This window comes from Blautia sp. HA9023, assembly GCF_056504095.1.
Map to the genome: position 1 here is coordinate 1 of NZ_JBWLUR010000010.1, position 115343 is coordinate 115343.

A 115343-nucleotide genomic window follows, 5' to 3' on the forward strand; every position below is an offset into this window, starting at 1 on the left:
TGTCCCCACAGTTCTGTTATACTGCAGTACAGGAATATCAACCTGTTGTCCATCGGCTACGGCTCCCGCCCTCACCTTAGGTCCCGACTCACCCAGGGCAGATCAGCTTTACCCTGGAAACCTTGGATATTCGGCCTAGAGGATTCCCACCTCTATCTCGCTACTCATTCCGGCATTCTCTCTTCCATATAGTCCACAGCTCCTTACGGTACTGCTTCTTCCCATATGCAATGCTCCTCTACCAATCCTTACGGATTCCTTAGTTTCGGTGGCGCGTTTCAGCCCCGGACATTTTCGGCGCAGGACCTCTCGACCAGTGAGCTATTACGCACTCTTTGAATGTATGGCTGCTTCTGAGCCAACATCCTGGTTGTCTTCGAAATCCCACATCCTTTTCCACTTAACGCGCACTTTGGGACCTTAACTGTAGGTCTGGGCTCTTTCCCTTTTGACCGCCCAACTTATCTCGTGCAGTCTGACTCCCGGTGATATCTACACGGCATTCGGAGTTTGATATTCTTCGGTAGGCTTTGACGCCCCCTAGGAAATTCAGTGCTCTACCTCCGCAAGACTCACACCGAGGCTAGCCCTAAAGCTATTTCGAGGAGAACCAGCTATCTCCGGGTTCGATTGGAATTTCTCCCCTATCCACACCTCATCCCCACCCTTTTCAACGGATGTGGGTTCGGTCCTCCACTACCTCTTACGGCAGCTTCAACCTGGACATGGATAGATCACCCGGTTTCGGGTCTACTCCTACTGACTCTGGCCCTGTTAAGACTTGGTTTCCCTTCGGCTCCATCCCTTGAGGACTTAACCTTGCCAGTAAGCGTAACTCGCCGGACCGTTCTACAAAAAGTACGCGGTTGTGCTCATATGGCACTTCCACAGCTTGTAGACACAGGGTTTCAGGTTCTCTTTCACTCCCCTCCCGGGGTCCTTTTCACCTTTCCTTCACAGTACTATGCGCTATCGGTCACTAAGTAGTATTTAGCCTTAGGGGGTGGTCCCCCTTACTTCCCACAAGGTTCCTCGTGTCTCGTGGTACTCCGGATCCTGCTCAGTCAGCTTGGTTTTCACGTACGGGGCTTTCACCCTCTCTGGCCGGCTTTCCCAAAACCGTTCTGTTAACCTTACTGAATCTTAAATGCAGTCCATGACCCCGGCATGCACGCACACCGGTTTAGGCTCCTCCGCGTTCGCTCGCCGCTACTTACGGAATCGATGTTTCTTTCTTTTCCTCCGGGTACTTAGATGTTTCAGTTCCCCGGGTTCCCTTCCATACGTTATGGATTGGCGTATGGATGCATGAGGTCTTCTCATGCGGGTTTCCCCATTCAGACATCTCCGGATCACGGGATATTTGCTCCTCCCCGAAGCTTTTCGCAGCTTATCACGTCTTTCATCGGCTCTTAGTGCCAAGGCATCCGCCCTGTGCCCTTATTGCTTGACCTTTCGCTTCATCACCCTAGCGTAGGTGATGCGGTCTCTTGATTCTCGCGTTACTACCAGTAAGTGCACGATCGGATTTGAAAAGCTGTTGGAAGCTCGCTTCCATAAGGCTTTTTAAATTTGATCGTATATGCGACGCAGTCGCGGCTGAATGGATCGAAGATCCATGAAGCTCAGCACTTACGTCCGTAACGTATATGATGATTACTCTGTTCATAACAGATAAATCGATGTCTTCCTATCTTTGCGTTTGCATTAATTTCTTAATACTTTGCGTTTAAGGATATTTGATTAACTTAATCAAATCTCATGTATGCAGTTTTCAAGGTACAATGCTGACTGATGTTTTATCAGCCATTTAAAAAGAAAATATCTTTTCTTCTTAAATCACTGGTAAAACCAGCATCTATTCTCATCAGGATCTACGCCTGTTTTTCTTTTTTGATCTGGCGCCCACCTGCTCTCCCACACCGTCTCCAGTGCAGTACCATCGGCCGATTGGGTCTTAACCGTCGTGTTCGGGATGGGAACGGGTGTGTCCCCCAACCGCATCGGCACCAGAAATCTTTCAGCTTGATAGCTAAACAGTAAAACACATCTTGTTTCTCTACTTTTTCCGTTTTAGTTGGATTGATTCAGCCGTTTGCACAGCCTACTGTATCCAATTTCCTTAGAAAGGAGGTGATCCAGCCGCACCTTCCGATACGGCTACCTTGTTACGACTTCACCCCAGTCATCGGTCCCGCCTTCGGCAGCTCCCTCCTTACGGTTAGGTCACTGACTTCGGGCGTTACTGACTCCCATGGTGTGACGGGCGGTGTGTACAAGACCCGGGAACGTATTCACCGCGGCATTCTGATCCGCGATTACTAGCGATTCCAGCTTCGTGTAGTCGGGTTGCAGACTACAGTCCGAACTGGGACGTTATTTTTGGGATTTGCCCACCCTCGCGGGTTCGCTTCCCTTTGTTTACGCCATTGTAGCACGTGTGTAGCCCAAATCATAAGGGGCATGATGATTTGACGTCATCCCCGCCTTCCTCCAGGTTATCCCTGGCAGTCTCCTCAGAGTGCCCACCTTAAATGCTGGCTACTGGGGATAGGGGTTGCGCTCGTTGCGGGACTTAACCCAACATCTCACGACACGAGCTGACGACAACCATGCACCACCTGTCTCCTCTGCCCCGAAGGGAAGGAACGGTTAAGTTCCGGTCAGAGGGATGTCAAGACTTGGTAAGGTTCTTCGCGTTGCTTCGAATTAAACCACATGCTCCACCGCTTGTGCGGGTCCCCGTCAATTCCTTTGAGTTTCATTCTTGCGAACGTACTCCCCAGGTGGAATGCTTAATGCGTTTGCGGCGGCACCGAATGACTTTGTCACCCGACACCTAGCATTCATCGTTTACCGCGTGGACTACCAGGGTATCTAATCCTGTTTGCTCCCCACGCTTTCGAGCCTCAACGTCAGTTACCGTCCAGTAAGCCGCCTTCGCCACTGGTGTTCCTCCTAATATCTACGCATTTCACCGCTACACTAGGAATTCCGCTTACCTCTCCGGCACTCAAGACGGGCAGTTTCCAATGCAGTCCCGGGGTTGAGCCCCAGCCTTTCACATCAGACTTGTCCATCCGTCTACGCTCCCTTTACACCCAGTAAATCCGGATAACGCTTGCCCCCTACGTATTACCGCGGCTGCTGGCACGTAGTTAGCCGGGGCTTCTTAGTCAGGTACCGTCATTTTCTTCCCTGCTGATAGAAGTTTACATACCGAGATACTTCTTCCTTCACGCGGCGTCGCTGCATCAGGGTTTCCCCCATTGTGCAATATTCCCCACTGCTGCCTCCCGTAGGAGTCTGGGCCGTGTCTCAGTCCCAATGTGGCCGTTCACCCTCTCAGGCCGGCTATGGATCGTCGCCTTGGTGGGCCGTTACCCCACCAACAAGCTAATCCAACGCGGGTCCATCTTATACCACCGGAGTTTTTCACACCGGACCATGCGGTCCTGTGCGCTTATGCGGTATTAGCAGTCATTTCTGACTGTTATCCCCCTGTACAAGGCAGGTTACCCACGCGTTACTCACCCGTCCGCCACTAGAAACCAGCTAAATCTGCCGAAGCTTCAATAAAAGGTTTCCCGTTCGACTTGCATGTGTTAAGCACGCCGCCAGCGTTCATCCTGAGCCAGGATCAAACTCTCTGATAAAATGTGTCAGCAATCCAGTGATGCTCGCATCAACTTGATTGCGGTTCACACTGATTAAGCCAGAGGCTTAAGAAGTGTTTGATTCGATCACTCAAGACAACCGTTTGGCTATCTCTCGTTTTTACTGCTTTTGGTTTGTTTAAACCGTTCTTTAAATGTAAAGAAATTTTCGAGAATCGTATGTGTTTCACTGTTTAGTTATCAAGGTTTGTTTTGTTCTGTCTCTCAGACAGCTCGTTTATTTTATCTCATCTCTTTTTGTTTGTCAAGTACTTTTTTCAAGTTTTTTCAAACATTTTTGAGTTAAGATTTTGTTGTCGTTTTGTTGACGACTTGGATACTTTATCATATCTTCTGTCTTTTGTCAACTGTGAATTTCATTTTTCTGAAATTCTTTTTAATTGTTTGTTTTTCTAAAACAATTATTTGCGACAGCTCAGTTATAATACCACTGGGAGTTATGGTTGTCAACCATAAAATTCAAATTTTTTTGGATTTTTTGGAAGTTTATCTTAAAGATGCAATTTTTCTTCTTCCATTCGCTGGTGGCGCTACGGCGGTCGCATTTTCAATGCGGTAAGTGCGAGGGAAGGCGATCTCAAAGTTCCGAAGCCCGAACGCCCTCCCTCGCGCTCCCACCCCGTTGGGCACGGAAAGAGTGTTACATCTTCGATGTGTAACACGGTTGACTTTTGTCTGTATGCTGCGGTATCCAGAGTGGGACGCTGTGCCGATCTGGGTTCCTGGATTCTTCGGCATTTATAGTGGAATGTTATACTGAGCTGGTTTCCGAATTCTTCAATATTTACAGTGGAACGTTATACTGAGCTGGTTTCCGAACTCTTCAATATTTACAATAGAGCGTTATACTGACCTGGTTTCCGAATTTTTCAATATTTACTGTGGAACGTTATACTGACCTGATTTCCAAACTCTTCAATATTTATAATGAATCGTTATGCCAATCCTTCTTCTGGGCTCTTCGGTATTTCAGCTAAGACGCTACGCCGATACAGCTACACTCCCACAATCCCAGGACAGGACGCCCCGCGTCCGCTTCCGTCCCCTATCCGGGTTTTATCTTTTTTCCTGCCGGCTGGAAGTGTCAGCCAGAGGGAGAGGATATCGGTTCGGGCTGTTGCGGAGGAGGGGTGATACAACTTAGGTCCCGGGAGAGGGCGTTATTGCGGCAGGGTCAGCTGTTTGAGCCAGCGGCGAGTTCTGGCCCTGCCGCAATGGTTTTAGCCATCTCACGGAACCTTAGTTGTATCCCCCGACGGAGTCCTTGCCCGGGCCGATATCCTCTCCCTCTGGCGTCCGGCTTTCTCCCCGAATCGATGCCACATCCCTCTGGCGTCCGGTATCCTATCCTGTCCGATATCTCCTTCCTCTGACGTACATTCCAGCCCAGAAAAAAAGAACGCCACCCCCGCGGCGTCCTTCCAACTCTCCTCTAATTCCCCCCAGAAATCTGCCTGAGCAGCTCAATATCACTAGCCTGAACCTTAATATTCGTAGTCAATTTCTCCCCCTCAGGACTAATATACGTCACCTCAAGAATACTCCCCTCACGAATCCCACGCTTTGAAACAGCACTGCAAAACGCCGGAAACTTCGGATGATTCTGTTTAAACGTATTCCAGGCATTCATAACCTTCATCATATTTCCAAAATTACCAATACCCATAAATAAACACTCCCTTTCACTATATACAGCCGCCATACCCAAAACGTACAGCGGCTGCCAAAACTCAATATAAAACTACATCACAAAAATTACTGTGCTCTCTTTTTGATATAATTCTTAACAATAGGTTTCACTCTATCCTGAATACCAGACGGCAGATGATAATAAACCCTGCGCAGGAAAGTCGGACGAGCCTGCACCGGAGCAGGACCCTCGATCTTTAATTTAATATCATCCTCGATCACCGGAGCAACCTTCACAGGAAACGCCTGATAAGTCTTAACTTCCTTCTCAGAGAACATCACCCCGTTAAGCCACTCATGGAAACGAACCTTCTCTGTTTCCATAATCCCATTAATCTCATTATAATCCGGATCCTGCAGAAACAGCTCATTCTTCATAATATCCAGAGGATTCGTCACCAAACGATTCTCAACATGGAACAGTTTTGTCAGAGAAGAAAATCTCGTCATACCCCTTTTCGCATTACCAATACCAGCAAACGGTTTACCATATATAAGCGCAAAACTCATACCATGGCAGGAATCTGTTAATACATAACTGCTGTTTTTAAAGTAGTAAATCCAATCCTGGAACGTAATATTCTCCAGAACCGTATCCATTCCCATTTTCTCTTTATTCTCCTGGAAATTCCATGGAGTTCCATCCAGAATATGCAATGTACGAAGACCCAACTTTTCTGACAGATACTTAATAACCTCTTTCTTCTCAGGAGTTGGATCCAAAATATAGGTAAGCATATAGGGTTCTGTCTCATTACGGTCAGATTCCGCCGCTATGTCATCATACACACTCTTATCTACCGCAAATACGGGATCCAAAACTCTGGTCGCATCTACACCAAATACCTTCTTCATCAGGCCAACTGCAGACTCCTCACGAACAGAAATTCCATCAAACCGTTTAAAATACTCACTGGCCATAATCCGCTCACGATCCGGTCGGAAATCACGATCATGTCCAAAGGAAGCGGATACCGCAATCTTCTTTTTCTCGTCACGAACAAAATCCATAAGAAAACTGTTTCCAAAATTGCGGGCAATACCATGATTCCATACCTGATCTGATCCAATAACAAAAGAATCACAGATATGGTTCAGCATATGCATCTCATTTAATCGATACCTTCTGCTCACATGGAAATGAGTATCTGCAAAAATACGGCTGTGATTACTCTTATCCAGCTCACGATCCTGGCCAACAAATCCCGGTTTATCGATCATAAGAGTAGACAAGCCCATCTTTTCCAGAATTTTAGACAGGCCATAATATGTCGCAATACTTCCGTAGTTACATCCAAACCACACGCCAAGAATACCTACATCATAACGGCCTTCCATACAATATTTAACCGCTTTATGCATGCTTGTGTAATCAAGCATTTCAAAAAATCTTCTTCTCTGGGAATGAACCTGCATTTTCTCACCAAAACGGTTTTTCTTGACAGCAGCTTCCAGCGGCGTTTTCTCAATGCGTTTTACACTGTCTTTAACAGACTCCAGAACTGCCGCTCCCTTTGCATTATTGGCCAGAACCAGAGAAGTACCACGTCCATCATTAAGATCTCTCTTATACAGGGAAATCCCCCAGAAATCACCCATTGTAAGATCTCCCTGACGCGGGAAAGAAGCATACTTGCAGCTCTCGCATGTTCTCCTTAAGAAAAGACTTCTTGTAAATCCCAGAACAAATGGGTCAAACTCTATTCCGCCTACATATTTCTTTCCGTTTTTAAATACAGCCTCACAGGTTGTACAATTATATCCATAGCGTTTTGTGCGGAAATGAAACTCTTTCAGATTTTCTTTACCAAATGTTTCGTCAACATAACGTTCAAATACTTTCTCAGATGGAGCACCATGACACATCAGGTCAACTGTAAGAAGATTTTCTTCTTCACCGCCAAGATAAGCTTTTAATCCAGCAACCTGACAAGGTGTTCCTGTAAAAAGCACCTTTTTACCTTTCCCAAGAAACTCTTTAACTTTTGGGAAAATATCTCTCAGGTCACTCTGGACATATTTGGAACCACGCATAGGAACAAACTCTTTTTCATTTGTAGCCACTGTATGGAATACCTTAAAATCCTCATCCATCACAACGCCACAGACAACTCCGCCCTGTGCAAATACAGAACGTGCAAGTACTGTAAAAAATCCGCCGGAACTGCTGTCTCTTCGAACGTTATCTTCCGCCCATACCGCATAACTTTCCGGTTCCGGAGCATTGCTCATATCTTTTGGACAGATGGATGGACAGATTTTTCTGCATTTTCCACATCCTGTACATTTTTCTTCGTCTACAACAGGATAGCGAAAGCCCTCTCTATCCTGTTCCATTGTAATTGCCCCGAAAGGACAACTGTAAACACACGCACTACAGCCATAGCACTCTGTTTTCTTTAAATCCCCTATATGTTTTACACTCATTTATCCATCTCCAAATATTTTCTCCAGAAACTTTCTGAAGTGAATTCTTTTCTGTGGTCTCTGTATTCTTTTTCAAGACGTACATGGATCTGCTTGTAACGACTGAAAAGTTTTCGTTCCCTGTTAAACAGTTCAAAGAATCTTTTCTTGTCCATCTCCCTGTACGCACCCATTTTCAGATGTGGATTAACCGCAAGAAGTCTTTTTCTGAAAAAGTATCTGTGCGGTGTATAATACCAGTCATAGGCAATCGGCACAGTTCCCTTTTTCAGCCATTTTTCTGGCCAGAAATGACCATTATAAGTAATTCTGTAGAGGAATGTCTCCAGTGATTTACGCGGAAGATCCTGTGCATAAACGCTGTATACTTTCGTCGGTGCTTCCGGGAAATTAGAAAGCGGCTCCATTTTCTCATTTTTCTGAGATTTTTCTTTCAGGAGCTTCTCCCCCTGATTCTTCATAAAGAATTTATATCCCTTCATATAATCCTCAACTGCATCCAGAAGAAGCTCTGCACCGTCATAATTAAAACGAAGCAGATTTACACGGACCAGCTTGCGGATACGGGTCATAATATCCGCATTCTGGCATACTCCGCTGGCAGCCTGAAGCATCAGGGTGTTTCTATGCACCTGATAAAATTCCATTGCGCCGTTGAACTTGTTGGTGAATCCCATATGCCAGATACAGATACCACTGAGTGTAATAAACTTCGCCTTGTTTCTAAGGCTGTATTCAACATCATCTCCACGTACAAATACCGGAAGAGGCAAATTATCTTTACGCACAAATTCCATAGGGATACAACAGTACCACCAGCCTGCATAAGCATTCTTCGGCTCATGGATCATCTCTTCACAGCGAAGAACATCTTCAATCTTTCGGGTATCTACCCTGTCTTTCAGTGGGCCATAAGTTCCCTCATGATCCATAAATCCTACATCTTCATACAGGAAATTCATCTGCTCATAGAAAAGCATCGCTCCACTGATAAAATGATGTTCATACTCCGGACGAATGATCTTCAGAAGATTATAAGTACGGATCAGACTCTCCGGAAGGATCATAACATCATCATCCATAAGAAGAACATGGGTCGGTTTTTCCTTATGATCCATCGCTTCCAGCATACCTCTTGTAAATCCGCCGGCTCCACCTACATTAAGGTTCGGATGTACCATTACGTGCTCTGTCTCAATCTCTTCTGCCGGAAGTGTACGGCCATTGTCTACCACATGGATCCACAAATTCTCTGCAAGGCTGTCATTACCCGCAAGGACGGTCTCTTTCAGAAGCTGAATGTTCGGAAGGATATAGTCTTCTTTCTTAAATGTTGTTGTACAGAGATGCAGTGATACATGACGCATCTGGTCTTCCTCAATCTCTGTGATATACTCACCACTATAGATTACACAAATACCATGTGTATGAATTTCGAAACCAGCCAGCATCAAATTGTTCTCCGGATATTCAAGACAGATCTCCTGTGCTTCTTCTGCTGAGATTTTTGCTCTGCGGAGAACTTTTCGGATATATTGTGTATCTTTCTTCTCATAACCTGTAAGAAGGATCTCCATTTCTCCTTTTACACGTAATCTCAGAATCAGTTTTTCTGCATATGTGTATGTTTTCCATTTTAAAAGAGAAATCGAGTTAAAATAGGTACAGAAATCAATTACCTGACCTGCTCCCAAAACAATCGTCTTATTCTCTCTGTCGTATACCGGACGGCTGCTTTTAAAGAACATCTCCCAGTATGCTTCCAGTCTGTCATTGTCGCAGAACAGGATATTCTGCAGTTTATAATTCTTACTCATCTTTATTAATCTCCAAATAATTATTCCAGAACTCTTCTGTTATTAATTTCTTCCAGTTCCTGCCGTAGCTCTCCCTGGCTCTTTCAAAGTACCTGTCTGTTTTTCTCAATGCCAGTAATAAATATATGCTCAGACGTATAGTTTCCGGCAGATTTTTGTCTGCTCTGAGACAAAAGCCTGCAGAGTCCTCATAAACAATATGTTTCTTTTTTGCCACAGTGTAAACGCTAACATTTGGTGTCGTGTAAAATACATTCTTTTCTTTTTTGTCCAGTTTTTCCAGTTTTGGAAGTCGACTGGCCACCTGTTTATGAATTTCCACTCCATCCGTGTTTTCCAGCCACTTTTCTCCCTTCAGGAAATCCAGCATAGCGCAGATATTCAGATAAATATAGTCATACCTTCCTCTTAAAAGATTTCCTGCCGTCCATTTGACAAGAAATTTTTTCCACTGGCGTTTATCCCAGTCATCATAATGGATTGCATTTAAGATCGCCATATTTCGAATATCATAATACTCTCCGATCTGAGGAAGTTTCTTGGTGACAGCTTCATGCCACACACCGATTCCATTGAGAGTCATCAGCTTACCCATACGAATTCCATATTCGATATCATCTCTGTGAATAAAAACAGGCAACGGAAGACCCTTTTCCCGGATTGCGGATACCGGTATACAGCAATACCACCAGCCACCATAATCCCAGTTCTGAGATTCCGTATTCTTAAGAAGAGCATCTCTCTTTCGCAGATCCATATTCTGGCCGCATCCCTGAATCCTTCCTCTGTTCCAGAAAGCTCCACATTCAAACTGTTTCCAGGGAATATCTCTTTCAATAAGGGAACCACCCAGCGGTGCATCCTGCCATTCTTTTTTTACGGAAGATAAAAACAGCATTGTTTTCGTCAGTACTTCCGGATTCAGGACAATATCATCATCCATGAGGATCACATGAGTAAATCCCGGGTCTTTCAAAGCTTCGATCATTCCTCTGGTAAAACCACCAGCACCGCCACAGTTTCGGTTTGGTACAAGATGAACCCAGTCCGGAACCATCTCCTCTGTCAGAGTATTTCCATTATCTATAAGAAAAATCCCCGGCCGTTCCTCCAGATCCATTCTGGAAATCCGTTCAAGATTACTGATAACTTCTTTTTCACGGCGGCAGGTACAGATCACCACTGCCGGCCGAACTGCCTGCTGCACTTCAACTGCCGACTGAAAATCAACATCATAAAGAACTCCGCCCTGCGCCAGTCCTTCTACGCAGATCCAGAAAGCTGCTATATTTTCAATAACATCTGACACTTCAAAAACTAGTTCGTTTTTAATATCTGCCGCAGTCCTGCTTTCTTTTTCTTCATCCACAACCGTTCTGCTTCCATCTATATGGCACAGCAACACCCGGCAGTTTCCTGAAACTGTAACTTTTATCCGCAATCCGTCCAGCTGTGCATACTGCGACCACTGTTTCGGGTAAAACCCGTTAAAATACGTAAACAGATCTGCTTTCTCATTTTCCGGTACGGATAATGATTTTTTTTCACCCTGCTGTACCTGAATTCCTCCCGTACCTTGATAATAAAGTCCGTAGTTTTCTTCTGCACAGTCCGGAAGCATCATTGTCTGCACTGTTCTATATTTCATTTAGTTTCTCCCTCAGTCTCATGATAAAGTGTCCCGGATAGTATAACAGATATCTGCTCTTTCTGATAGCCCATACAAATTTATTTTCGACTGAATTATAGATATTGGGATAACACTCACGAATTTTCCCATCCATTCTGCGCAGTCTGTGGCACATTTTCACAGAGCAGGGAAAACTCAGATAAATCTTGAAATGGCTGCTCAGAACATTGGCAATTCCCTTTTCAAGATACACAAGATACTCCCTGTCAGTTCCCTCTGATTCTTTTTTGCGATAGTACTTCAGAAGACTCTTCAGAACTTTCTCATGATTCCGGTGATTTTTACGCATTTTTTCCAGAGTCATACTCTGTCCCTGCCGTCCCAGTCTGTACATATATACAAACTCATCCAGAAATACGATAGTCCTGACTTCCGGGATCGGATACATGACAAACTCCACGTCTACATAATAACAGTTCTCATCGATCCGCATACCTGTTCTGCGGACCAGCTCTGTTCGTATGGTCATGGAATGCATTTTAACAAACGTTTTTTCCGCAACATCATGAAAATCGTATTTTCTGCCATATTCCACCCCCTGAAAAGGATGTCTGTTCTGAACACTTCTTTTTCCGGTCTGTTCATAGACCCAGAAAAAATTGGTCCACACAATATCTGCTTCTGCCTTTTCAAGATTTTCCACAAGTGTGACAAAGCCTTTTTCGTTTACCCAGTCATCACTGTCCAGCACTTTCACATATTCCCCAACTGCATTATCCATACCTGTGTTGATTGCAGATCCATGGCCCCCATTGGGCTTACTGATCACCCGGACGGAATATGGATGTGCTTTTGCATATTCCATCGCAATCTCTTCAGACCGGTCTGTTGAGCCGTCCAAAACTACCAGAATTTCTATTTTATCCAGAACTTCTTTAATCATCAGTGATTCCAGACATTGACGGATATATTTTTCCATATTGTAGACTGGAATAATTACTGACAAAACCTTTTTCATACTTTCTTACCTCATTATATATGAAATCGCATCACGGATTCCGGCAACATATACCAGTTGAATTCCCCTGATGCTCTCTGTAGCTGCCCGGTTCACCTCCGGCAGGATCACAGTTTCAAACCCCAGTTTCTTTGCTTCCTGCACCCGCTGACCAGCCATACTGACTGCCCTGACTTCGCCGCTCAGGCCAATCTCGCCAAAAACCATTACAGAATCAGGGATCACAATATCTTTTGCACTGGAAATGATTGCCAGACAGATTCCCAGATCAATAGCGGGCTCCGTCATCTTCATTCCTCCGGCAATATTCACATAAGCATCCGAAGCAGCAAGATGGATTCCTGCTTTCTTCTCCAGCACTGCCATAAGGAGATTTACACGATTAAAATCCGTACCAACTGCTGTTCTTCTCGGAATTCCAAAATTGCTCTGACACACCAGCGCCTGAATCTCCACCAGAATAGGCCTTGTTCCTTCCATGGAACATGCAACCACAGAACCGGATGCATTCTCCGGCCTTCCATTTAGCAGGAATTCTGAAGGATTCCTTACTTCTTCCAGACCTGTATTCTGCATTTCAAAAACTCCGATTTCATTAGTGGAGCCAAAACGGTTCTTCACCGCCCGCAGTATCCGGTAAGAGGCATGTCTGTCTCCCTCGAAATAAAGCACAGTATCTACCATATGCTCCAGCACACGGGGACCTGCTACATTTCCCTCTTTTGTCACGTGACCGACAATAAAAATGGATACGCCCATACCTTTTGCGATCTGCATCAGAACATTCGTGGATTCTCTTACCTGCGAAACGCTTCCCGGTGCAGACGTGATATCTTCATGAAACATGGTCTGAATAGAATCTACAACTGCCACATCCGGTTTCGTCCGTTCAATGATCTCACGGATATTCTCCAGATTAGTCTCACACAGAAGTTTCAGTTTATCATTAAAACTTCCAAGTCTGTCCGCCCGCAGCTTAATCTGGCGCAAAGATTCTTCACCGGAAATATATAATACAGACACGCCCTGTGAAGAAAGGTTCCTGCAAACCTGAAGCAGTAATGTAGACTTTCCGATTCCAGGATCTCCGCCCACTAAAACGAGGGAGCCAGGAACAATTCCTCCTCCCAGCACCCTGTCCAGTTCACCGATCCCACAACTTTGGCGTTCGTCAGCCGAAAGACTGATATCTCGCAAAATTACAGGTTCTGTCTTTTTCTGTGATATCTTTGCGTTGGAGGAAGCTGACTTCTTGGATGAAACAGTTTCCTCTACAAATGTATTCCATGCCTTACATGCCGGACACTGTCCCATCCATTTGGCTGATTCATATCCGCATTCCTGGCAGAAATATACTGTTTTTTTATTTTTTAGCATTTTACGATTTTTACTTCTGCTTTGGTGTTCGTATCCAGCTCAACGCTGAAAGAAAGCTTGCCGCCCAGGTTCGTAGTCATAGTACCTGTGCTTGCTCCATCAATAAATACCTGATATTCTGTCTCAGCCTCAAGCTCAACTGTGATCTGAGAATCCTCAAATCCCTGTACTTCAAAACTCATGGTTGTTCCATCCTGCTCAAGATGGAATACGCTTGTTCCCGGAACAGACTCATATACGAACATTCCATTGCGCTCAAGCTTGGTGATCTCCTTGTATGTTTTTACTTTATACATATCTCCCTGATACTGATAATCCGACAGTTTGGATTTCTGATTTAACTCATAATCTCCAAAACTGATAGTACCGTTATCTTCTGTACGGATCAATTCCTGTACCACTGCCATGATCTTATGTCCTCCTGAAATTCTTTTGTTGTATCATTACGATGATGTTAATTATAACTTATTTCTTTTCTTTTTGCCATAGGAAGTGAAAAAAATCTTATACTTTTCAAAAAACGGCTTTTTACTCCTGTGATTTCTGGGATACAAAACAGATTTTTTTATCTTTCACCTTTACCTGTACAGTATCTCCGGCTTTGATCCGGCCTTCCAGAATCTCTGTTGCCATCTCGTCTTCAATCTTCGTCTGAATTGCACGGCGAAGCGGTCTTGCGCCGTATTTGCTGTCAAAACCGGCATCCGCGATAAGATCTTTTGCCGCTCCTGTGACTTTCAATGTGATATTCAATTGTTCCTGACATCTTTTTTCCAGGTTTTTCAGAAGAATAGTGACAATCTTGCGGATATTTTCTTTATTAAGAGAATGGAATACCATGATCTCATCGATTCGATTGAGAAATTCCGGTTTGAACATCCTTCGTACTTCTTCCATTACTCCGGATTTCATCCTGTCATAATTCTGTTTTTCCGTGTCTCCGGACATAAATCCAAGATGTTTCGGTTCCATGATCATCTGTGCTCCGGCATTAGACGTCATAATAATGATCGTCTGTTTGAAATCCACTTTCCGACCATGGGCATCTGTAATATGCCCATCATCAAGCACCTGTAAAAGAATATTAAATACATCCGGGTGTGCCTTTTCGATCTCATCAAAAAGAATTACACTGTACGGATTTCTTCTGACTTTTTCACTGAGCTGTCCGCCTTCTTCATATCCTACATATCCTGGAGGAGAACCAATCATTTTAGATACACTGTGTTTTTCCATGTATTCAGACATATCCACACGGATCATTGCCTGTTCACTTCCAAACACTGCTTCTGCCAAAGCTTTGGAAAGTTCTGTCTTTCCAACCCCGGTAGGTCCCAGAAACAGGAAAGAGCCAATTGGTCTAGCCGGATCTTTCAGACCAACTCTGCCTCGTTTCACAGCCCGGGCAACTGCTGACACCGCTTCATCCTGACCGATCACTCGCTTTTTCAGAACTTTTTCAAGATTTGCCAGGCGTCGGGATTCCCCTTCTGTCAGACGCTGCACCGGGATTTTCGTCCAGTCAGATACAATATCTGCAACAGCCGCTTCTCCAACTACAGGAGATTTCCGCCTGTTTTTACGCTCAGCCTTTTTGCGGAGTTTTTCAAGCTCAGCCTCTACGCTGTTCTGTCTGGCCTGAGCCTTTCTGGCGCTTTCGAGGTCCGCGTTTACAACGGCCTGTTCTTTTTCTTTCAGGATCTCATGGATTTCTCTTTCCAGTTCTTCTGCTTCCGGGGACGGATGATATCCGGCAAGCTGAACCTTGGATGCCGCTTCATCAATAATATCAATCGCTTTATCCGGAAGGAACCGGTCATTGATATAACGGACTGACATTTTTACTGCGGCCTCCAGTGCTTCATCCTGAATTTCTACCCCATGATGTTTCTCATAATAAGGGCGCAGGCCTTTTAAGATTTCAATTGCTTCCTCTTCATCAGGCTCTTCCACCATAACCGGTTGGAATCGCCGTTCAAGTGCAGCATCTTTTTCGATATATTTACGATATTCCTCCAGAGTCGTCGCTCCGATCAGCTGGATCTCTCCCCTGGAAAGAGATGGTTTCAGGATATTGGACGCATCCAGAGCTCCCTCTGCTCCACCTGCCCCGATGATCGTATGGATCTCATCAATAAAAAGCAGGATATTCTGCTGTTCTCTCACCTCATCAATGACATTACGGATACGTTCCTCAAACTCGCCTCTGTATTTACTTCCGGCTACCATTCCGGAAAGATCCAGAACCACTACTCTTTTATTCTTCACAGTATCCGGGACCATTCCGGTAACGATCCGCTGTGCAAGACCTTCTACAATAGCAGTTTTACCGACTCCCGGCTCTCCCGTCAGACATGGATTATTCTTGGTCCTTCTGCTTAAGATCTGGATCAGTCTGGCAATTTCCTTATCCCTTCCTACCACCGGATCAAGTTTACCTTCTTCTGCCATCTCTGTAAGATCACGGCTGTACTGATCGAGAGTCGGTGTGACACTGCCATTTCTTCCCCTGGAAGCTTTCACTGCCTGAAATTCTTCTGCAATAGCATCACTGTCCATCCCCATAGCTGTAAGAACTGCAGCATAAAGTTTCTGGATATTCGCTCCCATTGTATACAGCAGCCTTGTACCTACACAGTCTGTTTCCTTTAACATGGACAGCAGAAGATGCTCCGTACCTGCCTTTTCAAAATGCATGGCCTCCGCCTCTATATAGGCATTTTCCAAAACTCTTTTCGTCCTTGGGCTGAATCCCGGCTGCTGTGCAGTTAATGTATTTCCCGGCGGTGCGATCAGCTCGTCGATCAACGCCATAGTCTTATCCGCCTGGATTCCAAATTCTTCCAGCACTCTTCCGGCAGTTCCTTCTTTTTCTTCTACAAGCCCGACCAGCAGATGCTCCGTGCCAATATAACTATGTCCACAGGAGCTGGCTGCCTGTTTTGCCAGAGCAAGAACATTCTCTGCCTGTTTTGTATATCGTTCCTGCATGATGTCTCCTCCTATCTGTCTGTGTCATACTCGTCAAAAATCTCATCCACCAGCTGATGGACTTCTTCTCTTGTTACATTCTTACAACAGCCCCATGCCATTGCCACCGTCAGATTCTGTTTCATTTCTTCCAGTGCTCTGACTTTATCCGCATCAATGGAAATCACTGCACCCTTCCGTCTGTCGATGGTTACAAACCCTTCCTGCCGGAGCAGTGCATATGCTTTGTTTACTGTGTGCATGTTGATTCCCGCAATACTTGCAAGCTGCCGTACAGAAGGCAGAGCATCCCCCTCATGAAGCCTTGATGTAGCTATCCCCATTATAATCTGATTGGTGATCTGCATATAGATCGCCTCATCACTGTTAAAATCGATTTCTATCACCATCGGGTAAATCTCTCCTCTACAACAGCAAAAGGCTGCACAGTTTTATCCTGGCAGCCTGCTGTAATTTTTGTTTTTATTTACTGATTCCTGCAATTTTCTCAATCTGCTCTTTATTCAGGACCAGATTGATGCCCAGCGGATTTATTACATATGCATTTGCCTGTGGAATCATCAGGCTCGGAAGTTTGTCTATAGTCACTTTTGCAACTCGGAGATTCTTCCCTCTTCCAAATTTCTCAAATTCCATAACGTCTGTAAACACAGGCTGCATGATCTTGTCCTCTTTGTTTTTCAGATATGGAATATGAAGCTTTCCGTCTTCTTCCTGCTCTGCATTGATCGCGATCAGGAATTCTGCTTTCCGCAGATTAGCAATAAGTTCTTCCTCAAGCTCACGGATATTCTTATGCTCTTCTGCTTTCACCGGGCGACGAAGCTCCTGCATAAAATAGATGCCTGAAAGTTCCAGAGAAGGATTCAGAAGCGGTCTTCTGGAAGGATCGATCTGGCTCATATCTCTCTGAGTCGCAATCCTCTCAAGTTCAACTTCGGTCTGATTCTCTCCGTCGATCCAGAGTACACTATTTACTCCGATCGCATACAGCGTACCATACAGTCTCGGATAATCTTTTTTTTCATATTTCATACCCATAAGAAGGATCTTATCCTCCAGGAGCTGTTTTCCATATTCTTTGATTTCTTCTTCGGTAGCAAAAATCCTTGCCTGGTCATTAAATGTTTCCTCATCGCAGGTCACATACGGAAGTTTGGTTGCCTGTGAATACGCAACAAATACTTCCTCCCTGTTTCTGAGTTCATGAATTGCTTCTTCTACACTGATTCCCATTTTTCTGTCCTCTCTGCCTCATCACTTGGATGCGACACCTCATCAAAGAAAATGGTTACTTCCTGTTGTGTCCTGTCAGCATCCAGCTTTATTATTATGTGTAACTACTCACTGTGTTTCATAGTTGTTACTATTGTACAATGAAACCCCTGTTTTCGTCAAGCTGTGCCTGTGAAAATTGACGAACTTACGCCTCGTCGATCGCTTTTCCGATATCGTGGCGCATATACTTGTTTGAAAAACTGATCCATTCAGTGGCAGCGTATGCATTCTTTCTTGCTTCTTTCAGTGTTTTTCCTTTGGCAGTGATGCCAAGGACACGGCCACCGTTTGTGACAATCTGGCCATCTTTAAATTTGGTTCCGGCATGGAAACAGTAGTATCCGTCTTTATCCTTGAAGTTTTCAAAGCCCTGGATCGGAATTCCCTTTTCATATTTTACCGGATATCCATCGCTTGCAAGAACGACGCATACTGCTGCGTTATCCTCGAATTTCAGATCAATCTGATCCAGTTTTCCGTCTACGCAGGCTTCCATCACCTCAATGATATCATTCTCCATACGTGGAAGAACAACCTGTGCTTCCGGATCACCAAATCTTGCATTATATTCCAGTACCTTCGGGCCATCTGCGGTAAGCATCAGTCCGAAGAAGATAATTCCCTTAAACGGACGTCCCTCGGACGCCATAGCATCTACAGTCTTCTGATAAATATATTTCTTACAGAATTCATCTACTTCCGGAGTATAGAACGGACTTGGAGAAAATGTTCCCATTCCGCCTGTATTCAGTCCCTGATCCCCATCCTTCGCACGCTTGTGATCCTGCGCGGATGTCATGGTACGGATCGTCTTTCCATCTACAAAAGAAAGTACGGAAACCTCACGGCCTGTCATGAATTCCTCAATTACCATGGTATTTCCGGCATTTCCAAATTTTTTATCTTCCATGATCTCTTTTACGCCGGCTTCTGCTTCTGAAAGATCCTGGCAGATCAGAACACCTTTTCCAAGTGCAAGGCCATCTGCTTTCAGAACGATCGGGAATTTTGCTTCCGTTCTTAAATATTCCAGAGCTTTTTCCGGATCATCAAAATTCTCATAAGCTGCAGTAGGAATATCGTATTTCTTCATAAGATCCTTGGAAAAAGCCTTGGAACCTTCCAGAATAGCAGCGTTTTTGCGCGGTCCGAATACGCGCAGCCCTTCTGCTTCAAATACGTCTACAATTCCGCCAACAAGAGGATCATCCATTCCCACGATGGTAAGATCGATCTCTTTTTCTCTGGCAAAAGCTGCCAGTTTCTCGAATTCCATTGCTCCGATATCTACACATTCCGCATACTCTGCAATTCCCGCATTTCCCGGTGCACAGTAAATCTTGTCAACTTTCGGGCTTTTTGCAACACTCCATGCAATTGCATGTTCTCTTCCGCCGCTTCCTACGATCAATACTTTCATCTGTCTACTCCTTTGTTTCATCTGTTTTGTGATTACTTTAAAGAAACAATTCCATCTGTTACTGTAATCTTGTCATTGGCGATAAGATTGATGGCCTCCGGAAGGATCTTCCATTCTGCTTTTTCCATTACACGTCTCTGAAGCTCCTTGGATGTGTCTCCGTCTTTTACCTTCACTGCTTTCTGAAGAATGATCGGGCCTGTATCTGTACCCGCATCTACGAAATGAACGGTAGCACCCGTCACTTTTACTCCTCTTGCAAGAACTGCGTCATGAACTTTCAGTCCATAAAAACTTTTTCCACAGAAAGACGGGATCAGGGATGGATGGATATTGATGATCTTGTTCGGATATGCTTCCACCATCATCGGCGGGATCGCAACCAGATAACCTGCAAGAACGATCAGGTCTACTCCCCTCTCCTGAAGTTTGGAAAGCAGTGCTTTATGAAAAGCCTCCCGGTCCGGATAGTCTTTCGGTGCAATGCACATCGCTTCTACATCATGTTTTCTGGCTCTTTCCAGCGCATAAGCGGAAGCATTGTTGCTGATCACAATATCCACTTTTGCATTTGTGATCTCTCCCGCATCAATGGCATCCATGATCGCCTGAAGATTCGTTCCTCCGCCGGAAACAAGAACACCGATCTTTAACATAAGGTCACTCCCTTTTCTCCTGCTTCGATGCTTCCAACCACATATGGTTTGTCACCGGTCTTGCGGATAGCTTCCATTGTTTTGTCAACATCTGCCGGATCTACTGCCAGGATCATTCCAAGGCCCATATTATATGTATTGTACATCATATGCTCATCAATATTTCCTTTTTCTGCAAGGAGCTTAAAGATCGGAAGTACCGGATAGCTGTCTTTCTTGACAACAGCTCTGGTTCCCTCTTTCAGCATACGCGGAATATTCTCATAAAATCCACCGCCTGTGATATGGCTGCATGCATGGATCTTCACTCCGGCCTCACGGATGCTCTTCAGTGCTTTTACATAGATTCTGGTCGGTGCGATCAGTGCCTCTCCCAGAGTTGTTCCAAGTTCATCATAATAAGTATCCAGGGATTCTTTTGTCATGTCGAATACTTTACGTACAAGAGAAAATCCGTTGCTGTGAACACCTGTTGAAGCCATGCCGATCAGAACATCGCCAGGTTTCAGAGCTTCGCCGGTAAGAAGGTCCTTTTTGTCAACAATTCCTACGGCAAATCCGGCAAGGTCATACTCATCTTCAGGCATGAGCCCTGGATGTTCTGCTGTCTCACCACCGATCAGCGCTGCCTCGGACTGTACACAGCCTTCTGCAACACCTTTTACGATCTCAGCGATCTTCTCCGGATAGTTTTTACCGCAGGCAATGTAGTCCAGGAAAAACAGCGGTTCGCCGCCTGCACATGCAATATCATTCACGCACATGGCCACGGCATCAATTCCGATGGTATCATGCTTGTCCATAACCATGGCTACCTTAACCTTGGTTCCGCATCCATCTGTTCCGGAAACCAGAGTAGGCTCTTCCATATCTTTGAATTTCTCCATGGAAAATGCACCTGAGAATCCACCGATTCCTCCAAGTACCTCCGGTCTCATTGTCTTGGCAATGTGTTTTTTCATCAGCTCTACTGATTTGTATCCTGCCTCAATATCTACGCCTGAAGTCTTGTAATCCATAATGTCCTCCTTATGACAACACTCTTTTATTTTTATGGTAAAAAATTTTAGTAGTTCTTGTATCCAACTTCCTGGAGTCTTGCATCTTTCTTTTCAACCTGTTCTTTCAGATCCTGGCTATACGCTTTCAGTCTGGAAAGAAGCTCTGCGTCAGAAGTTGCAAGGATCTTGGCTGCAAGAAGCCCCGCATTGGCACCGCCGTTGATCGCTACTGTGGCAACCGGGATGCCGCTTGGCATCTGTACGATAGAGTAAAGGGAATCTCTTCCTCCCAGAGATGTTGTATGCATCGGGATACCGATCACCGGCATTGGAAAGATCGCCGCGCACATTCCCGGAAGATGAGCTGCCATTCCTGCGCCTGCGATGATTACTTTGAAGCCTTTTTCTTCTGCTGTCTTTGCATACTCGAAAAATACATCCGGTTCTCTGTGTGCGGAAATGATCTTCATTTCATAATCAATCCCCAGTTTCTCCAGGATATCTGCTGCTTTGCTCATAACCGGCATATCTGAATCACTACCCATTACAATTCCTACTTTTGCCATTGTGTTCTCCTTTCGTGGTACACCAACTGAATGTTTACCTGTAGTTGTTTGACTATTGTTATGGTTATTCTACGTATATTCTCACTTTCTGTCAATACGATCGGAAAAACTGTAAATTTACTAATTAACTTATATTAATATTTAATGGAAGATTCTCAAAAGGACGGTTTAATTCCTCGGTTCCAGGAAGAACAAACCTTCCATTTTCGATAATGGAGATCATTTCTCCCTCATCATCGATCACCCGGATACTTCCAAGCTCATCATAAGGAATGGTGATATCCGTGTGGCATCCATAATAAGCAAGGCTTACATCATCTTTACGCATCTCGGAAATCTCATTATCCCTGGCAATGATCTCCTTTCCGTCCGGATTGTATACCGGTGTATCTTCTGCCCAGCTGTAGCAGGTATCACCTACTGCGAAATGCGGTCCCATTTTCTCTGCGATCAGGATCGGAAGCTTATCCGCAATTCCGTATTTCAATGCAGCCACATAAGCTGTGGTGTTTGTACCGATGGCAAATTCGCCCATCGGGATCTTTGGATGATGATGGAGGATGTTATCCTCGATATATTTCCGGTTTTCTTCTTCTGTTTTAAAATTGGAGCAGGTATAATCGATCACCTGACCACAGTCAAATACCAGTTTCAGATCACGGAACTGCAACCCGTTCAGATAAACTTTTTTCACATGAAGGATCCCACCGGTTCCTGCAAGCTGCGGGGAGGTAAAAACTTCTCCTACCGGAATGTTCACATCTGCCACACAGTTCTCAAAATTCGTCTGTTTCTTCGGATCTGTCAGCTCATGAAGATGGATCAGAAGATCCGTCTCATTATCTCCACGGCCTTTGACCTCCACCCACTCACAGGTGTCCAGAGTATTGATGATCGTCTGCTGGATCTCCTGATAAAGATGATAATCCAGAGTATTGATCTTTACGATCTCACGGAAAATTTCCTCATAATTTCCACCGATCTCAGGAACCGGATAGGCAATAATGGTAAAACTTCTCTCATCACCTTTAATGTAACGGTTTACGATCTGTCCGGATTCATTGTCAAGCTCTGTTTGCAGTTTCTGCTGTGCCTCACTTAATGCGTAAGCTTCCGGTTTGCTTACCGGAGAGAACGGATTTTCTCCAAACGTGTCAATGCAGGCCGGGCCTCCATGTACCTCTGCCAGTTCTCTGTACTTCTCATAAGAAGTCTGCATGGCACGAAGTTTTCGCTGCACAAAATCTCCGTCCAGGAACAGTGCACTGTCCTGACGATGATCGTAATCGTACTGCGGATTGGCAACGCCGCCGGTATAGCCCACACGTACTGTGCCTCTTTTATTTACTGCATGAGTTGCATGACGATATATCACCGGTTTCAGTCCCATTTTTTCAAACTGAAGGATCGCTGCCTTTACCATACGCTCAAATCCAAGGCTGTAACGGATATTTACAGTTTTCTTCTTTGTGATATCTTTTCGTCCGGTGATAAATCCGATCCGATAGCCTTCTGTATAAGTGGAAGCCATCTTATCGATCTCTTCCTGGGAAAGAGAATTCAGAAACTCTGCCACTCCTGTCTCATTCTCAGAAACAAACTCACCATAGCGATACAGATATCTCAGATCAGAAAGATCAGAATTCAGGATGATATCTGTTGCAAAGTCAAGTTCCGGATCTACCCCTTCCCGAATTCTCTGTTCCATCATATCCTGGCAGTAATCATTCACATAGGAACGAAGGATTCCCTCTACGGTTGCAGCCTCCGGAAGCTCTTCCTCACAAAATGCAGAATATACTTCCAGAAACAGTTCCATGGATACGGTCATATCCCACAGCCTTTTCTCATGTGCATAAGCCACTGTCCCGGCAAGTTCTGCATACAGAAAACTGAAAGCTTTTCCATAATCTCCCAGCTTATTTACTGCATAAGCCGGATTTCCATAACTGCTTTCATAGTTTTCCGGGAGGATATCCTGATAAAAGTGATGATTTCGCTCCTTCAGTTCCTCCAGGGTAAGTTCCACAGACTCCTCATCCATCACATCTGCTGTCATGGAAAGAAACTGTGCCATCTTTCTGAAAAAATCTCCAAACGGTTCTTTCACCGTTTCTTCCGTTCTGATCTCACGGATCCGCTCTTTTGCAAGTCCGTAACGTTCTCTCATGCATTCGTCCAAAACTTCATCTCCCATCTTTTTCATCATCGATCACATGCCCCATGGCAATATGTTTGTCGATCAGTTCTTTCATATATTCCCAGATCACTTCAGATCCTTCTCCTGTTTTCCGGTTTCTCTTATAGATCTGACTTTTCTTTACCTGATGTTCTTCCCAGCTTCTTCCGTTGGAAGCATCATTCAGAAAAAGAGGCTGGCAGTTATCCAGTACATGGGCAAATTTTGCTTCCGGAGTCTCATAAGCCTCAAATTCTTCCCAAAGCGCTTTCAGCCACTGTCCCTGATCTTCCGGCAGCAGTCCGTAAATCCGATCCGCTGCTTTTCGCTCTCTGGCGTCCTTGGTAGCTGCGCCTTTCTCATCATATGCATAGGTATCTCCCGCATCGATCTCCACAAGATCATGTGCCAGTACCATGGGAATCACCTTTGACAGATCCACTTCTTCATTGGAATACTCCTTCAGAAGCACTGCCATTAATGCCAGGTGCCAGGAATGTTCCGCATCATTTTCTTTCCTGTTTCCGTCTGCAAGATATGTCTGACGGAAAATATTTTTGACTTTATCCACTTCCAGGATAAAATCAAGCTGTTTTTTTAATCGTTCTTTTTCTTCCATTCTTTATACTCCTGATAAAAAAAGTCCCAGCCAGATTACCAGAATCACACCGTTTAAGATCGATCCGATCATACTTGTCCGGTGTTTCCGGTTTTCCTCTGAAAAGCTGGAAAGGCCCAGTGCAAAGCCGTATGCTGACAGCAGCATCGCAAAAAGCCCGGTTCCGCCAATCAGGCCCCCGAGCTTTCCGTCAAGAAAAAGTGCAAGCACAACTGCCACAATAAACAGCACGAGGGAAGCTGCTGCCAGTCCTACGGACCACTTTCCTTTCGCAGCTTCTCTTTTTTTTGCAAATGCATATCGATATCTTCTTGCCATTAATGTTTTCTCCTAATTTTGTCGCAGACTGCGTAAATTCCATATCCCAGTGCCGCGCCCAGAGTATTCAGTATCATATCATCCACATCAAAACATCCGGCCCTGGTGATCAGCTGGATCACCTCCACCGTCAGACTGATGGAAAAACCGGATAATATAATAAAAAAGCCATTTCGCATTCTTCGGTTTATCACCGGAAGAACAAACCCATATGGCATAAATCCCAGCACATTTCCGAAAATATTTGTAAAAAGTGCAAACATCCCTAATTGTTTCCTGTAGACCCAAAAACGCCTGATTTCAACAAACGGAACAAAATTATATCGAAATTCTCTTTCTGCGTCTGCTACCCGGCCATAACCTTCTGAAAAGAAAAGAAGGTATACAAGTATCAGGACATACAGCACAAAAAAAGCTGTCCCGAGTTTTTTTACTCTGTGTTTTGTCCCCTTTTTCAATATTCTCCCCTGCTTAAATGCCCGAAAAGCCACACGAAACAGAGTGCGGCTTTCCGGAATTTTTGTTTATATTTTTCCTAGATCAAAATCTCTGATTTTCTTTTGAGCAGTCTCGCACCGTTCACGATCATCAGAATCCCTGTGACAAGTCCCGTCACCAGAACGACAATACCGAGTGCAAGACTTCCCGCCCCGCTGCTCGCCATGGTTTTATAAATTTTTTCATTCATAAGTCTGTGTCCTCCCAGTAAAAGCGGACATTCGGAATCCGCTGCTCTTTTATTATGATATTCTGTACCAGTATTATTCTGCACCGTACTGCTCATAATATGCATCGATGGCTGCTTTCAGCTTATCATCGATCACAACACGGCCTTTGTATTCTTTATTGTAGAGGTGCTCAACCACCTCCGCCATGGTTACAATTGCTGTAGTCTGAAGACCATAATTCTCTTCAATCTCTTTCAGAGCACTCTTGGTTCCCTGACCACGTTCCATACGGTCAACAGAAACCACAAGACCGATCGGATTTACATCTCCCTGTGCCTTAATAATCGGAAGTGTTTCCTTAATGGATGTTCCGGCAGTCGTAACGTCCTCAATGATCACTACTTTATCCCCATCCTGGATCGGGCTGCCAAGAAGGATTCCCTTATCTCCGTGGTCTTTTACTTCCTTACGGTTGGAACAGTAACGGATATCCTTTCCGTACATTTCACTGATTTCCATGGTTGCTGCCACAGAAAGAGGAATTCCTTTATATGCCGGTCCAAACAGCACATCAAAATCCAGTCCGAATTTGCTCTCGATCGCTTTTGCGTAATACTGGCCCAGCTTACGAAGCTGTGCACCGGTGCGGTAAAATCCTGTATTTACAAAAAATGGTGTTTTTCTTCCCGATTTCGTAGTAAAATCTCCAAATTTCAGGACATTACAGTCGATCATAAACTCAATAAATTCCTGCTTATACTGTTCCATTTATTTAATCCTCCATATTTTTCATGTACACAGCAAAACGGATATTCATTCTTTGTTCTGCTGTGATTCGTGTGTGCAATCACTTTGCTTATCCGCGTTCATTCTAACATATGTATAACAGAATTGCAAATTATGGAAATTCCCGTTATTTCACCACACCGATCAGTTCATTGATATCTTCAACCTTCTCTTTTTCAAGAAATGCCTGGATTCCCTCCGCAATTTCTTCTGTTGCATAAGGATTGAAAAAGTTTGCGGTTCCCACAGATACGGCAGTAGCGCCTGCCATGATAAACTCCAGTGCATCCTCACAGGTTGCGATACCACCCATCCCGATGATCGGAAGGGATACCGCATTTGCCACCTGATATACCATGCGGACAGCGACCGGTTTTACTGCAGGGCCGGACATTCCGCCTGTTTTATTTGCCAGCGCAAATGTACGACGGTTGATATCGATCTTCATTCCTGTCAGAGTATTGATCAGGGAAAGCACATCTGCACCACCGGCTTCTGCTGCTTTCGCCATCTCGGTAATATCGGTAACATTGGGGCTCAGCTTCATGATCACCGGCTGTTTTGCATATTTCTTAACTTCTTTCGTAATGTCTTCAAGAGCTTTCGGATTCTGGCCAAAGGCAATCCCGCCTTCCTTGACATTCGGACAGGAAACATTGATCTCCAGCATGTCCACAGGCTCATTTCCAAGGCGTTCCACAACCTCACAGTAATCCTTCGTGGATTTTCCGCAGACATTGACAATGATCTTTGTGTCATATTTCTTAAGGAACGGAATATCTCTCTCACAGAATACATCGATTCCCGGATTCTGAAGGCCGATGGCATTGAGCATTCCGGACGCTGTTTCAGTCACCCTTGGTGTAGGATTTCCCGGCCACGGTACATTGGCCACACCTTTTGTCACAACCGCGCCAAGTTTATTCAGGTCCACAAATTCACTGTATTCCGCTCCGGAACCAAATGTTCCGGACGCTGTCATTACCGGATTCTTAAGCTCTACGCCGGCAAGATTTACCTTCATTCTGCTCATAACTCTACCTCCGTACTTAAGAACACCGGTCCATCTTTACATACTCTCTTGTTATGCACATGGGAATGGGCATCCACATCTTTGGATTTGCATACACAGGCAAGGCACGCCCCTACACCACAGGCCATGCGCTCTTCCATGGAAATCCAGCAGGGAATACCCTTTTCAAGCGCATATGCCTTGATGGCACGGAGCATCGGTGCCGGTCCGCAGGCAAAGATCGCATCTGCTTCAAGGCCATTCTCACGGATGGCATCCATGACATTTCCCTTTGTTCCGGCAGAGCCATCTTCTGTTGCAATATAGACATCTCCGTAAGCCTCAAATTCCTTATTTAAAAACAGCTCATCCCTGTATCCGAGAACCATGATCTTCTCTGCATCCAGCTGTTTTGCAGTTTCCAGCATCGGCGGGATTCCGATTCCACCACCCATGAGAAATACTTTTTTGCCTTTCACCGCATCCAGCGGAAAACCATTTCCAAGAGGTCCCAATGTCTCAACAGGTACTCCTGCATGAAGTCTGGAAAATTCCTCCGTACCAGTTCCTTTTCCGGTAACACGATATACCAGTCTCAGTTTTCCCTCTTCCTTATCGATCTCACAGAGACTGATGGGTCTTGGAAGAAGTTTGCTGCCGTTACGGCTGTAAAGAGATACAAACTGTCCCGGCACTGCATTTTTCCCAATTTCCCCTGCATCCAGCCACATGCTGTAGATATCTGTACCTATACATTCCTGGCTTAGAATCTTACAGGACTTTTTTGTTTTCTTATTTTCTGATGTGCTCATAAAATGCCTCCTGTATTATCTGTTCTCCAGTGCGCCGCTGATGTCCGCGATCATATCTTTTACAGCCGCTCTGGAGGCATCTGCGTAATTTTCAGCACCAAACTCTTTATATTTTTCCTGCTTGTATGCAGCAATGATTCCTCTGGAAGAGTTTACAATAGCACCCAGTCCGTCTTCATTAAAGAAGTGAACAAGATCTGCTCCTTTTCCGCCCTGTGCACCATATCCCGGAACAAGGATAAATGTCTTCGGCATGATTTTTCTTAATACTTTTCCCATTTCCGGATAAGTTGCACCTACAACAGCGCCTACATAACTGTATTCGTCGCCCATAAGCTCATCGCCCCACTGTGCAACTTTCTCGCCTACCAGCTCATAGAGCGGACGGCCATCAATAACACGATCCTGGAACTCACCGCTTGACGGGTTGGAAGTTTTTACCAGAACAAAAATACCTTTTTTCTCCTCTTTGCAGATATCCATGAACGGTTTCACACCATCAGAACCAAGGTATGGATTTACTGTAGCAAAGTCCTCGTCAAAGCCTGCATATTTCCTGGAACCTACCTGAACCTGTCCCAGATGTCCAACTGCATAGGCTGCAGATGTAGATCCGATGTCACCTCTCTTGATATCACCGATCACAACCAGATCTTTGGATTTACAGTAATCAACGGTCTTCTTGTATGCGATCAGCCCCGGGATACCAAACTGCTCATACATGGCAATCTGTGGTTTTACTGCTGGAATCAGATCATAGGTGGCATCCACAATTCCTTTGTTATACTGCCAGATTGCTTCTGCAGCACCTTCCAAGGTTTCCCCGAACTCTGCAAAAGCCTTCTTCTGGATATGTTCCGGAATATAATTCAGCATAGGGTCCAGTCCTACAACGATTGGTGCATTTGTTTTGCGAATGTTGCTGATCAGTTTGTTAATCATGATTATTTCTCCTCCTGATTTTCAAATATAATTTTTCCGTCACAGATGGTATAAAGAACTTTTCCCTTTACTTTCCATCCGTCAAATGGCGTATTGTGACCTTTGGAAACAAATTTATTTTTATCGATAGTATACTCCTGCTCCGTATCTACAATAATCACATCTGCCGGGTGGCCTTCCTGCAGCGTTCCGCTTTCGAGTCCCAGAATCTTTGCAGGGTTCAGGCACATCTTCTCCACCATCTGTTTTAATGTAATCACACCTTTTTCTACCAGCTCTGTGTAGGTAAGCGGAAGGCTTGTCTCAAGTCCTACGATTCCAAATGGCGTATTCTTCATGGAACCTGTTTTTTCCTCTGCACTGTGTGGTGCGTGATCTGTACTGATTACCTCAATGGTACCATCTTTCAACCCCTGTTTCAGCGCTTCCACATCCTTCGGTGTACGAAGAGGCGGATTCATCTTGTAATTCGGATCATCGGTTTTTATATCATCAGATGAAAGGATAAAATGGTGAGGGCACACTTCTGCCGTGATATTATCATATCCTTTTTCTTTTACGAACTTCATCATCTCGGCATCACCATAAGTGGAACAATGGCAGAGGTGAAGATGCACACCTGTTTCCAGCGCCAGAATGATATCTCTGGCCGTAATGGTATCCTCCACCGCATTGCAGATTCCCGGAAGCCCCAGTCTTCTGGCATTTTCGTCATCGTTCATACAGCCGTCCCCACGCAGATCAATATCTTCGCAGTGATCAAAGAACGGAACTCCGCATTCTGCTGCAATTTTCATTGCTTCTTTACAGAGTGCTGTATTCATCACTGATTTACCATCTTCGGAAACTGCCGGGATACCGGCCTTTACCATTCCTGCGATATCCGAAAGCTCCGTTCCCTTCTCACCCTTCGTGGCAGCACCTGCCTGAAGCACATGAATGCCGGAAACCTGGGCCGCTTTATTATGTACATAATTTACTCTGTCCGGATTATCAATGGTAGGAGTTGTATTTGGCATGGCAACTACTGTTGTCACACCTCCATGGGCAGCTGCCGCCGCACCGCTCATAATGTCTTCCTTATGTGTCTGTCCCGGATCACGAAAATGGACATGAAGGTCGATGATTCCCGGCATGACCAGCTTTCCTTTTGCATCAATCACACGGTCTCCATCTTTCTTTTTCAGCTTCTGCCCTATTTCCGTGATGATCCCGTCTTCCAGATAAATGTCGCCTGTTTTATCCGTATCTGTGGCCGCATCCACGATCCGGCCTCCTCGAATCAGAATCCCCATTTATGTTCTCCTCTCATCCTGGTTTTTATCAAGTGGATATTTCAATCCGCTTACATTCTATTATATCATACACGAAAATTCTCTTTTTATAAAGAATTTTTTTACAAAGCCATTCAGTCCTGTTTTATGTACTGAAATTGCCGGAATTTTCTCCTTGACATTTCAAAACACGGGTTATATAATCAGAACATGGCAAGATATTTAATGTAAAATCACTAGTTTTTAGAGATTATATTTACATGAATATAGTCTGTAAAATCTGGTGATTTTTTATTATCATCAGAAGGCTATTTTAACTTTTTTATTTCTATGGAGGTAACACAAAATGAACAAGGGAACTGTAAAGTGGTTCAACGCAGAAAAAGGTTATGGTTTTATCACAGGTGAGGACGGACAGGATGTATTCGTACATTTCTCCGCAATCAACGGTGAAGGCTTCAAATCTCTTGAAGAGGGACAGGCTGTATCCTACGACTTAACAGAAGGCGCTCGCGGAATGCAGGCTGCTAACGTTACAAAGTTATAATTTACCAGATAAATCTATAACCATAAGAAACGTATAAGTCAAAACAGGTTTGCTCCAGAGCAGACCTGTTTTTTTATTATATTATTCTATACAAAAAAATCTCCGGGATGCTCATTTATACATCCTGGAGATCTCTTCATTTTTAGCTATTTCTGTCACTGTCGTCAAACAAATATCTGTAATCTGCCTTCGCTGCCTGATCCGGTCAAATAATCCCTTACTCGGCGCTGTCTGATGATAATCCTGAAATATAATCTGTCAGTGCTGATGTATCCATTACTGTATCTACTTTCACACTGGCCTCTTTCGCCTGGATCTTCGCGTAAGCGGAATAGCCGATCCAGCCTACAAACAGTGCTGCGATCAGAATCCACGCCGCCATCTCAAGAACAAATTCCACCCGTTCTTTCTTCTGAGCACTGCTTCGTCCAAATTTGTTGTTTTTATATTTGTCAACTTTCTTCTGGCTCATTGTTGTTCTCCTTTGCCGATTCAAATACTTCGTTTATTATAGCACATCTGTTTTCAAAAGGAAAGCAGCAACTCCAGAAAGAAATGTGATAATTTTCTGAACTGCAGACCAAAAGCTTCTGCTGTCATAAGATCAGACAGCCACAATAACGCCTCCATCGTTTGCATACATGCTGCTGACCCCTGCAGTATCCATAACAACGATCTTCGCAGGATTCAGTCTCTCCCGGATAGCTTCTTCCAGCATCTTCGCTCTTTCCGGACAGTTACAGTGTGTGATGGCAACCGTCTTTTCATGGATATTGATTCCTTTTTCTCCAACATGTTCCACCATCTTCACAATTGCCTTGTTCATTCCTCTGGCCTGATCAAGCTGACAGATACTTCCCTCCGGAGTAGATCCCATAACCGGTTTGATCTTCAGTGCACTGGCCACCAGAGCCTTTACTCTGCTCAGACGTCCATTCTTACGCAGAGTTTCCAGATTCTCCAGTACGAAAAATGTACTCATTTCTTCAATATACTTATCTACAGTCTCTATAATTTTCTCAAAAGAAAGTCCCTTTTCTTCGCATTCCACGATCTTCATGGCAATCAGGCTTTCTCCACCGGATGCAGACCTGGAATTAAATACATGGATTTTTTTCCCGGGGTTATCCTCCAGAAACAGACTCTTTCCAAGAACCGCACTGTTGTAGGAGCCACTCAGTTCAGAAGAAAGTGTAACTGCATAAATATGGTCTGCTTCACATTCGTAAGCTTTCATGTAGCGTTCCGGAGACGGGCATGCAGATTTCGGGCATTCCGGGCATGCAGCAACCTTTTTCAGAAAATCTTTCTGATCAAAAGTTTCATCATCTATAATGCTCTCGCCACCAACCATCAGTGTTAACGGAACAGCTTCAATTCTCTCATCATCTTTCCATTCATTCAGCAGTTCTCCGCAGCTATCTATCGCAATCTTATAACTCAATTATATCGTCCTCTTTTCCATTATATGTAGTATTCAATACCACATCTATGGTATCACATAAACACGTATTTGAAAAGAGTTTTTTAAAAAGTCTGTCCTTTTTTCGTTATCTGCGCTATAATGTCTACACATAATCAAGCAAGAAAGGAAGTGTAACATGCTGGCATTAAAAATCACAGATATCCGGGATTTTACAAACAAGCTTTTTATAGGAGAAGTATTTGATAAATTCTGCCTGTCTGAAGCATCGATAACAACCTTCAACACATTTACGATCGACGGCAGACTTCAAAGAGACTTTTTTGACACAGACAGCCTGAATAAACTTACGGAACATGGACGGACCCATTCTCTGTGGAAAGAAATCAGACCTTTCTGCTGGTCCGTAATACGTGGAAAACGCACTCCCTTAAGCTTTAAGATTGTGTTGCACTTAAGCCGTAATGGAATTGAGGCTGCTATGAGAAATACAGATTTGGGAATTTCTTCCGAGCAGATTGACGGATTCTACTTAAATCTCCAATTTAAAAATAACGCGCTTCTTTGTACTACCGGAACCTCTCTCAAAACATTTTTAATGACCAAACAGCCGGAACAGTTCTGGGATGATATGATTCTCCATTTTCTGAACCAGAATCAGATACTTTTTGAAAAACTGTAATCAGTTCTCTTCTTCCATTTCTCTCAAATAATATGCAAGCATATCAATAAACTGACTATTGGTAGGCTTGTATTCCAGAGGATATCCCGCGATCTCATCCAGAAAACTTTTATTTCCTTCCCAGCAGACATTGATCAATGTTCGGATATCGTGTTCTATATTCGTAGGAGTCGATTTATATTTTGTTGCCAGACATGGATAAATATCTTTTGTGATATGCATAGGTTTATACTGATGCCGCATGGAAATCTTTACAGCTTCTGCTACAAAGAAATACCCCTTATATTTTGAAGTCGCTCCAAGTTTTCTGATCAGTCCATATATTCTTTTCATACATCTTCCCTCCGTTTTGCACATTTTCTTTTTTAGGAAAATATCCTCATATATAATACGACACTTATTTGATTTTTTCGCTTTCTTCTGAAAATTTATTTTTTACATATTAGATACGGATTTGAATTATCTTCTATATTATTTCTATAATTCAAGTGCAATATCCATTATCTTATATAAAACAGATATAATTGTGTTAAAGATGCACGCATTGTCATTAAAATAACAATATGTGCATATAAAAAAGATGATACCAGATAAATTTCCTGATACCATCTTCAAGCATGAAAATACTTATTTTTGTTCAAAGGACGATCTCTCCGGAAGGATTTTCTGAAAGGCTTCTATTACAGCCTCCCTCATTTTCAAAAACTCTTCCTGGCTGCCTCCTTCATCATTGATGCACAGCATAGCCGCCTTTTGCCCCGCGATCGTTTCCAGGATCTTCTGGTCTTCCAGTCCTGTCTTATAAAAACGGCCAATTTTCGGAGACTGCGGTTCATAAGTTCCTTCCATATACTGCCAGTACTTCATCAGATACTGATTAACGTCAAATACACTGCGAAAACGGTTCCTGCATACCTCATCCAGTACTTCCCCCTCCCGCTTCCAGACCTCTTCAAATGTAGATTTTAAAAACGCACTTGGAACATGGGTATACTTAAACCCGGAAAACTCCTGATAAGGAATCATAAGAATGTTTCTCAACAGCATGTTTCCATAAGAAGGATGAAACCACTTTCTGAAATTTTTTTTGATAACTTTTCGTTTCTTATAGTGCATGTTTACAAGTGCCATATCATTAAGAAGAATATGCGCAAAAGGATTTCGGATATCATCCTGTGCAATTGCGGTTTCAATACAGCAATCTCTTGGGAGACCATTTTTAAAAAAGATCTCAGGCTCTACAGGCCTCAGGAGAAACATATCATCATTGAAATACACAAATTTCTCTGCCAGACCGGGAATCCTGTGAAAATTCAATTCAATCGGATTGCAGTTAAAAGTCGGCAGATATTTTGACGGAATATAATCTTCATGGCGAACGATCCGAAGCTTCGGCGCATTTCTGTCAAGCCATTGCGGAACATGTCCCAGGTAACAAACCATACTGTATTTACCCAGGGCGCAAACTTTTCTACTCCGCGGAACCAGTACCTCAGATTATTCCAGTCCCGATATCTGTTCTCTCCTGCATCCGTCCCCTTTGTCGGACTGTAACGCTGAAATTCTTCTCTCCAGGCCGGATCTGATCCATCTACCCAGGGAATGACAAAATCAATTTTTTCCATTTTTTATTCTCCGTACAGTTTTTTCAATCGTCGCGCCTCCCGGCAAATATCAAAATGTCCTTCTACAAGTCCCTGATAAATCTCTTCCTTCCCGACTCGCGGCCTTTTTCCTGCTCTTACCACAGTTTCTGCCCATTTTTCGGGAGATGTTCCAAGAGAAAGTGGTTTCAACTGTCCGGGAATCACATTAACTTCTCTGGAAATTGTATCTGAAATCACACAGGTAAGTCCGTTAGCCTGCGCTTCCACAAGTGCAAAGGGCAATCCTTCGTAAAGAGAAGGAAAAAGAAATACATCCATCGCAGACAGAAAGGCTCCGATATCTGTTCTCTTTCCCAGAAAAAACACCTTATCCTCCAGGTTTTCACTCTTTACCCGTTCCAGAATATTTTCATACTGACCGCCTCTGCTTCCTATAAGTGCCAGCACAGCATCCGGTCTCTTCTTCAGGATCTCCTTAAAAATATCCAGAAGCCCCTCATGGTTTTTCTGTGGATCAAACCGTCCTACATGACCTACAACAAACCGGTTTCCCCAGCCAAACGCACTGCGGACAATCGCACGATGATCTTCCGAAAAGAGATAGCGTTCCATAGATATCGCATTGTGTACGATAACTACCTTACCGGCATCATAATCTTCATTCCCAAACAGCCATCTTCCCGCCACCTCCGAACACGCAAAAAAATCTGTGGCATATCTTTTGATGCGGGCACGGTTGCACCAGTGCATGAATTTTCGTACCATTCCCGGACAGGAAGAATTATGAGAATGAGCGATCACCTTCCTGACTCCGACTTTCGATGCCAGCCGCAATGGAACAATATTGGCTGCGGACAGCATATTCACATGCACCACATCATAATTTCCTTTTTTTAATATCTGTTTAAATCGTTTCACATATCCCAGATAATTCTTTTTCACATTGGGAACATAGAAAATCCTGCCTCCAAGTGTTTTTATTTCTTTTTCATAAGCGATCTTACCATACATGCAGACAAAATCGAACTGCACATCCATTTTCGAAAGCTCCCGGTAATAATTCATGACGAAAGCTTCCAAGCCTCCTCCTATGTTACCTAAGCCAACCTGCAATACTCTCACTTATATACCTCTCTTTATTCTGGATAACGGATATCCACTTTTCTATAGATCCATATTACAAATATAACATAAAATTAACATATGGTAAATGTTATTGTAACATTCTCTCTGATATTTTCTGTAATTTCGAAATTTTTATGTATTGCAGGAAATTTTTAATCGAATCCGCGCCAAGCGGATATCTGAAATCCACATTCAGCCCAAAAAAGGCTCTGCCACAGGGGCAAAGCCTTTTTTCGATGTTTTTTATTTGGTAAGAACCATAAGGATATCGTTACTTCTCTTTACAAATTTTGTCATTTCTTCAGAAGAAAGCTGCTTATGGCTCATCATAGCCAGATCATAAAGCTGTTCGCAGATTACCGGCACATGTTCAGATTCCTGATTCTCAGCTATAAATTTCACCAGTGGATGATTTGCATTCAGAACAAGTACCTCCTGTCCTCCGAACATATTCGGATCCATTCCGTACATGTTATACATCTTCATCATATCCTGCATACGGCGACTCTCTTCCGGAAGAGTGATCATCGCTGCTGTTCCCTCATTTTTCAGCTTTTCTACCTTTACTTCCAGTTTATCTTTACCCAGATTTTTACGGAATACATCGGTCAGAGTTTTAACCGTTGCTTCATCTGTCTCGCCATCCTCACGAAGCTCTTCTGTAAGATCTGCGTCAATTCTCTTGAACTGTACGTTCTGATCCTGCTGCTCAAGATGAGAAATAAACTGAGAATCGATCACATGTTTAAGGATTACCGCATCTTTACCGGCCTCACGGAACATATTGATGTACTGGCTCTGCTGTACCTCATCTGTTACGTAATAAATCACTGTTTTCTCAGGTTCCTCATTCTTGGATTCCTCGGAAGTTTTCTCTTCTGTCTTCTCTTCTTTCTTATTCTCCTCAATACAATCTTTCAGAGTAAGATATTTGTCATCCAGATTTTTGAAAAGGATATAGTCGTTCATCTTTTCGCCGAATTTCGCATCTTTGATGCAGCCAAATTTGATAAACGGACTGATATCATCCCAGTATTTCTCATAAGATTCTCTGTCTGTCTTGCACATTCCCGTCAGTTTATCCGCAACTTTCTTGGTAATGTACTCGGAGATTTTCTTTACAAAACCATCGTTCTGCAGTGCGGAACGGGATACATTCAGTGGCAGATCCGGGCAGTCGATCACACCTTTCAGGAGAAGAAGGAATTCCGGGATCACCTCTTTGATATTGTCTGCAATAAATACCTGGTTATTATAAAGTTTAATTGTTCCCTCAATGGAATCATACTCTGTTCTGATCTTCGGGAAATACAGAATACCTTTCAGGTTAAACGGATAATCCATGTTCAGATGGATCCAGAACAGTGGCTCTTTGTAATCCATAAATACCTTACGGTAAAACTCTTTATATTCTTCGTCTGTGCACTCATTCGGATGTTTCATCCAAAGCGGCTGTGTATCACTTAAAGATACCGGACGTTTGTTGATCTTTACTTTGTCCTTTGCCGGAGATACCTCTACAACTTCTTTTTCACCTTTGTCGTTCTCTTTCTCCTCTGTCTTGGCATCTTCGTGGATATGTTCAACAACTACATCATCCTCACGGAGATCTGCCTCATCGATAGTCTCATACTCCTGCTCTGCATTTGCTTTGGAAAGATAGATGTTTACCGGCATGAAAGAACAGTACTTCTCGATCACTTCACGCATACGGTACTCATTGGCAAACTCCAGGCTCTCCTCATTAAGGAAAAGTGTGATCTCAGTTCCTGGTTCTGTCTTGTTTCCATCTGTCATCTCATATTCTGTACCACCGTCACAGGTCCAGTGAACCGGTGCAGATCCTTCTTTATAAGAAAGCGTATCGATGTGTACCTCATCCGCAACCATAAACGCGGAATAAAATCCAAGTCCGAAATGACCGATCATCTGATCATCTGTTGTCTTATCCTTATATTTCTCAAGAAATTCTGTTGCACCGGAAAAAGCGATCTGTGTAATATATTCCTCTACCTCATCTGCAGTCATACCGATACCATTATCAATAAACCTCAGGGTTTTCTGATCTGGATCTACGATAACATTTACTGCCGGTTTATAGCCATCCGGGAATGTATAATCACCCATAACTTCCAGTTTTCTCAGTTTGGTGATTGCGTCACATCCATTGGAGATCATTTCTCTTACAAAAATGTCATGATCGGAGTATAACCATTTCTTGATGATCGGAAAAATATTTTCACTGTTGATTGATAAACTTCCATGTTTTGCTGACATGTATGTCACTCTCCTTTTGTTTTTTATTTCCTATGTTCCGGTAAACCCGGAAACCTGTTGTTTTTTTCAATAAATATATACTAATACGACTTGTTGCAAAAGTCAAGAAAAATTTAGCACTCGCCATTTTCGAGTGCTAGTAACAATGTCGGCTATAAATTTTTCATACGCAAAAAGATTCCCCTCACACATTTCTCATGCACGAGGGGAATCTTTTATAATTCTGCTTTTATTTTTTCTTTCTGCGGTATATAAGAATTCCTCCAATACATACAACTGCAGCGATCAGGATGATCACAAATGTCATGATCGGTGTACTGTCTCCTGTCTGTACCGCTGATTTCTGGCTGGACTGCGTAACTGCAGGGCTTGGTGTTGCTGTAAGGATCTCCGCCTGTGACACAGTAAATGTAACTTTGCTTTCAGACTGGACATCTGTATCTGTCCATCTGGAGCCGTCATATCTCTGCTGCACAAAATTGACTTTCAGTGTATACTCGCCTGGTTTGCTTACGCGGAAAGTTGCTGTATATGGTTCCGAATCCCAGTCACGCTTTTCCGTAATCTGCCAGCTCCTTGGCTGGAAACGGGTATCTCCCTTCACCGGATTGCTGTTATCCATACCAGCGCCTACCGCTGTGAAAGTGATTTTCGTGTTTGTATCATATTTTCCATTGGGATCAATTCCCGTGATCTTGTTATCAGATTCCTTTACCTCGGAACCTTTATATGCATTTACAGTAATACTTACCGCAATCACCGTACTGATCTTGTCAGGATTTTTCACACCATCGGGGAGTGTAACAGTTCCTTTTACATTGAATGTCTGTCTGTCCACAGAGGAAGGGTCATAAGAACAGCCTTTCACATCCCATTTCACAGAAGCTTTCTGTTCTCCCTTTGTTGTTGTGATCGTCACAGTTTCCGGAAGTTTCAGCGCTTTCTGTGTTTTCTCTGTCCCATTTGGAAGATCTGTGATCGATGATGGTTTTCGGATTCCGGTAAGATCATTCTCTTTCTCACTGTTATCAGTATTTTTTCGAACACTGAAATACGCAGTAATATAAGCAGATACATCTGCACTGTTGGAAATTACAATGTCTTCCAGATATTCTTCTTTGGAAAGACCCTTCTTCGGCTGCACTGTAAAGGTTGCACTTTTTCCCGCCTCAAGCTCTGTCTGTGAAAGAGCTCCTACGGTATAATTTTTTCCGGTTGGCTGCTGCAGTGTGATTTTTGTGTTACCGGTGTTGGTAACTGTTACAGTCTGTGCTTCCGGAAGATCTTTATAACCTTCGTTCACCGTACCGAAATTCAGACCTTCTTCCGGTTTGACCGAAAGATCATACACCGGTTCCGGTTTCGTTACAGTAAAGGAGACCGAAACGTTCTCATCTATATTTCCATCTTTATCTGCGATTCTGATCTTGCCACTGTATTCTCCTGCAGAAAGGCCGGTTTTGGGCTGGATAGTAAAAGTTGCCTGATTATCTTCGCCCGGATTGAGTACCTCAGCAGAAAGAGCTCCTACTTCAAAATTCTTGGCTGTTGGCTGTACCAGACGGATTGCTTCCGTACCTGTGTTGGTAACTGTTACAGTCTGTGCTTCCGGGGCATTGGAATATCCCTGTTCCAGCTCTCCAAAATTCAGATCTTTTGGGGTAATATCTACAGAATTTTCAGTGAAACTGTCCCCATTTACCAATACGCTTGCTTTCACAGCTGCTGACGCCTTATTGTCCGACGTGGCAAAAACAAGATCTTCCTCATATGGATCATCTTTTGCTTCCAGTCCCAGCTTTGGCTGAACTGTAAACATCTGCTCATCGCCCTGGGCAAGCATGATTTCTCCATTATTTTCACCTTCACTGACAGGTTCAATATCAAAATTGTCTGACTGCGGCTGTTTCAGAGTTACCGTTTCTGTACCTGTATTTCTTATGGTTACAGTTCTTGTCTGATCAACCTCCGTATAGCCCTCTGTCAGGTCATCAAAAGGAATCTCTGCAGGATCTGCTGTCAGTTCATACTGTCCTTCTTCACTGTCGGATGGTTCCGATGCTTTCCCCGCATCCGCGTTCCCGTTATTCCCGTCATCTGTCTGTGCTTCTACAGTGAGATCCGCCTCAAAGAAAACATCCACGCCTTCTTCTGTCTGATATGTGATCAGATCTTTATATTCTCCGGCGTTCAGTCCCTCTCTTGGTTTTACCCATACCGTAATCTGCTCTCCACTTTTCAGTGGCTGTCCATTAATATCTTCAGCCATGAAATTCTCCGGAGAAATTTCTTTAAAATTCAGATCTGCAGTTCCGGTATTGGTAATCGTAACATACTGTACTTCCGGTATCTCTGTGTAACCTTCTGTTACAGTTCCGAAATTTAAAACACCACTTCCGTCTTCTGTGGATACAACTGCGGAATATGTAAGTTCTTCTGTTGAAGCACTGTCACCATTCTGTGCTTTCGTTTCCCCGGTCTCAACAGTTTTTTCATCAGATCCGGCTGTCGTATCTGATGAATCCTCTGCCTGATCTTCTGTCGAATCCTCTGTCTCTTCGGTATTTCCGGAATCTGTATCAGTTTCTCCCAATCCGGTGATCGTAATGGTGCTGTCCTGAGAATCCTGCTCCAAAGTCTCATCTGATCCGCTCTCGCTGGTAGATGTTTCTGTCTTCTTCTGCTGTGCAAGAGCTTTGGCATCTTCCTCCGTTGCGGAAACTTCCTGTGTTGTTACAGTAAGTTCGCCACTGATTCCCATTTCTTCTTTTCCTGTGATCTTAAGAACAATGGGAAATCCCAGATCCTTTTCTTCAACCTTATAGGTTTTATCTGTTCCTACTTCGGTGAGCACATCACCATCTTTCAGTGACCACGAAAAACTCACATAATCATCTGTAATTCCTTCTGGCTTTACCTTGGAATAATCTGCGCTTAAGGTAACACCTACTGCAATTGTTCCCTTAACTTTCAGTTTGCCATCCAGAGCTCCCTGGGGAACCGCAGCGGCAAACACCATAGATGGAAGTAATGTAACCATCATAAGCACGGCCATGATCACTGCCAGTACTCTGTTTTTCCTCATATTCCATCCTCCTTTACATCCTTATGTTTTCCTGCATTTTCAGATTTATGCATTCTTTCCTTTGTTGATGCAAGTTTACCATATTTAATTTTCAAGGATGTAATTTCTGCTTTCCGTTTTTTCTCTCAGCCTTCAACAATGAGATATTTTCCATCTGGAAGTTTAAACACTTCACTTTCTTCTTCCAGTTCTTTCAGGGAAAGTCCCTCTACATCTGCACCCATTCCATCCAGATATTTTTTTACATCTTTCAGAGAATCCAGCACTACTGCCATACAGTCTTCCAGAAATGCCTCTGCCTCTTCAAAATCATCTGCTACCGGCTCATCAAAAAGCTGTCCCTGTTTTTCCAGAAATGTCTGGACATATTCTTTCTTATACATTTTAAAAAAGTCCTCCTTTATTTATTATTTTTCTTCTCATAAATAGCAACCAGTTCCAACGGTACCGCTGCTACAATGTCTGCGCCGTTTTCTTCCAGTTCCCTGCGGTCACGAAAGCCCCAGAGTGCACCTACTGTATACATTCCGGCTGATTTACCTGTCTGCATATCCGTTTTTGTATCTCCGATATACATGCATTCTTCCGGTTTTACTCCGAATTCTTCCGCGATCTTTAACGGACCATCCGGTGCCGGTTTCCTTCGGATTCCCTCCTGCTGTCCCATTACTTCGTCAAAAACATCTCCATAGATCGCTTTTACGACTTTCTGTGCCGCAATATGCGGTTTATTAGAACATACGGCCATTTTTAATCCCGCATTTTTCAGTTCCTGAATGGTTTCCGGCATATCCTTATATGGTACAACTTTATACAGGGGATCTTCATCAAATTTTTTACGGTAAAGTTCCCGGACTTCTTCATAATGGACCAGATCCGGATCTCCGGCATCGATCAGACATCTTTTGATCAGCATATCCGCGCCTTCACCGCTGTAATAACGGAAATTATCTGTCGGCTGCGGTTTCAGGGAAAACTTTTCCATGATCTCATTTGCCACATATGCCATGGACTCCAGTGTATCTGCAATCGTTCCATCCAGGTCAAAGATACAAGCTTTTATCATTTTGTCATTCATCCTCTCAGGTTTATTCCAAGTTTCTTTGTCTCATAGATCAGCCTTGCCACAGGCAGTCCGACTACATTGTTGTAATCGCCGCGGATTCCTTTCACATAAGCACCCCAGGCACCCTGGATTCCGTAGCTTCCTGCCTTATCCATAGGATCTTTACTGTTTACATATTCTGCGATCTCTTCCTTTGTTACCGGGTAAAAAATTACATCTGTACATTCATGAAACGTATGAACTTTCCAGTTTTCTTCTTCTCTTACAAGAACTGTCACACCCGTATATACCTGGTGTGTATTTCCCTGCAGCATACTCAGCATCTTCACTGCTGCCTCCGGGTCTGAAGGTTTACCAAGGATCTTTCCTTCATAGGAGACTATGGTATCCGCTCCGATTATAAGAATGTCCGCCAGATCATCCGCCTGTTCTTTTTCCAGCGCATGTGCGGTAAACATGGCCTTTTGGAAGGAAAGTTCCTCAACCACCTTCGAGGGCTCTGTGCTGGTGATCCGTTCTTCACCACTGGCAGGTTTTACCTCAAATGTGATTCCCACCTGGCTTAAAAGCTCCCGTCTCCTGGGAGATGCAGAAGCAAGCACAATCTTTCTCATGTGTGTATTCCTCTCTTTCTGTGTTATCAGTATAACCTTTTACGGAAGGAGGTGCAACCGGAATTGTCAAAAGAGAATTCCTTCCGGATCATAAAATATAATACGCCGGGATTTCTGTACATCCCGGCGTACTGTCTTTTATATATAATTTGCTGTTTTGATCTTATGCCTTCGGCAGTTTAAAAGAACTCTTAAGAGACACAATACGGTTAAATACCGGTGCGCCCTCTTTGGAGTCATGGATGTCTGCACAGAAGAATCCGTTGCGGACAAACTGATAACTGTCGTAGCCTTTTGCTTTCAGAAGCTCCGGCTCAACATAAGCGCTCGTCACGGTGAGAGAGTTTGGATTTACATTGAGAGATCCGTCTTCTTTATTGTAAACACCCTTCTCTTCATCTACGATGTTCTCGTAAAGTCTTACCTCAACTTTACCTGCATTGGATGCCTCCACCCAGTGGATGGTTCCTTTTACCTTACGTCCGTCCGGTGCATTTCCACCTTTGGTTTCCGGATCATAAGTACAGTGAACCACACGGATCGTTCCGTCATCATCTGCTTCATATCCTGTGCAGGTTACAAAATATGCATTCATAAGACGGACTTCATTTCCGATATAAAGACGTTTGTATTTCTTCGGAGGCTCTGCCATGAAATCATCACGTTCGATATAAAGTTCTCCGCTGAACGGGATCTTTCTGGTTCCAAGTTCCTCGTTCTCCATGTTGTTCGGAGCTTCCAGGTACTCAACCTGTCCTTCCGGATAATTGTCGATCACAAGCTTGATCGGATCAAGGATCGCCATCATACGTGGACGTTTCAGTTTCAGATCCTCGCGGATGCAGTACTCAAGCATTGCGTAATCCACAGAACTGTTGGCCTTGGAAACGCCACAGAGCTCTACGAATTTACGGATGGATTCCGGTGTAAATCCGCGGCGGCGAAGTGCGGCGATTGATACCAGTCTCGGATCATCCCAGCCATCTACGATTCCGTCTTCAACAAGTTTCTTGATGTAACGTTTACCGGTGACAACATTGGTAAGGTACAGTTTGGCAAACTCGATCTGTTTCGGTGGATGCGGATACTCCAGTTCTTTTACAACCCAGTCATAGAGCGGTCTGTGATCCTCAAATTCCAGAGTACAGATGGAATGAGTCACGCCTTCGATCGCATCCTCGATAGGATGAGCAAAGTCATACATCGGATAGATGCACCACTTGTCTCCAGTGTTGTGATGTGTCATACGTGCTACACGGTAGATAACCGGGTCACGCATGTTCATATTCGGAGATGCCATATCGATCTTTGCACGGAGAACTTTTTCTCCGTCTCCGTATTTGCCCTCACGCATCTCCTCAAAAAGCTGCAGGTTTTCTTCTACAGTACGGTTTCTGTATGGGCTCTCTTTACCTGGTTCTGTAAGAGTTCCTCTGTACTCACGGATCTGGTCTGCAGTCAGGTCGCAGACAAATGCCTTGCCTTTTTTGATCAGCTTCACAGCGGCCTCATACATCTGGTCAAAATAATCAGAAGCAAAGAAAAGTCTGTCTTCCCAGTCTGCGCCAAGCCATTTTACATCAGCCTTGATGGATTCTACAAATTCGGATTTCTCCTTTGTCGGGTTTGTATCATCGAAACGAAGGTTAAATTTTCCGTTGTATTTCTTTGCAAGCCCATAGTTTAAAAGAATGGACTTAGCAGTGTCCGATATGAAGATAACCATTCGGTTCCGGTGGAAAACGTGTATGCACAGTGTCATAAACGCCTTCTTCAAGATCTTTGTCTATAATATTCTCAATAAAGTTTTTGGAAACTGTCTCGTTGTCCATGATTCTCCCTCCTAGATATCGTCCTGATGTTTTATCTTATCATATATTTGGAGTTTTTGAAACCCGCAAAACCTGTATTTAAACAAAAAATTGTCTGTTTTTGGACACAAAAAAAGCTGCTGACGGGAATCGAACCCGTGACCTCCGCCTTACCAAGGCGACGCTCTACCGACTGAGCCACAGCAGCTTGTTTCGCGACGTTTGTGCCGCTCACAGTTGTTTATATTATCAGATGACTTTCATATTGTCAATACTTTATTTTTATTTTTTTAAAAATTTGTATTTTCATGACTATCGCATAAAAATCCTGTGTACTGCAGTCCCCGGACACAGCGCACAGGATTCTCTTTTTACTCTTCTGATTTTGCATCCTCAGAAGCTTCTGCCTCTTCTGTTTTTTCTTCCGCCTCATCAGCTGCAGCTTCCTCTGTCTCTGTTTCAGCTTCCGTCTCTTCTTCAGCCGGTGCTTCTTTTGTATCCTCTTCTTCTGTCTCTTTGGAAACTTCTACAGTCTCAGATGCGGTTTTGTCCCAGTCCTGGAAAACTTCTTTCTCTTCTTTTTCTTCTTTCTTCTCATCCTCTTCAAGATCATCGAGATCGTCAAAGTCATCTTCAAAATCGTCTTCACATACAGATTTTCTGGATATGATCGCTGCAATAGCTCCTGCTGCTGCCGCAGTAAGAGCTCCTACTGCAACCAGTCCCCAGTATTTATTAATCTTTGCCATAATTGGTCTCCTTTCTTGTTCCGCTGTTTTTAACATCATTTTAATACTTTTATATCCAAAAGAAAAGAGGGGAATTAACTTTCTCCAAAACAACGTTTCATTTTTTTGCGGATTCTTCGCAGGGCATTATCAACAGCCTTCGGCGTTTTACCCAGAATTTCCGCGATCTCCACATAGCCATTTCCCGCAATATACAGCTGAAACACCTGATTTTCCAGAGAACTTAAGCTCTTTTTCATTTCTTTTTTCAGCGCTGTTACATTTTCCCGGTCAATCAGGATTGCTTCCGGATTATCATGTTCCGTACAGGAATCTCTGAGATTTTCTTCCATTTCCCTGTCACTTAAGGATATATACGTATTCAGCGGCTGATGTTTCTGACGGTTTGAACTTTTGATCGCGCTGTAGATCTGTCTGTCAATACACATATTCGCAAAGGACTGAAAGGATGTTTCCCTGTCAGGCTGGTAGTCCCGGACTGCTTTAAACAGCCCGATCATACCCTCCTGGATCAGATCGTCGGTATCCCCGCCAATAAGAAACATGGCCCTTGCCTTTTTTCTGACCAGACCTTTGTACTTTTCCATCAGATAATCTGCAATCATGGATTCTCCGGCACGAAGCCTCTGAATAAGAACTTCGTCCTCTGTCTCATTATATCGGCACATTTTTTCTCCGAACAGCTTAAGCTGTATCTGTTATTTTGCCATTCTCTGTCTCACGATCTCAAATGCAAGCACTCCTGCCGCTACAGAAGCGTTGAGGGAATCAATGTCTCCATTCATCGGGATCGCGGTAGTAAAATCACATTTTTCCTTTACAAGACGGCTGACACCATTTCCCTCGTTTCCGATCACAAGGCCAATGGGACCTGTCAGGTTCTGGCGGTACATCACTTCTCCGTCCATATCCGCACACACAAACCAGATTCCTTTTTCTTTCAGCTCATCAATCGTCTGTCCAAGGTTGGCAACCTTGGCAACCGGCGTATAGTTCAGGGCACCGGCAGAAGTCTTTGCGACAGTAGCTGTCAGACCTACAGCTCTGTGTTTCGGAATAATCACACCATGGGCACCGGCAAGATTGGCAGTACGGATGATCGCTCCCAGATTATGAGGATCTTCAATATTGTCAAGAAGAATAATAAAAGGAGGCTCTCCTTTTTCTTCTGCTTTTTTCAGAATATCTTCCACTGTGGAATAGTCGTAAGCCGCAACCTGCGCGATCACACCCTGGTGGGCACCGGTCTCGCTCATGGAATCCAGACGTTCCTTCGGAACAAATTTCACGATGGTATCATGTTTTCTGGCTTCTCTTGCGATAGTACGAACCGGTCCGTCCTGACAGCCATCCAGAATAAACAATTTATCAACACATTTGCCGGAACGAAATGCCTCAAGTACTGCATTTCTTCCTTCTATCATTTCAGTCAATTTAAATTTCCTCCTTCTCAAGTCCTGCGTGGACCAGTTCCAGTATCCTTGAAAAATCCTCTTTCAGATAAAGATATCCCATCAGTGCCTCAAAGCCTGTAGCACGCCGGTAATCCGCCATAGTCGCAATGTTTGGCCATGGTAGCGGAATGGGCATTTCTTCCTCTCCGGTATACACTTTTTTCCTCTTCTGTCAGAAGCGGTTCAAGAATTTCCATCATGCCAGACTGCGCAGACGCTTTTACAAGGCTACTGGCCTTTTTGTGGAGACGGTTTACCGGGCAGTTTGCCTTTTTCACAAGGATGGTACGGATCACCAGTTCATAAACACCATCCCCGATATAGGCCAGTGTCAGAGGTGAATAGGTCCGAAGATCTGCGTCTTTCAGATCAAACAGCTCTTTAAGCTCCCTTAAGCTCTCTGCCATTTCACACCTTCTCTTGTATCTTTCAAAATGATACCTTTTTTCAGAAGCTCGTCACGGATCTCATCTGCTCTCTTGAAATCTTTAGCCTTTCTTGCAGCCTGACGCTCCTGGATCAGATCCTCGATCTCTTTATCAAGGATTTCCTCTTTCTTCTCGATCTTCAGTCCCAGCACATCACTGAGTTTGAAAAGTTCCTCATAAAGACCTGCCGCAAATTCTTTTGAGCTGTTTTCGTTTACATTCGTGTTGGCAAATTTAACAAGCTCAAAGATGGCAGCAAGTGCATCTGCAGTGTTGAAATCATCATCCATGGCAGCTTCAAATTTGGTAACAAAGCCTTCTGCCTCTTTGAGAAGTGCAAGTTCTTCCTCTGTGATATTCTCCACTGCCGCATTGTCCTTACGGTCGCTGAGCTTGCCTGCTGCTTCCAGGATACGCTCCAGAGAATTCTTGGCTGCTTCCATCAGATCCGCACTGAAATTCAGCGGGCTTCTGTAATGCGCGTTCAGCATAAAGAAACGAAGGACCTGAAGATCATACTGCTCACCGATCTGACGTACAGTACGGAAGTTTCCAAGAGATTTGGACATCTTGCGGTTGTCGATGTTGAGGAAACCGTTATGCATCCAGTATCTTGCAAAAATCTTACCATTGCAGCACTCGCTCTGTGCGATCTCATTCTCGTGATGCGGGAAGATCAGATCCTCTCCGCCTGCATGGATATCAATCTCTTCTCCAAGATATTTTTTGGACATGACAGAGCACTCGATATGCCAGCCAGGACGTCCGTCACACCACGGTGACGGCCAGGACGGCTCGCCCTCTTTTTTCGGTTTCCAGAGTACGAAGTCCAGCGGATCTTCTTTCTGGTCCTCACCGGATACCTTCAGAGAACGGAAACCGGACTGGAGATCATCCAGATTCTTATGAGAAAGCTTGCCGTACTCTTTGAATTTCTTTACACGGAAATATACGGTTCCGTCGGCTGCCGGATACGCGTATCCCTTGTCAATAAGGGTCTGGATCATGTCGATCATGCCCTGGATCTCCTGTGTTGCCTGAGGTGCGGTTGTGGCAGGTTTTACATTCATGTCTGCCATATCTTTCTTGCACTCTTTGATATAGCGGGTGGAAATTTCCTCTGCGGAAACACCCTCTTCAATGGCTTTTTTGATAATTTTGTCATCCACATCTGTGAAGTTGGATACATAGTTAACCTCGTATCCTTTATATTCCATGTATCTTCGTACCGTATCAAAAATGATCATGGGGCGGGCATTTCCGATATGGATCAGATTGTAAACCGTAGGTCCGCAGACATACATTTTTACCTTGCCCTCTTCCAGAGGTACGAACTCCTCTTTTCTTCTTGTGAGTGTGTTAAAAATCTTCATGTTACTCTTCCTCCAATTTCCCGATTCTATACAGGGAGCAGATCGCCTGAGAAGAAATTCCCTCTCCCTGTCCTGTAAAACCAAGGCCCTCTTCTGTAGTTGCCTTGATATTCAGCTGTGATATTTCAATTCCAAGTGCTTTCGCAATGTTTTCTCTCATCTCTGGAATATGTGGTGCCATCTTTGGTTTCTGGGCAATGATCGTAGCATCAATATTCCCCACCGCATAGCCGTTTTCTTTCAGAAGTCCGGCAACATGTACCAGAAGTTTTACACTGGAAATTCCCTTATATGCAGGGTCTGTGTCCGGAAAATGTTTTCCGATGTCTCCAAGAGCCGCAGCTCCCAGAAGTGCATCCATGATCGCATGGATCAGCACATCCGCATCGGAATGACCAAGAAGGCCTTTTTCCCAGGGAATGTTTACTCCTCCAAGGATCAGATCTCTGCCTTCTGTCAGTTTATGTACATCATATCCCATTCCTACTCTTATCAAACCATTCCTCACTGCCTTTCCTGAAATTTATGCCAAGTCAACAGAACTTATTGTGATCTTTTTCTGATCAGTATGTGAGCATCTTCCGAAGCCTTAAAAGACTCAGCCTTCTTCTTGTATACGGTGCAAGGCGAAGACTCTCTTCGATCACCTCTCCCGGCAGTCCGATATCCCGGACTCTGCTTACACAACCAGCTGTATTCATCATTTCCTGCATATCTGTAACCGCCGGAAGTGCATCAATGATCTTAAGAATTCCGGGAAGCGTATCGGAAAGTTCTTTCGTGCTCACATCATCCAGAAGTTCCGGCGTATTTTCTTTTTCGATTGCTCCAAGAATTCCTTTTTTTCCAAAAGTACTCTGGAGAAGTTCCCGGTCTTCCTCTGTACAGGTATGCACTTTGCAGTTTCCTTTTCGGATGGCATCCGCAATTTTCTTGTACTCCAGAAGTACCAGCATGGTTCCTGCAGAAACTTTTTCACCGTGCAGCGCATCCAGATGCCCGTTCACAACTTCCATATCCCAGAGATGTACCAGATGATGTTCTGCTCCGGATGCAGGTCTGGAATTTCCGGTCATCTGCATGGCAAGCCCTGACAGCACCAGGGCATACATCAGTTTCTCAGATGCTTCTTCTTCGCCAGCCGCAATCTCCTTCAGATTATCCTTCACAGTCCTGACAGCTTTTGTTTCCAGATTTACCACCTCTGCACAGTAATATTCTTTCGAAAGAATGCTGGCTATTTTCCAGTCTGCCAGAGCAATATATTTCCCCAGAATATCCGACACACCTGCAGCGGTAAGTCTCTTCGGTGCTTTTGCAAAAATATCCGTATCCGCAAAAACAAAAAGCGGCGCAGATGCTGCTACTGCCTTTTTCACACCATTCCATGTCATATCTGCTACTGTAGAAGTAAATCCGTCTGAACTGGCTGCGGTGGGCACAGAGACAAAAGGAATCCGGTACTGATGGGCCACAAACCGGCTGAGATCATGGATCGTACCTGCGCCTACCGCAAGAACAAGATCAATGTCCTCTTCCATATAATTCTCCACAATTTCCACGGCCCGTTCATCTGCCTCAAGATCTTCGGCATCCAGGATCAGCACCTGGCACCGGTCGTAGATATCTTCCATCAGTTCCTCTGTTGCCTTGTAACTGTTTGTGTCACAGATCAGAAGCGGGGAAATGTATTCTCTCAGATCTCCGTCTGACATTTCTTCTTCCAGTTTCCCGATAGCTCCTGATTCAATTACAATTTCCTTAACGTCTATGTGGTGCTCCCTCCCGCAGCTGCAAGGTCGGGCAAAATCGTCCGCATCGACTCGCATGTATTTATATCCTCCTGACTTATCTTGATAATTCACAGCGTACGTCTCAATCCGCTGAATGATACAATATTACAGTTTGGTATTATACAGGATTTCTTTTTAAAAATCAATCACAGCAAAAAATCCCCTGCCGGAAGATCATCTCTTCCTGACAGGGGATTTACTGCTCGTTTTATATTATACTGCCGCGATTACTTCTACCTCACAGAGTACATTCTTCGGAAGTGTCTTAACTGCGACACAGGAACGTGCCGGTTTGTTTACGAAATATTTTGCGTATACTTCGTTAAATGCGGCAAAATCGTTCATGTCTGCAAGAAAGCATACAGTTTTGACTGCTTTCTCATAGCTGGAACCTGCTGTCTCAAGAACTGCACCAAGATTCTTCATTACGCGGTCTGCCTGCTCCTCGATGGTTGTTCCCACAACTTCTCCGGTTGCCGGGTCAACCGGGATCTGACCGGATGTGTAAAGAGTATCTCCATGGATGATTGCCTGGGAATACGGTCCGATGGCTGCCGGTGCCTTGTCTGTATGTACTGTCTTCATAATAAAAGTCTCCTTTCGTGAGCTCGTGAAATCCTCCTGTTTTGTATGAAACATTCAGATACCGCTCGGCTGATTTTCATTTTAGCTCACAAATCAATCCTGGTCAAGCCGCATATTCAGATAATTGTAAACAATCCCTGAAATATCACGAATGTGCGAAACTGCATCCCCGGATTTACAGTTCTCAGACATTACGCAGAGAATATAGGTTGTCTTCTCCCCATATACAATGGCAATGTCGTGCTGGTCTGTATCCGTCTCCCCGGTCTTGTTTGCGATTTCCACAGAGGCGGAAATCCCACTGGGGATCTTGGTTGTCACCTGCTGATTCAGAAGGAGGTTCAGCATTGCTTCCGAAGCTTCCTTTGATACACATTCCCCTTTATAAATCCGGGAAAGAAGCTCTCCACAGTCCTTTACAGAAGTGGTATTTCTCCCTCCCAGCCCCGCATCTTTGGATGCGGAAGGACTCAAGGTATGCTGTACCGATGTATCCGCAAACTGACTTTCCGCAAGGAAAGCATTCACTGCCTCTGCCCCGTCTTTAAAAACACCGGATGTCGTCTGCAGGCGTACCAGCTCATTAAAAGATTCATTATCACTGACTGTGATCATATTCCAGAGAAGATCATTAACTTTTGTCGAGACTGCCGGATCAGAAACATCTTTTTTCATTTTTGCGGCTTCACTCTGAAGAACAGTATCCATATTGGCATATGTCTGTGCCATAACAAACGCCTTGATCAGGCTGGCCGAATATAAGGGCTGGCTGTTCAGCTGAAATTCCTTATCATTGGTAAGATCTTTTACATATACACTCCAGATACCGTCATAGGAACCGAAAAGTTCCGTAAGCCTGGTTTCCAGGCCCTCCATACCCAGGTCCTTTGTTTCTACCTTTCCTGTTCCATCAACAGGAAAGCCTTCCGGTGTGGTACCTTCTTCCTGCACCAGGACTCCGTTTTCTCCGCCAAAATAATAATAGCCATCAAACATCTGTCCTGCCGCATTCATTTCCAGATAATGTATTCCGGGATCTGTGACCATCTTTCCATACTGATCAAAATAATACAAACCATTATAGGTAGTCTTATCCACCACCAGATTGTCCATATACCGCACCTGCGGCGAAGCACTGAGTTTTCCCAGATTATTCACCATATAACAGCCATCAAAAGAAACTTCCGCCCCGCTCCCGTCCTCTGTGGGGGCAGTCAGATTTCTGATCTGGACCATATGCGGATTTCCTGCTGCAAATTTACCGTTTTCATCATGATAATAATATCCGTCAAATACCGTACCATCAATCACAAAATGATCAAAATAATGCACTGCCGGTGCATTTTCTCTGGTTCCGTCTTCATTCAGGCAGTAAAAACCACTGCTTTTTAAAATGTATTTCCCACTTCCATCGGGAATCGGAAGTATCTGGGACTCCTCCGTAACAGACCCAAGGCTGCCCTGTGCCGTCTGCTGCGGCGCCGCCGCTGATGCCGGCTGAGTAAGCATTACCGTGCTGAAACACACTGCCAGTATTTTTAATATTTTTTTCTGTCTCATATACTTCTTTCACTTTTCTTATCTTTGGATTTAACAGTTACTGATTTTATCCGGGTCTCATATCTTCCTGTCTGCAATGTGGATAAATTCTCTATCAGTATACCGGATTTCTTACGTCTGTCAAGTAAACGACCGCCAGAACCTGCTTACTGCCTCTTCTACAGTATTCAGTCTGCAGCTGCTCCGGTCTTTCCATTCCCTCGGAAAAATTTCTCCGTAATCCCGTCCCAGAAAACGGTCATCCAAAAGCAGGATCACACCTCTGTCCTCTTTGGTCCGGATCACACGTCCGGCGGCCTGAAGAACCTTATTCATACCAGGATAACGATAGGCATAATCAAAACCGCTCTGTTTCTTTCGGTCATAATATTCTTTCAGGATCTCCCGCTCACTGCCGATCTGCGGAAGTCCGGTTCCCACTATGATCGCTCCGATCAGACTTTCACCTGTAAGATCAACCCCCTCGGAAAAAATTCCTCCAAGTACGCAGAAACCTACCAGTGTTCCTTCCCTGCTCTGAAATTCTTCCAGAAATTCCTCCCGTTCCCGTTCGGTCATATCAGAATTCTGCCGGATACAGCGCACCCAGTCTACCGAAAATTCCTCCTCATAAACCTGATATACATCTTCCATCAGACGATAGGAAGGAAAAAACACCATATAATTCCCCTGGCGCTGCCATACACACCTGGAAATATATTCCGCAATCTTACGGTACTCTGTATGGTTTCTTCTTGTATACCGGCTGCTTACATCGCTTCCAATGAGAATTCTCCTGTTTTTTGACGAAAACGGGGACTGCACATAAATTCCATAAGCATCTGTTTCTGTTGTAAGAAGTTCCCGGTAATACAACATCGGAAAAAGTGTTGCGGAAAAAAATACCGCACTTCTTCCCTTTTTCAGGTATTCACTTAAGTTTGCAGCCGGATTCACGCAGAACAGGCGCAGCCGGAAATCATTTTCCCCAAAGCATTCCGTATAGACCACATAGTTCTCATCCACCAGTTCTGACACATTCAGAAAATCACGCACAACAAAATAAAATTCCAGAATCTCCTTTCGAAGCTCCTCTTCCAGATTTTTTTCTTCCAGAATTTCTTCCAGCTCACCGGAAATGGTAAGAAACGTAACCGGCAGTACACCTGGGTTGGAAAGCACCTGATACGGATTTTGGGATGCCTTAAGATCCTCTTCCAGTTCCAGCATCTGCCTGCTGGCTTTATCCAGTGCCCTGGCGAGTTTTGGGAAATGTTTCCGGATTTTTTTCCGCAATGTAAAAAGTGTCTGTCTGGATATCTCCGCACTGTACATTTCTCTTCCGCGTTCTACCAGATTATGCGCTTCATCAATGAGAAAAATATAATCTCCGGAAATATTTTCCCCGAAAAAGCGTTTCAGATGGACATTGGGATCAAAGGCGTAATTATAGTCACAGATCACCCCGTCTACCCAGACGGAAAGATCCAGGCACATCTCAAAAGGACATACCTGCCATTTTTCTGCATGAGCACGGATCACTTCTCTGGAATATACCTCTTCGGTTGTCCAAAGTTCATAGACTGCATCGTTCACCCGGTCAAAATGTCCTTTCGCATAGGGGCATTTCTCCGGTGTACATTCCGGTGAATCTAGGAAACAAAGCTTTTCTTTTGCGGTAATGGCTGTGACCTTAAATTTCAGTCCATTTTCACGCAAAGTATGGAACGCTTCCCAGGCAACTGTTCCTGTAATGGTTTTTGCGGTAAGGTAAAAAAGTGTTTCGCCCTTCCCCTCTCCGATGGCACGTACAGATGGAAAAATTGCAGACATGGTTTTTCCCACTCCGGTAGGTGCCTGGACAAACAGCGTTTTCTTACTGGAAACCGTATGATATACACCACTGACGATCTCTCTCTGCCCTTCTCTGTAAGGAAACGGAAACTGCAGATCTTTCATGGATGCATTCCGTTCTTTTTTCCAGGAAAGCGAACAGGAAATCCATTTATGGTAATCATCCAGAAGTTTCTGGTACCAGTTTTTAAGTTCCTCCATGGAAAAAATTTCTCGAAACCTTCTGGTGTCTTCTGTATCCAGATGGGAATAGGTCATCTGGATCCCAATTTGGGAAAGGCCTTCTTTTTCTCCGTAAATCCACCCGTAACACATTGCCTGTGCGCGGTGGACAGGTACCGGTACCTCCATTGCCTGAAGATTTCCATAGGTGCCTTTGATCTCATCAATCCAGAACTCCCCGTCCTCAGTAAAAATTCCATCTGCGCGGCCTTCTACCTGGATGATTACATCTTCATATTCACTTTCTCTTTTCAGGGAAACTTCTGCCTGATAATTGCCCTTCATACTTCGCTGGATCTTCCGGTGAAGTCTTCCACCTTTTAGCATGGCTTCTTTATCTCCGGATGATCCACGGCTGTTATCCAGATCTCCGCTTCTCAGTATAAATTCCACCAGGTTTCTGACAGAAATTCGCACTTTTGGTTTTTCCATAATTTACTCCTGCAGCTGTCAGAGTTCTTCACCCTGCAGCTGTCCTTTTCTGCAATGCTGTATTTCAAGATTATACCACAAAAACACATACAAAAATCTCTCTGCAATCAAAAAAGACGCATGTTCTGCTTTACTTTTCATGAACTGCGCCTTTTTATTACCTTTTTTCTTTATTCATATTTCTCAGCCTACCGCATATTTGGAAAGAACCTGGTTAAAATTTTCATCCTCTCCGTAACACTTTACTGTCAGGGTTTTTGTCAGATCCAGACTCAGAAGTCCAAGGATTGACTTTGCGTCGATGATAATGCGGTTGTAAAATACATCAATATCAAAATTGCATCTGCTGGCTGCACTGACAAACTCCTGTGCGCTTTTTTCATCCAGTTTGATCTGTTTCTCCATTGCTGACCGCCTGCCTTTCTGAAGTTTTTGTATATGTCTGTTTTACACAAAAGTTAAGTTTTTGTCAATACTGTTTATTTCCTGTCAGGTGTTTTTCGACACAATGTATAATATCTTTGCTTTTTCTTTGGAAATTTTGTCAGATTTATTTGGATTTTTTTTGGATAAACAGGTCAGATTAACAGAAAAATCCGCCACAGGACTGTATGTTCCATGTCCTGTGGCGGATACTGCTTCCGGAGTCAAGCGGATATTCGGATTTTGTTCAGATCCGTGTCAGAACAAAAATATCATAGATCGCTCTGACAGCTTTTTCGAAATCACGGTTCTCAACGCCGATGATGATATTCAGCTCACTGGAACCCTGATCGATCATTTTTACGTTTACATTTGCGTGAGCAAGAGCAGAGAAGATTCTTCCTGCAGTACCTCTCTGGGATTTCATTCCACGGCCTACAACTGCGATCAGCGCGAGGTCAGATTCCATCTCCACAAAGTCAGGCTGTACCAGACGGTGGATGCCTGCGATAACCTGCTGCTCTTTCTCCTCAAATTCATCCTGGTGAACATATACAGTCATGGTATCAATTCCGGACGGTACATGCTCAAAGCTGATTCCCTGATCCTCAAATACCTGGAGAACCTTACGGCCAAAACCGATCTCACTGTTCATCATGGATTTCTCAATGTTAATAGAACAGAAACCTTTCTTTCCGGCAATACCGGTAATGGTAAATTTCGGTTTTTTGCAGGTGCTCTCCACGATCAGTGTACCCTTATCCTCCGGGCTGTTTGTGTTACGGATGTTGATCGGAATTCCCTCTTTACGAACCGGGAAGATCGCATCCTCATGAAGAACAGTTGCACCCATATAAGAAAGCTCACGAAGCTCTCTGTATGTAATTGCCTCGATCGGTTCCGGATTGTGAACGATACGCGGATCTGTTACAAGGAAACCGGAAACATCGGTCCAGTTCTCATAAATATCTGCATGGATGGCTTTTGCAACCAGGGATCCGGTTACATCAGAACCACCTCTGGAAAATGTCTTCACCGTGCCATCCGCACATGCTCCGTAGAATCCCGGGATAACCGCATGCTGGGATTTGCTGAGCTTCTTGGAAAGGAGTTTATTTGTCTCCTCCGCTTCCAGATTACCGTCTTTATCAAAACGGATCACTGAAGCCGCATCCACGAAATCGTATCCAAGGTATGCAGCCATGATCTTACCATTGAGGAACTCTCCTCTGGACGCCGCATACTGAATTCCCGCCTGTGCACGGAAATCCTCATCGATCTTCTTGAACTCGTCTTCAAGAGAAAGGCTCAGCCCAAGACCTTTGATGATCTCGTAATATCTCTCTTTGATGGCATTAAGTTTCTCAGTGATATCCTCACCTTTGGATGCTGCGTCATAGCATCCGTAAAGCATATCCGTTACTTTGATATCTTCGTCAAATCTCTTTCCGGGAGCTGACGGAACTACATAACGGCGGCTCTCATCGCTGCGGATGATATCGCCCACTTTCTGAAACTGCTCCGCATTTGCAAGAGAACTTCCACCGAATTTTACAACTTTTTTCATGATAACACCTCTCACCTGTAATTTCGACTTCCAGCGCTGCATATTCACGATTCACTGCAACGCTTTACCACAGAAACCTACGGCTATTTTATTGAATAATTCATGATTTTGCAAGTCTTTCCGTTACATTTCCGCAAAAAAGTCAAATTATACAAGAGAAAAGTATCTCCTGACCTGTTTCTTATGCACAGTACTGTTTCAGAATATTCTCAAGAGCTGCAGCGCTGCTTGTGTGACAGCGGCATACAGGGATGGATTTTTTCTTTGCTTCTTCTACTGCACAGTTTACCATTTTGTGGGAAACGGTACTTGTAAACAGAATCATCAGATCCGGCACACCGATCTTTTTCTTCATGGCTCCTTTTTCTTTTGCAAAAACTTTTGCCTTACATCCGAATCCCTTACAGATATCCTCATACTGACATACCATTCTTTCATTACCGCCTACGATTACAACGCTCATAATTCACTCTCCTTTGATCTCTGAACTTTTTTTATATAACTGTTACTGGTTATCTTTAACTAACTCTTGGTTTAAAATATTGAGTTAGCATTTGCTAACTCGTTTATTATAATACCATGCCTTAAAAAGTTTGTCAAAGGTAATTTTAAATTTTGTCAGATTTTTTATATTCTGTGATCCCGCATACAGTAAGTATGCCCTCTTTTACCTGGAAATGTACATCCATTCCTGCAAAAGGCATTCCATATATCCGCTCCGGATCTTTCTGGTATGCAGGTCTTGGGTCTTCTTTAAGCACCCCTTCCAGGGCAGAGATCTTATCTTCCGGGATCTTTGCCTTCCATTCTTCGGGGATCTCCACTTTCAGGAAATGCTGCTCCACTTTTGCCGCAAAGCCGCCCAGAGCTTCCGGATGGCAGTCTGCCGCCGGCAGATATGGCTTGATATCATAGATGGGGGTTCCGTCCATCAGATCCGCACCGGATACGATCAGTACAGGGGCTTCTTTGCTCTCCAGATCGATCTTTTCCAGTTTCACGCAGGACAGCCCTACCGGATTTGGACGGAAGGGGGATCTGGTAGCAAATACGCCCATTCTTTCATTTCCACCCAGACGCGGTGGACGTACCGTAGGTGACCAGTTCTCACGGATCGCCTGGGAAAACTCCCAGAGCAGCCAGATATGAGAAAAATCTTCCAGCCCCTTTACCGCTTCCCGTACCCGGTATTCCGGTTCAAAAACAACACGGGCTGTCAGTTCTTCCACACGGCCGCTCTGGCGCGGGATTCCAAATTTTGTTGGAAAATCACTTCTGATCCTTGCAATTATTTTCATATTACTCTCCCAATGTTTCGTTCATGCTTCCTGTCCGGTAGCCTGTCAGATCCATTGTAACATAGGTAAAGCCATATGTCTTAAACTCTTTTGTGATCTTTTCCCGGTTTTCCAGAACTTTTAAAAATTCTCCCGGTTCCACTTCAATGCGGGCCATCATTCCGTGGATCCGCACACGAACCTGATGGAATCCCAGATCCAGAAGAAGCTGCTCTGCTTTATCTACCATGGAAAGTTTATCCCTTGTGATCTCTTCTCCGTAAACAAATCTGGAAGAAAGGCAGGCAAAAGACTGCTTATCCCAGGTAGGAAGTCCCAGATTTCTGGACAGGATACGGATTTCTTCTTTCGCAAGCTTGGAATGGCGCAGAGGACTTGTCACCCCAAGTTCTGCCACTGCCTGAAGACCTGGTCTGTAATCTCCGTTGTCATCCATATTGGAGCCTTCTGCGATATATGCGATCTTCTGCTCCTTTGCGATGTTGATGATCTTCTCAAACAGCTCGTGCTTACAGATATAACATCGGTTCTTCGGATTATGGGAAAAGCCTTCAATGTCCAGTTCCTCGGATTCACATACAAAGTGACGGATGCCTTCTTTTTCGCAGAAGTGGATCGCCTCTTTCAGTTCTCTCTCCGGAAAAGAACAGGACTTTGCAGTTACCGCGATCACCTGATCTCCAACAGTATCATGAGCTGTTTTCAGAAGATAGGTGGAATCCACACCTCCGGAAAAGGCAACCGCCACGCTTTTCAGCTGGCGGAAATAGGCTTTCAGATCTTCTTCTTTTTTTAATGCTTCCTGTAATTCTTTTTCTTCCATTGTTTTCTTCACCTCTTTAATTTCTATTACAATTCTGCCATTTATTTTTATCTGAAACGATCATTCCTGTTCGCATTCCGTTAAGATATCATACTTTCCCCACCAAGTCAATATGAAATATAATTGATAATTGTATTTTCAGACCTTTTATGCTATTGTATAAGTAATAATATTTTATCAGGAGGTTTCATATGGGACAGAGACGTACCAAAGTAGAAGTACTGAACGAAAAGATTTCCAAAGTAGATTCCAAGATTGCTGCCTACACAGAGAAGATTGCAGCTCTGGAAGATGAGAAAACTGCTCTTGCAGCTCAGCTGGAGGAAATTCATAAAGCAGCCAAGAAAGCAGAAGAAGCCGCAGAGCTGAAACGTCTTCTCAAACTGATGCATAAGAAAGACATTTCTGTGGAAGATCTGGAATCCATGATCTCCAAGGAAAACTGATCGCAAAAACCGGTTCCGAAGAATTTTCTTCCAAACCGGTTTTTTTATAATCTTTTCATTTTATAATTTTCTATGATACGATCTGAATATTTCTGCAGTCCTTATATTCTCTGGAACAGTTTTCCGTCAGGATTACCGCCCCTTCAAATGAAAAGAACGTCACCGCACTGATCTGTCCGAATTTGGAACTGTCGGACACTACATATTTTTCCAGGCACTGCTCCATAGCTGTTCGTTTTACCAGTGCCTCATTGGCCTCCGGTGTGGTAAAGCCTTCTCTCTGGGTCATTCCGTTGGTTCCAAAAAAGCCCTTGGTAAAATGATAATTCTTCAGCATCTGCATGGCCTGGCTTCCGATCACCGCTTCCGTGGAGCCTTTCAACTCCCCGCCGATCAGCAGCACACGGATTCCCATCTGGGCCAGGGTCCTTGCATGGGAAACACCGTTGGTCACAAAAGTCGCCCTGGAGCCGTTAAGATGTTCCAGCATATATCCGGTCGTCGTTCCCGCATCCAGATATACAAAATCCTCCGGCTGGATCAGAGATGCCGCATAAGCTGCGATCTTCTTTTTTTCCTCGATATTAAGCTCGGATTTTTGGGCTACAGTAGGCTCATAAGCATTGACTGTATGCTCCAGTGCCACTGCGCCGCCAAAAACCCTGGTCAGTTTTCCTGCCTTGTAAAGTGCTGTGATATCTCTGCGAACCGTGGATTCCGATGCATTCAGGATATCTTTCAGTTCTGTTACCGTGACACTGTTTTTTTCTCTGAGAAGGCCGAGTATGATCTCATATCTCTGCTCCGTCAGCATGTTTTTCCTCCTTTAAAAAAGACACCCCGATCAGCCGGACCGGGATGTCTTCTGTTCACTCATTCAGAAATTACAGGTTCTCCTGCATGAATTTGCTTACTGCCTCGTATGCTGCATCCTCGTCTGCACCATCGAATGTGAAGGTAACCTCATGGCCTTTCTTTACGCCAAGTCCCATAAGTGCAAGAAGCTTTCTGCACTCTACAGTCTTACCGTCTTTCTCGATTGTGATCTTGGACTCGAAGCCTTTTACAAGTTTCACAAGCTCTCCTGCCGGACGTGCATGGATTCCTTCGTTATCTGTTACTACATACTTGAATTCTTTCATTTTTTTATCCTCCAGGTTTTTATTTTTAATTTTAAAATTTAAGCAACTTTTTTCTTCAGTACACCGAGAAGTATTGCTGAGATCAGAGTTCCGACAACCAGTGCAACCAGATACATCAGTGCATTACCTACAACCGGGAATACGAAGATTCCGCCGTGTGGTGCCATCAGTGTACAGTTGAAGAACATGGAGATCGCTCCTGCTATTGCGGAGCCGACGATGCAGGACGGGAGTACATGGATCGGGTCAGATGCCGCAAAAGGAATGGCTCCTTCTGTGATAAATGCAAGTCCCATGATAAAGTTGGTCGGTCCTGCCTCACGCTCTTCTTTTGTAAATTTGTCTTTAAACAGCAGGGATGCAAGTGCGATAGCACATGGAGGAGTCATGCCTCCTACCATAACTGCTGCCATAATGTCATAGTTACCTGCCGCAATGGCCGCTGTACCAAATACATATGCTGCTTTGTTGAACGGGCCTCCCATATCAATGGCCATCATGCCACCGAGAACCAGTCCTAAAATTACTTTACTTGAATTTCCCATGCCTGTCAAGGCATTATTTAATCCTGTATTGATACCACCCATGATCGGCTCTACAATGAATGTCATACAAAGTCCCATAAGAAGGACACCAACAACCGGATAGATCAGTACCGGTGCGATTTTTTCCAGAGCTTCCGGAAGTTTATCACAGACTTTACGAAGTCCCAGGATCAGATATCCTGCAAGGAAACCTGCAAGAAGAGCTCCAAGAAAACCGGATTTTCCGTTTGCTGCGATCATACCGCCTACAAGGCCAACTGCAAGTGCCGGTCTGTCACCGATAGCCATTGCGATAAAGCCGGCCAGTACAGGAAGCATGAACCCAAATGCGGTTCCACCAATATTTTTCAGAACAGCCGCTACCGGTGTGATGGTACCAAAGTTTGCTCTCTGGTCTGCCGGAAGGGAACTTAAATCTACGCTTAAACCATCGATCAGAAATGCAAGGGCGATCAGGATACCACCGCCAACAACCAGTGGAAGCATATGAGATACACCGTTCATCAGCTGCATGTAGATCTTGTGGCCTGCTCCGCCGCCTGCTTTTGCATTTGAGGAAGAACTCTGGCTGCCTGCTGCCGCATGATATATCGGAACATCTCCGGAAATGGCACGGTCAACCAGTTGGTCTGCCTTGCTGATTCCGTCGGAAACCTGACATTCGATGACTTTCTTTCCATCGAAACGGTCCATGGGGACCTTGGCATCTGCTGCTACGATAATGCAGTCTGCTTCCTGGATCTCCTGATCCGTAAGTACATTTTTTGCTCCGCCGGAGCCTCTTGTCTCTATTTTAATGAAACAGTCTTTCGCCTTCGCTGCTTTTTCCAGTCCTTCTGCTGCCATGTAGGTGTGGGCAATACCTGTGGGGCATGAAGTAACTGCCAGCAGTCTGGCTCTGGCTCCTTCGGAACTTCCTGTATCTGCCAGTCTCTCGTCGATATCTTTTTTCTCATCATCTGCCTTGTCGATGATCTCCATAAATTCATCTACAGATTTCGCGTTACGTAAGGACTCTGTAAAATTATCATCCATCAGCATCACGGAAAGTTTGCTGAGTACATCCAGATGAATGTTGTCTTCTGTATTCGGTGCCGCGATCAGGAAAAGGAGCGTAACCGGCTCATCGTCCAGTGCCTCAAATTCCACGCCGTTTTTTACTACCATGGCAGCAAGTCCCGGTTTCTTTACCGCATCACATTTTCCATGGGGAATGGCGATTCCCTCACCGATTCCTGTTGTACTTTCTTCCTCTCTTAAATACACCTGTTTCCGATAAGCATCCCGGTCGCTGATCTTTTCGCTTTTTACCATAAGATCTACGGCCATGTCCAGCGCTTCGGATTTTGTCTTCGGTGCTGCATCCAGCGATATGCTTCGTTTGTCAAGCAGATCTGTGATTCTCATCTTCCCTTCTCCTTTCTTATTTACCCCTCTGTTACCTGTTTATATACCGCCTGAATCTCTTCCTTCGTGGCAAGATTTTCAGAAAATGCACTTGCGCTTCCTGCGGAAATCCCCATGTGGAAAGCGTATTCGTAATCCTGTTTTTCCATCCAGCCTGCCATAAAGCCTGCTACCATGGAATCTCCGGCTCCTACGCCGTTTACCAGTGTTCCCTTCGGTGCCGGTTTCTCAAATACCTGTCCGTCTTCTGCTACCAGGACAGCTCCTTCACCGGCCATGGAAATCAGTACATTTCTGGCACCTTTTTCCTGGAGTTTCTTTCCGTAAGGGATCACATCCTGACGGGTCTTAAGCTCGACTCCGAAGATTTCTCCCAGTTCATGGTTGTTGGGTTTCACAAGGAACGGATGATATTTCAAAACGTTTACAAGAAGATCTCTTGTTGCATCCACAACGATCATCACGCCTCTTCCGTCCAGTCTCGCCATGATCTTCTCGTACATGTCATCCGGCATGGATGATGGAATGCTTCCTGCCAGGAAAAGCACATCTCCTTCTTTCAGTGTGTCAAGTTTCTCCATCAGCTCCTGAACTTTTTCTGCGCTGATTTTAGGTCCCATTCCGTTGATCTCGGTTCCGTCAATGGATTTCAGCTTCAGGTTGATTCTGGAAACGCCTTCCGGGATCTTGATAAAATCGGATTTCACTCCCATCTCCTCAAGCTTTCTTACAATCTCATCTCCTACGAATCCTGCCATGAAACCAAGTGCTGTATTCTCAATTCCAAGGTTCATCAGCACGGTGGAAACGTTGATTCCTTTTCCACCCGGAAGCATCAGCTCAGAACTGGTACGGTTGGTAAGTCCAAGCTTGAAGTCCTCTACGGAAACGATATAGTCCAGAGATGGATTAAAAGTAACTGTGCAGATCATTTCTTTCTCCTCCCCATATCTTTTATTCTGCGGGTTTCTGACCGCTTTTTGTTGTTCCTCATTTGTTGAACTTAGTATACTTCCAAATTCATTCAAAGTCAATCAAACTACTTCACAAAATTCATGACTGTTTTTGGTTGAGTTTGCACAAAAAAAGTGCATCAATCCTAGTTTTTCCAGGTTGATACACTTTTATCCCTGATTATCTCAGTCATTTTCATTCATTTCAGTCATGGTCATTCACAGAATCTGGCACTCCATATCGTTTCATCTGTCTTTCTTCTTATTTATCGTCTCCTGTACCATGTCCTGATATTTTCTCATCAGCTCCTTTGTCACTCGGTCTTCCTCAAACCGAATTCCCCCGATCTGACGCACTGGCATGATTCCCATCAGGGAATTGGTAACAAAACATTCCTGATACCGCTTCAGGTCCTGAACATAGATGTCTGTCTCTTCCACATCTTCTGTTTCACAGAGATACTCCCGAAGGATCCCCGGAAGAAGGCCGCAACTGACTTGTGGCGTACAGATCACGCCGTTTCTCACAAAAAATACATTACTTACCGTACCTTCAGAAACCTGTTCTTTTGTATTGAGAAACAGCCGCTCATCCATTCCTGCTACCGTGGCGTTTCTTTTTTCCAGGATACAGTCTCCGTAATTCATGGTTTTGTGATATACCAGCGGTGAGGTTTCATTTCGTTTTACCGCACTGATATCTATGAAAAAACCTTTCTCATATTTTTCCGGTGTATAGTGATTGGCACGAAGAGAATAAACCATGTTTTCCTTGGTAAGCATGATCTTTAATGCACAGTGCTCCAGGTTTCCAAATTCCTTTTGTACTTCTGTGCGCATTTTCTGTTCTTCCAGATATTTTTCAATCTTCCGTGCAGTGATCCCCCGTTCTGACAAGCTTCCCAGTTTCAGGAAATCTGCGGCACGTTCCAGTCTTTTCAGGTGTTTATCCAGCAGTATGGGAATTCCCTGTTCGATCCCTATGGTTTCAAATGCTCCCAGGCCAAACTGAAAACATTCATCTAATGTTACGTTCATCTCCATCCTCCCTTTTGCATCAGGTCTCCCGGCCCGTCTGCAGAATCTTTCTTAGTCTTCCGTTATTCCGTATGTCCCCTATTGCAGTGCGTCCAGGATTGCTTTCGCTTTCTGCAGTGTTTCCTCATACTCAAATTCCAGATCTGACTCTGCCGTGATCCCGCCGCCGACACCAAGATGATATTTCCCGTTTTTATGAAGGGCTGTACGGATCACGATGTTAAAATCGCAGCTGCCATCCAGTGTCAGATAGCCGATGGAGCCGGTATAGAGATTTCTTTTTCCATGCTCCAGTTCATCAATGATCTCCATAGCGCGGTATTTCGGTGCACCGGTAATGGAGCCGCCGGGGAACGTAGCTTCCAGAAGGTCCATGACATTTTTTCCATCTTCCAGTATACCTTCAATATCCGACACCAGATGAAATACTGTGGCATATGCTTCCACTGTAAAAAGTTCAGTTACTTTCACGCTTCCCGGTGTACATACCCGGTTCAGATCATTTCGTTCCAGATCTACGATCATGAGAAGTTCACTTTTATCTTTGCCGGAATCTACAAGTTCCTGGCGGAGCATTTCATCTTCCTCAGGCGTTGCGCCACGTTTTCGTGTCCCTTTTATAGGACGGGTGTTTACATGGCGGTCTTTCATTTTCAGGAAGCGCTCCGGAGAGGCACAGACGATCTGATAATCTCCGAAATCCAGATATCCGCCAAAAGGAGAGGGATTGTTTTTCCGAAGATCATAAAAAACATCCAGCGGCTGTTTTTCGCTTTCAATTGTAAGCTGCTGTGTCATATTGGCAATGTAGATATCACCTTCTATAATATACCGGATCATCCGGTCCACTGCCTGCTTGTATTCCTCTTTCTCAAAATTTGGATGGACCTGAATCTTAAATTTCTCACGGTGAGAATTTTCCGTGATCATCCCATTTCCGAATTTCTTTTTTTCTCCGATTTCCGGTTCTTCCGGTTTGCCAGCCTCTGCAGATTCCAGGATTGCTTTTTCCATTGCGCCGATCTGCGCCGCGGCATTTCCGCTGATTCCATTTGACACAAGATACGTCCTTTTTTCCTGACAGTCTTCCACAACAAAACAGTCATAAAACGTCAGAACTGCTTCCGGAATCGTCACAAGATCTTTTTCCCCGGAGGGTACTCCCATCTGTTTCCTTCCGTAATCATAGGAAAAATATCCTACAGCTCCGGACACAAGGGGAAGTCTGCTGTCATTTTTGTCCTCATGGGTATTCAAATATTCCCGCATGTAGTCTTCAAAGGTTGTTTCTGTTTCCGGTTTTCCATTGATGGTAAAGGTCTTCCCGTCTTTTACCAGTTTCAGATAGGGGCACCTTCCGATCACGGAATAATGTCCCAGTTCATTCACAAGGGAGGAATCCAGAAATGCAGCTCCCGGCTCTCTCTCGTAGATCCGGAAAATCTCCACTGCCGGGATATATGGGGTCAGTTCTTTTATGATTCGCTGATTATTGTACATGTTTTTACTCCTGTGTGTTCCCGGTTTTATCTGTGCAGTGAGCGGATCAGGTATCCTCACTGCACCCTGTAATATTCTTATGAGTGCAGGCGTGCTGCATTCATCTCCGGGTTATTTTTTGATCTAAGCAGTTTTCTCTTCTGCCAGTTCTTCTTCCCTCTCCTGATGAAATTCCTCTGCGATCTTACAGAAATTCTCAAGAAGCTCATGGCCATATTCCGTAAGAACAGCTTCCGGATGGAACTGTACGCCATACAGAGGCAGTGTTTTATGGGAAATTCCCATAACTGCTCCGTCATCGGAAACAGCATCTACCTGATATTCCTCCGGGATGCTGTCTTCCCGGACGATCAGGGAATGATATCTTGTCACCTTATATTTCTCCGGCAGGCCTGCAAACACGCCGGTTCCGTGATTATGGATCTCTGTTACTTTTCCATGCATGGGGCGTACTCCCTTTTCCACTACTGCGCCTGCACAGTGGCCGATAACCTGATGGCCCAGACAGACACCAAGAATGGGGATCCTTCCCTGAAATCTTTTTACTGTATCTACACAAAGCTTCGCATCCCAGGGACGTTTCGGTCCCGGCGAAAGAATAATCCCTTCCGGATTCATCGCTTCCAGCTCCTTAAGAGTGATCTCATCACAGCGTTTAACCAGTATCTCTCTTCCCAGTTCCTGAAAATATGCCTTCAGATTATATACAAATGAATCAAAATTGTCGATCATGACATACATGTTTTTTCCTCCATATATAAAAAAAGGGATAACGCCGGCATGCCAAAAAGGCATGCACAGTCGTTATCCCTTACGGTCCGTAATCTGTACGTTATAACGTTATAAGATCAGTGATAGTACTGATTATTTCTGTTTCTTGGTTTCCTCATAGTGATGGATGTCTGCCAGTACTACGTTTACGTCAAGTCCGTGTACCATCCATCGCCTCCTCAAGAGACTCACCGATAGAAGACGGACAGCCGATGCAGTGCATTCCTTCCTGCATAAGGATGTATGCGATCTTCTCATCGTATGCAAGCATCTCGCCCATTGTTGTTTCCTTTGTGATTTCCATGATCTATATTCTCCCTTCTGGATTTGTAATCTTACCCGGAATCCCGGTTTCCTGGTTTCCTGGTTTTTTCCGCAGTTATAATATCATTATAACTGTATCTTCCATAATTGCAAGCCTAAATTTATTCTTTTCATTTTCTGTATTATACCCACTCAGGCAGCAGTTTCCTTTTTTCCCCTGCTCCACTTTTTCATCACATAAATATAATACGGGATCAGAGGGATCAGCGCTGCGATCCATGCGGCAGGATCTGCCAGACATACACCTGCAAAACTTGTTTTTCCTGCAACAAACATAACGATCGCACTTCTTGCCGCCAGTTCAAACACACCGCCCAGCATGGGAACCAAGCCATATCCCAGTCCCTGAAGTCCGTTTCGGTAGAGGAAGATACTTCCAAGGAACGGATATGCCCAGAATACCGTATGAAAATAAGTAACAGAAACATTAATAACATCCGTCTGGGATTTGTCAATAAATAGCCAGGTCATGTACTTTCCGAAAAAGAACATAATGATCATAGTGATCACACTCCAGATCAAGATCATGATCTGGGTATATTTCATTCCTGCTTTTACACGGTCCATCTTTCCGGCACCCCGGTTCTGTCCTACATAGGTTGCCATCGTCGCACCAAAAGCTACAAATACAGTTGCAATGATATTCTGTATTTTTCCCGCAGCGGAAAATCCTGCCATATATACAGAACCGTAAATATTTACCGCACCCTGCACAATAATGGTTCCGATCGCTGTGATGGAAAACTGAAGTCCCATGGGAATACCAAGGGCCAGCAGATAACGGAAGCTGGTAAAAGAAACTTCAAAGTTTTCTTTCTTCAGATGCAGGATCGGGAACTTTTTGATAATATAGATCAGGCAGCAGACTGCGGAAATTGCCTGCGCGATAACCGTAGCATAGGCACAGCCTTCCACTCCCATCCCGATTTTTACAATAAACAGAATATCCAGGAACACATTGATCACTGCCGAAATGATCAGAAAATACAGCGGAGATTTTGAATCTCCAAGTGCACGGAGAAACGCTGCCAGTGAATTATATGCCGCTGTTACGATCAGGCCTGCATAAATAATTCCCATATATCCCTTCACAGATTCCCATCAGATCCTCCGGTGAATTCATCAGCCGCAGAATCGGTTCATTCAAAGCCTCAAAGCCAATGGTCATCACAATGGCAAAGGCTGCTGCCAGATAAATGGACATAGCTACGTAATGACGCATCTTATCATATTGCTTCGCCCCGAACCACTGGGATACCAGAATGGCAAAGCCACTGCTCAGTCCGTTAAGCCATCCGGTAACAAAAAACATCAGTGAACCAGTGCTTCCGATTGCAGCCAGCGCATCTACTCCCAGGAACTGACCCGCAACAATGGAATCCGCAATGTTATAAAACTGCTGAAAAATATTTCCAAGACACATGGGAATCATAAACCGGATGATCAGGCTCACCGGATTTCCCACAGTCATATCATTGGTCTTATCTTTTGCCATTTTTTAACTCAACTCCTTTCTCGTAAATATAAACATTTTTTATTTTTTAAAAACAATTAATTTACTGATTATATAATTCAATACGATCACAACCACCTGAGCGATCAGCTTCACTGCCATGCTGTTAAATCCAAGCCAGGTAATGAATACTGCAAGGATCGCTTCTTCCACAACCAGGGTAAAGAGTCTTCCACCGAAAAACGAAGCCATCTGCTTTAAAAATCCGGCTGCCGAATCTACCTGACCGTCGAATACCCAGGTCCTGTTTGTAAAATACTGAAACAGTACGCAGACTACCCAGCAGATCACATTGGCGATCAGCGCATTTATTCCGAGCATGCCGTCCAGCCATGCATACAGTGCTATATTCAGAAAAAATGTGATCCCGCCAAAGAACAGATACATCAGAACTTCCTTATGTTTTTTATAAAAAGGTTCAAATATGTTCAATACAGGAAGATGCATCAGTCTGTCAAAAATGTCTCTTTTTTCCTCCATATCCATATCCTTTCTTCTTTGTCATATGTAAACTTGTATACCATAGCAAAAAATATCCTGGATGTCAACGCATTCCAGGATATTTCTATAGTTTGTTTCTTTAATGTTTTTATCTATATTCTGTCATCAGTTTGTAAAGACCTTTTACAAAAATTTCGGTCATTTTCTGCAGACTCTCAATGCTTAAAAATTCATTTGCTTCATGAGCCAGTTCTTCCTCATACGGAAACAGCGGCCCAAATGCCACAGCATTAGGAAGTGCCCTTGCATAGGTAGCTCCGCCAATAGCCATTGGCTCTGTATCCATATCCCCTGTCACTTCCTGATAGGCCTCCATCAGACACCGGATCAGTGCTGAGTCCTTTTTATGGTACACCGGAGCCAGATAATCTACTTCATTATAAAAGAAGCCATATTTTTTCAGCTGTCTCTCCAGCAGCTCCCGAATATCATTATACTCCACAGATGCAGGATAACGAATATTACACTGCAGAAAAATCCTTCCATTTTCATCCATATTCACAGTTCCCACATTAAACGTCAGTGCCCCTGCGGAATCCTCCATGGCACAGCCCAGACGCTCTCCGTCATAATCCATTCCTATGGCCTGATGAAAACATTTCATATAAGAAGCATGAGAAAGTTTTTCGCCAAATTGTCCCAGCGTTTCCAGAAGACAGGAAACTGCATTAAACCCTTTTTCCGGACTCATACAATGTGTACTGATCCCTCTGACTGACAATTTCAAAAATCCATCTGTGATCTTTGCTGTAACCTGTTCCGGAAGCGCAATGCTTTTTACTGCGGCCTTCGGATCTTCACATTTCAGAAGACAGGACGCCTCGTCCGGAACAATATTTCTGCTACGTCCACCTTTTAATTCCACAATTTGTATCTCTGCTCTTTCATCCACAGATTCCACAGAAGAAAGATCAAAGTCAAGAAGTCCTTTTTCGCAGTATAAAAGTGGAAAATTAGCATCTGGTACGATAGATACCTGTGGAAGTATTTCTGCATGATCCAGATAATAACGAATACATTGCCAGCTCTCTTCCTCATCGGTTCCCACAATCATGCGAAGACAGGTATCTTTTGGAATCAACTGATTATCTGCAAGATATTTCATAGCAAAAAGTGAAGACACCAGAGGGCCTTTATCATCTGAAGTTCCTCTTCCATAAAGCTTTCCATCTTTTTCCACAGGATCAAACGGATCTGTGTTCCATCCCTCTCCTGCACTGACCACATCTGTATGGCAGAGGATTCCGATCATCCTGTTTCCCTCTCCGGCAGTGATCTCTCCGGCATAACCATCATAATTTTTTACCTGAAATCCCATTTGCTGTCCCATTCTAAGGACGTACTCCAGAGATTTTTGGATATTTTTTCCAAAAGGTGCTCCTTTAGATGGTGCATCCTCAAAAATCCCGGGAATAGCTACCAGTTCTTTTAGACATCTGACCATTTCCGCTGTATTTTTTTCTACATATTCTCTAGCCATTTATTTATCACCTTTTTTTACCAGTCTCCACACCAGATACAGGATTCCGGAAACCAGCATTCCATTGATAAAAGAAATTCCCACAGTCAAAAACGTAGCTGCAAAACCAAGAGCCCAGGTCACGATTCCAGCCACTGACCATCCTTCACGTAATGTAAAGTTCTCTGCTTTTCCTTTCCCAAGGCTCCAGTATTCCACAATAAACAGAGCAATGATCGGCATAAACGCATTTCCAAGAAGTGTAAGAAATCCCTCAAAATTTCCGGCTACACCAACAGCTGCCAGAACTGTTCCCACAGCTCCAAGTATAACCGTTGCCATAGAACGGCCGCTTTCTTTCAGATTGAATACCATAACTGCATTTAAGCCTGCACTGTAGGCATTGGTAGTATTCGTTGTCCAGGTTGCCAGGATCAGTACGACCATTCCAAGGAACGGAAGGCCAATATTAGAAAATACAAGTGAAATGTCATACTGCTGGGCAATTCTCGTCATTACCGCTCCGAGAATAAGCATAGCCATTCCTGCCGGCATCACACCGATAGCAGAAGAAAGGACTGTATCTTTTCTTGTTCTCTGATATCTGGTAAAATCAGGTGCATTCAAGGCGCCGGTGGCCATAAAACTGATAGTAAGTACAACTCCATCTGCAAAGCTCATGGCCGGATCTTCGATAGTCATACTTAAATTTCCGGTTCCGAAACGCTGGATTGCTACCACACACCCGATCACAGTTACGATCACAAGTGCAGGAATGGCAATCTTATTCAGTTTATCCAGAGCATTGATTCCATATACAGCTGTAACCAGCATGATTATTCCCCACACAACCGTTGATACCGGAATCGGGATTTTTACTCCTGTGCTTGCTTCGATCAGATTGGAAAATGCAGAGCCACAGACACCGTTCTGCACTGCAAACCAACCGATCATGGAGATCATAAATAATGCAGAGATCAGCTTTGATGATCCCTGTTTTCCAAAAACGCCAGATGCAACAACACATGTCGGTACACCAAGATCACTTCCCATGATTCCACAAAATATCATCAACGCCACGATCACTGCATATCCGATTACCCCTGACCAGATGGCCTGAGACATCGGCATAGACTCTGCCAGGATTCCTCCCAGCATCAGACTGGGCACACAGATCATAATTCCCGCCTGGATCATGGCAACATCTGCCCAGCTTTTTCTCTCTTCCATCGGAACCTGTTCCAATGTGACAGATTCCACATTTCCTGTTTTCTTTTCCTGTTCCACTCTCATACCTCTTTATTCTTTTTTATCTCCAGCATAGATTCGATCCGCACAGCCAGAGAAATGATCTCATGAAAAAGCAACGGCTGTTCTTCCACATCAAGATAATTTCTCAGACGGTTAATACGATAACGGATCGTATTCTCGTGCTGTTTCAGTTTTTTGGCAGTTTTTTTAAAATCTCCATTGCACTGTACATACGCCCTTGTTGTAAGAAGCATGTCCTCCATGCCTTCTTCCGTTGTTTTCGCCGCAATCTCTCGACAAAATTCGTCATAAAATTCCTGCATTTCCCGACTTCCCCTGATAGGCAAAAGAAGCTGCTGCGGAGACAATGGATCATAGACCTGCTGCCTCCGGTCCGATGCCTGTGCCATGTCCAGGGCGTCTCCTGCTTCAAGAAGTGTTCGTTCTACTCTGTATCTGGCATAAGGTCTGCCAATTCCAAGTCTGCGGTTATGATAGCTTCTCAAAAGCTGTTCACACACTACATTTTTATGCTGTTCCAGTTCCTTCCTGGAATCTGCACTCAAAATACAGATATCATAGTTATCCGCCGGAATAAATATATCAAAAGATGAACAGACTTCTCCTGTTTTTTTTCTTTGTGTGATCTTCCGCCGTTCATCCCGGATATAAACAGCCTGTACGTACTCCCTGATCCCCGGATTAATGCTAAAAAGGATCTTCATTCGCTCCTGGGGCAGAGTCCTCGATGCTAGGATCTTATCCAGTTTCAGCTGATTAAGCACATTTGTCTGTTCTTCCAGGATACATTGATTAATAACTCCAAGGACCTCTGCATAAGAAATATCTTCCCTCATACAGATCACAGGAAACTGCTTCTCTTCACAGAAAGCAAGCATTTCTTTCGAAAAAAGCTCTGCTCTCTCCTCCATCATCACACAGAGCCCACTGCAGTTTCCTTTTACAAGAAGCGCCAGAACCTGCATCAGTTCTTCTGATTTCGGCTGAAACTGCAAAAGAGATGTGATAAAAAAATCTCCAGGTGCCAGAATATCTTTCTCCAGCACATCCTCTTTAAATGGCGCATCAAAAACAGATGCCCGCTTTACGATCCGGCCAAGTCCGGCCCGTCCTGACAAAATTTTTACATTCTCAAACAAAGGTGCATTTAAAACCTGCAATAAAGATATGTTCATATTATTTATTCTCTGAATGCAGCCAGCTCTTTCAGATATGGATCTGTTATTCTCCCTTCATCCATGATCTGTACACCATCAAGCCATACAGAAGAATTCAGGCAAATGCCATCACAGTGGGATTTTGCATCCTGTCCGTGCGGCGGAGCGTCAAATGGGCTGACATAACCAATTCCCCACTCTGTGGATCCCCATACACGCTCATCCTCCACAATATTGCCGGTAAGAACCGCTCCTGGATTAAACCCATACGCAATATGTGCAAGCTTGAACATTCCCTCATCTTCAAAGCTTTTCAAATGCTCTTCAAAAATGGCTGCATCACGGCCTCCTTCAATTTTTACGATTTTACTGTTTTCAATTGTAAGACGGATCGGCGCATCCGGTGTGGTTCCAAAAGGTGGGGTTACAGATCCGTCAAAAACGATCACGCCATTGATGCTTCCAAATCGCGGCACAACATTGATCTGTCCTGTAAGCATATGGATTCCTGGTACTGTTGCGTTTCCGCAGTCACATGCTGTATAATGGCCAGGATCGATTTCAAATGATATATCACATCCAGCCGGAGTTGTGACACGCATGTTCTTTGCATTTTTTGTTTTTTCAGTGATCGCAAGCATAAATTTTTTGAGCTGCTCTGTCTCCACATTGCCGATGGTACGGATCATGAGGTCAGGGTTAAAATCTACCAGACACATGTAACGCATTTTTTTGTTCTCTGCTTCTGCACGCTCAAATGGTGTGGAATAAAGAAGCCACTGATGATTAAATTCGATCCATACATCTGCACAGAGAAGTGCTGCACTTAACGCATCGACCGGAAGATCCGGATCTGCTGCTTTTCCTACTCCCCCTGGTGTGGGAACTGAAATTACCATTGCATGTGCTCCTGCATTTTTTGCACTGTTTTTTACTGCTTCTACAACCGATGCATCCGAATCATCATCTGCTGTGATGATCACAGTTTCTTCAGGCTTCACGCCAAAAATTTCTTTTACCAGCTTATCTGCTGCTGTTTCAAGTGTGATATCCATGTTTTTTCCTTTCCAATTCGTGGTGTCCCGAAAAATATTTATCTGATCTTTAACTTTTCCAGGTCACTGTAATTGTTTAACATGATAGCACAGTGATTTTTTAATTTGTATGGAATTATTCCAAAATACAGAACAGAAATTTGTAATTTTTTCAAAAAATAAGCCATGGCTTATTTTTTGCCATGGCTTATGGAGATCATCATTTATGCTTTTATCGCCCAGCGCATCTTCGTTGATCTGGCACGTCCATTCTGAGCGCATTCCTGAGCAGACGGTCGGATCACATCTTTGGAATAATCAGAATAAATTCCTTCTTTGTATCCCTGTTTCAGTGCTTTCTTTACCAGTTTGTCTTCTCCGGAATGGAAGGTAAGGATTGCCACACGTCCGCCTGGTTTCAGAGCTCCGGGGAGTTTTTCCATAAAATCATAGAGAACCTCGAATTCCCGGTTTACATCAATACGCAGCGCCTGAAAAACTCTCTGGCATGTTTTTTTGACCATGTCTTTTTTCTCTTTTTCCGGAAGAAAATCCAGAGTCTTCTCGATCACTTCCCGAAGTTTCGTAGTGGTATCTATGCGGTTGCCCTTACGGATCTCATCGGTGATGGCTTTGGCGATCTCCTCACAGTACGGCTCATCGGAATTTTCATCCAGCATTCCGGCAAGTTCTTCTCTGGAAATGGTATCCAAACGTTCCGCCGCACTGATCCCGGATTCCTGATTCAGTCTTAAATCCAGAGGTCCGTCCACTTTAAAGGAAAAACCTCTCTTTGGATTGTCGATCTGCATGGAAGATACTCCGAGATCTGCCAGGATAAAATCAAATCCGCCTACTTCTTTCGCAATCTCATCAATGGTGCAGAAATTCTGGAGTTTAATTGTCAGGATATCTTCCCCGAAGCCCTGCTCTGCCAGACGTTTTCTGGTCTTGGCAGACTCTTCCGGGTCCACATCTGTGGCATACATATGGCCCTGGCCTTTCAGACATTCCAGCATAGCTCTGGTATGTCCACCGTATCCAAGTGTGGCATCAAATCCAACCTGCCCCGGCTTGATCTCCAGAAAATCAATGATCTCTTTCACCATAATGGAAATATGCATTCCAGCCGGTGTATTCCCCTTGCTGATCACATGTTCAATGGTATCTTTATATTTCTCAGGCTGAAGCTCTTTATATTTCTCCTCAAATTTCTTCGGATATTTTCCTTTATATCGTACCCGCCTCTTATGCGGTGTCTGTGATTCCTGGTTCATAAAATTCTCCTTATCCTCTGGCATGATCTGCCCTGTTTCTTTCATGATACCATGAATCCTTTTTTTCGTAAACTGCCGGAATCACCCCAGCAGAAAACTTTCAGTTATGCAGCCGAAAATTTCTCTGTATAATACTTCTCCAGATACTCATAAAAATGGTCTCTGTCTATATGATATTCCTCCGGAACGTCAAAGAGGAGTTTTTCCAGCATCTCATCCATAATCCCTCTGGCTTCTTCCTGGCTCATCCCTGCTTTCAGATGTTTTCCCAGATACATGTTGGAAATATAATCATAGATCGGATAATATTTTTCCGGGTTCTCTGCCGTCTTTTCATCGTAGTAATCATGATATTGCTCATCCATCAGCGTCAGGATCGTCGTTGCATAGTTGTCATCCTGATTATATTCATCCAGCTGTTTTGCGTAATATCCAAGACTGTGATTCACATAATCATCCAGAGAATAATTGTCCATACATTCGATCATTATTTTATGGGCATTGCTCTGCATCTGATAGGCAATATCGTTTTCCTCATAATCAAAAAGGCTGACCGCAAACAGGGAATTGATTGCCTCCGCATTGGGAACATCATAATAATTCAGTCCGGCAAATTGAATGTATACTTTGTTTCCGTCTTCATCTGTATAATGGCTGTCCCGCAGACAATGGCTCAGTTCATGGAAGATCACCTGATAATCCCAGGTTCCTTCTTCGTATTCTTTATCTTTCAGCACATAAATCTTATTCTCTGATTTCACGTAACATCCGCAGGAATAAACATCCCAGCTGACTTTTAACAGTTCATCCTCTGTACATTCCACAACTTCCAGGCTCTGAAGATTCTGATAAAAAGGACGAAGTTCCACATCCGGATATTTTTCAAACACACATTTGCAGTATTCTTCCATAAGTGGTTTGAATTTATCCGGGATTTTCGGATTCTGCCTGATCACCTCCTCAAAATCCTGAAGGCTTTTTTTCTCAAAGGAAATGGCCTTTTCAATATAATCCATGTCGTAAATATACAACCGGTGAGTCATATCTCTGTGATCCAAATACGTATCCAGCTCAAACGCTTTCTTCTCTTCTTCCTCTGAAACTTCTTCGTTCTCCGCAGCTGGCTCATCTTCAGAATCTATCCCCGCAGAATCTGCCCCGGAATTGGCGGATGCATGAAAATCTTTTTCAAATTCTTTTACTGCCTGTCTGGTTCTGATCACGGAAGGCACGATAACTATTCCTGCCAGGATACACAGAATCATTCCTGTGATAATAAAAATTTTCTTTTTCATGGTTCTTTCCCCTGTATAAAAAAAGCTCCTGACAATCTGTATTTCTACAGACTGCCAGAAGCTTTCTATGCTTGATCAGGCTGAAGTTTCAGCCTTGAAGCAATATGAAGTTCTGCTTAGGCGTTCTTCTTAGCGATTGCTGCCTGTGCTGCTGCAAGACGAGCGATCGGTACACGGAACGGTGAGCAGGATACATAGTCAAGTCCGATCTCGTTGCAGAACTCTACGGAAGACGGATCTCCGCCGTGCTCACCGCAGATACCTACGTGAAGTTTCGGGTTAACCGGTTTTCCAAGCTGGATTGCCATCTTCATAAGTTTACCAACGCCAACCTGATCAAGTTTAGCGAATGGATCGTTCTCGAAGATCTTAGCATCATAGTATGCGTTAAGGAACTTACCAGCATCATCACGGGAGAATCCGTATGTCATCTGTGTAAGGTCGTTTGTACCGAAGCAGAAGAAGTCAGCCTCTTTAGCGATATCATCAGCTGTAAGAGCTGCTCTCGGGATCTCGATCATAGTACCAACCTCGTACTCAAGGTCAGAACCTGCTGCTTTGATCTCAGCATCTGCTGTCTCTACAACGAATTTCTTAACATATTTAAGCTCTTTGATGTCACCAACAAGCGGAATCATGATCTCCGGTTTGATGTTCCAATCCGGATGATTCTTCTTAACGTTGATAGCTGCACGGATAACAGCGCTTGTCTGCATCTTAGCGATCTCTGGGTAAGTAACAGCAAGACGGCATCCACGATGTCCCATCATCGGGTTGAACTCGTGAAGGGAAGCGATGATTGTCTTGATCTGCTCAACAGTCTTGCCCTGAGCGTCAGCCAGTTTCTTGATGTCCTCTTCCTCTGTAGGAACGAACTCATGAAGTGGCGGATCAAGGAAACGGATTGTTACAGGATTTCCTTCAAGTGCCTCATAGAGTTTCTCGAAGTCTCCCTGCTGCTCCGGAAGGATCTTAGCAAGTGCTGCTTCTCTCTCCTCTACTGTCTCAGAGCAGATCATCTCACGGAATGCATCGATTCTGTTGCCCTCGAAGAACATATGCTCTGTACGGCAAAGACCGATTCCCTCTGCACCAAGCTCACGAGCTTTCTTAGCATCAGCAGGAGTATCAGCGTTTGTACGAACTTTCATTGTTCTGTACTTGTCAGCCCATCCCATGATACGTCCGAACTCACCAGCGATCTTAGCATCTACAGTCGGGATAAGTCCGTCATAGATGTTACCTGTTGTACCATCGATGGAGATTGCATCTCCCTCATGGAACTCTTTACCAGCAAGTGTAAATTTCTTGTTCTCCTCATCCATAGCGATGTCGCCACATCCGGATACACAGCAGGATCCCATACCACGAGCAACTACGGCTGCGTGAGATGTCATACCACCACGAACTGTCAGGATACCCTGAGCAGCTTTCATACCTGTGATATCCTCTGGGGATGTCTCAAGACGAACAAGAACAACTTTCTCTCCTCTTGCAGCCCACTCAACAGCGTCCTCTGCAGAGAATACGATCTTACCGCAAGCAGCTCCTGGAGAAGCACCAAGACCTTTGCCCATCGGTGTAGCAGCTTTAAGAGCAGCTGCATCGAACTGCGGATGAAGAAGTGTATCAAGGTTACGAGGATCGATCATTGCAACAGCCTCTTCCTCAGTTCTCATTCCCTCATCAACGAGGTCACAAGCGATCTTAAGAGCAGCCTGTGCAGTTCTCTTACCATTACGTGTCTGAAGCATATACAGTTTACCATGCTCTACAGTAAACTCCATATCCTGCATGTCTCTGTAATGTTTCTCAAGAGTCTCGCAAACCTGTTTGAACTGTACGAATGCTTCCGGGAACTTCTGCTCCATCTCGGAGATGTGCATAGGTGTACGAACACCAGCAACTACGTCCTCGCCCTGTGCATTGGTAAGGAACTCACCGAACAGACCGTTAGCACCTGTAGCAGGGTCACGTGTGAAGGCAACACCTGTACCACAGTCATCACCCATGTTACCGAATGCCATCATCTGTACGTTAACAGCTGTACCCCAGGAATATGGGATATCGTTGTCACGACGATATACGTTCGCACGTGGGTTGTCCCAGGAACGGAATACGGCTTTGATCGCACCTACCAGCTGCTCCTTCGGATCAGTTGGGAAATCAGAACCGATTTTGGATTTATACTCAGCTTTGAACTGGTCAGCAAGCTCATGCAGGTCAGCAGCTGTAAGCTCAACGTCCTGCTTAACACCTCTCTTAGCTTTCATCTCATCGATGAGCTCCTCGAAGTATTTCTTACCAACTTCCATAACTACGTCAGAATACATCTGGATGAATCTTCTGTAGCAGTCCCAAGCCCAACGCTCATTGCCGGATTTCTCAGCAAGAGTGTTAACAACTTCTTCATTTAAACCAAGGTTGAGGATTGTGTCCATCATACCAGGCATAGATGCTCTCGCACCAGAACGAACGGATACAAGCAGAGGATTTTCTTTGTCACCGAATTTCTTACCGGTAACTCCTTCCATCTTGGTAATTGCTTCCATGATCTGAGCCATGATCTCATCGTTGATGGATCTGCCATCCTCGTAGTACTGTGTGCAGGCCTCTGTTGTGATTGTGAAGCCCTGCGGTACAGGAAGACCGAGGTTTGTCATCTCAGCAAGGTTGGCACCTTTGCCGCCCAGAAGATTTCTCATAGTAGCATTACCTTCTGTAAACATGTAAACCCATTTTGCCATTTTACATTTTCCTCCTAATTATTGTTCTTTAAAACATAAAAAATGTATGTTTTCTACGCACATAATTATTTTATAGATTTATCCTTCATTAGTCAAGGTTATTCTTCCAAAAAACAGCAATTTCTCTTGTGAAATATGACAGATTTTCCAGTTATATTTTTCACAGATTGTATTTTTCTCGTTATCATCTGAAAAATGTGCTAAAATAGAAAAAAAACATGCAGCAATTCCGAGGTAATATTACCCGAATGCTGTCATACAGGAGGTTTATCATGACACGAACGATTGAAAACAGCTTTCTTAAAATTTCCGTTTCCGATCACGGTGCTGAACTCACCGGCATCTATGACAAGACTAATGACAGGGAGATCCTCTGGCAGGCAGATCCGGCTTACTGGAAACGCCATGCGCCTGTACTTTTTCCCAACGTGGGACGTAACTACAAAGATATCTGGCGTCTGAACGGAAAGGAATATCCTTCCAGCCAGCACGGCTTTGCAAGGGACAGCGATTTTATCTGCACGGATATCACCGATACTTCCCTTTCCTTTGTCCTTAAGTCCTCTGAAGAAACCTTGAATGTTTATCCGTTTGCTTTCGCTCTGAAGATCACCTACACTCTGAAGAAGCACGACCTGGAAGTATGCTGGGAAGTAGTTAATAATGATTCTGAAACTATGTATTTTACCATCGGCGGCCATCCGGCATTCCGTGTTCCGGTACGTGAAGGCGAATCCCAGAGTGATTACCGTCTTGCTTTTGAAGGCCTGGACACTCTTACCTATCTCCTTATCGATACGTCTGTAGGAACAGTCCTTGCTGACGAACCACATACACTTTCCCTTGAAAACGGAACCTGTTCCATTGCTCCTCATATGTTTGATAAAGACGCTCTTGTTTTTGATAACGGCCAGATCCAAAAGGCCGGTATCCTCTTCCCGGACGGAACTCCATATCTGACACTTACCAGTGAGGGCTTCCCGAATTTCGGTATCTGGTCCGTACCCGGTGCTCCCTTCGTATGCCTGGAGCCGTGGATGGGACGCTGTGATGACTGTGGTTTTGAAAAACCTCTTTCCGAAAAAGCAAATATCAATGTGCTGAAACCGGATGAGGAATTTATCAAGAGCTATCAGATCACCGTACACTGAGCTATGATAAAAAAGATCCGCCATACATCGGCTTTTTCAGCTGTCTGTATGACGGATCCTTTTATTTATCTTACTGTCTCAATACGCTCTTATTCTCTCACAAAATGATACTGATAAGCTCTGTACTCCCCAAACTCTGCAGGAAGCGGCATTCCACCATGCATCAGAGCAGCTCCGGAATAGATCCTGCCGGTAGTCTGTTCCTTATAAAGTGCACTCTCATCAAGGCCGCGAAGCTGCACATAATTCACAGTCATATTTCCATGGATCTCCTCCATGACAACATTGAGCAGAACTTCTTCCTGAGAATTTCCTACAATCTCCCATGCACAGACCTCACTCTTAAACGGATCTGTCAGGCGATAGTACCGCCCGTTCTGGATCAGTGGCGCATATTTACAGAATTCCCCGATCTGGCTGCGGACCTCATCTTTTTCTTCCTCAGTCAGCTTCAGAAGATCCAGCTCGTAGCCGAAGGTTCCGGACATGGCAACCACACCTCTGGTATGTAACGGGGTGATCCTTCCTGTCTGATGGTTCGGCACTGCAGACACATGTGCTCCCATGGCCGATACCGGATATCCGAAGGAAGTGCCATACTGGATCCGAAGCCTGTCAATAGCATCGGAGTTGTCGCTGCACCAGATCTGCGGTGTGTAATACAGCATGCCTGCGTCAAATCTTCCGCCGCCGCCGCTGCAACCCTCGATCAGAAGATCCGGATAACGGTTCACCATACGGTCCAGAAAATCGTACAATCCCAGGACATAATCATACATTACACGTCCCTGTTCCTTTGTCATTACGGAAAATACATCCATCAGGCTTCGATTCATGTCCCATTTAACGTACTCAATATTGGCATTATCCAATACCGCACTGATCTGTCCGAAGATTCCGTCTACAACTTCTTTTCTGGAAAAATCAAGTACCAGCTGATTTCTGGATCTCACTGGTTTTCTTCCCGGAATCGTAAGTGCCCAGTCCGGATGCTCACGGTAAAGATCACTGTCCTCAGAGATCATCTCAGGCTCGATCCAGATACCGAATTTCACTCCAAGGTCATTGACTCTTTTTACCAGTCCGCCGAGAGTCTCTCCAAGCTTCTTCTCATTGACATACCAGTCCCCAAGACCACTGTTGTCATCGTCACGTTTTCCAAACCAGCCGTCATCCAGAACCAGCATATCGATACCAAGGCTCCTTGCCTCTTTTGCCAGATTATATAAAGTCTCCCCTGTAAAATCAAAATATGCTGCCTCCCAGCTGTTTACCAGCACCGGACGGACCTCTGTCTTATATTTACCACGGCAGATATGATGACGGATGCAACTGTGCAGATTCTGGGAAAGACGGTTCATTCCCTGATCTGTGTAGCTTAAGATCACCTCAGGTGCATAGAAGGTCTCCCCGGCTTCCAGCGGATACCGGAAGCACTCCTCCTGTACACCAAGGAGCATTCTTGTCTGATTGTACTGATCTTTAAGAACCTCACCCTGGAAATTCCCACTGTATACAAAGGACATAGCATAGCAGCCTCCATGATCCTCTGTTGTGTCCTTCTCTGCCAGGATCATCATCGGATTATACTGATGGCTGGATGTGCCACGGACACTGCCGATCATCTGACTTCCATGAGCCACCGGTACTCTCTGCAGATTCCGCTCCATGGCATGTCTTCCGTAAAAAGTAAGCAGGTCATAATCTCCGTAAAGAAAATCCAGTTCTGCGGACATCACCTTGTTCACATAGATCTTCTCACTGCTCTGATTGCGGACATAGACGCTTCTTGTAATGATATCCAGTTCCGGAAGTACACCGTAAAGAAGCATGGCCTCCACGCCGGTAGCCGGATCCTCCAGAACGATCTCCAGTGTCTGTGCCTCCTCATTATCCGCATAAACCGCCGGAAGCCCCGGAAGGCTGTATTTACCGTCACGGATAGTATAGTTCTTGTAACGCATATCACAGCTCATGCTTCCGTCACCGTTTTCCAGCATCAGTGATGCACTGCGGAAATCTCCGTTTCCGTAGCAGGAAAGCTCCTGTGGAAGAGAGTCCATGGAATAGGTTCTGTCTGTTCCCGCATCATAGGGATTTCCGGAAAATCCTCTGTCATAGTAGGTCAGAAGATAATCCATGCAGCCTTCTGCCTTTTTACCATAATAGAGATGAAGAAGAAATCCGTACTGATCCACCTGCATCTGATATGTAGTTTCTTTTGTCTGCAGGGTAAACGTTCTGTCTTTCTCGCAGTAGATGATTCCCATATGTGAATCCTCCTTTTTCTTGTGTTTTTATTTTACGGCACCGTTTACAACACCATTTAAAATGTGCTTCTGGCAGATCAGATAAAACAGAAGGATCGGAAGCAGTGCCAGCAGATAAGAGGCAAACGCAAGGTTATAGTTTGTTCCGAACTGAGTCTGGAAATTCAGCTGTGCCAGAGGCAATGTGGTTCCACCCGTAGATCCGGACATGATAACCAATGGAGTCATAACATCATTCCAGGTTCCAAGTGCTGTCAGAACTGCCACTGTGGCATGCATCGGCTTCATGATCGGAAAGATGATCTTCCAATATGTTTTCCAGGTGCTGGCTCCATCCACACAGGCAGCCTCCTCAAGGGCCATTGGAATGTTTGTCAGATATCCGGAATAAAGAAGCACGTTCATAGGCATATAAAATACCGTGTAAAGAATGATCACACCGACTTTGTTATCAAGGCCCATCTCAGCAGTCTGCTTTACAAGCGGCATCATCAGGATAGCAAACGGAACAAACATACCGCTCACTACATAGAGATAGATAAATTTATAAAATTTACTTCTCTTATTTCTGGCTATAGCATAACCTAAAAGTGAATGAATTACAATAGCAAGAACCACTGTGATCACAGTGATCAATACACTGTTTCCAAGAGAATGCCAGAAGTCTGTTACCTCCATAGCTTCCCTGAAATTGGCAAGACTGAATTTCTCTGGCAGAGACAGGATCCCGGCTACACTGTTGGTCATCTCTGTCGGCTGCTTGAATGCGATCACAATTGTCATATAAAGCGGAAATACCACTGTGATAAGGCCAAGGATCAGAAGGATCGTTACCGGCCAGTTCGCTTTTTCTCTTACTTTCGTTTTCATTACAGCTGCTCCTCCTTTTTCCCTGTGATAGTCAACTGCACTGCAGAAATGATCACGATCACAATAAAGAATATAACCGCATTGGCACTCTGGAATCCAAACTGCCCTCCACTCATACCATTGTTATAGATCAGGTAAGAAATAGATTCTGTACTCTGTGCAGGACCACCCTTTGTCAAAGCCATGATCTGATCAAATACCATCAGGAAGTTTTTCACACAAAGAACCATGTTGATGCTGAAAAACGGAACGATCAGCGGGAATGTCAGGTAACGGAACTTACTGAATCCGGTAGCACCGTCAATAGCTCCTGCCTCGTATACATCCTCCGGCACTGTCTGGAGGCCCGAAATATAGATAATGGTATTCATTGCGATGGACTGCCATGCACAAACGATCACGATGGCTACCCATGCAAGGCTCGTACTGGAAAGCATGCTGGAAGACAATGTTTTATTTCCGATCATCTTTCCGAATGCAGGCAGGATATATGTAAAAAAATAATTGAAAATATATCCTACGACCAGTGCGCCAAGTACATTAGGAATAAAATAAGCTCCACGCATTGCACTCTTGAAACGGATCTTGCTGTTCAGTCCAAGTGCCAGGATCAGGCTGAGTACATTCGTTACGATAGTTGCCACGATGGCCAGCTTAAAGGTAAACAGATAGGAACCGCCAACACGGCTGTCTGTAAAAAGATCCTTATAGTTTCGAAGTCCTACCCAGTCATAGCTTCCATAGCCTTTAAAGTTCGTAAAGCTGTAGATCACACCCTTGATCAGAGGCAGTGTGTTAAAGCAGAAAAATAATGCCACGATCGGAATGGTGATCAGAAGAAAGGTCAGCTTTCTTCCACTCATAGATTTTTTTCCCATGATCAGTTCTCTCCTTCCCCGTTCTTCTCCTCATAGTCCTGTACTTTACGGATAATGTCACGGTTATATCTTGTCCAGTCTGTATCAAATTTTTTCAGGAATGCATCTTTATCCTTTTTCATCAGGAAGGTCTGGATCTGTGCATCCACAGCCATCTCTGTAGGATAATAATGATCCTGGTAGTCGGCCATCCTTCCCTCTTCTATGTATTCCTTCATACCATCCAGCGTAGAGGGAAGTGTGAAATCACCCTCTTTACAGGGAACTGCCTTCTGGTCATCCAGATATGTCTGTATATTCTCATCCTCAAGAAGGAAATCCAGCACTTCATATGCAGCTTCCTTATTCTCACAGTCATCCATCACACAGAACTGAAGGTCAACTCCGGAATTCAGTTTGTTTTCTGACGGATCATTGCTTGCCGGTGTTACAAAAGAATCAATATCCATATCCGGATTTACACTCTGGATCTGTGGGATCGCATAGCTTCCGATGGGATACATGGCAGCCTCCCCTTTTGCAAAAGCGGTGCAGGCTCCATTGTAATCATAGGCAAAGGGATCATCCGGTCCATACTGGATAAGCTCCAGCATACGGTCTGCTACTTCCTTATACTCTTTTGCAAAAGTAGTGTTTCCCTGGTTTACCTGGCGGCATACATCGGCTGGTGCAAGATCTACCGCAATAGAATTCCACGGTGCAAGACAGGTCCAGGTATCTTTAAATCCGAAATAAAGCGGCTGGATACCTGCATCCTGAATTTCCTGGCAAAGGCTCATAAATTCATCCCATGTAGTCGGGATCTGCCAGCCATGCTCCTTGAAAAGCTCACGATTGTAAAGGATTCCAGCGGCATTGGCCACGTAAGGAACCGCATAGACTCCGTCTTCCGGAACGAATTCCAGCGCTTTATCAATTTCTTTATATGCATCTTTGATCGAATCCAGTCCCTGATAATCGGAAATATCCATCAGCATATCAGAATCAATAAAATTGGAAAAGTTAACATCGCCTCCGATTCCAATGATATCCGGATTATCCTCACGGATAAATCTTGTCTTCAATACAGTCATAGCATCGTTTGGTGATTCGATGGTAAGATGGATATCATCATGAATGGCATTGAATTTTTCTTCCAGTTTTTCAAATGCCTTAACCGCTTCCGGTTTATACTGCACAAGTTCGATCTCTGTCTTTCCGCTGTCCTTTTTACCTGTGCTGCATCCGCTCAATGTAACGGAAGCTGCCATGGTAAAGGCAAGTCCCATACAGAGGATCCATTTACTTCTGTTGCGCATCTTGTTATTCTCCTTCCTTTTCCCTTTATTTGATAAGTCGGATATCACCCGTTTTAGCTAAAATGGTTATTTCGGGTTCTCCAATACTTATTCTCTGGTTTCTTTTTTCTGAAAGCTATTTTAACATAGCTTTATGCTTGCATAAATAGCAGCGTTTTTCTTGTTTTATATCAAAATGCAATTTTTCTCTGTCTTCATTAAAGTCATCTAGCATTTTGATATATTCTATACCTATATCACTACTTTTATCTAAAATTAGTATATTCCTGATTCATCGAAAATCAATAGGTTTCTCGCGAAACTTAATTTTCTCACAAAGTTTTCTCGATTATTTTTCTCTTTTTTGTATATTTTACAGGCTGTTTTTGTAATTGCATTTTTATACATATATTGATGTTCCCTGATGTTTTAATATATAATGTTACTGAAACCAGACAAAATCATACGCCTAAAGGATAAAAATATGAATGACCTTCTCTTCTCCGTTTTTCCAAATGAAAACTTTGTTGATATCGGACTATACCAATATGGCTGGGAGCACTGCGCTCCGGCACATTCATTCGGCCCGGCAGCACGAAACCATTATATTTTTCATTATGTGATCTCCGGTACAGGAACTCTGATGGCAGACAATTCCGCAGGAGAGACCATCACCTATCAGGTAAAAAGCGGCCAGGGTTTCATGCTTTTTCCCGGTCAGATCAACACTTACATTGCAGATACCGACTTTCCATGGGAGTACACCTGGGTGGAATTTGACGGGCTCCGGGCAAAAGAGATCGTGGAAACTGCAGGTTTAAGTCCGGACCATCCGGTCTATCACAGCCACTCTGCAGATCTCCGCCAGAAAATGATGGAGGAAATGCTTTATATCAGCCATAATTCCCAGGAATCACCCTTTCATCTTATCGGACATACCTGGCTTTTTCTGGATTACTTTATGCGCTCTACTGAAACTGTCCGCATGAAACAGGATGGAAGTATCCGTGATTTTTATATCAAGGAGGCGCTCTCTTTTATTGAACAGAATTTCCAGAATGATATTTCCATTGAGGATATCGCAGCCTGCTGCGGCCTGAACCGAAGCTACTTCGGTAAGATCTTCCACGACACCATCGGACGTTCTCCCCAGGAATTCCTGATCAGCTATCGCATGACCAAAGCTGCAGAACTTCTTAAGATCACAGCCCTGTCTATCGCAGATATCGGAAATGCAGTCGGATATCCCAATCAGCTGCATTTTTCCCGGGCTTTCAAAAATGTATACGGAATGTCGCCAAGAAACTGGCGAATGAAAAACAGACTTATTGAAAAAAGCCTCCGGCCAGAAAATAGCCGGAGGTTTTTTATTAAAAAATGTATTTACTTAAAATGTAAATTTATCAGCAAAGTATGCATCAAGCTCATCGATCTTCACACGTACCTGCTCCATAGTGTCACGGTCACGGACTGTAACTGCACCGTCATTCTCAGACTCGAAGTCATAAGTGATACAGAACGGAGTACCGATCTCATCCTGTCTGCGGTAACGTTTACCGATATTTCCACGATCATCGTACTCACAGTTGTACTTCTTGGAAAGCTGCTGGTAGATCTTCTCAGCACCCTCGTTAAGCTTCTTGGAAAGCGGAAGCACACCGATCTTAACCGGTGCAAGCACCGGATGGAAATGAAGGACTGTACGGACATCGTTCTTCTCTTCATCCAGAACTTCCTCATCGTAAGCGCTGCAGAGGAAAGCAAGTACCATACGGTCTGCTCCAAGTGATGGCTCGATAACGTATGGGATATATTTCTGTTTCTTCTCATCATCAAAGTATGTGAGATCCTGGCCGGATACATTCTGATGCTGTGTCAGATCATAATCTGTTCTGTCAGCGATTCCCCAGAGCTCACCCCATCCGAATGGGAAAAGGAATTCCACATCTGTGGTAGCCTTGCTGTAGAAGCTCAGCTCTTCCTTATCATGGTCACGGTAACGAACCTCATCATCCTTAAGTCCGAGAGCACTCAGCCAGTCAAGGCAGAACTTCTTCCAGTATGCAAACCACTCAAGATCTGTATCCGGCTCGCAGAAGAACTCAAGCTCCATCTGCTCGAACTCACGGGTACGGAATGTGAAGTTACCCGGTGTGATCTCGTTACGGAAGGATTTACCGATCTGGCCGATACCAAACGGAATCTTTTTACGAGATGTTCTCTGTACGTTCTTGAAGTTTACGAAAATACCCTGTGCAGTCTCCGGTCTTAAATATACAGTATTCTTGGCATCTTCGGTAACACCCTGGAATGTCTTGAACATCAGGTTGAACTGACGGATATCTGTGAAGTTGTGTTTACCACAGCTCGGACATCCTACCTCGTGTTCTTTGATGAAGTCCATCATCTTCTCCTGGGACCATGCATCTACGCTTCCCTCAATGGCAATGTCATGCTCTGCACAAAAGTCCTCAATGAGCTTATCTGCACGGAAACGCTCGTGGCACTCTTTACAGTCCATAAGAGGATCAGAAAATCCGCCAAGATGTCCGGAAGCGATCCATGTCTGCGGGTTCATAAGGATCGCACAGTCAACACCTACATTGTACGGAGACTCCTGAATGAATTTCTGCCACCATGCACGTTTTACGTTATTTTTAAGCTCTACACCGAGATTTCCATAATCCCATGTGTTTGCCAGGCCGCCGTAGATCTCGGAACCCGGGTAAACAAATCCTCTGGCTTTTGCAAGAGCTACGATCTTTTCCATTGTCTTTTCCATGATTTCTCTCCTCTTGACTTGCAGCTGTTCCGCCAAATGCGTCCGGAAAGCTCCGGAAAAAGCTGCTTTTTTACATTTTTGGTCTTATTATACTAGTATCCTCATGATTTTTCAAGGATATTTCCATTTGCATTGCATCCTGTCCTGCTTTTGAAAAATAAATCGTTACAGTTATTCCGCAGCTGGCAGGGATCTATCTCATCATTTCCAGGATCTCCAGACTTTTAAACCGCTTGTCTGTATTCAGCTCCGTATACCGGTAAATGTGGCGTTCCAGTTCCCGCAGCACATCATCCCGCACTGTAAACGTATACAGCTTTGCCAGGGGGGACACGGCTATGTAACGCATGGCATACAGGGCAGCCGCTGAGATCCGTTTCCTGTCCATGGCCATCCTGCTGCAGTCTGCACACAGGATCCCATGCTCGTCCTGGGAGAAAAAAAGTTCTCCGGTTTCTTCCTCCGTAAGCTCTCTCCCGCAGCCCGCACACTGGAACAGCTGCGGCATCACGCCCTGGATCACCATAGTCCGCAGTTCATAGATACAGCGCACCAGCCGGTCTTCTATATGAGGATTCAAAATGGCTTTGATGGTCACATAGAGAAGATTCATCATTTCCTTCTCATCCGCTCCCTCTTTGCCAAAATAGTCTGCCAGCTCCAGAAAATAATATCCGTAGTAAACTCCCGGCTGCTGGGTGGCCAGTTCCACAAAATGATGCTGTACGCTGACCTGGTTGAGATTATAACTTGTCCTTCCCTCATAAAGGGTAAAACTTCCGAATACAAACGGATTGGCTGCTGCCATAAACGGACTGTTCTGCCGCCTTGCTCCCTTGGCAAAGGCGGAAATCTTTCCCCTCTCTCTTGTGAGAAGGACGATCCGCTTGTCATAGTCGCCTACCGGCATGGCAGAAAGCACCACTCCCTGTACGGTAATCAGATCACTCATTTTCAGATTTCTTTCTTATCATATCCAAAGTTCTTGATCAGGAAATCACTGTCTCTCCAGTTCTTAGTCACCTTGACCCAGAGCTTTAGGTTTACCTTTGCTTCCAGCATACGCTCCAGCTCATAGCGGGCATTGCTTCCGATCTTTTTCAGCATGGCACCCTGTTTTCCGATGATGATGCCTTTGTGGGAATTACGCTCGCAGATGATGGTCGCATCAATATCTATGATGTTGCTTCTTCCCGGACGTTTCTTCATCCGGTCGATGGCAACGGCGATTCCGTGAGGGATCTCCTCATCCAGTGCATGCAGAGCCTTCTCACGGATGATCTCTGCGGCGATCTGGCGCTGAGGCTGGTCGGTAACTGTATCCTCATCATAGAACATCGGTCCGTACGGAAGATATTTGAAAATACTTGGAATGATATCCTGTGTGTTTTTTCCGCGGAGGGCAGAGCAGGGAATGATCTCTGCAAAATCACAGATCTTACGGTAGGTATCGATTGCAGGAAGAAGCTCTTCTTTTTTTACCGTATCGATCTTGTTGATGATGAGAATCACAGGAACTCCAACCTTCTGTAGCTGCTCGGCAATGTGGCGCTCTCCCGCACCTACGAATGTGGACGGCTCCACCAGCCACATAATGGCATCTACTTCCTTCAGGGTTCTCTCCGCAACCTGTACCATGTATTCTCCAAGCTTGTTTTTTGCCTTGTGGATACCTGGTGTGTCCAAAAATACGATCTGTCCCTCATCACAGGTATATACGGTCTGTATCTTGTTTCTGGTTGTCTGTGGCTTGTTTGATGTGATGGCGATCTTCTGTCCGATAAGATGGTTCATCAGCGTGGATTTTCCAACATTCGGTCTTCCGATGATCGCAACAAAGCCTGATCTAAAATTATTATCCATTCTTTATCCTCTCATAATCCTTTCACAGCCTGCTATCCCATTTAACGGACAGCAGGCTTTGTTTCTCATCAGCCGATCAGTGGCTTCACTTCCATGAATACATCTTCCGCCTTCTCTATTGCAGTCTCACTTCCTACTACGCAGATCTGATCATCGGAAAGTACTGCTTCTACAAGAGCTTCCAATTTCTGGATATCCTCCTTCTGCGCTCCGAGGATCTGATTTCTTTCCTTCTGGAGCATATCCTCTGTAACATTGGAGAAATATGCGGTTTTTGAGATACTTCCCTGCATCTGCGGAGTTCTCGGCACATCCTTGTTGCTGATCGTTCCGATGATATATTTTGTCATCTCACGCTCGTCTGCCTCAAAGGCACGGATATAATCCGGCACTCCCTGGTATACTTCCAGGGTTCTCTTAAGGTGAGGATCACGGTAAGATACCAGGAAGCTTTCTCCGTTTCTCTTAAATCCGCTCATACAGCCATAAGCGCCGCCTTTGACGCGGATGTTGATCCAGAGATAATCATAACTTAAGATCACCTTCAGGATATCCAGCGCACCGGTATATTCCAGGCCTTTTTTGCGGAAGTTTCCGTTCTGTGCCACATACTGTACCTGACCAGATGTCTTGAAGGCTTCGTTTTTCTTTACGCACGGGGCCTGTTTCACGGGCTCCGGTTTCTGTCCATTAAACAGGACTTTCTTAATTTCGGCAGCCTGTGTTTTCACTGTATCCAGGGACTCTCTCTCTCCGGTGTAGCTTACACAGAAATTCTCCGGACGAAGAACCTCCTCCATCACTTTGCGGAGATTTTTTACGATCTCGTCCTTGCAGCTGTCAAAATCTTTTTCCAGTTTTTCGATAAACTGATAATATCCGATCCCTGCCATCTCATCCTGGAAGGCAGCCATCGGGGATGCATAGGAAGCACCGCGGAGAACGGCGGTGGAATGGCCTGCACTTGCAAGGCTGGCCTGGGCTCTGGATTTCACTCTGGCAATGATCTCATAGAGACGTTTGGTGTCTGTAAGTTTGGAAGTTGTAAGAACTTCACGGATCATGGAGAACATGAAATCCATCTCCGGATACAAAGCTTTGCCTCTTACAGCAAACATGGCACGGAACGCATCGGTATCCTGGGCATCATCAAAAACCTCGATTCCATAGGCAATACCGCCGGTTCTCGCATTCACCTCATTGAACAGTTCACCATAACTGTAGTTTTCTGTATCCACTGCTCCAAGCACAGATTTTAAAAGTCCCAGATAATGGACAGTATTTACATCAAAGTCATGGATCTCAAAAAGAAGATCTGCATAACCGATTCCATTGGTGCATACATCATGATACAGAAACAGGCTGTCATCTACGTAATGTTCCTCATTTGTCAGTCCTGTGATCTCTTTTTTGATATCTTCTCTGGAAAGCATCGGGATACAGGTCAGTGCTTCCGGATCTTCCTCGGATTCCTGATAAGCTTCCAGGGCTTTTGTATTCTCTACCATCCGGGTAAGCTCTTCATCAGAAAGGCTCTTTCTGTAATTCTCCAGTTTTTCTTCCAGTTCTTTGTCTCTCTTAGCAGCAAGGCCTTTCTCCGGTACCAGGGAAAGGATCGCGCCATGGGTATTATCCAGAAGATATTTACGGATCAGATCCTCAAAATATCCCTCTTCCAGAGCTTTTTTGAGGAACTCAAATCCCTCAAGAAGCTGTACTTCACAGAACGGCTTTGTATCGTCATAAAGCCAGCTGCTTAAAATATCCAGGCCATACATCAGTCCCTTCGGATAGGAAGAGAAATCTGCCTCACGGAAACGGAATTCGTAGTAGTTGATTCCGGCTGTTACTGCCTTCTTGTCGATACCTTCCTCCATGATCTTTGTGAGGGTGTCACGGATCACTTTGACAAATTCCTCTTTCTGGCTTAAGTTGGCTCCCTTTGCCACGATGGAGAAATAGGTCTGTTTGATTCCATCCTCAAAGGAGCCATAGATATCCTTGCCGATCTTTGCATCCAGAAGTGCCTGTTTCAGCGGTGCACCCGGTGCGCTTAAAAGTGCGTAATCCAGGACTTCGAAAGCAAGACTTAAGTTGATATCTGCTGCCTCGCCCACAACCATATTGTAGGAAAGATAAGTGTTATCCTCTTCTCCTTCGTCCTCTGACACCGGATAATTTTTCTGGATATCTTTTACCTGGGCAAAAGCTTCCTGATCCCGGATCTGGGAATCAATGGCAAGGGAATCAAAGGCAGACAGATAATGGCTGTCAATAAACTCCAGTTTCTCCTCCATATCCATGTTTCCATAGAGATAGATAAAGCTGTTGGACGGATGATAGTACTGTCTGTGGAAATCCAGGAATTCCTCGTAACTGAGATCTGGGATATTTACAGGATCTCCGCCGGACTCACAGCCATAGGTGGTATCCGGGAACAGGGAATTCATGATCTCACGCTCCAGAACATCGTCCGGTGAGGAAAAAGCACCTTTCATTTCGTTGTAAACAACACCATTGTACTTCAGCGGTCCTTCTTTCTGTTCCAGATGATAGTTCCAGCCCTCCTGGCGGAAAATCTCCTCTTTTTTGTAAATGTTCGGGTAGAACACCGCATCCAGATACACATGCATCAGATTCTGGAAATCCCGGTCATTACAGCTGGCTACAGGGTAGCAGGTTTTGTCCGGGTAGGTCATGGCATTGAGGAAGGTATTGAGAGATCCTTTTACCAGTTCCACAAAAGGATCCTTAAGCGGAAATTCCCTGGAACCGCACAGTACACTGTGTTCCAGGATGTGGGCAACACCGGTGCTGTTCTTTGGCGGTGTACGGAATGCAATGTTAAAAACTTTATTCTCATCGCTGTTCTCGATGAGCATGACTCTGGCTCCTGTTTTTTTGTGTTTGAGAAGCCATCCTTTGGAATGAATATCCTGAAGATCTTCTTCCTTCAGGACTTCATATGCGTTCAGATGATTGGGATTCATAAATTAGTAACCTCCTGAATGTTTCTCTTCACACCCGGTAAAAATCCCTTTTCAAAAAATCCCGGGATCTTTTGCCGGATGCATGGCAACAAAAGGCTGTCTGAGTATTCAGACAGCCTGAAACGGAAAACTTATTGCTTCCTAAATGCTTCCTTCATTGGGATAATACTGCCTGTAGATCTCTCTGGCAGCTCTTGTGATGATTCCAAGCTCAGCTTCCATTCCAAGATTAGCCGGAAGCTCCACAGCTGTTTCCCTGATGTCTCTCTGGACCTTGGCCTTCGCACTGTCCTCCTTGATGTGGATCAGGCCGAAAATCATTGTGTTATAGGATTTATCTGTCTGACAGAGATCCATGTAGACCAGAACCAGATGACAGCATTCCCGGTAAAGAAGCTCCTCATAAAGGCCGCCCTTTTCCTGGAGTTCCTGAAATTTCAGCTTCTTAAGATACTTACCTATCTCTTTCTTCGCACTTCTTGTGCCAAAGAATCTGGAAGCGGAATTCCGGTTAAACTCCATGGTCATCCAGAGACCGAGATAACCGTCTGCCCTGGTATCACCAGTCTCGGATTTATCGCTGTAACGGATATCCCAGAGTTCCTTACGGATCCTGTTTTCTTCCGGTTCTTCTCCTGCTGCAATGGACTGCTCCAGAAGCTTCAGGCGCTCCATGGGATCTTTCTCTCTATAGTATTTCGCAATTGTTGGTGTATCCATTCATTCTTCCTCCTGATATCTGAATATTATATCAGACAACCTGCCAAAAATACACCCCTATCTGTGATTTCGAAGCTTTTTCCCAGGGCTTTTCACTTTTTTTCCGCGGTTATCACATAGATATACATTGCGGATATACCACAGGGTCTTATCCTCTCCGTATTTATCCAGGATCCGGAGAAGTCCCTCCAGCTCTTTCTTTGTCTGTGGATGGATAAACCACAGCTTCTCCTTGCTTTTCAGAAAATACTGCAATGGTTCATGATAGGTATATTCCTCTCCCAGATAGTTTCTGGATGCACTGATCCGATCCATGACCATTTCCGCCACATATTTTCTGGGCATTCTGGCTCCCATGATCACATGCTCACCGTCAAGGGAATAGTCTACCCAATGTTCAAAATGGTGTCTGTTTCTTCCCTTATGGTGCAGCCAGGACATGGATACGCCGGTTGCCTCACGTTCTGCGTTGTTGGGGCTTCTTGTCCCCTGATAATATTTACAGCCTACCAGAAATTCCGTCGGGGAATATTTGGACAGGTCATGAAGCAACCCCTGCTTATATAACCCGATACGAAAACAATATTTCATCACCAGAAGCTTGTGCCTCGTGATGGTCCTGAAGTGCAGCCACGGGTGCCATGATCGCATCTTTCTCCGCCTCCTGTCTGCCCAGCAATACCACAATGGCGCGGGGGCCAATTTCGATTGATTTTTTATATTCTTCTTCCTCCTCCAGACAGAATCCTGTTCCGTGAAGAGAGGTATCTGCGATTTTTTTCCAGCACATGCCTTCCGGGAGATTGGGCAGAGCAAGGCTCCGGTTTTCCCAGTGGAAATTATAGCCGATGTAAATAAAATCATCCTCTGCAGCCTCCAGATCCTCTTTTTCCCTTGCATAGGCTCCGTAGTACATCATACCAAGAAGCCTGCTGGTATTCTCATAGCTCAGATACCAGGCACGTTCTCCGTGAAGAGACACATCCGGGAACCCCTTGGTCAGATAATCTACCCCTTTCAGTTCCACCGGCATATGAAGAACGGGATGGGCCTTACGAAAAGCAATGGCATCCTTTACAAATTCCCTCAGTCCCTGGTTTCTGGAAAGGCCCTTCCAGTCTGTCCAGCCGGTAGCATTATCCTGACAGTAGGCATTATTGTTTCCGCTCTGGGAATTGCCGAATTCATCACCGTGATAGATCATGGGAACACCCTGACTCAGCAGCATCATCAGAAAGGCATTTTTGATCTGGCGTTCCCTCATCTGACGGACGGAAACCTTACGGGTAGGGCCTTCCACACCACAGTTCCAGGAATAATTATAGCTGCTTCCGTCCTGATTGCCCTCGCCATTGGCCTCGTTATGTTTATAATTGTAGCTCACCAGGTCATTCATGGTAAATCCGTCTTGGCAGACCATGTAATTGATCACTCCATGATTCTCGCTGTTATGACGGATATGCCATGCTGCAGCCTCCACCATACCTTCATCGCTTTTCAGGAAACGGCGCATATCCTGGAGAAAATTCATATTGCTCTCCGCTCCGCAGCGTCTGACCGGAAGCTTTCCTCTGTAAAAATGATCAAAATCAAAGCCCTGGAAGATCAGTTTTGCTCCGGAAAGGATTCCGTCCCGAAGAAGCATCTCCCGGTTAAAGCCCTCTCCCAGCACATGAAATCCATCTACATGGTAAAAATCTCTCCAGAACTGCAGGGCTCGAAGAGCCATCAGGCTGTCTGTTTCCTCCGGAAAATAGAATTCCATGATACAGGTAATACCGTTCTTGTGCAGCTCCCGGATCAGATACCGGAATTCCTGCTCCGGTTCTCTGGTACTGCAGTAAGCACTCTTCGGGCTGAAATAAAAGCCGGAAGCATAGCCCCAGTAATTCACTATATTTTCCTTTCGGCGGGTCTTGATGTGTTCACTGCCTTCCTTCGGTTTACTGATCGGAACCTCACAGAATTCATAGGCAGGCATCAGTTCAATGGCATTGATCCCAAGTTCTTTCCAGTAAGGGATCATCTCTGTCAGGCCAAGAAAAGTCCCCTTATGGGAAACCATCTTTCTGGCAAGCTTCGTATAACCACGGACATGAAGCTTGTACAGGATCATATTTTCATATTCTACTGCCGGTGCAGTTTCATTTTCCCAGCCGGAAACATTCTCATTAAGGAAGCGACAGCGGACCTCCTTTTCCGGATCGTAAGGTACTCCGAAATGCTCTCTCCCGTGAAGTCCGTATGCATACGGATCCTGCACGATCTCACCGTCTATTTTATAATTATATTCAAACTCCTTCAGAGAAGCACTGCACAGCTTCAGTGCCCACACACGTCCTGTATGGAAATCCTTTGGAAAAACGATCTCCACCGGTGCGGCAGCTCCTCTTTTTTTATATAAAAGCAGGGATACTTCAGAATCCTCCGATGCCTCCACTGCAAAATTATAACCGCCCTCCATTTTGTTGGCTCCAAGTATCAGCGGCTGACCTTTCTCCACTCGACCTAATCTGCGGCTTGCCAAGGCAACTCCTCCTTTTCTCTTTTTATTATTCAAATCCATAGAAATCCTTTTCGCCGGATCCGTCACAGATCAATATCCAGCTCAACCGGGCAATGATCGGATCCCATGATCTCTCCGTGGATCTTCGCATCCTGAAGCTTTTCTTTCAGGGAAGGGGAAACAAGGAAATAGTCGATACGCCAGCCGGCGTTCTTCTCTCGTGCACGGAAACGGTAGGACCACCAGGAGTAAACGCCCTCTTTATCCGGATAAAAATAGCGAAATGTATCAATAAAGCCGCTCTCGAGGGCTCTGGTAAAGCAGGCTCTCTCTTCATCAGTAAAGCCTGCATTTTTGCGGTTGGTCTTCGGATTCTTGAGATCGATCTCCTGATGTGCCACATTAAGGTCGCCACAGCAGATCACCGGTTTCTTCTCCTGCAGTTTCAGAAGATAAGCCAAAAAATCCTCTTCCCATTTCATACGGTATTCCAGACGGCGGAGCTCGCTCTGGGAGTTGGGAGTATATACAGTCACAAAATAATACTCATCGAATTCCAGTGTGATGACACGTCCTTCTTTATCATGCTCCTCTATCCCGATCCCGTAAGCCGCAGACAATGGCTCCCTCTTTGTAAAAATGGCTGTACCTGAATAGCCTCTGCGGTTTGCGTAGTTCCAGTACTGATGATATCCGGGAAGTTCCAGCTTCACCTGTCCCTGCTGGCATTTCGTCTCCTGCAGACAGAAAATATCCGCATCCAGCTCATGAAAGCGTTCCTCAAAGCCCTTGGTGATACAGGCCCGGATCCCATTTACATTCCAGGAAATAAATTTCATATTTTTATATTTTCTCCTCATTTTTTCGTCATATTTTTATTATATCTCACATTGTCGGATTAAGCAAAAAATATTTTGAAAGTTTTCTCAGGCTCTCAAATATTTTGTTGCTGTTCTACGTCATATCTGTTAAAATGTTCTCTATATCATGCAGAGCTGCCCTCTTATTTACAGGCAGCAGCAGAACGGAGGATTTTTTTATGAGTGATGAATTTAACAAAAGCGGATGTGCACCAAGCGACTGCGCTTCCTGCACAGCTAACTGCGAAAGCAAGGTAGATGAAGCACATCATACCATCACCCTGACTATGGATGATGATACTGAGGTAGAATGTGCCATCCTTACTATTTTCCCTGTAGAGAACAAAGAATATATCGCACTTCTCCCACTGGATGAGAACGGCCAGAATGAGACCGGTGAGGTTTATCTCTACAGCTTCTCCCGCACAGCAGACGGCGATCCGATGCTGGCAAACATTGAAGATGATGAAGAGTACGACGCTGCCGCAAATGCCTTTAACGCAGTCGTGGAAAAAGCACGTGCAGACGAGGAGGCAGACGCACCTCTCAGCTAAACAGTGCATTTATCGGAAAGCAGTAACTACACAAAACAAGCCCGGAAAATCGGATGTATGTGGTCTTCACACCTCCGCCTTCCGGGCTTTTGTTTTATTTTGTGGTACTTCCGAAGCCGCCGTTTCTTACTGCATCTGCATCGTCATCCACGGTGATTCCGTATTCCACAAAGATCCCCTGCATAAAACCGGTTCCTGCCGGGATCTGGATCGTTTTATCTTCTCTTGTATCGTTAGTCAGCTTGGCAAAGATATGACCTTCGTTGTCGGAAAAGAAATAATCGCTGTCAATGATTCCCACTGTGTTATTGAGCTGCAGCCGGAATTTAAATCCCAGTCCGCTTCTCGGATAACATTTCAGGACCCAGCCCTCTTTCATCTCTACGCGGATACCGGTTGGTATCTTTACGATCTCACCCGGCTTCATGGTCACATCCACAGGTGCATAAAAATCATATCCTGCACTTCCGGTCGTAGCTCTCTTCGGAAGCTTCAGACTGTCGTAGATATTCCGGAGCTCCTCTTCTGAATACTGTTCAAAGGTATCCTTCCAGTCCTTTGCAAACTGTTCAAAACTTACCTTGTGAAATTTCGCAATTCTTTTCATTTTTCGTTCCACTCCCAATAGGTAATTTCAAAAAAACCTCTGATCACTCCGTGTACAGAACCACACGGTTCTCACGAAGTGACGCCTGTACATCGATCACCCTCTGATTTGAGGAGCCTTTCCATTTCAGACGAACCTCTTTCTTGTCCACCTGAAATTCCCCGTCCACGCATACATCCAGATAATGGATGATCTCGTACTGCTGGATTTCTTCCCAGAGAGAACCCGTATACAGCCAGATCGTCTTATCCGGATACTTCTCTCTGATCTCTCTTGCAAGAGCTGTTACCTCAGCGATATTGGAAGGATGCAGGGGATCTCCTCCTGAGAATGTGATCCCGCTGATATAATCCTTGTCCAGCTCTGCAAATATCTCAGCTCGCTCGCTGTCCGTAAATGGGAGACCTCCGTTTGGATCCCAGGTAATTGGATTCTGGCACTCCCGGCAGCCGTGTGAACAGCCGGCCACCCAGAGTACTACACGAAGTCCGTCTCCGTTTAACATATCGTCCTTGGTAATATTGTGATATCTCATCATTTATGCTTCTTCCGGTACATCCTTCATGCTGAAGCTGATTCTTCCCATCTTGTCCTTGCCAAGGCAGATAACCTTAACTTTGTCGCCAAGTGTGAGAACATCCTCAACACGGTTGATCCTCTGTTTGGAGATCTTGGAAATGTGTACCATTCCCTCCTTGCCCGGTGCAAACTCAAGGAATGCGCCAAACTCTTTGATGCTGACTACGCGTCCTGTAAAGATCTGTCCTGCCTCAAACTCGGTAGTGATGATCTCGATCATACGTTTTGCTTCATCCATACCCTTCTGGTCTGTTCCGCAAATGGAAACTGCGCCGTCATCTGTGATGTCAATCTTCACACCTGTACGCTCGATGATCGTGTTGATGGTCTTTCCTCTCTGTCCGACTACATCACCGATCTTCTGCGGGTCGATCTGGATCTGGATGATCTTCGGAGCAAACTCACCAACGCTTGTACGAGGCTTGTCGATACATTTCTCCATAACTTCTGTCAGGATATATTCTCTTGCCTCTTTTGTCCTGCGGATCGCCTCCTCAACGATCGGTCTTGTAAGACCATGGATCTTGATATCCATCTGGATCGCTGTGATTCCGTCATGTGTTCCGGCTACCTTGAAATCCATATCTCCGAAGAAGTCCTCAAGGCCCTGGATATCTGTAAGAACGATGTAATCATCGTCTGTTTCACCTGTAACAAGTCCACAGGAAATACCTGCAACCGGTTTCTTGATCGGTACACCGGCAGCCATCAGTGACATGGTAGATGCACAGATACTTGCCTGGGATGTGGAACCGTTGGACTCAAATGTCTCAGATACGGTACGGATTGCATACGGGAACTCCTCTTCTGTAGGAAGTACCGGTACCAGTGCTCTCTCAGCAAGTGCTCCGTGGCCGATCTCACGGCGTCCCGGTCCTCTGGAAGGTTTTGTCTCACCTACGGAGTAGGACGGGAAGTTGTAGTGATGCATATATCTCTTGGATGTCTCAAACTCATCCAGTCCGTCAAGACGCTGTGCCTCTGTAAGAGGAGCCAGTGTGGTAACGGTACAGATCTGAGTCTGTCCTCTTGTGAACATGGCAGAACCGTGAACTCTCGGGATGATGTCTGTCTCCGCAGCCAGCGGACGGATCTGTCTGATCTCACGGCCGTCCGGACGTTTGTGATCTTTGAGGATCATCTTGCGGACAGTCTTCTTCTGGTACTGATATACAGCCTCACCGAGAACGGCAAGCCACTCTTCGTTATCTGCAAAAGCTTCTTTCAGCTTGTCTGTGATCTCGCTGATATTATTCTCACGTGTCTGTTTGTCATCGGAGAATACGGCAACCTCCATCTCTTCCGGAGGAACGATCTTCTTGATCTCATCAAAGAGTTCCTGCGGTACTGCACAGGACTCGTAGGAATGTTTCTCTTTTCCGCACTCAGCTACGATCTGGTCGATGAATTTAATGATCTCCTGGTTTACTTCGTGAGCCTTGTAGATGGCTTCGATCATCTTGTCTTCCGGAATCTCGTTGGCTCCGGCCTCGATCATGATAACTTTCTCTCTTGTGGAAGCTACGGTAAGCTGAAGGTCAGAAACTGCCTTCTGTGCAAGTGTCGGGTTGATGATGAACTCGCCGTCGATCATGCCAACCTGTGTGGTTGCACATGGGCCGTCAAATGGGATATCAGAAATACAGGTTGCAATGGAAGAACCAAGCATAGCCGGGATCTCCGGATTGCACTCCGGATCAACAGACATAACCATGTCTACCAGTGTTACGTCATTTCTGTAATCCTTCGGGAACAGTGGACGCATTGGACGGTCAATAACACGGGATGTAAGGATCGCATGCTCGCTTGCCTTACCCTCTCTCTTGTTGAAACCTCCCGGGATCTTTCCTACTGCATACATCTTCTCCTCATACTCAACGCTTAATGGGAAGAAATCGATCCCTTCTCTTGGCTCTTTGGATGCGGTAGCAGTAGCAAGGACCGTAGTATCACCGTAGTGCATAAGAGCAGCACCATTGGCCTGTTTCGCTACACGTCCGATATCTACAGTCAGTGTTCTTCCTGCAAGTTCCATGGAATAACTTTTGTACATATTCGTTCTCCTTTTCTTATTATATTAATATCTGACAGGAGCCCGAAACAACTGAAAAGACCACTTCCTTTGAAAAAGATCTCGACCGGAAATGGGCTTTTCAGTAGTCTCGGAAATCACTCCTGCGGTAATTCCGTCTGTGTTTATCACACATGTTAAAATGGGGCGGATGGAATCATCCGCCCCTCCCGTAGCAATTATTTTCTTAAACCTAATTTCTCAATCAGTGCACGGTATCTTTCGATGTCTGTTTTCTTAAGATAAGCAAGAAGGCCACGTCTCTGACCTACCATTTTCAAAAGACCTCTTCTGGAATGATGATCTTTGTGGTGTGTTTTAAGGTGCTCTGTGAGCTCCTGGATTCTTGCTGTAAGAACTGCAACCTGAACCTCCGGTGAACCTGTGTCACCCTCTGTTCTTGCATACTCTTTCATGATCGCTGTTTTCTTCTCTTTAGAAATCATTGTTGTTTCCTCCTTGAAATTTTAATTAAACGCCGGGTATTAAGAAGTGGTCGGAGTCTCCGGCTTCTGAATACTGGCTTTTTTCACCTCGAACAGTATAGCACACGGTTCCTGACCTGTAAACTGTTTTTTTGAAAAGTTTTTACCGGAAATTTTTACTTTTCGAAGCTTTGAAAATAAGCCTTGCCTTTTTCCGCGTCTTTCATAAGCTGTTCTTTCAGAGCTTCTATGGAAGAAAAACGTTTCTCCGGTCTGGAATAATGAAAAAATTCCACTCTGCAGGACTCTCCGTACAGGTCTTCCTCACAATCAAAGAGATACGTCTCAACACCCAGGAATTTCTCCCCCACCGTAGGCTTGTATCCTACATTGGTGATTCCTTTAAGGCTTCTGTCCTTAAAATGGGACACTGTATCGTAGACCCCGTTTGGAGGCATCAGCTTTTCTTTTGCCGGAATAATATTGGTTGTCGGAAGAAGAAATTTATGTCCCATTCCTCTTCCATGTTCGATCACTCCATCCACAAAAAACGGAAAGCCCAGAAGATCATTGACCTTTTCCATATTACCTCTTTTCAGTTCCTCACGGATAAAGGTACTGCTGATCTTTCGTTTTCCTTCCATTTCTTTTGGAACCACATCCACCGAAAAGCCAAGCTTCTTTCCCATCTCCCGGAGAAGTTCCGGATTTCCCTTGCGTTCATATCCAAACCGGAAATCTTCTCCTACGGCAACGTGTTCTGCCTGAAGATCCCCCACCAGAATCTCTTTAATAAAAGTGTCTGCTTTCATGTGGCGGATCCTGGCATCCAGCGGGCATTCGATCAGAACATCCACACCTGCATCCTCAAGAATCCTGCATCGTTCTTCTTTTGTAAAGATCATCTGGCTTCCGATTCCCAGGGAAAAGAGAACTGTCTGAAGTCCCTTTTCTTTTTGCTCCAGAATTCTTTCCACCAGTTTCCGGTGTCCACGGTGTATGCCGTCAAATTTTCCAAGTGTTACCGCACTCCCTGACAGGCGCGGAAATTCTCCGTCAATCTTCAAGTATTCCATATCTGCTCCTGCAAGTTTTTGTAAAAAATTTATACAAAGAACATGCGGACGGGAACATATTTCTGTTTTCTTTCATCCCAGCCGTATATTCCTGTGAAGTTTCCGCTGCTTTTATACATCCGGACTTTTTCTTCCCTGCTGCCGCCCTGTACCAGTTCTTCCGGAACTGGATTTCCATTACCAAGAAGCCTGTCTCCTTCCGGTGTACAGATAAGCGCCGGATACATGGAAAGTACATCTTCAATAGAAACGATTTTTTCGCCGATGGTTCCGTTGGCAACCGCTTCTTCCACCTGGGAAAGTGTCATGCTCTCTTCCAGTGTGAAATTCCCGGACTGGGTCCGAAGAAGCTCTTCCATGGCACCGCCACAGCCTAATTTTTCTCCGATATCATTGCAAAGTGTACGGATATAGGTTCCCTTGCTGCAGGTAACGCTGATACGTACCAGCGGGAGATCCATATCCAGTATCCTTATCTCATAAAAAACCACAGGGCGCGGTTTGCGCTCTATGGTTTTTCCTTCTCTGGCCAGCTCGTAAAGCTTCTTTCCACCCACTTTCAGAGCAGAATACATCGGCGGAACCTGCATCTGTTCTCCCACAAAAGAAGCAACCGTTTCCCGGACTTCCTCCTCTGTAACCGTTACCGGTTTCTCGGAAAGAATTGTTCCTGTCATGTCCTGGGTATCTGTGGAAACGCCCAGCCTTAAGACTGCCTCGTATGTTTTTTCTTTCTCTGTAAGAAGCTCTACCAGACGGGTTCCCCTTCCAAGGGCAACGGGAAGTACTCCCTCTGCTGCCGGGTCCAGCGTTCCCGTATGGCCAATCTTTTTCATGTGGAGAATTCCACGCAGCTTTGCAACCACATCATGAGAGGTATAACCTTTTTCCTTACGGATCACAAGTATTCCATCCATGATTTGTTTCTACTCCTCTGCAAGCTGTTTTTCAATCTCAGCGGTAAGGTTGTTGATCACATCGTACATGGAACCCTGCATATCACAGCCGGCTGCACGCACATGTCCGCCGCCTCCGAAAAACACGGCAATCCTGCTCACATCCACCTTTCCGTTGGAACGGAGAGACACTTTAAAGAGCTGCGTCTCCATCTCATAGATAAAGATCGCAACCTCCACACCTGCGGTAAGGCGGAGCTGGCTTACGATTCCCTCCAGATCCTTTCCTTCCACACCGTAGAAATCCATCTCCCGTCTTTTCAGATATCCGACTACGCATTTGCCATCCTGGAGCAGAATGCTCTCTGCCAGCACACGGCCCATAACCTGATTCTGAAGGTATGTTTTCTGGTAAAAGGACTCATCGATGATCCTGCTGAAATCAAATCCTGTTTTCATCAGTTCACCGGCGATCCTCATGGTTTCCGGTGTTGTGGAAGAATACTGGAACACGCCGGTGTCATGTGCCATTCCCGTATAAATCGGAACCGCAATGGAACGGTCGATCTTATCTGCATCCAGAAGTCCGTAAAGAACTTCACATGCGGAACCGACGTCGCCCCTTACATGATTGACATCTGCAAATCCCCTATTGCTTACATGATGGTCAATGCATGCGGTCTTTTTTGCCGTGTCAAAATACTTTCCGGCAACAGCAAGGCGATCCAGTGCGCTGACATCACAGGTGATAAAAAGATCATACTCTTTCTCTTCTTCTGCTTCTGTCTTAACCTCATCCATTCTGTCGATGTAATCAAATACAGGCTTCGGCTGTTCCAGATAGACATCTGCCTCAATATCCGGAAAATATTCCCGGATATAAAGGTACAGAGCCATACAGGAACCGATACAGTCTCCATCCGGACGGATGTGGCCGCCAATGCCTACAGTTTTTACATTTTCCAGTATTTCTGAAATGTTTTTCATTTTTTCCACCTATTCCTCTGTTTCCATCCCACTCATTACGTCATTGATCTTCTTTGACATATTTACGCCATATTCGATGGACTCATCCAGAACAAAACGGATCTCCGGCGTATTGCGAAGGTTCAGTCTTCTGGCCAGCTCTCTCCGGATATAGCCCTCTGCGTTCTTTAATCCACGGATGGTGGAATCTTTGGCCTGCTTTTCGCCAAGTACACTGATGTAGGCTTTGCAGGTTTTAAGATCCGGTGCCACCTCCACGGCTGTCACAGAAGTCATCGGATGAATTCTGGGGTCCTTGATCTCGCTGTGTATGATGGTGCTGAGTTCTTTAAGAACCGCACCATTCACACGTGTATTTTTAATGCTGTTTTTTCTCATTACAAGTCACTCCTATCTTGGTACCTCTACCATGATATATGCTTCGACTTTATCTTCTTCTTTAACATCGTTGAAGTCGTTGAATACAAGACCACACTCATATCCTGCACGGACTTCCTTAACGTCATCTTTAAATCTCTTCAGGGATGCAAGCTCACCCTCAAAGATCTGGTCCTCACCTCTTGTGATACGAACCTTGCAGTTACGCTGGAATGTACCATCCAGTACATAGCTTCCTGCGATGGTTCCCACACCAGATGCCTTGAACAGCTGACGTACTTCTGCGTGGCCGATAACTTTCTCCTCGAATACCGGATCCAGCATACCTTTCATGGCTGCCTCCACATCCTCGATTGCCTGGTAGATAACCTTGTAAAGTCGAAGGTCAACGCCCTCCTGCTCAGCAAGCTGTTTTGCTGTGGTATCCGGACGTACGTTAAATCCGATGATGATGGCATTGGATGTTGCGGCAAGGCTGACATCAGACTCATTGATGGCACCTACACCTCCATGGATCACCTTAACGATAACTTCCTCGTTGGAAAGTTTGGTAAGGCTCTGTTTTACAGCCTCAACAGATCCCTGTACATCGGCTTTGACAATGATCGGAAGCTCTTTAAGGTCGCTTGCCTGGATCTGATCAAACAGGTTATCCAGAGAAAGTTTGCCCTTGGTCTCCTCAAGAAGACGGCTCTTGTTCTCTGTAACGAATGCGCCTGCAAAGTTCTTGGCTTCTTTGTCGCTCTCGAAGGACATCAGGATCTCACCTGCATTTGGAACGTCGCCAAGACCAAGGATCTCAACCGGAGTGGACGGGCCTGCCTCTTTAACGCGGCGTCCCTTGTCATCCATCATTGCACGGACTTTACCGTTACATGCACCTGCTGCAATGAAATCTCCTACATGGAGAGTACCTTTCTGAACAAGGATGGTAGCAACCGGTCCTTTACCTTTATCAAGCTGAGCCTCGATAACAAGACCTCTTGCCTCACGGTTCGGGTTTGCTTTCAGCTCGGAAACCTCAGCAGTAAGAAGGATCATCTCAAGAAGGCTCTCGATTCCTTCTCCTGTATGTGCGGATACCGGAACGAAGATGGTGCTTCCGCCCCAGTCCTCAGGGATCAGTTCATACTCGGAAAGTTCCTGTTTTACACGCTCTACATTTGCGCTTGGTTTATCGATTTTGTTGATGGCAACGATGATCTCAACGCCTGCTGCTTTTGCATGGCTGATGGCCTCTACAGTCTGCGGCATGACGCCATCGTCTGCGGCAACGACCAGAACTGCGATATCCGTAGCGTTGGCACCACGCATACGCATAGCTGTAAATGCCTCATGTCCCGGTGTATCCAGGAATGTGATCTTCTGGCCTTTGATGTTTACCACGTAAGCACCGATGTGCTGTGTGATTCCGCCGGCCTCGCCTCTGGTTACGTTTGTATTACGGATCGCATCCAGAAGAGATGTTTTACCATGGTCAACGTGACCCATGACGCAGACTACCGGAGGTCTTGGAACCATATCGTCCTCATCCTCTTCATCCTCTTTGAGGAGTTCTGCGATCACGTCTACTTTTTCCTCTTTCTCGGCAATGATATCAAAGCCAAGTGCGATCTCCTCTGCCTTGTCAAAGTCGATCTCCTGGTTTACGGTTACCATGACGCCTTCCATGAAAAGTTTCTTAACGATCACAGATGGCTGCATCTTCATAGCGTCCGCAAGCTCACGGATGGTAAGCTTCTCAGGAATGGTGATCTCCTTGATCTCAGGTTTCTTCTCTTCCTGCTTCGGCTGTGGATTCGGTTTCTGAAGTGCTTTCGGGATTCTGGAATTCGGTCTGCGTCCACCCTGATTTGGTCTGCGTCCGCCCTGGCCGCCTTTCTCGAAATCTTTCTTCTTGTTCTTGTTCTCTCTGTCACGCTCACGCTTGCTGTCCTTGGATGTCTTGGTCAGCTCCGGAGTAAATACGGAATCGGAAGAACTGCTTTTTCTCTGTCCCGGACGTGCTCCGCCCTGGCCGCCGCGGTTCTGACCGCCGAAACGGTTATCTCCGCCTCTTCCGCCTTCAGAACGTCCACCCTGGCCGCCCTGGCCACGGTTTGCTCCGCCGCCGAAACGGTTTCCGCCATCTCTGCCTTCGAAGCGTCCGCCCTGACCGCCCTGGCCACGGTTTGCTCCACCGCCGAAACGGTTTCCGCCTCTTCCGTCATTCTGACGTGGTCCTCTGTTTCCTTCACCCTGTCTTGCCGGACGTCCCTCACCATTCTGGGAACGGTTTCCACCAAAACGGTTTCCACCGTCTCTTCTTCCCTCGAAGCTTCTTCCGTCACGGTTGCCGTCTCTTCTTCCTTCCGGACGATTACCCTGCGGTCTTCCGCCCTGAGTACGGTTTGCTCCGCCCTGAGAGTTTCTCTGCTCGCCGGATTCGTTATTTCTTGTACCCTGGCCTGCCGGACGCTGTCCGCCGTTCTGGGAACGTGCCGGGCCTTTTTTCTCGCCTGCTGCCGGTTTTCTTCTTCCTTTACCGCCGTCGCTGGCATTCTGTGCATGGAATACACGGATGATATTTTTTTTCTTTTTCGGTGCCTCAGACTTGTTGCCCTCTGCGTTCACCGTTGTTGTCTTTTCTTCTGTTTTTGGAGTATCCAATTGTCTATATTGCTCCTTTCCCGATCTGCTGAATTTATCTTTTATCATTATTATCGTCAAACCTCCTTACAGACGCCTGTATCATGCAGGTTATCTGCCGGATTCTTTTTCCAGCTCCTTCATGATCGCCTTTGCAAAATTTTCGTCCTGCACGGCAAGGCTGGCACGGAATTCTTTGCCCATTGCTCTGCCCAGGCTCTCTTTGTCTGAAAGGAAATATAACGGAACTTCGTAATAGGTACACATATTCCGAAATTTCTTTTTTGTGTTTTCGGAGGCATCATCTGCCACCAGTGCCAGGAAACCTTTTCCTGTTTTTACGGATTTCTCTGTGGAAAATTCTCCGCTCACTGTTTTTCCTGCTTTTGTCGCAAGTCCGATGAGTGATAAAACCTTACTGTTTTTCAATTGACTCAAACTCCTTCTTGAGGTTCTGATACACTTCATCCGGAACTGCCATTTTCAAGGAACGCTCCAGGCCGTGGTTTTTGATGGCCTTTTCCAGGCATTCCTCTGAGAAACAAAGGTATGCGCCGCGTCCGTTTTTCTTACCTGTAGCGTCCAGGATGATCTCATTCTCTGATGTTTTGAGAACTCGTATCATTTCCTTTTTGCTTTTCATTTCCCTGCAGCCGGTACACTGACGCATGGGAATCTTGGTTCTCGTTTTCATTATTCTTCGGCATCTCCATCTGCTGTTTCTTCAGCTTCTGTTTCTGTCTCTTCTGTATCTTCCTCTGTTTCCGGAATTTCTTCGGAAACAGCCTCTTCTGTCATTTCGTCCTCTGCTTCTTCGTGTTCCTCATCGTAATCATCGTAGAAGTCACCGGACTCTCTTGCCTGTGTCTCGCTCTTGATGTCGATCTTGAATCCTGTAAGTCTTGCAGCAAGACGTGCGTTCTGTCCCTCTTTACCGATGGCAAGGGAAAGCTGATAATCCGGAACTACAACCAGTGCAGTCTTCTCATCCGGATCTGCCATAACTGCGATAACTTTTGCAGGGCTTAATGCGTTCTCGATAAGGATTGCCGGGTTCTCATCCCAGTTGATGATATCGATCTTCTCACCGTGAAGTTCGTTGACAACCGCACCTACACGTGCGCCGTTCATACCGACACATGCTCCCACAGCATCTACATCCGGATCGTTACTCCATACGGCGATCTTGGTACGGGAACCTGCCTCACGGGCAATGCTCTTGATCTCAACGGTACCATCTCTTACCTCTGCAACCTCGGACTCGAAAAGTCTCTTTACAAGGCCAGGATGTGTTCTGGAAACAAGGATACGTGGTCCCTTCGGTGTATCCTTTACCTCAAGGATGTAAACCTTTACTCGCTCAGTCGGCTGGAATGTCTCGCCTTTTACCTGCTCGTTCTCTGTGAGGACTGCGTCTGCCTTACCGAGGTTGATGCTGACATTTTTGCCCATTACTCTCTGAACAATACCGGTTACTACTTCTTTTTCGATTCCGTAGTACTGATCGTAGAGAACTTTGCGCTCTTCCTCACGAATCTTCTGAAGAATGACGTTCTTTGCGTTCTGGGTTGCGATACGTCCGAATTCCTTGGACTGGATCTCAACTTTCATAACATCACCGATCTCTGCGTTGGTGTTTGTTTTCTGTGCATCCACCAGAGAAATCTCAAGGGCCGGGTCCTCCACATGCTCTACAACAGTTCTGTCAGCGTAAACACTGAAATCACAGGTCTCCGGATCGATCATAACGTGAACGTTATCTGCCTTTCCGAAATGATTCTTCCATGCCTGGATCAGTGACTGCTCAATTGCCTCCAGCAGTGTATCCTTACTGATGTTTTTCTCTTTTTCGAGAACGTCCAGCGCGTCTCTTAAATCTCTGCTCATTTTCCTTTTTTTCCTCCTGAATTTTTACAGATTCGATTCTCTTTTAGAATTCGATTGCAAGACGAATCAGGGCGATATCTTTTTTATCAAAAGTGCGTTCTGTGCCGTCTTCATCGATTGTCACACTGTTACTATCATATGCATTTAAAATACCGCAGAATTCTTTCTGCTTCTCGATCGGCCGGTAGGTACGGATCTCCACCAGCTTGCCAAGGCTTCTCTTAAAGTCTTTCTCTTTCTTAAGAGGCCGGTCAAGTCCCGGAGAACTGATCTCCATAATGTAGCTGTCTTCGATGAAATCCTGCTCATCCAGGATATCGCTGAATGCACGGCTTACGTCCTCGCAGTCATTGACTGTGATTCCGCCCGGCTTGTCGATATAACCTCTGAGATACCAGGTTCCAGCTTCCTTGACATACTCCACATCTACCAGTTCAAAGCCCTTGGACTCTACGATCGGTGTAAGGATCGCCTCTGCTTTCTGTTCATATTCTTCCCGTCTGCTCATGCTTCCCACCTGCCTTTCTTACTTCTGCCTGTTTCTGAACAAATTCCTTCTCAGCAAATAGGAGCGGGCTCTCGCCCACTCCTATGCCAACAAGTTCTTAGTTTCGTTCATTGTAACACCAATGTCTGTTAAATGCAAGTATTAATTGCGATTTCCGGTTTTTGTGGTTTTTGTACATCCAACGTGCTATCTCTTATGATAATCTCCCGTTCTCCATCTCATACACCACATCTGCCACGTTCATGGTGGAGACTCTGTGGGATACCAGGACTACAGTGCGGCGGGTGGTGTCTTCTTTCAGGGACTTGAGGATGATGCCTTCGTAGAGCTGACCTTTGTCTACGTATTTCAGGGAGGAGAGCCTTCCCCTCATATCTGCCCGTCAAACCGGGAATGAGCGTGCATCTCACGAATGGTCAGTTCCAGCCAGATCACCGTAGGCTGTGAGATGGATGGCGGGGTGGTGATCAGATTCTCGGCTTCACACCTTTGGTGTCTCGCTTGGCGAGTTTGACTTTGTTGAGTACGTATGGTTTGTCGTGGTAGGTAATGGCATACTCCTGCCTGCTTTCCAAAAGATACGCATGGTGGATCCGGTCTTCACCGGTAAGCTTCATGCCGCGGACACCCATAGCGTTTTTCTTAGTGACGGAGATCTCGGTTTTCATGATACGGAGAAAGTAACCCTTTTCAGACTGGAACACAACCTGATCCATCTCATCGGCTGCTCCTACGAATACCAGGCGGTCATCCTCTGCAAGCTTGGTGGAAACAATGGTACGCTTGGAAGCACGGAACTCTTCTCCTTTTACCAGCTTGCACATGCCATTCTCTGTAACAAAGAGCACTGTGGAGGCTGCCACCTGGCTCAGCGGTGCCACATAAAGGATTTGCTCGGAAGTACTATCATAATTACCCAGATTATCTGCCGGAACACCTTTATCACGGAAACGTACCAGCGGGATATCCTCTGCCTTCACTGTGTGGAGCTTGCCGGTATCTGTAAAGATACAGATCTTGTCCGTATTCATGCAGGTAAAGACATAGCGGCTCTCTGCATGAGCGGCATCCTTATTACGCTCGTAGGCATTCTTGTCAATGAGACGCATATATCCGAAACGATCCATCAGGAAGCAGACTTCGGTCTCTTCCATCTTCTTCTCCTCATAAACAGCTTCCTCTGCGTTTTCAATGGAAGTCTTACGCTTACTGCCGTATTCCTTCTTGATCTGATCCAGTTCACCCATGATCACTGCTGCCATGGAGTCATAATTATTCAGGATATCCTCATAAGCAGCAATGTTCTTCATGGTTTCCTCATGCTCCTTCATCAGAGCATCGATCTCCAGACCGATCAGCTTGTAAAGACAGCATGTCCAGGATAGCTGCGGCCTGTTTTTCTGTGAATTTCAGGGTTTTTGCCGCTTTTTCGGAGGTCTTGGTCTTGAATTTAATCCCTTCTGTGATACCATCGGTCAGGCATTTCTTTACCTGGTCACGGCTCTTGCTGCCGCGGAGGATCTCAATAATCAGATCAATAACATCGCAAGCCTTGATCAGACCTTCCTGGATCTCACGCTTCTCCTGTTCCTTGGCAAGAAGGGTGGTGTACTTTCTGGAATTTACTTCGAAAACAAAATCAACATGATGGGCAATGATCTGCTTCAGTCCCAGGGTCTCCGGTCTTCCGTCTGCAACTGCCAGCATATTGACACCGAAAGTATCCTCCAGTCTGGTCTTCTTGTAGAGCATATTGGTAAGGTTCTCCACATCTGCGTCGCGCTTCAGTTCCAGAACGATACGGATTCCCTCCTTAGATGACTGGTTGGAAATGTCCACGATATCTGTAGTCTTCTTGGTTTCCACCAGAGTTGCGATATCATTGAGGAATTTTCCGATGTTGGCGCCGATCATGGTGTAGGGAATCTCTGTGATCACCAGCTGCTGACGACCACCCTTCAACTTCTCTATTTCTACCCGTCCGCGGATACGGAGCTTGCCTGTTCCGGATTCGTAGATTTTTACAAGGTCGTCCTTATTTACTACGATACCACCTGTCGGAAAATCCGGGCCCTTGAGATAACGCATCAGCCCACGGGTGCTGATATCATTGTTCTTCATGTATGCCTTCACTGCATCTACTACTTCACCCAGATTGTGAGGTGGGATGCTGGTGGCCATACCTACAGCGATTCCGTCGGCTCCGTTTACCAGAAGGTTAGGGATTCTTACCGGAAGCACTACCGGTTCTTTCTCTGTCTCGTCGAAGTTCGGCATAAAGTCCACAACGTTCTTATCAAGATCTTCCAGAAAAACCTCCTGGGTCAGCTTCTCAAGACGTGCCTCTGTGTATCGCATGGCTGCGGCTCCGTCTCCCTCAATGGAACCAAAGTTTCCATGTCCGTCAACCAGTGTACGACCTTTCTTAAATTCCTGCGCCATGACTACAAGAGCATCATAAATAGAACTGTCACCGTGAGGATGATATTTACCCATGGTATCTCCTACGATACGGGCACATTTACGGTACGGGCGGTCGTAACGGATGCCCAGCTCATACATATCGTAAAGGGTCCGGCGCTGTACCGGCTTCAGTCCGTCACGTACATCCGGCAGTGCTCTGGAAATGATAACGCTCATGGCGTAATCGATATATGATTTCTGCATGATCTCCGCATAATCGGTGCGGATGATATTGTCCTGTTTCGTATTCATAGTTTATTCTCCCAATTTTGATCCGTTGGTGCCAGTCTGCATTCGATCCATTCATGGATGCCCTGCCCTCCGGCTTCGACATTTCTCCCTGCTGTTATCAGATATCCAGCTCTGCATCCGTTGCATGCTCATAGATAAACGCCTTACGTGGCGGAACATCGCTTCCCATCAGGATTTCTGTCACATCAGAAGCCATGCGGGCATCTTCGATCTCCACACGTTTCATCATCCTGGTTTCCGGATTCAGAGTCGTCTCCCACAGCTGCTGGGCGTCCATCTCTCCCAGACCTTTATATCTCTGAAGGGTAAAACTTCCAGGTTTATGGCTCCGGCGGTATTTCTCCAGGGCCTTGTCATCGTAAAGATATTCCTCCTGTCCCTTCTTGGGCATTACTTTATAAAGAGGCGGCATGGCAATGTATACATGTCCCTCATAGATCAGTTCCGGCATAAAACGGTAGAATAATGTCAGAAGCAGCGTGGAGATATGTGCTCCGTCCACATCGGCATCGGCCATGATCACAATCTTATCGTAACGGAGTTTGGTAATATCGAAATCGTTTCCATATCCTTCGGAAAAGCCGCATCCAAAAGCGTTGATCATGGTCTTGATCTCCGCATTGGCCAGTACCTTGTCGATGGTGGCCTTCTCTACATTGAGGATCTTACCGCGGATAGGCAGGATAGCCTGATAGTTACGGTCTCTGGCAGTCTTGGCAGAACCGCCGGCGGAATCTCCCTCTACAATAAAGATCTCGCAGAGAGACGGATCTTTCTTCTCACAGTTGGCCAGCTTGCCGTTGGAATCAAAAGAGTATTTCTGCTTGGTGAGAAGATTGGTCTTGGCACGTTCTTCCGTCTTACGGATCTTGGCCGCTTTTTCCGCACAGGAAAGTACTGTCTTCAGTGTTTCCAGGTTTCGGTCAAAGAAGAGTACCAGCTGTTCCCCTGTCACTTTACCGGTGGCTCTGGACGCATCCTGGTTGTCCAGCTTGGTCTTGGTCTGGCCCTCAAAACGGGGTGCCGGATGTTTGATGGAGACAACGGCTGTCATACCATTTCGGATATCTGCGCCTGTAAAATTGGGATCTTTATCCTTCAGCACACCGATCTCACGTGCGTAAGTGTTCATTACGGTTGTAAAGGTTGTCTTAAAACCGGTCAGATGTGTTCCGCCTTCTGCATTGTAGATATTGTTACAGAATCCAAGGACGTTCTCACGGAATTCATTGGTAAACTGAAAAGCTATCTCCACCTGGATTCCGTCTGCCTCTCCTTTAAAGTAGACCGGATCATGAAGTGGTTGTGCGTTCTTATTGAGATCACGGATAAATCCCACGATTCCCTCCGGCTCATGATACTGGATATCTTCGATCATATCCCCTCTTCGGTCCTCAAAATGGATCGTAAGTTCCGGGTTCAGGTAAGCAGTCTCGTGAAGACGGCTCTTTACATCGGCTGCCCCGAATCTTGTTTTCTCAAAGATCTCCGGGTCCGGAAGGAAGTTCACACAGGTTCCGGTTCCTCTGGTTTTCCCCAGCTTCGGGAGAAGTCCTGCTTCCAGTTCAATGGTAGGGATTCCTCTCTCATAGTGGTCATGATGTACATAGCCGTCACGGCTGATCTTAATATCCAGATAGGTGGACAATGCATTTACAACCGAAGAGCCCACGCCATGAAGTCCACCGCTTGTCTTATATGCGGAATTATCAAACTTACCACCTGCATGAAGAGTTGTAAAAACAAGTCGTTCCGCTGACACGCCCTTGGCATGCATATCTACCGGGATTCCTCGTCCGTTATCTTCTACTGTACAGGAACCGTCCTTCTCAAGAACTACATGGATCAGGCTGCAATATCCTGCAAGGTGCTCGTCTACCGCATTGTCTACGATCTCATATATCAGATGGTTCAGTCCCTTTCTGGATACGCTTCCGATGTACATACCGGGGCGCTTTCGTACGGCCTCGAGGCCTTCCAGGACAGAGATACTGTCCGCATCATAAGTGTCTTTTTTTGCCATTCCACTGATTCCTTTCTTTTTCTTTTCGAACATTTGTTTGTATTATATCAGAAATTTGCTTTTTCGTAAAGCAGACATTTATATTCCTACTATATTATATAGTTACTATATTGATTTCTGTAAAATATTCCTTTTTTCTTTTCACAGTGTAGCAGCTCAGGAAATCTGTCTGTCCGGCAAGCAGATATTCGCACCTCCGCCGGGGACTTACTTGATTCGGGTCAAGCGGATATTCGCAATCCGCTTCGCTACTTGCTCATAACCAAATAACTGCTCCGCAGTTTATCAGGAGAAGTTTGCACTCCTCCTGATACAAGCAAGTCCCCACCCACTGCTTATTGCTTTTCGCAATTGAAACAGGGGACTTACTTGATTTGGTTAAAAGACTGATTTCTTCAGCCGCCACAGCCTATCTATTCTATCAAACCCCCTTTAAAACTGCAAGTAAAATCCTGCCCCTGAAATCCCTCGAAAATTTTTTTAAAAAAATTGAAAAAAATACTTGCATTTTGAAAAAAAGTGTTATA

The 115343-nt window shown here is 44.9% G+C and carries 96 protein-coding genes, 1 tRNA gene, 3 rRNA genes and 6 pseudogenes; 7 read left to right on the top strand and 99 right to left on the bottom strand.

Features of this window, described 5'->3' with window-relative positions; all coding sequences use genetic code 11:
- The 27 genes from AC04Q6_RS15585 to AC04Q6_RS15715 form a co-directional block, all read right to left on the bottom strand.
- A 23S ribosomal RNA gene (locus tag AC04Q6_RS15585) occupies nucleotides 1–1453 on the bottom strand; the annotation flags it as partial.
- 443 nt (nucleotides 1454–1896) lie between these two features.
- Nucleotides 1897–2014, bottom strand: a 5S ribosomal RNA gene (gene rrf / locus AC04Q6_RS15590).
- Nucleotides 2015–2126: 112 nt separating this feature from the next.
- Nucleotides 2127–3656, bottom strand: a 16S ribosomal RNA gene (locus AC04Q6_RS15595).
- A gap of 1453 nt (nucleotides 3657–5109) precedes the next feature.
- On the bottom strand, nucleotides 5110–5343 hold the full coding sequence (locus AC04Q6_RS15600) for a hypothetical protein (protein ID WP_021977603.1): 234 nt from the start codon (nucleotides 5341–5343) through the stop codon (nucleotides 5110–5112).
- Between the two features lie 89 nt (nucleotides 5344–5432).
- Nucleotides 5433–7793, bottom strand: coding sequence for a polysaccharide pyruvyl transferase family protein (locus AC04Q6_RS15605; protein WP_021977602.1), 2361 nt, complete (start codon nucleotides 7791–7793; stop codon nucleotides 5433–5435).
- Nucleotides 7790–9610, bottom strand: coding sequence for a glycosyltransferase (locus tag AC04Q6_RS15610; RefSeq protein WP_118170520.1), 1821 nt, complete (start codon nucleotides 9608–9610; stop codon nucleotides 7790–7792). Before AC04Q6_RS15610 ends, AC04Q6_RS15605 begins: the two co-directional genes overlap by 4 nt.
- Nucleotides 9603–11258: a glycosyltransferase gene (locus AC04Q6_RS15615; protein ID WP_021977600.1), complete on the bottom strand. Its 1656-nt coding sequence runs from the start codon at nucleotides 11256–11258 to the stop codon at nucleotides 9603–9605. Before AC04Q6_RS15615 ends, AC04Q6_RS15610 begins: the two co-directional genes overlap by 8 nt.
- A complete protein-coding gene (locus tag AC04Q6_RS15620; RefSeq protein WP_021977599.1) occupies nucleotides 11248–12258 on the bottom strand; it encodes a glycosyltransferase family 2 protein in 1011 nt (336 codons plus the stop codon). Before AC04Q6_RS15620 ends, AC04Q6_RS15615 begins: the two co-directional genes overlap by 11 nt.
- A 6-nt stretch (nucleotides 12259–12264) precedes the next feature.
- Nucleotides 12265–13635, bottom strand: coding sequence for a DNA repair protein RadA (radA, locus tag AC04Q6_RS15625; RefSeq protein WP_021977598.1), 1371 nt, complete (start codon nucleotides 13633–13635; stop codon nucleotides 12265–12267).
- Nucleotides 13629–14042 (bottom strand): hypothetical protein, encoded by a 414-nt coding sequence (locus AC04Q6_RS15630; protein ID WP_021977597.1) that lies wholly within the window; start codon nucleotides 14040–14042, stop codon nucleotides 13629–13631. Before AC04Q6_RS15630 ends, radA begins: the two co-directional genes overlap by 7 nt.
- A 121-nt stretch (nucleotides 14043–14163) precedes the next feature.
- Nucleotides 14164–16626, bottom strand: coding sequence for an ATP-dependent Clp protease ATP-binding subunit (locus tag AC04Q6_RS15635; RefSeq protein WP_021977596.1), 2463 nt, complete (start codon nucleotides 16624–16626; stop codon nucleotides 14164–14166).
- 11 nt (nucleotides 16627–16637) lie between these two features.
- Nucleotides 16638–17015, bottom strand: coding sequence for a GntR family transcriptional regulator (locus tag AC04Q6_RS15640; protein WP_021977595.1), 378 nt, complete (start codon nucleotides 17013–17015; stop codon nucleotides 16638–16640).
- 73 nt (nucleotides 17016–17088) lie between these two features.
- Nucleotides 17089–17862 carry an SseB family protein gene (locus tag AC04Q6_RS15645; RefSeq protein WP_021977594.1) on the bottom strand — a complete coding sequence of 258 codons (774 nt, stop codon included), beginning with the start codon at nucleotides 17860–17862 and terminating at the stop codon, nucleotides 17089–17091.
- A 187-nt stretch (nucleotides 17863–18049) separates the two neighbouring features.
- Nucleotides 18050–19324, bottom strand: coding sequence for a phosphoribosylamine--glycine ligase (gene purD, locus AC04Q6_RS15650; protein WP_118170526.1), 1275 nt, complete (start codon nucleotides 19322–19324; stop codon nucleotides 18050–18052).
- Nucleotides 19325–19356: 32 nt separating this feature from the next.
- Nucleotides 19357–19980, bottom strand: coding sequence for a phosphoribosylglycinamide formyltransferase (gene purN, locus AC04Q6_RS15655; RefSeq protein WP_021977592.1), 624 nt, complete (start codon nucleotides 19978–19980; stop codon nucleotides 19357–19359).
- Nucleotides 19974–20999, bottom strand: a complete 1026-nt coding sequence (gene purM, locus AC04Q6_RS15660; RefSeq protein WP_021977591.1) for a phosphoribosylformylglycinamidine cyclo-ligase — start codon at nucleotides 20997–20999, stop codon at nucleotides 19974–19976. The genes purN and purM overlap by 7 nt, the downstream gene beginning before the upstream one ends.
- Before the next feature lie 47 nt (nucleotides 21000–21046).
- Complete coding sequence (gene purE / locus AC04Q6_RS15665) at nucleotides 21047–21547, bottom strand: 5-(carboxyamino)imidazole ribonucleotide mutase (RefSeq protein ID WP_015525905.1); 501 nt, start codon at nucleotides 21545–21547, stop codon at nucleotides 21047–21049.
- A 124-nt stretch (nucleotides 21548–21671) separates the two neighbouring features.
- Complete coding sequence (locus AC04Q6_RS15670; RefSeq protein WP_442857988.1) at nucleotides 21672–23753, bottom strand: aminopeptidase; 2082 nt, start codon at nucleotides 23751–23753, stop codon at nucleotides 21672–21674.
- Nucleotides 23734–24345 (bottom strand): HD domain-containing protein, encoded by a 612-nt coding sequence (locus tag AC04Q6_RS15675; protein WP_021977589.1) that lies wholly within the window; start codon nucleotides 24343–24345, stop codon nucleotides 23734–23736. The genes AC04Q6_RS15670 and AC04Q6_RS15675 overlap by 20 nt, the downstream gene beginning before the upstream one ends.
- A gap of 3 nt (nucleotides 24346–24348) precedes the next feature.
- Nucleotides 24349–24663: a hypothetical protein gene (locus AC04Q6_RS15680; RefSeq protein ID WP_021977588.1), complete on the bottom strand. Its 315-nt coding sequence runs from the start codon at nucleotides 24661–24663 to the stop codon at nucleotides 24349–24351.
- Nucleotides 24663–25154 carry a VanZ family protein gene (locus AC04Q6_RS15685; RefSeq protein ID WP_330636843.1) on the bottom strand — a complete coding sequence of 164 codons (492 nt, stop codon included), beginning with the start codon at nucleotides 25152–25154 and terminating at the stop codon, nucleotides 24663–24665. The genes AC04Q6_RS15680 and AC04Q6_RS15685 overlap by 1 nt, the downstream gene beginning before the upstream one ends.
- A 44-nt stretch (nucleotides 25155–25198) precedes the next feature.
- Nucleotides 25199–25351 (bottom strand): hypothetical protein, encoded by a 153-nt coding sequence (locus AC04Q6_RS15690; protein ID WP_173762129.1) that lies wholly within the window; start codon nucleotides 25349–25351, stop codon nucleotides 25199–25201.
- Nucleotides 25352–25424: 73 nt separating this feature from the next.
- Nucleotides 25425–26099: an orotate phosphoribosyltransferase gene (pyrE, locus tag AC04Q6_RS15695; RefSeq protein ID WP_148447734.1), complete on the bottom strand. Its 675-nt coding sequence runs from the start codon at nucleotides 26097–26099 to the stop codon at nucleotides 25425–25427.
- 145 nt (nucleotides 26100–26244) lie between these two features.
- The gene (locus AC04Q6_RS15700) at nucleotides 26245–27150 is read right to left on the bottom strand and encodes a dihydroorotate dehydrogenase (protein WP_021977584.1); all 906 of its coding nucleotides are present in this window, start codon (nucleotides 27148–27150) and stop codon (nucleotides 26245–26247) included.
- The gene (locus tag AC04Q6_RS15705; protein ID WP_021977583.1) at nucleotides 27147–27941 is read right to left on the bottom strand and encodes a dihydroorotate dehydrogenase electron transfer subunit; all 795 of its coding nucleotides are present in this window, start codon (nucleotides 27939–27941) and stop codon (nucleotides 27147–27149) included. Before AC04Q6_RS15705 ends, AC04Q6_RS15700 begins: the two co-directional genes overlap by 4 nt.
- 15 nt (nucleotides 27942–27956) lie before the next feature.
- The gene (gene pyrF, locus AC04Q6_RS15710) at nucleotides 27957–28883 is read right to left on the bottom strand and encodes an orotidine-5'-phosphate decarboxylase (protein ID WP_021977582.1); all 927 of its coding nucleotides are present in this window, start codon (nucleotides 28881–28883) and stop codon (nucleotides 27957–27959) included.
- A gap of 2 nt (nucleotides 28884–28885) precedes the next feature.
- Entirely contained in the window at nucleotides 28886–30178 is a 1293-nt protein-coding gene (locus tag AC04Q6_RS15715) for a dihydroorotase (protein ID WP_021977581.1), read from the bottom strand.
- Nucleotides 30179–30503: 325 nt separating this feature from the next.
- Between AC04Q6_RS15715 and AC04Q6_RS15720 the strand changes: the two genes are divergently transcribed.
- Nucleotides 30504–30704: a cold-shock protein gene (locus AC04Q6_RS15720; protein ID WP_015525894.1), complete on the top strand. Its 201-nt coding sequence runs from the start codon at nucleotides 30504–30506 to the stop codon at nucleotides 30702–30704.
- 217 nt (nucleotides 30705–30921) lie between these two features.
- Here the strand turns inward: AC04Q6_RS15720 and AC04Q6_RS15725 are convergent, their stop codons facing one another.
- Together AC04Q6_RS15725 and AC04Q6_RS15730 are read right to left on the bottom strand one after the other, a co-directional pair.
- Nucleotides 30922–31176 carry a hypothetical protein gene (locus tag AC04Q6_RS15725; protein WP_021977580.1) on the bottom strand — a complete coding sequence of 85 codons (255 nt, stop codon included), beginning with the start codon at nucleotides 31174–31176 and terminating at the stop codon, nucleotides 30922–30924.
- Between the two features lie 132 nt (nucleotides 31177–31308).
- Nucleotides 31309–32148, bottom strand: a complete 840-nt coding sequence (locus AC04Q6_RS15730) for a DegV family protein (protein ID WP_021977579.1) — start codon at nucleotides 32146–32148, stop codon at nucleotides 31309–31311.
- Between the two features lie 157 nt (nucleotides 32149–32305).
- Here AC04Q6_RS15730 and AC04Q6_RS15735 point away from each other — a divergent pair, with 157 nt between their 5' ends.
- A complete protein-coding gene (locus tag AC04Q6_RS15735) occupies nucleotides 32306–32809 on the top strand; it encodes a DUF5721 family protein (protein WP_021977578.1) in 504 nt (167 codons plus the stop codon).
- Here AC04Q6_RS15735 and AC04Q6_RS15740 read toward each other — a convergent pair whose 3' ends face one another.
- The 26 genes and pseudogenes from AC04Q6_RS15740 to larE all read right to left on the bottom strand — a co-directional run bounded on the left by AC04Q6_RS15740 (nucleotide 32810) and on the right by larE (nucleotide 58934).
- Nucleotides 32810–33142 (bottom strand): sporulation initiation factor Spo0A C-terminal domain-containing protein, encoded by a 333-nt coding sequence (locus AC04Q6_RS15740; protein WP_021977577.1) that lies wholly within the window; start codon nucleotides 33140–33142, stop codon nucleotides 32810–32812.
- Between the two features lie 294 nt (nucleotides 33143–33436).
- The gene (locus AC04Q6_RS15745) at nucleotides 33437–34252 is read right to left on the bottom strand and encodes a capsular biosynthesis protein (protein ID WP_476389766.1); all 816 of its coding nucleotides are present in this window, start codon (nucleotides 34250–34252) and stop codon (nucleotides 33437–33439) included.
- A gap of 110 nt (nucleotides 34253–34362) precedes the next feature.
- Nucleotides 34363–34434: pseudogene (locus tag AC04Q6_RS15750) on the bottom strand (Stealth CR1 domain-containing protein); the annotation flags it as partial.
- Nucleotides 34435–34437: 3 nt separating this feature from the next.
- Nucleotides 34438–35496 carry a glycosyltransferase gene (locus AC04Q6_RS15755; RefSeq protein WP_476389767.1) on the bottom strand — a complete coding sequence of 353 codons (1059 nt, stop codon included), beginning with the start codon at nucleotides 35494–35496 and terminating at the stop codon, nucleotides 34438–34440.
- A gap of 288 nt (nucleotides 35497–35784) precedes the next feature.
- On the bottom strand, nucleotides 35785–37818 hold the full coding sequence (htpG, locus tag AC04Q6_RS15760) for a molecular chaperone HtpG (protein WP_244832722.1): 2034 nt from the start codon (nucleotides 37816–37818) through the stop codon (nucleotides 35785–35787).
- A gap of 229 nt (nucleotides 37819–38047) precedes the next feature.
- A complete protein-coding gene (locus AC04Q6_RS15765; protein WP_244832723.1) occupies nucleotides 38048–40903 on the bottom strand; it encodes a choice-of-anchor D domain-containing protein in 2856 nt (951 codons plus the stop codon).
- A 125-nt stretch (nucleotides 40904–41028) separates the two neighbouring features.
- The gene (locus tag AC04Q6_RS15770) at nucleotides 41029–41286 is read right to left on the bottom strand and encodes a hypothetical protein (protein WP_021977572.1); all 258 of its coding nucleotides are present in this window, start codon (nucleotides 41284–41286) and stop codon (nucleotides 41029–41031) included.
- A 17-nt stretch (nucleotides 41287–41303) separates the two neighbouring features.
- A complete protein-coding gene (locus AC04Q6_RS15775; RefSeq protein ID WP_476389768.1) occupies nucleotides 41304–41969 on the bottom strand; it encodes an HAD-IA family hydrolase in 666 nt (221 codons plus the stop codon).
- Between the two features lie 8 nt (nucleotides 41970–41977).
- Nucleotides 41978–42583, bottom strand: coding sequence for a Maf family protein (locus AC04Q6_RS15780; RefSeq protein WP_118064385.1), 606 nt, complete (start codon nucleotides 42581–42583; stop codon nucleotides 41978–41980).
- A gap of 163 nt (nucleotides 42584–42746) precedes the next feature.
- A pseudogene (locus AC04Q6_RS15785) lies at nucleotides 42747–44415 on the bottom strand (glutamine--tRNA ligase/YqeY domain fusion protein).
- 114 nt (nucleotides 44416–44529) lie between these two features.
- Nucleotides 44530–44602: transfer RNA gene (locus AC04Q6_RS15790), tRNA-Thr, on the bottom strand.
- A gap of 163 nt (nucleotides 44603–44765) precedes the next feature.
- Nucleotides 44766–45143 (bottom strand): hypothetical protein, encoded by a 378-nt coding sequence (locus AC04Q6_RS15795; protein ID WP_021977568.1) that lies wholly within the window; start codon nucleotides 45141–45143, stop codon nucleotides 44766–44768.
- Between the two features lie 74 nt (nucleotides 45144–45217).
- Nucleotides 45218–45811 (bottom strand): RNA polymerase sporulation sigma factor SigH, encoded by a 594-nt coding sequence (gene sigH / locus AC04Q6_RS15800; RefSeq protein WP_118064383.1) that lies wholly within the window; start codon nucleotides 45809–45811, stop codon nucleotides 45218–45220.
- A gap of 30 nt (nucleotides 45812–45841) precedes the next feature.
- Nucleotides 45842–46567 carry a 23S rRNA (guanosine(2251)-2'-O)-methyltransferase RlmB gene (rlmB, locus tag AC04Q6_RS15805; protein ID WP_118064413.1) on the bottom strand — a complete coding sequence of 242 codons (726 nt, stop codon included), beginning with the start codon at nucleotides 46565–46567 and terminating at the stop codon, nucleotides 45842–45844.
- Between the two features lie 10 nt (nucleotides 46568–46577).
- Nucleotides 46578–47004 (bottom strand): annotated as a pseudogene (locus AC04Q6_RS15810) (Mini-ribonuclease 3).
- A complete protein-coding gene (gene cysS / locus AC04Q6_RS15815; RefSeq protein WP_021977564.1) occupies nucleotides 46989–48398 on the bottom strand; it encodes a cysteine--tRNA ligase in 1410 nt (469 codons plus the stop codon). Before cysS ends, AC04Q6_RS15810 begins: the two are co-directional and overlap by 16 nt.
- A gap of 1 nt (nucleotide 48399) precedes the next feature.
- Nucleotides 48400–48891, bottom strand: coding sequence for a 2-C-methyl-D-erythritol 2,4-cyclodiphosphate synthase (gene ispF, locus AC04Q6_RS15820; RefSeq protein ID WP_118064411.1), 492 nt, complete (start codon nucleotides 48889–48891; stop codon nucleotides 48400–48402).
- A 70-nt stretch (nucleotides 48892–48961) separates the two neighbouring features.
- The gene (locus AC04Q6_RS15825; RefSeq protein WP_476389769.1) at nucleotides 48962–50227 is read right to left on the bottom strand and encodes an iron-containing alcohol dehydrogenase; all 1266 of its coding nucleotides are present in this window, start codon (nucleotides 50225–50227) and stop codon (nucleotides 48962–48964) included.
- A gap of 177 nt (nucleotides 50228–50404) precedes the next feature.
- On the bottom strand, nucleotides 50405–50776 hold the full coding sequence (locus AC04Q6_RS15830; protein WP_021977561.1) for a RidA family protein: 372 nt from the start codon (nucleotides 50774–50776) through the stop codon (nucleotides 50405–50407).
- A gap of 93 nt (nucleotides 50777–50869) precedes the next feature.
- Entirely contained in the window at nucleotides 50870–52336 is a 1467-nt protein-coding gene (locus AC04Q6_RS15835; RefSeq protein ID WP_118064381.1) for a serine hydrolase, read from the bottom strand.
- Nucleotides 52337–52456: 120 nt separating this feature from the next.
- A complete protein-coding gene (locus tag AC04Q6_RS15840) occupies nucleotides 52457–54823 on the bottom strand; it encodes a helicase C-terminal domain-containing protein (protein ID WP_476389770.1) in 2367 nt (788 codons plus the stop codon).
- 183 nt (nucleotides 54824–55006) lie between these two features.
- Nucleotides 55007–55228, bottom strand: coding sequence for an HPr family phosphocarrier protein (locus tag AC04Q6_RS15845; RefSeq protein ID WP_021977558.1), 222 nt, complete (start codon nucleotides 55226–55228; stop codon nucleotides 55007–55009).
- A gap of 265 nt (nucleotides 55229–55493) precedes the next feature.
- Nucleotides 55494–56813 carry an aspartate kinase gene (locus AC04Q6_RS15850; protein WP_021977557.1) on the bottom strand — a complete coding sequence of 440 codons (1320 nt, stop codon included), beginning with the start codon at nucleotides 56811–56813 and terminating at the stop codon, nucleotides 55494–55496.
- A 181-nt stretch (nucleotides 56814–56994) separates the two neighbouring features.
- Nucleotides 56995–57276 carry a DUF2325 domain-containing protein gene (locus AC04Q6_RS15855; RefSeq protein ID WP_015525835.1) on the bottom strand — a complete coding sequence of 94 codons (282 nt, stop codon included), beginning with the start codon at nucleotides 57274–57276 and terminating at the stop codon, nucleotides 56995–56997.
- 145 nt (nucleotides 57277–57421) lie between these two features.
- Nucleotides 57422–58111, bottom strand: coding sequence for a tRNA (N6-threonylcarbamoyladenosine(37)-N6)-methyltransferase TrmO (gene tsaA, locus AC04Q6_RS15860; RefSeq protein ID WP_118071155.1), 690 nt, complete (start codon nucleotides 58109–58111; stop codon nucleotides 57422–57424).
- Between the two features lies 1 nt (nucleotide 58112).
- Nucleotides 58113–58934: an ATP-dependent sacrificial sulfur transferase LarE gene (gene larE, locus AC04Q6_RS15865; RefSeq protein ID WP_476389771.1), complete on the bottom strand. Its 822-nt coding sequence runs from the start codon at nucleotides 58932–58934 to the stop codon at nucleotides 58113–58115.
- Nucleotides 58935–59125: 191 nt separating this feature from the next.
- Between larE and AC04Q6_RS15870 the strand changes: the two genes are divergently transcribed.
- A complete protein-coding gene (locus tag AC04Q6_RS15870; RefSeq protein ID WP_021977554.1) occupies nucleotides 59126–59380 on the top strand; it encodes a hypothetical protein in 255 nt (84 codons plus the stop codon).
- Nucleotides 59381–59450: 70 nt separating this feature from the next.
- Here the strand turns inward: AC04Q6_RS15870 and AC04Q6_RS15875 are convergent, their stop codons facing one another.
- The 17 genes and pseudogenes from AC04Q6_RS15875 to ppdK all read right to left on the bottom strand — a co-directional run bounded on the left by AC04Q6_RS15875 (nucleotide 59451) and on the right by ppdK (nucleotide 79315).
- On the bottom strand, nucleotides 59451–60194 hold the full coding sequence (locus AC04Q6_RS15875) for a DeoR/GlpR family DNA-binding transcription regulator (protein WP_021977553.1): 744 nt from the start codon (nucleotides 60192–60194) through the stop codon (nucleotides 59451–59453).
- Between the two features lie 70 nt (nucleotides 60195–60264).
- A complete protein-coding gene (locus AC04Q6_RS15880; RefSeq protein ID WP_015525831.1) occupies nucleotides 60265–60522 on the bottom strand; it encodes an HPr family phosphocarrier protein in 258 nt (85 codons plus the stop codon).
- A gap of 38 nt (nucleotides 60523–60560) precedes the next feature.
- On the bottom strand, nucleotides 60561–62474 hold the full coding sequence (locus AC04Q6_RS15885; RefSeq protein WP_118071154.1) for a PTS fructose transporter subunit IIABC: 1914 nt from the start codon (nucleotides 62472–62474) through the stop codon (nucleotides 60561–60563).
- Nucleotides 62475–62494: 20 nt separating this feature from the next.
- Nucleotides 62495–63406, bottom strand: coding sequence for a 1-phosphofructokinase (gene pfkB / locus AC04Q6_RS15890; protein WP_118071153.1), 912 nt, complete (start codon nucleotides 63404–63406; stop codon nucleotides 62495–62497).
- A 267-nt stretch (nucleotides 63407–63673) separates the two neighbouring features.
- Entirely contained in the window at nucleotides 63674–64465 is a 792-nt protein-coding gene (locus tag AC04Q6_RS15895; RefSeq protein ID WP_118071152.1) for an aminotransferase class IV, read from the bottom strand.
- Nucleotides 64466–64543: 78 nt separating this feature from the next.
- The gene (gene pabB / locus AC04Q6_RS15900; RefSeq protein ID WP_118071151.1) at nucleotides 64544–65965 is read right to left on the bottom strand and encodes an aminodeoxychorismate synthase component I; all 1422 of its coding nucleotides are present in this window, start codon (nucleotides 65963–65965) and stop codon (nucleotides 64544–64546) included.
- 123 nt (nucleotides 65966–66088) lie between these two features.
- Nucleotides 66089–66706, bottom strand: a complete 618-nt coding sequence (locus tag AC04Q6_RS15905) for an anthranilate synthase component II (RefSeq protein WP_118071150.1) — start codon at nucleotides 66704–66706, stop codon at nucleotides 66089–66091.
- A gap of 181 nt (nucleotides 66707–66887) precedes the next feature.
- Nucleotides 66888–67040 (bottom strand): DUF1858 domain-containing protein, encoded by a 153-nt coding sequence (locus AC04Q6_RS15910; protein ID WP_476389772.1) that lies wholly within the window; start codon nucleotides 67038–67040, stop codon nucleotides 66888–66890.
- A 152-nt stretch (nucleotides 67041–67192) separates the two neighbouring features.
- Nucleotides 67193–68555, bottom strand: a pseudogene (locus tag AC04Q6_RS15915) (MATE family efflux transporter).
- Between the two features lie 39 nt (nucleotides 68556–68594).
- On the bottom strand, nucleotides 68595–69053 hold the full coding sequence (locus AC04Q6_RS15920; RefSeq protein WP_021977545.1) for a GtrA family protein: 459 nt from the start codon (nucleotides 69051–69053) through the stop codon (nucleotides 68595–68597).
- 109 nt (nucleotides 69054–69162) lie between these two features.
- Complete coding sequence (pepV, locus tag AC04Q6_RS15925) at nucleotides 69163–70554, bottom strand: dipeptidase PepV (protein ID WP_021977544.1); 1392 nt, start codon at nucleotides 70552–70554, stop codon at nucleotides 69163–69165.
- Nucleotides 70555–71820, bottom strand: a complete 1266-nt coding sequence (locus AC04Q6_RS15930) for a cytosine permease (protein WP_059085206.1) — start codon at nucleotides 71818–71820, stop codon at nucleotides 70555–70557.
- Nucleotides 71821–71822: 2 nt separating this feature from the next.
- Nucleotides 71823–72980 carry a PucR family transcriptional regulator gene (locus AC04Q6_RS15935; protein WP_021977542.1) on the bottom strand — a complete coding sequence of 386 codons (1158 nt, stop codon included), beginning with the start codon at nucleotides 72978–72980 and terminating at the stop codon, nucleotides 71823–71825.
- Nucleotides 72981–72985: 5 nt separating this feature from the next.
- Nucleotides 72986–74017 (bottom strand): 2,5-dihydroxypyridine 5,6-dioxygenase NicX family protein, encoded by a 1032-nt coding sequence (locus AC04Q6_RS15940; RefSeq protein ID WP_021977541.1) that lies wholly within the window; start codon nucleotides 74015–74017, stop codon nucleotides 72986–72988.
- A 203-nt stretch (nucleotides 74018–74220) separates the two neighbouring features.
- On the bottom strand, nucleotides 74221–75273 hold the full coding sequence (gene rsmH / locus AC04Q6_RS15945; protein ID WP_118071171.1) for a 16S rRNA (cytosine(1402)-N(4))-methyltransferase RsmH: 1053 nt from the start codon (nucleotides 75271–75273) through the stop codon (nucleotides 74221–74223).
- A gap of 104 nt (nucleotides 75274–75377) precedes the next feature.
- Complete coding sequence (locus tag AC04Q6_RS15950; RefSeq protein WP_021977539.1) at nucleotides 75378–76568, bottom strand: hypothetical protein; 1191 nt, start codon at nucleotides 76566–76568, stop codon at nucleotides 75378–75380.
- A gap of 116 nt (nucleotides 76569–76684) precedes the next feature.
- Nucleotides 76685–79315 carry a pyruvate, phosphate dikinase gene (gene ppdK / locus AC04Q6_RS15955; protein WP_059085207.1) on the bottom strand — a complete coding sequence of 877 codons (2631 nt, stop codon included), beginning with the start codon at nucleotides 79313–79315 and terminating at the stop codon, nucleotides 76685–76687.
- A gap of 272 nt (nucleotides 79316–79587) precedes the next feature.
- Between ppdK and AC04Q6_RS15960 the strand changes: the two genes are divergently transcribed.
- A complete protein-coding gene (locus AC04Q6_RS15960; protein WP_015525818.1) occupies nucleotides 79588–80466 on the top strand; it encodes an aldose 1-epimerase family protein in 879 nt (292 codons plus the stop codon).
- A gap of 89 nt (nucleotides 80467–80555) precedes the next feature.
- Here AC04Q6_RS15960 and AC04Q6_RS15965 read toward each other — a convergent pair whose 3' ends face one another.
- Genes AC04Q6_RS15965 through AC04Q6_RS15980 form a run of 4 tightly spaced genes read right to left on the bottom strand, consistent with a single transcriptional unit; the run spans nucleotide 80556 to nucleotide 85782 of the window.
- Nucleotides 80556–82736: an alpha-galactosidase gene (locus tag AC04Q6_RS15965; RefSeq protein ID WP_118071147.1), complete on the bottom strand. Its 2181-nt coding sequence runs from the start codon at nucleotides 82734–82736 to the stop codon at nucleotides 80556–80558.
- 27 nt (nucleotides 82737–82763) lie between these two features.
- Complete coding sequence (locus AC04Q6_RS15970; RefSeq protein WP_015525816.1) at nucleotides 82764–83606, bottom strand: carbohydrate ABC transporter permease; 843 nt, start codon at nucleotides 83604–83606, stop codon at nucleotides 82764–82766.
- Nucleotides 83606–84484 carry a carbohydrate ABC transporter permease gene (locus AC04Q6_RS15975; protein WP_092069381.1) on the bottom strand — a complete coding sequence of 293 codons (879 nt, stop codon included), beginning with the start codon at nucleotides 84482–84484 and terminating at the stop codon, nucleotides 83606–83608. Before AC04Q6_RS15975 ends, AC04Q6_RS15970 begins: the two co-directional genes overlap by 1 nt.
- Nucleotides 84485–84486: 2 nt before the next feature.
- Nucleotides 84487–85782, bottom strand: a complete 1296-nt coding sequence (locus tag AC04Q6_RS15980; protein ID WP_476389773.1) for an extracellular solute-binding protein — start codon at nucleotides 85780–85782, stop codon at nucleotides 84487–84489.
- A gap of 463 nt (nucleotides 85783–86245) precedes the next feature.
- Between AC04Q6_RS15980 and AC04Q6_RS15985 the strand changes: the two are divergent.
- Nucleotides 86246–87088 (top strand): annotated as a pseudogene (locus tag AC04Q6_RS15985) (AraC family transcriptional regulator); the annotation flags it as partial.
- 60 nt (nucleotides 87089–87148) lie between these two features.
- Here the strand turns inward: AC04Q6_RS15985 and AC04Q6_RS15990 are convergent.
- The 8 genes from AC04Q6_RS15990 to AC04Q6_RS16025 all read right to left on the bottom strand — a co-directional run bounded on the left by AC04Q6_RS15990 (nucleotide 87149) and on the right by AC04Q6_RS16025 (nucleotide 97461).
- Nucleotides 87149–88543, bottom strand: coding sequence for a glycine--tRNA ligase (locus tag AC04Q6_RS15990; RefSeq protein WP_092069375.1), 1395 nt, complete (start codon nucleotides 88541–88543; stop codon nucleotides 87149–87151).
- A 193-nt stretch (nucleotides 88544–88736) separates the two neighbouring features.
- Entirely contained in the window at nucleotides 88737–89495 is a 759-nt protein-coding gene (recO, locus tag AC04Q6_RS15995) for a DNA repair protein RecO (protein ID WP_118071146.1), read from the bottom strand.
- 2 nt (nucleotides 89496–89497) lie between these two features.
- Nucleotides 89498–90406, bottom strand: a complete 909-nt coding sequence (era, locus tag AC04Q6_RS16000) for a GTPase Era (protein ID WP_015525809.1) — start codon at nucleotides 90404–90406, stop codon at nucleotides 89498–89500.
- Between the two features lie 68 nt (nucleotides 90407–90474).
- The gene (locus tag AC04Q6_RS16005) at nucleotides 90475–93396 is read right to left on the bottom strand and encodes an insulinase family protein (RefSeq protein ID WP_118071145.1); all 2922 of its coding nucleotides are present in this window, start codon (nucleotides 93394–93396) and stop codon (nucleotides 90475–90477) included.
- Nucleotides 93397–93537: 141 nt separating this feature from the next.
- Nucleotides 93538–94116 (bottom strand): DUF6553 family protein, encoded by a 579-nt coding sequence (locus AC04Q6_RS16010; protein WP_118071144.1) that lies wholly within the window; start codon nucleotides 94114–94116, stop codon nucleotides 93538–93540.
- Between the two features lie 57 nt (nucleotides 94117–94173).
- Entirely contained in the window at nucleotides 94174–94707 is a 534-nt protein-coding gene (locus AC04Q6_RS16015; RefSeq protein WP_021651014.1) for a DUF5662 family protein, read from the bottom strand.
- Nucleotides 94676–96643, bottom strand: coding sequence for a Type II secretory pathway, pullulanase PulA and related glycosidase (locus tag AC04Q6_RS16020; RefSeq protein ID WP_118071143.1), 1968 nt, complete (start codon nucleotides 96641–96643; stop codon nucleotides 94676–94678). The genes AC04Q6_RS16015 and AC04Q6_RS16020 overlap by 32 nt, the downstream gene beginning before the upstream one ends.
- 62 nt (nucleotides 96644–96705) lie before the next feature.
- Nucleotides 96706–97461 carry an exodeoxyribonuclease III gene (locus AC04Q6_RS16025; RefSeq protein WP_015525806.1) on the bottom strand — a complete coding sequence of 252 codons (756 nt, stop codon included), beginning with the start codon at nucleotides 97459–97461 and terminating at the stop codon, nucleotides 96706–96708.
- A gap of 200 nt (nucleotides 97462–97661) precedes the next feature.
- On the opposite strand from AC04Q6_RS16025, the gene AC04Q6_RS16030 reads away from it, so the two are divergent.
- On the top strand, nucleotides 97662–98036 hold the full coding sequence (locus AC04Q6_RS16030) for a DUF1292 domain-containing protein (RefSeq protein ID WP_015525805.1): 375 nt from the start codon (nucleotides 97662–97664) through the stop codon (nucleotides 98034–98036).
- A 94-nt stretch (nucleotides 98037–98130) separates the two neighbouring features.
- Here the strand turns inward: AC04Q6_RS16030 and AC04Q6_RS16035 are convergent, their stop codons facing one another.
- The 13 genes from AC04Q6_RS16035 to AC04Q6_RS16095 form a co-directional block, all read right to left on the bottom strand.
- Nucleotides 98131–98643, bottom strand: coding sequence for a dCTP deaminase/dUTPase family protein (locus AC04Q6_RS16035; RefSeq protein WP_118071142.1), 513 nt, complete (start codon nucleotides 98641–98643; stop codon nucleotides 98131–98133).
- Nucleotides 98644–98686: 43 nt separating this feature from the next.
- The gene (gene nrdG / locus AC04Q6_RS16040) at nucleotides 98687–99178 is read right to left on the bottom strand and encodes an anaerobic ribonucleoside-triphosphate reductase activating protein (protein WP_044961222.1); all 492 of its coding nucleotides are present in this window, start codon (nucleotides 99176–99178) and stop codon (nucleotides 98687–98689) included.
- Between the two features lie 3 nt (nucleotides 99179–99181).
- Nucleotides 99182–101275 (bottom strand): polyribonucleotide nucleotidyltransferase, encoded by a 2094-nt coding sequence (locus AC04Q6_RS16045; RefSeq protein WP_114001447.1) that lies wholly within the window; start codon nucleotides 101273–101275, stop codon nucleotides 99182–99184.
- 197 nt (nucleotides 101276–101472) lie between these two features.
- Nucleotides 101473–101739 (bottom strand): 30S ribosomal protein S15, encoded by a 267-nt coding sequence (rpsO, locus tag AC04Q6_RS16050; RefSeq protein WP_015525801.1) that lies wholly within the window; start codon nucleotides 101737–101739, stop codon nucleotides 101473–101475.
- 155 nt (nucleotides 101740–101894) lie between these two features.
- Nucleotides 101895–102794, bottom strand: a complete 900-nt coding sequence (locus tag AC04Q6_RS16055; protein WP_118071141.1) for a bifunctional riboflavin kinase/FAD synthetase — start codon at nucleotides 102792–102794, stop codon at nucleotides 101895–101897.
- A gap of 29 nt (nucleotides 102795–102823) precedes the next feature.
- Complete coding sequence (gene truB / locus AC04Q6_RS16060) at nucleotides 102824–103714, bottom strand: tRNA pseudouridine(55) synthase TruB (RefSeq protein WP_417028713.1); 891 nt, start codon at nucleotides 103712–103714, stop codon at nucleotides 102824–102826.
- A gap of 6 nt (nucleotides 103715–103720) precedes the next feature.
- Entirely contained in the window at nucleotides 103721–104677 is a 957-nt protein-coding gene (locus AC04Q6_RS16065) for a DHH family phosphoesterase (protein WP_118071170.1), read from the bottom strand.
- Nucleotides 104678–104686: 9 nt separating this feature from the next.
- On the bottom strand, nucleotides 104687–105055 hold the full coding sequence (gene rbfA, locus AC04Q6_RS16070; protein ID WP_021977119.1) for a 30S ribosome-binding factor RbfA: 369 nt from the start codon (nucleotides 105053–105055) through the stop codon (nucleotides 104687–104689).
- A gap of 12 nt (nucleotides 105056–105067) precedes the next feature.
- On the bottom strand, nucleotides 105068–107752 hold the full coding sequence (gene infB / locus AC04Q6_RS16075) for a translation initiation factor IF-2 (RefSeq protein WP_118071139.1): 2685 nt from the start codon (nucleotides 107750–107752) through the stop codon (nucleotides 105068–105070).
- A gap of 42 nt (nucleotides 107753–107794) precedes the next feature.
- Entirely contained in the window at nucleotides 107795–108112 is a 318-nt protein-coding gene (locus AC04Q6_RS16080; protein ID WP_021977121.1) for a L7Ae/L30e/S12e/Gadd45 family ribosomal protein, read from the bottom strand.
- Nucleotides 108099–108377: an RNase P modulator RnpM gene (gene rnpM, locus AC04Q6_RS16085; protein WP_021977122.1), complete on the bottom strand. Its 279-nt coding sequence runs from the start codon at nucleotides 108375–108377 to the stop codon at nucleotides 108099–108101. Before rnpM ends, AC04Q6_RS16080 begins: the two co-directional genes overlap by 14 nt.
- Nucleotides 108377–109570, bottom strand: coding sequence for a transcription termination factor NusA (nusA, locus tag AC04Q6_RS16090; RefSeq protein ID WP_476389774.1), 1194 nt, complete (start codon nucleotides 109568–109570; stop codon nucleotides 108377–108379). The genes rnpM and nusA overlap by 1 nt, the downstream gene beginning before the upstream one ends.
- A gap of 43 nt (nucleotides 109571–109613) precedes the next feature.
- A complete protein-coding gene (locus tag AC04Q6_RS16095) occupies nucleotides 109614–110078 on the bottom strand; it encodes a ribosome maturation factor RimP (protein WP_118062602.1) in 465 nt (154 codons plus the stop codon).
- 256 nt (nucleotides 110079–110334) lie between these two features.
- Between AC04Q6_RS16095 and AC04Q6_RS16100 the strand changes: the two genes are divergently transcribed.
- On the top strand, nucleotides 110335–110475 hold the full coding sequence (locus AC04Q6_RS16100) for a hypothetical protein (protein ID WP_178087498.1): 141 nt from the start codon (nucleotides 110335–110337) through the stop codon (nucleotides 110473–110475).
- A gap of 70 nt (nucleotides 110476–110545) precedes the next feature.
- Here AC04Q6_RS16100 and AC04Q6_RS16105 read toward each other — a convergent pair.
- Together AC04Q6_RS16105 and AC04Q6_RS16110 are read right to left on the bottom strand one after the other, a co-directional pair.
- A pseudogene (locus AC04Q6_RS16105) lies at nucleotides 110546–112793 on the bottom strand (DNA gyrase/topoisomerase IV subunit A).
- A gap of 97 nt (nucleotides 112794–112890) precedes the next feature.
- Nucleotides 112891–114816, bottom strand: a complete 1926-nt coding sequence (locus AC04Q6_RS16110) for a DNA gyrase/topoisomerase IV subunit B (protein WP_118062658.1) — start codon at nucleotides 114814–114816, stop codon at nucleotides 112891–112893.
- Nucleotides 114817–115343: the final 527 nt, after the last annotated feature.

Bases quoted from the DNA above. Each gene is read 5' to 3' on its own strand.
- AC04Q6_RS16045 (WP_114001447.1), bottom strand. From the start codon at position 101,275: ATGTACAAAAGTTATTCCATGGAACTTGCAGGAAGAACACTGACTGTA.
- AC04Q6_RS15895 (WP_118071152.1), bottom strand. From the start codon at position 64,465: ATGAACGTAACATTAGATGAATGTTTTCAGTTTGGCCTGGGAGCATTT.
- AC04Q6_RS15920 (WP_021977545.1), bottom strand. From the start codon at position 69,053: ATGGAGGAAAAAAGAGACATTTTTGACAGACTGATGCATCTTCCTGTA.
- AC04Q6_RS15770 (WP_021977572.1), bottom strand. From the start codon at position 41,286: ATGTATAAGAAAGAATATGTCCAGACATTTCTGGAAAAACAGGGACAG.
- AC04Q6_RS15645 (WP_021977594.1), bottom strand. From the start codon at position 17,862: ATGGGAATCAGTGTAGAAGAAGCAATTCATGAACTCAGAAACAGGGAG.
- AC04Q6_RS16055 (WP_118071141.1), bottom strand. From the start codon at position 102,794: ATGGAATACTTGAAGATTGACGGAGAATTTCCGCGCCTGTCAGGGAGT.
- AC04Q6_RS15615 (WP_021977600.1), bottom strand. From the start codon at position 11,258: ATGAAATATAGAACAGTGCAGACAATGATGCTTCCGGACTGTGCAGAA.
- radA (WP_021977598.1), bottom strand. From the start codon at position 13,635: ATGCTAAAAAATAAAAAAACAGTATATTTCTGCCAGGAATGCGGATAT.
- pfkB (WP_118071153.1), bottom strand. From the start codon at position 63,406: ATGATCTGCACAGTTACTTTTAATCCATCTCTGGACTATATCGTTTCC.
- AC04Q6_RS15745 (WP_476389766.1), bottom strand. From the start codon at position 34,252: ATGGTTTGTTACCTGGGACATGTTCCGCAATGGCTTGACAGAAATGCG.
- larE (WP_476389771.1), bottom strand. From the start codon at position 58,934: ATGGAAGAAAAAGAATTACAGGAAGCATTAAAAAAAGAAGAAGATCTG.
- AC04Q6_RS15935 (WP_021977542.1), bottom strand. From the start codon at position 72,980: ATGAACATATCTTTATTGCAGGTTTTAAATGCACCTTTGTTTGAGAAT.
- AC04Q6_RS15905 (WP_118071150.1), bottom strand. From the start codon at position 66,706: ATGTATGTCATGATCGACAATTTTGATTCATTTGTATATAATCTGAAG.
- AC04Q6_RS15635 (WP_021977596.1), bottom strand. From the start codon at position 16,626: ATGCAGGAACGATATACAAAACAGGCAGAGAATGTTCTTGCTCTGGCA.
- AC04Q6_RS15675 (WP_021977589.1), bottom strand. From the start codon at position 24,345: ATGGAAGAAAAAGAACGATTAAAAAAACAGCTTGATTTTATCCTGGAA.
- AC04Q6_RS15765 (WP_244832723.1), bottom strand. From the start codon at position 40,903: ATGAGGAAAAACAGAGTACTGGCAGTGATCATGGCCGTGCTTATGATG.
- AC04Q6_RS15775 (WP_476389768.1), bottom strand. From the start codon at position 41,969: ATGATAAAAGCTTGTATCTTTGACCTGGATGGAACGATTGCAGATACA.
- AC04Q6_RS16030 (WP_015525805.1), top strand. From the start codon at position 97,662: ATGAGTGATGAATTTAACAAAAGCGGATGTGCACCAAGCGACTGCGCT.
- AC04Q6_RS15870 (WP_021977554.1), top strand. From the start codon at position 59,126: ATGGGACAGAGACGTACCAAAGTAGAAGTACTGAACGAAAAGATTTCC.
- AC04Q6_RS15880 (WP_015525831.1), bottom strand. From the start codon at position 60,522: ATGAAAGAATTCAAGTATGTAGTAACAGATAACGAAGGAATCCATGCA.
- rbfA (WP_021977119.1), bottom strand. From the start codon at position 105,055: ATGAGAAAAAACAGCATTAAAAATACACGTGTGAATGGTGCGGTTCTT.
- AC04Q6_RS15700 (WP_021977584.1), bottom strand. From the start codon at position 27,150: ATGAGCAGAATGAAGGTAAATCTTGCCGGCGTAGAGCTTAAGAATCCG.
- AC04Q6_RS16065 (WP_118071170.1), bottom strand. From the start codon at position 104,677: ATGAAAAACATTTCAGAAATACTGGAAAATGTAAAAACTGTAGGCATT.
- AC04Q6_RS16095 (WP_118062602.1), bottom strand. From the start codon at position 110,078: ATGAGCAGACGGGAAGAATATGAACAGAAAGCAGAGGCGATCCTTACA.
- AC04Q6_RS16005 (WP_118071145.1), bottom strand. From the start codon at position 93,396: ATGAATCCCAATCATCTGAACGCATATGAAGTCCTGAAGGAAGAAGAT.
- AC04Q6_RS15640 (WP_021977595.1), bottom strand. From the start codon at position 17,015: ATGGTGATAGAAATCGATTTTAACAGTGATGAGGCGATCTATATGCAG.
- AC04Q6_RS15940 (WP_021977541.1), bottom strand. From the start codon at position 74,017: ATGGATATCACACTTGAAACAGCAGCAGATAAGCTGGTAAAAGAAATT.
- sigH (WP_118064383.1), bottom strand. From the start codon at position 45,811: ATGTGCCGATATAATGAGACAGAGGACGAAGTTCTTATTCAGAGGCTT.
- AC04Q6_RS15840 (WP_476389770.1), bottom strand. From the start codon at position 54,823: ATGGAAAAACCAAAAGTGCGAATTTCTGTCAGAAACCTGGTGGAATTT.
- AC04Q6_RS15725 (WP_021977580.1), bottom strand. From the start codon at position 31,176: ATGAGCCAGAAGAAAGTTGACAAATATAAAAACAACAAATTTGGACGA.
- AC04Q6_RS16035 (WP_118071142.1), bottom strand. From the start codon at position 98,643: ATGAAAAGAATTGCGAAATTTCACAAGGTAAGTTTTGAACAGTTTGCA.
- rnpM (WP_021977122.1), bottom strand. From the start codon at position 108,377: ATGAAAACGAGAACCAAGATTCCCATGCGTCAGTGTACCGGCTGCAGG.
- AC04Q6_RS15705 (WP_021977583.1), bottom strand. From the start codon at position 27,941: ATGAGCACATCAGAAAATAAGAAAACAAAAAAGTCCTGTAAGATTCTA.
- AC04Q6_RS15950 (WP_021977539.1), bottom strand. From the start codon at position 76,568: ATGAAAAAGAAAATTTTTATTATCACAGGAATGATTCTGTGTATCCTG.
- AC04Q6_RS16110 (WP_118062658.1), bottom strand. From the start codon at position 114,816: ATGGCAAAAAAAGACACTTATGATGCGGACAGTATCTCTGTCCTGGAA.
- AC04Q6_RS15825 (WP_476389769.1), bottom strand. From the start codon at position 50,227: ATGCGAGTCGATGCGGACGATTTTGCCCGACCTTGCAGCTGCGGGAGG.
- AC04Q6_RS15610 (WP_118170520.1), bottom strand. From the start codon at position 9,610: ATGAGTAAGAATTATAAACTGCAGAATATCCTGTTCTGCGACAATGAC.
- AC04Q6_RS15875 (WP_021977553.1), bottom strand. From the start codon at position 60,194: ATGCTGACGGAGCAGAGATATGAGATCATACTCGGCCTTCTCAGAGAA.
- AC04Q6_RS15630 (WP_021977597.1), bottom strand. From the start codon at position 14,042: ATGGCAGTGGTACAGGAATTGATCCGTACAGAAGATAACGGTACTATC.
- pepV (WP_021977544.1), bottom strand. From the start codon at position 70,554: ATGGCTAGAGAATATGTAGAAAAAAATACAGCGGAAATGGTCAGATGT.
- AC04Q6_RS15780 (WP_118064385.1), bottom strand. From the start codon at position 42,583: ATGAGAAAGATTGTGCTTGCTTCTGCATCTCCCAGGAGACGGGAGCTT.
- AC04Q6_RS15960 (WP_015525818.1), top strand. From the start codon at position 79,588: ATGACACGAACGATTGAAAACAGCTTTCTTAAAATTTCCGTTTCCGAT.
- AC04Q6_RS15680 (WP_021977588.1), bottom strand. From the start codon at position 24,663: ATGGCAAGAAGATATCGATATGCATTTGCAAAAAAAAGAGAAGCTGCG.
- AC04Q6_RS16015 (WP_021651014.1), bottom strand. From the start codon at position 94,707: ATGAAATATTGTTTTCGTATCGGGTTATATAAGCAGGGGTTGCTTCAT.
- AC04Q6_RS15600 (WP_021977603.1), bottom strand. From the start codon at position 5,343: ATGGGTATTGGTAATTTTGGAAATATGATGAAGGTTATGAATGCCTGG.
- AC04Q6_RS15740 (WP_021977577.1), bottom strand. From the start codon at position 33,142: ATGAAAAGAATATATGGACTGATCAGAAAACTTGGAGCGACTTCAAAA.
- AC04Q6_RS15830 (WP_021977561.1), bottom strand. From the start codon at position 50,776: ATGAAGACAGTACATACAGACAAGGCACCGGCAGCCATCGGACCGTAT.
- era (WP_015525809.1), bottom strand. From the start codon at position 90,406: ATGGATAATAATTTTAGATCAGGCTTTGTTGCGATCATCGGAAGACCG.
- purM (WP_021977591.1), bottom strand. From the start codon at position 20,999: ATGGATTACAAGACTTCAGGCGTAGATATTGAGGCAGGATACAAATCA.
- nusA (WP_476389774.1), bottom strand. From the start codon at position 109,570: ATGAGCAGAGATTTAAGAGACGCGCTGGACGTTCTCGAAAAAGAGAAA.
- AC04Q6_RS15835 (WP_118064381.1), bottom strand. From the start codon at position 52,336: ATGAGACAGAAAAAAATATTAAAAATACTGGCAGTGTGTTTCAGCACG.
- AC04Q6_RS16010 (WP_118071144.1), bottom strand. From the start codon at position 94,116: ATGGATACACCAACAATTGCGAAATACTATAGAGAGAAAGATCCCATG.
- purE (WP_015525905.1), bottom strand. From the start codon at position 21,547: ATGGCAAAAGTAGGAATTGTAATGGGTAGTGATTCAGATATGCCGGTT.
- purD (WP_118170526.1), bottom strand. From the start codon at position 19,324: ATGAAAGTATTGATCGTAGGAAGCGGCGGAAGAGAACATGCAATTGCA.
- pabB (WP_118071151.1), bottom strand. From the start codon at position 65,965: ATGTACAATAATCAGCGAATCATAAAAGAACTGACCCCATATATCCCG.
- AC04Q6_RS15670 (WP_442857988.1), bottom strand. From the start codon at position 23,753: ATGAAAAAGATGGGAGATGAAGTTTTGGACGAATGCATGAGAGAACGT.
- purN (WP_021977592.1), bottom strand. From the start codon at position 19,980: ATGTTAAAGATCGGTGTTCTTGTTTCCGGCGGAGGAACGAATCTTCAG.
- AC04Q6_RS15690 (WP_173762129.1), bottom strand. From the start codon at position 25,351: ATGAATGAAAAAATTTATAAAACCATGGCGAGCAGCGGGGCGGGAAGT.
- AC04Q6_RS15735 (WP_021977578.1), top strand. From the start codon at position 32,306: ATGCTGGCATTAAAAATCACAGATATCCGGGATTTTACAAACAAGCTT.
- AC04Q6_RS15885 (WP_118071154.1), bottom strand. From the start codon at position 62,474: ATGAGAATCACAGATCTGCTTGACAAACGAAGCATATCGCTGGATGCA.
- AC04Q6_RS15970 (WP_015525816.1), bottom strand. From the start codon at position 83,606: ATGAAAACGAAAGTAAGAGAAAAAGCGAACTGGCCGGTAACGATCCTT.
- rsmH (WP_118071171.1), bottom strand. From the start codon at position 75,273: ATGAACCAGGAATCACAGACACCGCATAAGAGGCGGGTACGATATAAA.
- AC04Q6_RS15910 (WP_476389772.1), bottom strand. From the start codon at position 67,040: ATGGAAATCACAAAGGAAACAACAATGGGCGAGATGCTTGCATACGAT.
- pyrE (WP_148447734.1), bottom strand. From the start codon at position 26,099: ATGGAACAGTATAAGCAGGAATTTATTGAGTTTATGATCGACTGTAAT.
- infB (WP_118071139.1), bottom strand. From the start codon at position 107,752: ATGATAAAAGATAAATTCAGCAGATCGGGAAAGGAGCAATATAGACAA.
- htpG (WP_244832722.1), bottom strand. From the start codon at position 37,818: ATGTCAGCAAAACATGGAAGTTTATCAATCAACAGTGAAAATATTTTT.
- AC04Q6_RS15845 (WP_021977558.1), bottom strand. From the start codon at position 55,228: ATGGAGAAACAGATCAAACTGGATGAAAAAAGCGCACAGGAGTTTGTC.
- AC04Q6_RS15975 (WP_092069381.1), bottom strand. From the start codon at position 84,484: ATGGGAAAAAAATCTATGAGTGGAAGAAAGCTGACCTTTCTTCTGATC.
- ppdK (WP_059085207.1), bottom strand. From the start codon at position 79,315: ATGGCAAAATGGGTTTACATGTTTACAGAAGGTAATGCTACTATGAGA.
- AC04Q6_RS15715 (WP_021977581.1), bottom strand. From the start codon at position 30,178: ATGGGGATTCTGATTCGAGGAGGCCGGATCGTGGATGCGGCCACAGAT.
- AC04Q6_RS15980 (WP_476389773.1), bottom strand. From the start codon at position 85,782: ATGCGCAACAGAAGTAAATGGATCCTCTGTATGGGACTTGCCTTTACC.
- tsaA (WP_118071155.1), bottom strand. From the start codon at position 58,111: ATGAAAATAATTGCAAGGATCAGAAGTGATTTTCCAACAAAATTTGGA.
- AC04Q6_RS15620 (WP_021977599.1), bottom strand. From the start codon at position 12,258: ATGAAAAAGGTTTTGTCAGTAATTATTCCAGTCTACAATATGGAAAAA.
- cysS (WP_021977564.1), bottom strand. From the start codon at position 48,398: ATGAAGATTTTTAACACACTCACAAGAAGAAAAGAGGAGTTCGTACCT.
- AC04Q6_RS15855 (WP_015525835.1), bottom strand. From the start codon at position 57,276: ATGAGCGTTGTAATCGTAGGCGGTAATGAAAGAATGGTATGTCAGTAT.
- AC04Q6_RS15720 (WP_015525894.1), top strand. From the start codon at position 30,504: ATGAACAAGGGAACTGTAAAGTGGTTCAACGCAGAAAAAGGTTATGGT.
- AC04Q6_RS15605 (WP_021977602.1), bottom strand. From the start codon at position 7,793: ATGAGTGTAAAACATATAGGGGATTTAAAGAAAACAGAGTGCTATGGC.
- AC04Q6_RS15795 (WP_021977568.1), bottom strand. From the start codon at position 45,143: ATGGCAAAGATTAATAAATACTGGGGACTGGTTGCAGTAGGAGCTCTT.
- AC04Q6_RS16025 (WP_015525806.1), bottom strand. From the start codon at position 97,461: ATGAAATTTATTTCCTGGAATGTAAATGGGATCCGGGCCTGTATCACC.
- AC04Q6_RS15850 (WP_021977557.1), bottom strand. From the start codon at position 56,813: ATGAAAAAAGTTGTAAAATTCGGTGGAAGTTCTCTTGCAAATGCGGAG.
- AC04Q6_RS15990 (WP_092069375.1), bottom strand. From the start codon at position 88,543: ATGGAAAAGACAATGGAAAAGATCGTAGCTCTTGCAAAAGCCAGAGGA.
- AC04Q6_RS15965 (WP_118071147.1), bottom strand. From the start codon at position 82,736: ATGGGAATCATCTACTGCGAGAAAGACAGAACGTTTACCCTGCAGACA.
- rlmB (WP_118064413.1), bottom strand. From the start codon at position 46,567: ATGATAGAAGGAAGAAATGCAGTACTTGAGGCATTTCGTTCCGGCAAA.
- nrdG (WP_044961222.1), bottom strand. From the start codon at position 99,178: ATGAGATATCACAATATTACCAAGGACGATATGTTAAACGGAGACGGA.
- recO (WP_118071146.1), bottom strand. From the start codon at position 89,495: ATGAGTGATCTGATTACCGTACAGGGAGTGGTGCTTTCTGCCATGCCG.
- pyrF (WP_021977582.1), bottom strand. From the start codon at position 28,883: ATGATTAACAAACTGATCAGCAACATTCGCAAAACAAATGCACCAATC.
- rpsO (WP_015525801.1), bottom strand. From the start codon at position 101,739: ATGATTTCTAAAGAGAAGAAAACAGCGATCATGAAAGAGTATGCAAGA.